General features: G+C 72.2%; 70 protein-coding genes and 2 pseudogenes (1 of these 72 cut by a window edge). 26 read left to right on the top strand and 46 right to left on the bottom strand.

What is annotated here, in order from left to right; genetic code table 11:
• Window positions 1-805 (bottom strand): phage holin family protein (locus AC07DI_RS03385; protein WP_478901873.1); only part of this gene is annotated, 805 nt, incomplete at its 3' end.
• A 154-nt stretch (window positions 806-959) separates the two neighbouring features.
• Here AC07DI_RS03385 and AC07DI_RS03380 point away from each other — a divergent pair.
• Together AC07DI_RS03380 and AC07DI_RS03375 are read left to right on the top strand one after the other, a co-directional pair.
• A complete protein-coding gene (locus tag AC07DI_RS03380) occupies window positions 960-1,037 on the top strand; it encodes a 50S ribosomal protein bL37 (RefSeq protein ID WP_370443954.1) in 78 nt (25 codons plus the stop codon).
• A 191-nt stretch (window positions 1,038-1,228) separates the two neighbouring features.
• Window positions 1,229-1,585: a VOC family protein gene (locus AC07DI_RS03375; protein ID WP_384247901.1), complete on the top strand. Its 357-nt coding sequence runs from the start codon at window positions 1,229-1,231 to the stop codon at window positions 1,583-1,585.
• Between the two features lie 24 nt (window positions 1,586-1,609).
• Here AC07DI_RS03375 and AC07DI_RS03370 read toward each other — a convergent pair whose 3' ends face one another.
• From AC07DI_RS03370 to AC07DI_RS03315, 12 genes are all read right to left on the bottom strand, one after another.
• Window positions 1,610-3,583, bottom strand: coding sequence for a DUF5107 domain-containing protein (locus tag AC07DI_RS03370; protein ID WP_478901871.1), 1,974 nt, complete (start codon window positions 3,581-3,583; stop codon window positions 1,610-1,612).
• A gap of 251 nt (window positions 3,584-3,834) precedes the next feature.
• Window positions 3,835-4,731, bottom strand: a complete 897-nt coding sequence (locus AC07DI_RS03365; RefSeq protein WP_478901870.1) for an arginase family protein — start codon at window positions 4,729-4,731, stop codon at window positions 3,835-3,837.
• Between the two features lie 191 nt (window positions 4,732-4,922).
• The gene (locus AC07DI_RS03360; RefSeq protein WP_478901868.1) at window positions 4,923-5,480 is read right to left on the bottom strand and encodes a GNAT family N-acetyltransferase; all 558 of its coding nucleotides are present in this window, start codon (window positions 5,478-5,480) and stop codon (window positions 4,923-4,925) included.
• A 78-nt stretch (window positions 5,481-5,558) separates the two neighbouring features.
• Window positions 5,559-5,804, bottom strand: a complete 246-nt coding sequence (locus tag AC07DI_RS03355; RefSeq protein WP_478901866.1) for a LapA family protein — start codon at window positions 5,802-5,804, stop codon at window positions 5,559-5,561.
• A 150-nt stretch (window positions 5,805-5,954) separates the two neighbouring features.
• Window positions 5,955-7,724 carry a CocE/NonD family hydrolase gene (locus tag AC07DI_RS03350; RefSeq protein WP_478901865.1) on the bottom strand — a complete coding sequence of 590 codons (1,770 nt, stop codon included), beginning with the start codon at window positions 7,722-7,724 and terminating at the stop codon, window positions 5,955-5,957.
• Window positions 7,725-7,889: 165 nt separating this feature from the next.
• A complete protein-coding gene (locus AC07DI_RS03345; RefSeq protein ID WP_478901863.1) occupies window positions 7,890-8,834 on the bottom strand; it encodes a S66 peptidase family protein in 945 nt (314 codons plus the stop codon).
• Window positions 8,831-10,816 (bottom strand): LpqB family beta-propeller domain-containing protein, encoded by a 1,986-nt coding sequence (locus tag AC07DI_RS03340; RefSeq protein ID WP_478902272.1) that lies wholly within the window; start codon window positions 10,814-10,816, stop codon window positions 8,831-8,833. The genes AC07DI_RS03345 and AC07DI_RS03340 overlap by 4 nt, the downstream gene beginning before the upstream one ends.
• 26 nt (window positions 10,817-10,842) lie before the next feature.
• On the bottom strand, window positions 10,843-12,219 hold the full coding sequence (locus AC07DI_RS03335) for a M20/M25/M40 family metallo-hydrolase (RefSeq protein WP_478901862.1): 1,377 nt from the start codon (window positions 12,217-12,219) through the stop codon (window positions 10,843-10,845).
• Window positions 12,212-13,045, bottom strand: coding sequence for a M55 family metallopeptidase (locus tag AC07DI_RS03330; protein ID WP_384247916.1), 834 nt, complete (start codon window positions 13,043-13,045; stop codon window positions 12,212-12,214). The genes AC07DI_RS03335 and AC07DI_RS03330 overlap by 8 nt, the downstream gene beginning before the upstream one ends.
• Before the next feature lie 171 nt (window positions 13,046-13,216).
• Window positions 13,217-14,221, bottom strand: coding sequence for a HEAT repeat domain-containing protein (locus AC07DI_RS03325; RefSeq protein WP_478901861.1), 1,005 nt, complete (start codon window positions 14,219-14,221; stop codon window positions 13,217-13,219).
• 6 nt (window positions 14,222-14,227) lie between these two features.
• Window positions 14,228-14,896 (bottom strand): HEAT repeat domain-containing protein, encoded by a 669-nt coding sequence (locus AC07DI_RS03320; RefSeq protein WP_478901859.1) that lies wholly within the window; start codon window positions 14,894-14,896, stop codon window positions 14,228-14,230.
• Between the two features lie 68 nt (window positions 14,897-14,964).
• Window positions 14,965-15,732, bottom strand: a complete 768-nt coding sequence (locus AC07DI_RS03315; protein ID WP_478901857.1) for a hypothetical protein — start codon at window positions 15,730-15,732, stop codon at window positions 14,965-14,967.
• 168 nt (window positions 15,733-15,900) lie between these two features.
• Here AC07DI_RS03315 and AC07DI_RS03310 point away from each other — a divergent pair, with 168 nt between their 5' ends.
• From AC07DI_RS03310 to AC07DI_RS03300, 3 genes are all read left to right on the top strand, one after another.
• Window positions 15,901-17,976, top strand: a complete 2,076-nt coding sequence (locus tag AC07DI_RS03310; RefSeq protein WP_478901856.1) for a trypsin-like serine peptidase — start codon at window positions 15,901-15,903, stop codon at window positions 17,974-17,976.
• A 122-nt stretch (window positions 17,977-18,098) separates the two neighbouring features.
• Window positions 18,099-18,536 carry a hypothetical protein gene (locus tag AC07DI_RS03305; RefSeq protein WP_478901855.1) on the top strand — a complete coding sequence of 146 codons (438 nt, stop codon included), beginning with the start codon at window positions 18,099-18,101 and terminating at the stop codon, window positions 18,534-18,536.
• Complete coding sequence (locus AC07DI_RS03300) at window positions 18,533-19,984, top strand: M1 family metallopeptidase (RefSeq protein ID WP_478901853.1); 1,452 nt, start codon at window positions 18,533-18,535, stop codon at window positions 19,982-19,984. Before AC07DI_RS03305 ends, AC07DI_RS03300 begins: the two co-directional genes overlap by 4 nt.
• Before the next feature lie 19 nt (window positions 19,985-20,003).
• Here AC07DI_RS03300 and AC07DI_RS03295 read toward each other — a convergent pair whose 3' ends face one another.
• The 3 genes from AC07DI_RS03295 to AC07DI_RS03285 are packed head-to-tail and all read right to left on the bottom strand — an operon-like array spanning window position 20,004 to window position 23,049.
• A complete protein-coding gene (locus AC07DI_RS03295; RefSeq protein ID WP_478901851.1) occupies window positions 20,004-20,513 on the bottom strand; it encodes a copper chaperone PCu(A)C in 510 nt (169 codons plus the stop codon).
• Entirely contained in the window at window positions 20,510-22,834 is a 2,325-nt protein-coding gene (locus AC07DI_RS03290; RefSeq protein WP_478901850.1) for a heavy metal translocating P-type ATPase, read from the bottom strand. Before AC07DI_RS03290 ends, AC07DI_RS03295 begins: the two co-directional genes overlap by 4 nt.
• Complete coding sequence (locus tag AC07DI_RS03285) at window positions 22,834-23,049, bottom strand: hypothetical protein (protein ID WP_384247931.1); 216 nt, start codon at window positions 23,047-23,049, stop codon at window positions 22,834-22,836. The genes AC07DI_RS03290 and AC07DI_RS03285 overlap by 1 nt, the downstream gene beginning before the upstream one ends.
• A gap of 157 nt (window positions 23,050-23,206) precedes the next feature.
• On the opposite strand from AC07DI_RS03285, the gene AC07DI_RS03280 reads away from it, so the two are divergent.
• Window positions 23,207-23,968: an NAD(P)H-dependent oxidoreductase gene (locus tag AC07DI_RS03280; protein ID WP_478901849.1), complete on the top strand. Its 762-nt coding sequence runs from the start codon at window positions 23,207-23,209 to the stop codon at window positions 23,966-23,968.
• Window positions 23,969-24,084: 116 nt separating this feature from the next.
• Complete coding sequence (locus AC07DI_RS03275; protein WP_478901848.1) at window positions 24,085-25,251, top strand: carboxylate-amine ligase; 1,167 nt, start codon at window positions 24,085-24,087, stop codon at window positions 25,249-25,251.
• Window positions 25,252-25,373: 122 nt separating this feature from the next.
• Here the strand turns inward: AC07DI_RS03275 and AC07DI_RS03270 are convergent, their stop codons facing one another.
• On the bottom strand, window positions 25,374-25,748 hold the full coding sequence (locus tag AC07DI_RS03270; protein ID WP_478901847.1) for an ArsR/SmtB family transcription factor: 375 nt from the start codon (window positions 25,746-25,748) through the stop codon (window positions 25,374-25,376).
• A gap of 150 nt (window positions 25,749-25,898) precedes the next feature.
• On the opposite strand from AC07DI_RS03270, the gene AC07DI_RS03265 reads away from it, so the two are divergent.
• A complete protein-coding gene (locus AC07DI_RS03265; RefSeq protein ID WP_478901846.1) occupies window positions 25,899-27,899 on the top strand; it encodes a heavy metal translocating P-type ATPase in 2,001 nt (666 codons plus the stop codon).
• A 27-nt stretch (window positions 27,900-27,926) separates the two neighbouring features.
• On the opposite strand, the gene AC07DI_RS03260 is transcribed toward AC07DI_RS03265, so the two are convergent.
• Window positions 27,927-28,940 carry a GHMP family kinase ATP-binding protein gene (locus AC07DI_RS03260; protein ID WP_478902270.1) on the bottom strand — a complete coding sequence of 338 codons (1,014 nt, stop codon included), beginning with the start codon at window positions 28,938-28,940 and terminating at the stop codon, window positions 27,927-27,929.
• A 213-nt stretch (window positions 28,941-29,153) separates the two neighbouring features.
• Between AC07DI_RS03260 and AC07DI_RS03255 the strand changes: the two genes are divergently transcribed.
• The 6 genes from AC07DI_RS03255 to AC07DI_RS03230 all read left to right on the top strand — a co-directional run bounded on the left by AC07DI_RS03255 (window position 29,154) and on the right by AC07DI_RS03230 (window position 35,214).
• Complete coding sequence (locus AC07DI_RS03255) at window positions 29,154-30,146, top strand: pyridoxal-phosphate dependent enzyme (protein ID WP_478901845.1); 993 nt, start codon at window positions 29,154-29,156, stop codon at window positions 30,144-30,146.
• Window positions 30,147-30,219: 73 nt separating this feature from the next.
• Window positions 30,220-31,056: a Rossmann-like domain-containing protein gene (locus tag AC07DI_RS03250; protein ID WP_478901844.1), complete on the top strand. Its 837-nt coding sequence runs from the start codon at window positions 30,220-30,222 to the stop codon at window positions 31,054-31,056.
• On the top strand, window positions 31,053-32,303 hold the full coding sequence (locus AC07DI_RS03245) for an MFS transporter (RefSeq protein WP_478901842.1): 1,251 nt from the start codon (window positions 31,053-31,055) through the stop codon (window positions 32,301-32,303). The genes AC07DI_RS03250 and AC07DI_RS03245 overlap by 4 nt, the downstream gene beginning before the upstream one ends.
• Before the next feature lie 71 nt (window positions 32,304-32,374).
• The gene (locus AC07DI_RS03240) at window positions 32,375-33,427 is read left to right on the top strand and encodes a FecCD family ABC transporter permease (protein ID WP_384248030.1); all 1,053 of its coding nucleotides are present in this window, start codon (window positions 32,375-32,377) and stop codon (window positions 33,425-33,427) included.
• 1 nt (window position 33,428) lies between these two features.
• The gene (locus tag AC07DI_RS03235; RefSeq protein ID WP_478901841.1) at window positions 33,429-34,202 is read left to right on the top strand and encodes an ABC transporter ATP-binding protein; all 774 of its coding nucleotides are present in this window, start codon (window positions 33,429-33,431) and stop codon (window positions 34,200-34,202) included.
• Between the two features lie 16 nt (window positions 34,203-34,218).
• A complete protein-coding gene (locus AC07DI_RS03230; protein WP_478901839.1) occupies window positions 34,219-35,214 on the top strand; it encodes an ABC transporter substrate-binding protein in 996 nt (331 codons plus the stop codon).
• A 62-nt stretch (window positions 35,215-35,276) separates the two neighbouring features.
• On the opposite strand, the gene AC07DI_RS03225 is transcribed toward AC07DI_RS03230, so the two are convergent.
• The gene (locus tag AC07DI_RS03225) at window positions 35,277-36,695 is read right to left on the bottom strand and encodes a tetratricopeptide repeat protein (protein WP_478901838.1); all 1,419 of its coding nucleotides are present in this window, start codon (window positions 36,693-36,695) and stop codon (window positions 35,277-35,279) included.
• Between the two features lie 251 nt (window positions 36,696-36,946).
• On the opposite strand from AC07DI_RS03225, the gene AC07DI_RS03220 reads away from it, so the two are divergent.
• Window positions 36,947-38,989, top strand: a complete 2,043-nt coding sequence (locus AC07DI_RS03220; RefSeq protein ID WP_478901836.1) for a M6 family metalloprotease domain-containing protein — start codon at window positions 36,947-36,949, stop codon at window positions 38,987-38,989.
• Between the two features lie 3 nt (window positions 38,990-38,992).
• On the opposite strand, the gene AC07DI_RS03215 is transcribed toward AC07DI_RS03220, so the two are convergent.
• Both AC07DI_RS03215 and AC07DI_RS03210 read right to left on the bottom strand, forming a co-directional pair.
• A complete protein-coding gene (locus tag AC07DI_RS03215; protein ID WP_478901834.1) occupies window positions 38,993-39,844 on the bottom strand; it encodes an SMP-30/gluconolactonase/LRE family protein in 852 nt (283 codons plus the stop codon).
• The gene (locus AC07DI_RS03210) at window positions 39,841-40,611 is read right to left on the bottom strand and encodes an IclR family transcriptional regulator (RefSeq protein ID WP_478901833.1); all 771 of its coding nucleotides are present in this window, start codon (window positions 40,609-40,611) and stop codon (window positions 39,841-39,843) included. The genes AC07DI_RS03215 and AC07DI_RS03210 overlap by 4 nt, the downstream gene beginning before the upstream one ends.
• Before the next feature lie 205 nt (window positions 40,612-40,816).
• Here AC07DI_RS03210 and AC07DI_RS03205 point away from each other — a divergent pair, with 205 nt between their 5' ends.
• The 7 genes from AC07DI_RS03205 to AC07DI_RS03175 all read left to right on the top strand — a co-directional run bounded on the left by AC07DI_RS03205 (window position 40,817) and on the right by AC07DI_RS03175 (window position 49,314).
• On the top strand, window positions 40,817-41,983 hold the full coding sequence (locus AC07DI_RS03205; RefSeq protein WP_478901832.1) for a mandelate racemase/muconate lactonizing enzyme family protein: 1,167 nt from the start codon (window positions 40,817-40,819) through the stop codon (window positions 41,981-41,983).
• Entirely contained in the window at window positions 41,980-42,993 is a 1,014-nt protein-coding gene (locus AC07DI_RS03200) for a zinc-dependent alcohol dehydrogenase (protein ID WP_478901830.1), read from the top strand. Before AC07DI_RS03205 ends, AC07DI_RS03200 begins: the two co-directional genes overlap by 4 nt.
• Before the next feature lie 202 nt (window positions 42,994-43,195).
• Entirely contained in the window at window positions 43,196-44,170 is a 975-nt protein-coding gene (locus tag AC07DI_RS03195) for a hypothetical protein (RefSeq protein WP_478901829.1), read from the top strand.
• 3 nt (window positions 44,171-44,173) lie between these two features.
• Complete coding sequence (chvE, locus tag AC07DI_RS03190; protein ID WP_478901828.1) at window positions 44,174-45,283, top strand: multiple monosaccharide ABC transporter substrate-binding protein; 1,110 nt, start codon at window positions 44,174-44,176, stop codon at window positions 45,281-45,283.
• Window positions 45,280-46,854, top strand: coding sequence for a multiple monosaccharide ABC transporter ATP-binding protein (gene mmsA / locus AC07DI_RS03185; RefSeq protein ID WP_478901826.1), 1,575 nt, complete (start codon window positions 45,280-45,282; stop codon window positions 46,852-46,854). Before chvE ends, mmsA begins: the two co-directional genes overlap by 4 nt.
• An 8-nt stretch (window positions 46,855-46,862) precedes the next feature.
• On the top strand, window positions 46,863-48,095 hold the full coding sequence (gene mmsB / locus AC07DI_RS03180; RefSeq protein WP_384247957.1) for a multiple monosaccharide ABC transporter permease: 1,233 nt from the start codon (window positions 46,863-46,865) through the stop codon (window positions 48,093-48,095).
• A gap of 55 nt (window positions 48,096-48,150) precedes the next feature.
• The gene (locus tag AC07DI_RS03175) at window positions 48,151-49,314 is read left to right on the top strand and encodes an aldose epimerase family protein (RefSeq protein WP_478901825.1); all 1,164 of its coding nucleotides are present in this window, start codon (window positions 48,151-48,153) and stop codon (window positions 49,312-49,314) included.
• A 69-nt stretch (window positions 49,315-49,383) separates the two neighbouring features.
• On the opposite strand, the gene AC07DI_RS03170 is transcribed toward AC07DI_RS03175, so the two are convergent.
• The 18 genes and pseudogenes from AC07DI_RS03170 to AC07DI_RS03085 form a co-directional block, all read right to left on the bottom strand.
• Window positions 49,384-50,442 carry a glycoside hydrolase family 43 protein gene (locus tag AC07DI_RS03170; RefSeq protein ID WP_478901824.1) on the bottom strand — a complete coding sequence of 353 codons (1,059 nt, stop codon included), beginning with the start codon at window positions 50,440-50,442 and terminating at the stop codon, window positions 49,384-49,386.
• 21 nt (window positions 50,443-50,463) lie between these two features.
• Window positions 50,464-50,931: pseudogene (locus AC07DI_RS03165) on the bottom strand (pectate lyase family protein); the annotation flags it as partial.
• Window positions 50,932-51,209: 278 nt separating this feature from the next.
• Complete coding sequence (locus AC07DI_RS03160) at window positions 51,210-53,186, bottom strand: alpha-L-arabinofuranosidase C-terminal domain-containing protein (RefSeq protein ID WP_478901822.1); 1,977 nt, start codon at window positions 53,184-53,186, stop codon at window positions 51,210-51,212.
• Between the two features lie 145 nt (window positions 53,187-53,331).
• Window positions 53,332-54,141, bottom strand: coding sequence for a hypothetical protein (locus tag AC07DI_RS03155; protein WP_478901820.1), 810 nt, complete (start codon window positions 54,139-54,141; stop codon window positions 53,332-53,334).
• Window positions 54,138-54,713 (bottom strand): SigE family RNA polymerase sigma factor, encoded by a 576-nt coding sequence (locus AC07DI_RS03150; protein WP_478901819.1) that lies wholly within the window; start codon window positions 54,711-54,713, stop codon window positions 54,138-54,140. The genes AC07DI_RS03155 and AC07DI_RS03150 overlap by 4 nt, the downstream gene beginning before the upstream one ends.
• 113 nt (window positions 54,714-54,826) lie before the next feature.
• A complete protein-coding gene (locus AC07DI_RS03145; RefSeq protein WP_478901818.1) occupies window positions 54,827-56,188 on the bottom strand; it encodes a glycoside hydrolase family 6 protein in 1,362 nt (453 codons plus the stop codon).
• Window positions 56,189-56,219: 31 nt separating this feature from the next.
• On the bottom strand, window positions 56,220-57,359 hold the full coding sequence (locus AC07DI_RS03140; protein ID WP_478901816.1) for a glycoside hydrolase family 5 protein: 1,140 nt from the start codon (window positions 57,357-57,359) through the stop codon (window positions 56,220-56,222).
• A gap of 169 nt (window positions 57,360-57,528) precedes the next feature.
• On the bottom strand, window positions 57,529-58,800 hold the full coding sequence (locus tag AC07DI_RS03135; RefSeq protein WP_478901814.1) for a pectate lyase family protein: 1,272 nt from the start codon (window positions 58,798-58,800) through the stop codon (window positions 57,529-57,531).
• A gap of 71 nt (window positions 58,801-58,871) precedes the next feature.
• Complete coding sequence (locus AC07DI_RS03130) at window positions 58,872-60,236, bottom strand: ABC transporter substrate-binding protein (protein WP_478901812.1); 1,365 nt, start codon at window positions 60,234-60,236, stop codon at window positions 58,872-58,874.
• A 79-nt stretch (window positions 60,237-60,315) separates the two neighbouring features.
• On the bottom strand, window positions 60,316-61,857 hold the full coding sequence (locus tag AC07DI_RS03125) for a glycoside hydrolase family 43 protein (RefSeq protein WP_478902268.1): 1,542 nt from the start codon (window positions 61,855-61,857) through the stop codon (window positions 60,316-60,318).
• 11 nt (window positions 61,858-61,868) lie between these two features.
• Window positions 61,869-62,708 carry a DUF6807 domain-containing protein gene (locus AC07DI_RS03120; RefSeq protein ID WP_478901810.1) on the bottom strand — a complete coding sequence of 280 codons (840 nt, stop codon included), beginning with the start codon at window positions 62,706-62,708 and terminating at the stop codon, window positions 61,869-61,871.
• Window positions 62,705-63,892 carry a Gfo/Idh/MocA family protein gene (locus AC07DI_RS03115; protein ID WP_478901808.1) on the bottom strand — a complete coding sequence of 396 codons (1,188 nt, stop codon included), beginning with the start codon at window positions 63,890-63,892 and terminating at the stop codon, window positions 62,705-62,707. The genes AC07DI_RS03120 and AC07DI_RS03115 overlap by 4 nt, the downstream gene beginning before the upstream one ends.
• The gene (locus tag AC07DI_RS03110; RefSeq protein ID WP_478901806.1) at window positions 63,889-64,707 is read right to left on the bottom strand and encodes a carbohydrate ABC transporter permease; all 819 of its coding nucleotides are present in this window, start codon (window positions 64,705-64,707) and stop codon (window positions 63,889-63,891) included. The genes AC07DI_RS03115 and AC07DI_RS03110 overlap by 4 nt, the downstream gene beginning before the upstream one ends.
• Window positions 64,704-65,666, bottom strand: coding sequence for a carbohydrate ABC transporter permease (locus AC07DI_RS03105; protein WP_478901804.1), 963 nt, complete (start codon window positions 65,664-65,666; stop codon window positions 64,704-64,706). The genes AC07DI_RS03110 and AC07DI_RS03105 overlap by 4 nt, the downstream gene beginning before the upstream one ends.
• A 166-nt stretch (window positions 65,667-65,832) precedes the next feature.
• On the bottom strand, window positions 65,833-67,503 hold the full coding sequence (araD, locus tag AC07DI_RS03100) for an L-arabinonate dehydratase (RefSeq protein ID WP_478902266.1): 1,671 nt from the start codon (window positions 67,501-67,503) through the stop codon (window positions 65,833-65,835).
• Window positions 67,504-67,634: 131 nt separating this feature from the next.
• Window positions 67,635-68,540: a dihydrodipicolinate synthase family protein gene (locus AC07DI_RS03095; RefSeq protein WP_478901802.1), complete on the bottom strand. Its 906-nt coding sequence runs from the start codon at window positions 68,538-68,540 to the stop codon at window positions 67,635-67,637.
• Window positions 68,537-69,229, bottom strand: a complete 693-nt coding sequence (locus AC07DI_RS03090) for a GntR family transcriptional regulator (protein ID WP_478901801.1) — start codon at window positions 69,227-69,229, stop codon at window positions 68,537-68,539. Before AC07DI_RS03090 ends, AC07DI_RS03095 begins: the two co-directional genes overlap by 4 nt.
• Before the next feature lie 166 nt (window positions 69,230-69,395).
• Window positions 69,396-69,791: a VOC family protein gene (locus AC07DI_RS03085; protein WP_478901799.1), complete on the bottom strand. Its 396-nt coding sequence runs from the start codon at window positions 69,789-69,791 to the stop codon at window positions 69,396-69,398.
• Window positions 69,792-69,925: 134 nt separating this feature from the next.
• On the opposite strand from AC07DI_RS03085, the pseudogene AC07DI_RS03080 reads away from it, so the two are divergent.
• Window positions 69,926-70,804, top strand: a pseudogene (locus tag AC07DI_RS03080) (LysR substrate-binding domain-containing protein); the annotation flags it as partial.
• Between the two features lie 12 nt (window positions 70,805-70,816).
• On the opposite strand, the gene AC07DI_RS03075 reads toward AC07DI_RS03080, so the two are convergent.
• Together AC07DI_RS03075 and AC07DI_RS03070 are read right to left on the bottom strand one after the other, a co-directional pair.
• On the bottom strand, window positions 70,817-71,146 hold the full coding sequence (locus tag AC07DI_RS03075) for a branched-chain amino acid transporter permease (RefSeq protein WP_384258449.1): 330 nt from the start codon (window positions 71,144-71,146) through the stop codon (window positions 70,817-70,819).
• Complete coding sequence (locus AC07DI_RS03070) at window positions 71,139-71,783, bottom strand: AzlC family ABC transporter permease (protein ID WP_478902265.1); 645 nt, start codon at window positions 71,781-71,783, stop codon at window positions 71,139-71,141. The genes AC07DI_RS03075 and AC07DI_RS03070 overlap by 8 nt, the downstream gene beginning before the upstream one ends.
• A gap of 164 nt (window positions 71,784-71,947) precedes the next feature.
• Between AC07DI_RS03070 and AC07DI_RS03065 the strand changes: the two genes are divergently transcribed.
• Window positions 71,948-72,406 (top strand): Lrp/AsnC family transcriptional regulator, encoded by a 459-nt coding sequence (locus AC07DI_RS03065; RefSeq protein WP_384258453.1) that lies wholly within the window; start codon window positions 71,948-71,950, stop codon window positions 72,404-72,406.
• A 10-nt stretch (window positions 72,407-72,416) separates the two neighbouring features.
• On the opposite strand, the gene AC07DI_RS03060 is transcribed toward AC07DI_RS03065, so the two are convergent.
• The 5 genes from AC07DI_RS03060 to AC07DI_RS03040 all read right to left on the bottom strand — a co-directional run bounded on the left by AC07DI_RS03060 (window position 72,417) and on the right by AC07DI_RS03040 (window position 80,446).
• The gene (locus AC07DI_RS03060) at window positions 72,417-73,142 is read right to left on the bottom strand and encodes a class I SAM-dependent methyltransferase (RefSeq protein ID WP_478901797.1); all 726 of its coding nucleotides are present in this window, start codon (window positions 73,140-73,142) and stop codon (window positions 72,417-72,419) included.
• A gap of 172 nt (window positions 73,143-73,314) precedes the next feature.
• Window positions 73,315-75,765, bottom strand: coding sequence for an ATP-binding SpoIIE family protein phosphatase (locus tag AC07DI_RS03055; protein WP_478901795.1), 2,451 nt, complete (start codon window positions 75,763-75,765; stop codon window positions 73,315-73,317).
• A 141-nt stretch (window positions 75,766-75,906) separates the two neighbouring features.
• The gene (locus AC07DI_RS03050) at window positions 75,907-78,390 is read right to left on the bottom strand and encodes an MFS transporter (protein WP_478901793.1); all 2,484 of its coding nucleotides are present in this window, start codon (window positions 78,388-78,390) and stop codon (window positions 75,907-75,909) included.
• A 254-nt stretch (window positions 78,391-78,644) separates the two neighbouring features.
• A complete protein-coding gene (locus tag AC07DI_RS03045) occupies window positions 78,645-79,088 on the bottom strand; it encodes an SRPBCC family protein (RefSeq protein WP_478901791.1) in 444 nt (147 codons plus the stop codon).
• Between the two features lie 110 nt (window positions 79,089-79,198).
• Window positions 79,199-80,446 (bottom strand): SLC13 family permease, encoded by a 1,248-nt coding sequence (locus AC07DI_RS03040; protein WP_478901790.1) that lies wholly within the window; start codon window positions 80,444-80,446, stop codon window positions 79,199-79,201.
• A gap of 97 nt (window positions 80,447-80,543) precedes the next feature.
• Here AC07DI_RS03040 and AC07DI_RS03035 point away from each other — a divergent pair, with 97 nt between their 5' ends.
• Both AC07DI_RS03035 and AC07DI_RS03030 read left to right on the top strand, forming a co-directional pair.
• A complete protein-coding gene (locus tag AC07DI_RS03035; protein WP_478901789.1) occupies window positions 80,544-81,581 on the top strand; it encodes an Rv2578c family radical SAM protein in 1,038 nt (345 codons plus the stop codon).
• A gap of 313 nt (window positions 81,582-81,894) precedes the next feature.
• Window positions 81,895-82,797 carry the 5' portion of an alpha/beta hydrolase gene (locus AC07DI_RS03030; protein WP_478901788.1) on the top strand. Its footprint extends 732 nt past the window's final position, so 903 of the gene's 1,635 nt are visible here — the first part of the coding sequence; it begins with the start codon at window positions 81,895-81,897; the stop codon falls past the right edge of the window.

The following is an 82,797-nucleotide window of genomic DNA, read 5'->3' as shown; positions in this document are numbered from 1 at the left end:
CGGAAACCGGACCGCCCGGCGCCGCGGAGCCACCAGGAGCCGCAGGACCACCAGCAGCCGGACCGGCCGCAGCCGCGGTTTCGCCGCGATCCACGGAACCGCTCGCCGCCGCGCCCCCGCCAGAAGCCACACGGCCGCCCGAACCCGCAGGCCCGCTCGCAGCCGTAGCGCAGCCGGAAGCGGGACCGCCCGGCGCCGCAGAGCTGTCAGCACCCGCACCGGCTTCTGGCGCGCCGCTGTCAGCACCCGCAGCCCCGCCCCGCCCCGCACGCCCGCCGTGGGCCACCGCACCGCCCGGGGACGCCGCCGCACCCGGAGCCTCGGGGGCGCCCGCAGTCGTGCGACCGCCGGGAGTCGGCGGGCCGCTCGGGAGTGGAGGGCTGTGCGGAGTTCCGAGGGCGCCGGGCGCCGGGAGGTCGCCCGGTGTCCCGAGCCCGCCCGGGCCAACGTCCCCGTCGCCGCCCGCGCCCGGGAGCGCGCCGTCGGCGGGAGCCGGAGCGCTCCGCCCCCGCCCCTGCCGCGCCGCGCCCCGCAACAGCACCGCCGCCACGAGAAGCACCGCGCCCACGATGAGGGACGCCGCCCAGGCCGGTAGGCCGAGGTCGATGGCGAGGCCCGCGGCCAGGGCGATCGCGGCGCCCGCGTAGAGCGCGGCGGCGCCGGACGCGGCGTAGAGCGTGGCCTTGCGCCGGTGCTTCGCGGTCTGCTCGCGGAACTCCTCCCGCAGTTCGGCGCGGATCGTGCGGACCAGTTCGTCGGTCAGGCCTTTGTCGAGGCCGGTCAGTGGGTTCTCGGGGCCAGTCATTGCGCCCGGGTACCCGGACCCGTCGGCACGTAACGACCGGGGGTCCGCCGTACGTGACGCAGGCCACGCCATGGCGGGGTGCCCCGCCGGGTAGGCGACGCGTGATCGCCCGGGTTCGCACTCGGGAAGCACCATCGGAAACACGGAGGTATCCATGTCCTCGAAGCGACGCCGCAAGAAGAAGGCCCGCCGCAAGAACGGCGCGAACCACGGCAGCCGTCCCCAGTCCTGACGGACGGGCGCGAGCGCGAGCCCCGGAGGGCGGCACCGGACGGTGCCGCCCTCCGACGCGCTTGAGGGGCAAGAGAGTTGGCGGACCGGAGACCGCCGGACGTTCTCGGTGGAGGCGGTGGCGGGCGAGCGGGCAATCATGAAATCGTGGTGGGGCCGTTGGCAGGTCGGAGAGGTGAGGGCGTTCCAATCATGGAGATCCTGGGAACCACGCTGCGGATCTGTGTCGAGGATCTGGAGTCGTCGGTCACGTTCTACGAACGGCTGACGGGCGCCACAGCCATGCGCTTCGAGCGCGGCGGCGTCTCCGTCGCGGCGATCGGCTGCTTCCTGCTGATGAGCGGCCCCGAGCAGGAGCTGGAGGTGCTCCGCAAGGTCTCGGCGACCATCGCGGTCAAGGACGTCGACGAGGCGTACACCGTCCTGAACGCGTCCGGCGCGCGGGTCATCGCGGGCCCGGTGCCGACGCCCGCGGGACGCAACCTCATCGCGCTGCACCCGGACGGCGCCGTCTTCGAGTACGTGGACCGCCGCGTCGCCGAGAGCTGAGAGCCTGTCTTTGAACCCCCCGCGTCACTTCGCCGGACGCATCCGGAAGTCGTACCGCTCCGGCACCTCCTCACCGGTGGCCGCCGTCCACAACTCACCCAGCGTCTCGGCACCCTCGCGCAGGTCCGCCGCCTCGAAACCGGAGTCGAAGACGGCGCGTACCGCCGCCATGTCGCCCTCGGCGTAAAGGAGTTGGGCCTCCAGGAGGCGGAAGCGGCCCTCGGCGCGGGTGGTGTCGCCGAGGCGGGTCCAGACCGCTCGGGCCGCTTGGACGCGGTCCGCCGCGAGCAGTGCGGTGATCGCCTCACGGCCGAGTGCGGCCGTGGCCGCCGTCCAGACCGCGCCGTCGTCGCGCCGCTCCTGGCAGAGGTCGTCGAAGGCCTCCGCGTACCGGTCGGCGGCCCGCTCCGTGTTGCCCTCCGCGTGGTCGGCGACGGCGAGGCAGCGCAACAACGGCCAGCGGGAAGGCGCCAGTTCGAGGCCGCGCTCCCAGCTGCGGACGGCTTGCGCCCGGTCGCCCGCGTGCCACTGCGCGATGCCGAGGTGGTACTCGGCGAGCGGTCGCGCGGGCGCGGTCTCCAGCATGTCGCGCCAGTGCCGGGCGACCGGCGTCGGCCCGGGCGGCGCGACCCTGCGCGGCTCGGGAACCGCGCCGGTGCGCAGCAGCTCGACCCACGGCGCCTGCTCGGGGCCGAGCGTCGACTCGGCGAAGGGCGTGCCGGGCAGCTTGTACTCGGCGCGCAGGACTTCGAGCGCGCCCCAGCCGGAGCCGACGGCGAGCGTCTCGCCGGGTTCGGTGTCGGCGCCGCCGCCCCGCCACGCCTCGTACGCGGCGTCGACGGACGCGCGCGGCAGCGCATCGGCGAGCCGCGCCGCCACCTCGTCGCGCGCCCCGGCCCAGTCGCCGTGCACGCGGTCCGCGGGCACGGAGAGCGGCCCGTACGACTCCAGCCAGCTGAACTCGGCCCCGGCGTCCAGGCGTACGTGCTCCAGCTGGGTGCGCGCGAGGCCCGACTGGATCTCCGCGTAGCCGCCGGTACCCGGCTCGGTGAGCCACTGCTGCCAGCGCCGCCCGCCCGTGCCGGTGCCCCAGACGAAGAGCTTGCGGCCGCGCGGCAGGTCCGTGGAGGTCTGGACGAGGCCGTGCCCGGTGTCGTCGAGCGCGGCGATCCAGCGCCGGGCGCCGTCCGGCACGTCGTAGAAGTAGTCGGCGGGGTACTCGCTGCGCAGCGGATACGTGCGGTCGGCGCCGTCGGACTTTGGCACCGGCACCTTCCGCAGCCCGCCCGGGTACGCGAAGCGCCAGGCCTCGTCGGCGGGGGCGAGCACCCTGCGCTCCTCGGGCACCGCGATGTTCGACCACCAGTAGACGGGCACCGGCTTCTCGTGCGGGTTGCGGACGCGGACGCCGACGTGGAGGAAGTCGGAGTTCTCCGGCAGCCACAGGTCGACCTGGAAGGGCACGTCGCGCAGCCGCTCCCACTCCCACAGGCGCAGCATCTCGCCGCCGTCGGGCGCCCGTACGCGGGCCGCGTGGACGGGGGCGCAGGACAGGGTGGTGTGGCCGGTGGCGCCGATGTTCCATTCGATGCCGCCGGAGACCCAGGCGCCGTTGAGCGCGAAGGCGGCGGGCTGCAACACGGGGTTGCTGTACAGGAGTTCACGCCCGGTCGGCTTGTGCAGGAGGGAGTGGACGCGACCGCCGTACCCGGGCAGGACGGTGGCGCGCAGCCGGTCGTTCTCGACGACGATCACGTCGAGCGCCGTCTCGACGCGTTCGCGCCCGTACCCGTCGAGGACCCGGGTGGGCAGCGGCGATCCCAGCGGCTCGTACCCGAGCTGCCGTGCCATGTCGCGCGGCAGCCCTTCCTTGTCGCGCTCGTCGAGGGTGTGCGCGTGCCGCAGCGGCAGCAGGGGCGGCAGCGGGTTCTCGGGCCCCGGCTCGGCTGCGGGCAGGGTCAGGACGTCGCGTCGCACGGTGGTCTTCACGATCACCATGGAACACGTTCGGCGGGGTGTCGGCCAGAGGCCTCCCTGGCCAGGATTGCGCAAAGGCCGCCGGGGCAGGGGCGTCCCGCGGGCGGTCAGAGCCTGTGTCATATCCCCGGCCGGATCAGTGGGCGTCGTCTGGTGCGTGCGATCGCAAGGCGCCGGGAAGCCCTAGTAGCTCCGCTACGAGGGCTTTTCGGCAACGCGGCGAGCGTGCGTGCCAGGCGGCGACCACCCGGCCGGGGATATGACACAGGCTCTCAGGCCGGGTTGAGGGCCTCCACGATCACGTCGGTGAGCATGTCGCCCGCCTTGCCGTCCGGGTCGAGGTCGGGGTCGTAAATGGTGACGTTGAGGCCGACGCAGCGGTGCGAGGTGACGAACGGCCGGAGCAGCTCGAGGAGTTCGTCGGCGAAGAGGCCGCCGGGGTCGGGGCTGTCGACGGCGGGCATCACCGAGGGGTCGAGGACGTCCGCGTCCAGGTGGACCCAGAATCCGTCGAGTTCGGGCACTTCCAGGGTCTGGGCGACGGCGCGGGCGACGTTCTCGGCGCCCCACTTCCTGAGCTCGCCGACGGTGGCGTTGCTGATCTTCAGGTCGGTGAACTCCGCCCGGTCCTCGTCCCCGTCCCGCAGGCCGAAGATGCACACGTCCTCGTCGCGCAGGTAGGGCCGCAGTCCCTCGATGTCGGTGAGGTCGTCCTGGCCACGGCCGGTGGCGAGGGCGAGTTCCTCGCCGCCCGCGGCACCGATCCGGTCGGAGTTGCCGGGGTGGCGGAAGTCGGCGGAGCCGTCCAGGGACGCGATGCCGTACCGTCCGATGCGGCGCAGCGCGAGGGCGGCGCCCAGCTGGATCGAACAGTCGCCGCCGAGCACGACGACGAAGTCCTCACCGCGCACGTGGTGTTCGATGCGGTCGGCGAGCTTGCGGGTGTAGTCGGCGATGGCGGCCGCGTTGAAGACGCCGTCGCCCTCCTGCCACTGGCCGCGGTCGTAGCGCGGCGGCACCACGACGCCTCCTTCGAAGGCGCCGAGACGGCGCAGGATTCCCCGCTCCCGCAACGCGCCGGCCAGTTTGTAGCAGCCGGGCACGGTGCCGGGGGCGGGCGGGCGCAGGCCCAGGTTGGAGGGGGCGTCGACGACCACGATATTCCGCATGCCGCCCATCCTCCGCGACCTGCACCGGACCTTTCAACCTGCCGGGGGGCCAAGGGGCAGGAGGAGGCGGAAGATGGGCACGGGGCACACCTTCCGGGTGGTTGTCCGAGGCAGGTGGGACGCGCCGGAGGAGGCATCGCGGGCCGCTCGGCCCCTCGGTCGCGGCGAACTCCGTTTGGCGCAAATGGCGTTCATGCCGGGGAGCCCGCCATGTCCGCGGTGACCGCCCAGCGTTCGTGGTCGCGCCAGGCCCCGTCGATGAAGAGGAAGTCGGGCGAGAACCCTTCGAGCCGGAACCCGGCGCGGCGTACCAGCGCGATCGAGGGGGCGTTGCCCGGTTGGATGTTGGCCTCAAGGCGGTGCAGGCCCAGTTCGCCGAAGGCGTACGTCAGGACGAGCCCGAGCCCCTCGCTCATCAGGCCGTGCCCGGCCGCGTGTGCGAAGGCGCCGTAGCCGAGCGCGCCGCTGCGGAAGGCGCCCCGGACGATGTTGTTGATGTTGATGAAGCCACCGATGTCACCGCTGCCGCGCTCGTACACCAGGAACCCTTCCCTGGCCGGGTCCTCGACGAGCGGCCCGACATACTCGCGGTAGGCGTCGTCCGTGCGGGGCGGGAAGAGCCAGGGGTGGTGCAGTTCCTGGCTCTCCCGCGCCCGTGCGGTGAATTCCGCACGGTCCGCGAGGGTGATGGGGCGTATGCCCACTCGGGGGCCTTCGGGAAGACGGTTGACTGCGAAACGGTCGGGCATCCGCTCACGCTATCCGCAGCCGCCGGTTCCCGGCCCGCGGGGCCCGGCCGACGCCGTCCCCGGGGGCGGGAGCCTCCGTCATCCGCGTCTGCGCATGAAGTACGCCCCGCACAGCGCTCCGATCAGGCCCGTGCCGAGCAGCGCCATCCACAGGGGCACCGTGACTTCGGGGATGAGCAGCCTGATCTTGGTGCTGCGGGTGTTCTCGAAGATGAAGACGAGGGTGAGGACGACGACCGCGGCGACGGCCACCCTGCCGGGTGTCATCAGCCCGCCGCCCGGTCCTTCGCCCCGGGAGCCGCCCGCGGAGGTGTTGGGGCTCATGCTGTGGACCCTTCCGTCGGAGGTACGCCGGCCTCCCCCGCTCCCCAGCATGGGCAGCCGGGAAGCGGAGCGCGCGGTGGGGGTGCCTCCGGGGCCGGGCCGTGGGCCGTACGGGTGACGGGAGGGGCCGCAGCGACCCGCGGGACGACCTCAGGGGCGGACGACCGGCAGATCGAGGACGCCCGTGTCCTGCGGGGCACTCGTCACCGTGACGGGCTTGACGCCCCTGTTGCCGCCGTACGCCCCGTCGCTCGCGGCCACCACGAACTGCAACCGGTGGCCCTTCTCGTAGCGGTGCACGATGCCGGGCAGCGACACCGTGAACGGCTTCGTGACGTCCGGCACCCGTACGGGCGCGACGAGGCGGTGGACGAGGGTCTTGCCGCCGTCGGGGGCGACGTCGTACAGCTTGGCGAAGAGGACGAGCTTGTCGGCCGCGTCACCGGAGTGCTGCACGCGCTCGGTCTTCGGCGAGATCACCTTCAGGGTCGCCCGGGGCACTCCGACCACGTCCACCGCGTCGGTGAAGGGCTCGGTCGTCCAGTCCAGGTAGGTGCCCCTGGTGTCGTGCGGCGCCGGGTCGGGCAGGCCGAGCATCCCGGCGAGCGAGGACTCGGAGTGGCTCGTGGGGACGAGCCAGTTGCGGTACTCGCGGCTGCCGCGGGCCACCTTCTTCCGGTTGTCGACGAGTTTGCCGTCGCCGGAGAGGTACAGCGTGCGGTTCAGGGCGGGCACCTTGGGGGCGGTCCCGTAGGTGTGCTGCGGGTCGGTGATCCAGTCGCGGTAGTAGGCGAACGCGGGGCCGGTGTCGCCGTCCTTCTTCCGGTGGAGGTAGCGGTCGAACCAGGCGAGTACGCGCTTGCCGACGTAGGAGGTCTCCAGGTTGCCCGCGCCCATGTCGAGTTCGCCGGACGCCGGGTCACTCGTGCCGCCGCTGTGCCCGGCGGCCTGCCAGATCATCTTCGCCGTGGTGCCCTGCGCCTTGAGCGTCCGGTACGTCGCTTCCGCCTCGTTGAGGTTGAAGAGGCTGTCGACCTGCCCCTGTACGAGGAGTGTCGGGGTCCTGACCTTGTTCAGGTACGACACCGGGGAGACGCCGCGTGCGAACTTCTGGAGGGCTTGCGTCCTGTCCGCCGGGTAGCGGCCGGAGTTCAGGGTGCGGATCGTCTCGCAGGCCTTGGTGACGAAGTGCAGGCAGCCGAGCTTGTTGACGCGGGAGGGGTCCAGGTTCGGGACGAGCAGCGGCTGCCCCTCGCCGATCAGGTAGAAGCCGTTCATCCACTGCCACTTGGCGGCGCCGGGGACATCGCGGTCGGACGCGTTGTTCGGGTCGAGGGAGTACGAGAGGTCGTTCCAGGTGATCATCGGGACGAGGGCGTCGACGCGGTGGTCCACGGCGGCCGTCGCCAGTTGGACGGCCCCGCCGTAGGAGCCGCCGATCATGCCGACGCGCGGGTCGCCCTCGGCGTCGGCGGTCACGTAGTCCGCCTTGGTGCCGTCGTCGGCGGCCCGGGTGCCGCCGAGGAAGTCGACGAGCCCGGCCGCCGCCCTGCCGTCGATCTCGGGGTCGTCGAGGGAAATCAGACACCCGGACTTGCCGAAGCCGAGTCCGGAGTAGACGAGTGAGACGTAGCCGCGCTCGGCGAAGGCCTTGCCTGCCGCGGCGGTCCCGCCGTCGGACTTGCTGCCGCCGAAGCCGTTGGTCGAGAGCACGGCGGGCGCCGGGTGTGCGGCGTCCACCCCGGTGGGCCGGTACAGGTCGGCGTCGATGGTGCAGCTCCTGTCGCCCGCCCGGAGCGTGAACTTCAGGGCGGTGACGGTGTACTGGCCGGTCGCGCTCGCCGGGGCGGGCCCGCTGAGCGCGAGCGGCGCGGCGAGCGCCGCCGCGATGGCGAGGGTCAGGGCACGGCGACGGGGCAAGGGGACCTCCACGCTGAGGACGGTCGGCGGCCAGCGGCTTACCGACCGGTAAGTACCGGCCACGTCATGGTGTGACACGTGTCATATGGAGGTCAACGCCCGTGACAGCGGTTTCTGCCGGAGATTCCGTGGAGGGGCAGCCGATCGGTGCCGGCGGGTCCGGCGTCAGGCCAGGGCGGGCTCGTCCAGCGTCAACGTCCCGTCGTCCGCGTCCAGTTCCGCCGCCACCCCGAACGGCACCGTCAGCGCCCCCGCGCAGTGCCCGAACCCGAAGTCGTCGATCAACGGCACTCCGAGCCCGCCGAGCCGGTCGGCGAAGAGCGCCCGCAGCTCGTCCCGCGGCCCGCACTCCTCCCAGGAACCCAGCGCGACACCTCTCACACCGTCCAGCCAGCCCGCACGCAGGAGTTGGGTGAGGATCCGGTCGAGGCGGTACGCCTCCTCGCCGGTGTCCTCCAGGAGCAGCAGGCCACCGCGGGCGGAGGCCCGGGCCGGCGGAGTGCCGAGGTCGGCGGCGAGCAGCGACACGCAGCCGCCGAGCGTGACGCCCCGGGCGCGGCCACCGGTCAGGGTCGCCGCGTGCGGCGATGCCGCCCGGATCACCTGGGCCTCCTCGGGCTTGAAGAGCGTCGTCCACAGATGGTCCCTGGCCCGCGCGCTCCCGAGGAAGTCGGCGGCGGTGGTCATCGGGCCGTGCAGGGTGGCGATTCCGACGCGTGTCGCGAAGGCCTCGTGCAGCGCGGTGACGTCGCTGTAGCCGAGGAACACCTTGGGCCCGGCGCTCCGCGTCGCCGCCCGCACCGCGGCCCAGTCGACGAGGTCCACCATGCGCTGGGCGCCGTACCCGCCCCTGGCGCAGAACACGGCGGCCACGGACGGGTCGCACCAGGCCCTTTCCAGGTCGCGGGCGCGGCCGGCGTCCGCACCCGCGAGATATCCGAACTCCGGGTGGCGATCGAGCACATGGGGCATCACGACGGGGTCCAGGTCCCAGCCGCGCAGGATGTCCAGGCCCGCTTCGAGCCGGTCGCCGGGGATGGGGCCGCTCGGCGCGACGACGGCCACCCGCGCGCCGGGCGTGAGGCGTGCGGGCCGTATGAGAGGCTTCACTTGGCGATCTCCAGGAGCGGCACCGGTGCGGCCAGGTCGATCCTGAACACCTGGGCGTAGAGGGAGAGTTCGGCCTCCAGGGCGCGGACCATGGTGTCGGCGCGGCGGAACCCGTGCCCCTCGCCCTCGAAGGCGATGTAGGCGTGCGGGGTGCCGCTCTCCTCCATCCTGGCGAGGAACCGCTCGGCCTGGGCGGGCGGGCACACCACGTCGTCCAGGCCCTGGAGCAGCAGGAACGGCGCGGTGATCAGTTCGGCGTGCAGCGCCGGTGACCGCTCCGCGTACCGTGCGGGGACTTCGTCTAGCCGGCCGACGAGGGACTCCAGATACCGCGATTCGTAGTCGTGGGTCTCCCCCGAGGCGAAGGCGGCGAGGTCCAGGACGGGGTAGGTGATCGTGCCGCAGGCGTAGACGTCGGTGCTGGTCAGTGAGACGGCCGTGGTCCAGCCGCCCGCACTGCCGCCGCGGATGGCGAGCCGGTCGCGGTCGGCGGTGCCCTCGTCGGCGAGGGCGAGCGCGACGGCCGCGCAGTCCTCGACGTCACCGATGCCCCACTGTTCGCGCAGCCGGTTGCGGTAGGCGCGCCCGTACCCCGTGGAGCCGCCGTAGTTGACCTCGGCGACGCCGATGCCGCGCGAGGTGAAGTAGGCGATGGCCAGGTCGAGGACGAGTGGGGCGCGGCCGGTGGGGCCGCCGTGCGCCCACACCACGTAGGGCGGCAGCTCGTCGTCGGGCGCGACGTGGCCGGGGTGGTGGGGCGGGTAGATGTGCGCGTGGATCTCGCGTCCCGCCGGGCCGAAGAAGGTGCGGATCTGCGGTTCGGGGTAGTACGCGGGGTCCACCGGGTCGTCGTGGGCGGCGCCGACGACCCGGGCGTGGCCGGTACAGGTGTCCAGTTCCACGACCTCGTACGCGCTGCGCGGGCTCGCGGCGACGCCGACCACGCGGGAGCCGTGCGCGGCGACGGACGCGGACCATTCCGTCCAGGGGCCCGCCGCGTCGACGACCTCGCCCGTCTCGGGGTCGAGGATGCCGAGCGCGGTGTCGCCCCTGCCGTGCACGACGGCTATCAGTCCGCTGTCCAGCGGCGCGAACCAGTTCAGGCCGGTCTGCCAGAGGGGCCCGGCGAACTCCTCCTGGCGGGGGCAGAGCGGCTGGGCCCCGGCGGCGTCGTCCGGGTCGGCGCGGTAGAGGTTCCACCAGCCGGTGCGGTCGCTTGAGAAGAGCAGCCGTCCGTCCCTGGCCCACTCGACCTGCACGACCGACTCGTCGGGGCCGCCCGCGAAGGTCCGTGCCGCGCCGAAGGTGCCGTCCTCACGCACCTCGGCGAGCATCAGCTCCGTGCCGTCCCACGGCATGCGGGGGTGGTCCCAGGCGATCCAGGCGGCGCGGGTGCCGTCGGGCGAGAGGCGTGGGCCCGTGACGAAGCGGTGCCGTGCGTCGGACAGTTCGCGTACGGCCGCCCGGTCCCCGGCCGCCGAGCCGTCCAGCGGCACCGCGGCGATGACGCGCCGCACATCGGTGGGCGCCCGGCCGGTGAACTCCTCCAGGACGCACCAGACTTCGCCCCGGTCGACGTGGACGACCGGCTCCGCCCAGCGCAGCCCGCCGCCCACGTCCGAGACCGGGGTCAGGGGTCTCGGCACCGCGCCGGGAGCGTCCGGCTCGTACGCGTACAGGCGCTGGTCGGCGAAGTCGACGAAGACCACCAGCGGCCCCTGCGGCCGCTCGGCGCCGGCCCACGGGCGGCCGCCGTACTCGACGACGCGGCTGCGCACGTTCCACGGCGCGGGCAGTACCGTGCGCTCCTCGCCGTCGGGCAGCCGCCGCACCAGCGCACGCCGGCCCCCCTCGGTCGGCCGCGGCTCGGTCCACCAGGTCTCGGCGCCCACGAAGCCCACGTACCCCGGAGCCCCGTCGTGGGTGGCGGCGAGCTCGGCGTCGATCGGCGACGGCCATGATCCGTACGCCCGGGTCTGCATCATGTCCTTCTCTTCCCCCATTTTTGCTAGGCCGTACGCAGAAAGCGGTCGAGGACGCGGACGCCGAAGTGCAGCGCGTCGACGGGGACGCGTTCGTCCACTCCGTGGAACAACGCCTGGTAGTCGAAGCCCTCCGGTGTCCTCAGCGGCGAGAAGCCGTACCCCGTGATGCCGAGCCGCGAGAACTGCTTGGCGTCCGTGCCGCCCGACATGCAGTACGGCACGACATGGCCCTCCGGCGCGAACTCCTCGACGGCCGCCCGCATCCGGGCATACGTCGGCGAGTCGACCGGTGCCTGCAGCGCCACCTCGCGGTGGTGGAACTCCCAGTCGACGTCCAAGCCGGTGAGCAGGTCAAGCGTGCGGCAGAACTCGTCCTCTCCCCCGGGAAGAAACCGGCCGTCGACATACGCCACCGCTTCACCAGGAATCACATTCACCTTGTAACCCGACCGCAGCATCGTCGGGTTGGCGCTGTTGCGGACCGTCGGCGCGACGAGGTCGGCGGTCGGGCCGAGCTTCTCCAGGAGGGCGTCCACGTCGAAGCCGGGCGCCTCGGTGTCGGTCTCCAGGCCGTAGAGCGTGGCCAGTTCGACGAGCGAGGCACGCACGGTCGGGGTCAGCCGCACCGGCCAGTGGTGCTCGCCGATGCGGGCGATGGCGCCGGCCAGTCTGCTCACCGCGTTGGCCGGGTTGACCTTGGAGCCATGACCCGCCTTGCCGCGGGCGGTGAGCTTGAGCCAGCCGGTGCCGCGCTCGCCCGCCGCGATGGGGTAGATCTGGTTGCCCCGCCCGTCGTGGAAGGTGAAGGCGCCCGACTCGCTGATGCCTTCCGTACAGCCTTCGAAGAGCGCGGCGTGCCGGTCGGCGAGGAATCCGGAGCCGTCGGCGGCGCTGGCCTCCTCGTCGGCGGTGAAGGCGATCACGAGGTCGCGCCTCGGCCGTACTCCCGCGCGCGCCCAGTTGCGTACGACGGAGAGGATCATCGCGTCCATGTTCTTCATGTCGATCGCGCCGCGCCCCCATACGACGCCGTCGCGGACCTCCCCGGAGAACGGGTCGACGCTCCAGTCGGCGGCCTCGGCGGGCACGACGTCCAGGTGGCCGTGGACGAGCAGCGCGTCGGCGCCCGGGTCCGTGCCCTCGATGCGGGCGACGACGTTGGTGCGGCCCGGGGTGCGCTCCAGGAGCGTCGGCTCAAGGCCCGCGTCGGCGAGGCGTTCGGCGGCGTACTCGGCGGCGGGCCGCTCCCGGCAGTCGCCGCCGCCGCGGTTCGTGGTGTCGATGCGGATGAGCTCGGAGGTGAACGTCACGACCTCGTCGAGCGCCCGCGCGTCCACCCGGCTCCCGGGCTCCTGATCCTGATCCTGATCCTGATCCAGTGTCTGCTGCTGGCTAGCCATACTGTTCCTCCACGGCGGCAGAGGCGATCGTCGTAACCGCCTTGAAGGTACGGATTCCCTCGTACATGGTCTCGCTGTCGTAGGCGACCTTGCGCTCCCCCGTACGGCGCACGCCCGGTACGACGGTCGACGCCATGGACAGGTGCTCGGCGTCGAACTCGACCTCCACGGTGAACGGCCCGCCCGCCACCGGTTCGTGACGCACGGCCAGCGAGGCCGCCTCCTTGGCCGCGGCCCGGATGTCGGCGGCGGTACGGGCCGGGGTGCGGCAGACCGCCGCGTACCGCGAGACGTGGTCCTTGACGGCGACCTTCAGGGCGCCCGGCGCGTATCCGAGGGCGTCGTCGCAGGCGAGGTCGTCGCCGGTGACCAGGACGACGGGGACGCCGTACTCGGCGACCACGTGGGAGTTGAGCAGCCCCTCGCTGGCCCGCACGCCGTTGACCCAGACGCCGGTGATCTGGTTGGCGAGGTAGGTGTGGGCGAGGACGCCCTCCATGCCGGCGCCCGCGTGGTAGCCGACGAACGCGATGCCGTCCACGTCGCCGTGCTGCACGCCCTCCACCATGGAGAGCGACTTGTGCCGTCCCGTGAGCATCTCGGCCCGCTCGTCCAGCTCCTCCAGGAGCAGATTGCGCATGGTCCAGTGTGCTTCGTTGATGAGCACGCCATCGGCGCCGCCGTCGAAGAAGCCGAGAACGGCGGCGTTGACGTCCGAGGTGAACATCGCCCGGCACCGCTCCCACTGCGGGGTCCCCGGCAGCACGTCGGCCGGCCAGGTCACCCCCGTCGCGCCCTCCATGTCGGCGCTGATGAGGATTCTCATGAAGCACAGTCCCATCGCAGGTCGGAGGCTCGTCGAGCGTCCGCGGACAGCAGTTGTCTGACCTCGTTCAGCGGTGACGGAGTCGCGCCGGCAGAGATCTTCACGCTACGCATCCCCGAAGCTCAGGCCAAGCTCTCCTGCCCAGCGGCGGTACACGGCCCCTGGAGCCCCTCACCTCGCGTCGCGGATCCCGAGGACGTACGCCGCGGTGTGGGCGACGGCCCGGTCTTCGTCGTTTGACAACTCCACGAGTGCGCGGGCCGCCGTGGTTCCGGGGATGTCCGCGAGCGCCTCCGTAAGGCGGCGGCGCTCGGACGGGTCCAGGGCGGTGTCGGCGAGGCGGTCGACGAGCCCGGCGGCGATCCGGGCCTCAAGCGCGGCACTGCCCGCGAGCGCGCTCAGCGCGTCGGCCGCGTCGACGTCGTGCGTCTTGTGGACGACCATGTCGATGAGGGTCGGGACGGCGTCAGCGACCCCACGGGCGCCGAGCGCGAGGGCCGCGTATCGGCGGACCACGACGTCGGAGTGCGTGAGCGCGTCCCGCAGCAGTGCGGTCGCCTCGTCGTCCGGGATCTCGGCGAGGGACTGGACGGCGCGTCGGCGCACCTCGGCCGACGAGGAGCCGAGCCCCTGCGCCAGCGGCTCCCATCCGCCGCCGTCCGAGCGGGCGAGGGCCCACCGGAGGGCTCCGGCGACGTTCGGGTCCGTCTCGTTCAGGACCGCATCGACCAGTGCGTCCACGGGGACCGGGACCGCGTCGACCGAGGACAGGGCCGCACGTTGGCGTCTGCCCGCGCTCGGTGACCCCAGCGCCTGGAGGAGTGCGACGGTCCGCAGGACGTCCTGCCAGCCCGCGGGTTCCGCCGCGTCGATCCGCCGCAGCCGGGTGAGCAGCTCCGTCTCGGCCGCGATGCGCTCCCGGGTCCGGCCGATGAGGTCGTCCACGAGCTCCGAGGGCGCGAAGCCGGGGTCGTCGAGCGCGCGCCCGACGTCGCGCAGCGAGAGGCCAAGGGACCGCAGGCTCTCGATGTGGAAGATCCGCCGGATGTCGTCCTCGGAGTACTCGCGGTAGCCGCCGCCGGTGCGGCCCGTAGGCCGTACCAGGCCGAGCGAGTCGTAGTGCCGGAGCATGCGGGCGCTGACCCCTGACCGTCGCGCCACCTCACCGATCAACACGGTCTGTCATCCTTCCTGGCCCGGCCCGCCGAGGAGCACGACGCGTTTCGCATCGTCGATCGCGGACTCGAATCCGGCGTCGGGGTCGCGCAGCAGCCGCTCCGTGGCGATGGCGTGCGTGCGTACACGCGGGTCGACGTCCGCCTTCGCGGCGCGCAGCATCGGCGCCATCGCCTCGCCGAGCGCGATCAGCGCGCGGCTCAGGCTCAGCCGCGTCTCGCGCCCGCCGCGCCCGAGCTGGGTCGACAGCGCCGCGGCCAGCTCGGGCTCTTCGCCCTCGGGCACGAGGGCGACCGCCGCCCGCCAGGCGCTGCGGGCCACCTCGTCGTCGGCGTCGGACAGCAGCGCCGGGGTGATCGCAGGCCACGCGCGCCGGTCGCCGATCTTGGACAGCGTGTGCAGCGCCTGGCCGCGCGCCTGCGCGCACTCCGAGCGGACCTCTGCGAGGAGCCGCGGGACCGTCGCCGACGGCGGGTGGCGGGTGAGGGCCCACGTCAGCGTCTCGCGTACGGAGAAGTCGGTCTCCATCCCGCATCGTTCGACGAGCTTGCCGATGAAGCGCGGGTCGGGTGCCGTGCCGATCCTCAGCGCCGCGCGCAGCCGTACCGACGAGCGGCCGTCCTCCAGCCCTTCGAGACCTCGCCGCACCTCGGCGTCCTGCGGTGTCATGGTCATCGGGACCACCTCCTCGGCTTCAGTCAAGGGGTTGTCACGGTGTCAGGGTCAAGGCCGGGCCTACGTGGTCAGTGCAGCTTCCGCTCGGCGTGGCTGCCCTGGTCCTCGCTGGTCACGGTGACGGATGCCGCGCCCTCGTCGCCGTCCCACCAGTCGGCGAACGCCTTGCCGAGGGCGTCGACGTTGTTCTGGGCGTCGTCGTCCTTATGGGTGAGGTAGTCGGTCGAGACGGTGACGGCTCCGGCGCCCTTCCTCCCGTATCCGATGGTGAGAGCGGTGACGTGCGGGGCGAGTCGCTTGCCGTCCGGGGCGTTCGCCGTGGTCCAGGCGCGGAAGTCGTCGAGGAGGTTCGACGGTTTGCCGCCCTCGTACAGCGTGGCCTTCTTCGCCGTCTTCCCGCCCTGCCCGAGGAAGCGCGCGCTTCCCGCCGCCGGGTCCTCGTCCCACCAGCGCGTGAACGCCTCGGCGAGCGGGCCGACTTGGTCTTCCGCCTCACCCCAGGGCCCGTAGTCGGTGAGCACGTCGACGACGCCGTGGCGGTCGCCGGACCGGTAGCCGAGGCTGACGTTCAGGGCGTGGTCCGCGAGGGAGTCGTCGCGCTTGGAGTCATTCGTCCTCAGCCACGTACGGAACCCGTGCAGCAGATTGGGGTCGTCCTTCTGCGAGACCCCTTCCCCCTTGCGTACGGGTCCTGTCGGGGAGGACGACTTCGACGGCTCGCGTACGGAATCGCTGCCGCCGTCGCCCCCGGAGCACCCCGCCGCCAGGAGCAGCGCGCAGGCCGCGAGCACCCCCGCGCTCGTCCTGATCCGCATGGAACGCCCCGTCTTCGTCACTGCATTCTCCGTTCAACCAACAGGCGCAATACGCCACTTGCGAGGCAAATGGTCAGTTATGCCCCAATCGACACGTCGTGCGATGTGTGCGTAACGTACCTTCTCGATTGATCTGTACCAATCGGGCCCCGGACGACCGGGGTCCGTTTTTTGTGGGGGAACACCACTGTGAGAATCAGACGCAGCCTGCCTGCGATAGCCGCCGCGGCCGCACTCCTGGCCGCCGCGGCACCGGCCTGGTCCGCTCCGGGCCCGACGCCGACCTCGGGCCCGTCGGCGGGTCCGAGGCCGTCGGCCTCGCCGTCGAAGACCTCGAAGCCGGGCCCGGACGCGACGGCGACCCCGTCGAAGCCGACCGCGAAGACCCCGTCCAAGTCGCCTTCGAAGTCGCCGTCCCAGGCCTCTGACCAGGACCTGGCCCGCGATCTCGAGAAGTTCTGGACGCCGGAGCGGATGGCCGAGGCCAAGCCGGTGGAGGAGCAGCAGGTCCGCGAGGCCGCGGCTGCCGAGAAGGCCGAGAAGGACAAGGTGGACGGGGGCGCCGCGAAGGGCTCCGAGGGGGACGGCGAGAAGGCGGCGCCGCGCCGCAACATGCTCCGCTCGCCCTCGCACACCTTCAAGGGCATCAAGGAGGTCGGCACCTTCTACTGGGCCCAGAAGTTCGGCAACGACTACCCGGACCGCTACGACTACCGCTTCTGCGGCGGCACCGTCGTCCCGTCCCCGGGCAAGAACCTGATCGCGACGGCGGCGCACTGCTTCGACAGCAACGACCAGAAGTCGAACCTCGTCTTCGTGCCGCAGCACAGCGCGAGCGCCCCGATGCCGCACGGCATGTACCCCATCAAGAAGGGGCACATCTTCAAGGACCCCGGCTACACCGGGTCCAAGAAGAGCGAGGAGGACTACACCGACGTCGACGTCGCGTTCCTCGCCACCGAGCCGCGCAGTGACGGCAAGCTGCTGGAGAACGTCGTCGGGTCCATCCCGATGGGCTTCAACACCGGCTTCAACCACACGGCGCACGCCATCGGCTATCCGTACCTGTACGGCGGCGCCAAGTACAAGCCGAAGCAGGACCCGCTCAGCTGCATGACGCCGACGAAGAAGTACACCACCGGCAACACCAAGGACAGCGGCGGCCGGCTCTGGCGCGGCGGCACCTTCACCGAGATCAACTGCGACGGCTACGTCGGCGGCACCTCCGGCGGCCCCTTCATCACCGCGGGCGGCGAGTCGCCGAAGCTCATCGGCGTCACCGGCGGCTGGATGACCGGCGGCCACAGCTCCGACACCTCGTACTCGTCGTACTTCGACGGCGAGGTCAAGCGGATCTACGACGCCGCGAAGGCGGGCAAGCAGCCGACGAGCATCAACCCGCCGCCCATGGCAGACCCGGTCCTGCCCGGCGCGAGCACGTGGAAGCACGCCAAGTCCATCGCCAACGGCTACTTCGCCCTCGACGGCCCGGTGTCCGACGACCGGATGGACATGTTCGTCATGTGGTCGGACGGCGAGCTGAGCATCTACCGCGGCGCGGACAAGGCCAAGAACCACTTCGACAAGGAGTTCACGGTCCAGGGCGCCAACGACCTGTGGCGCAACCACGCCAAGCAGGTCGTCGCGGGCGACTTCACCGGTGACAACGGCTCCGACCTCGTGGTCCGCTGGTCGGACGGTGAGGTCACGCTCTACCCCTCGGTCGACGAGAAGGGCTTCCACGGCGAGGTCCAGCTGGTCGCCCCGAACTCCACCTGGCAGCACGCCGAGGCGATGACCGCGGGCCGCTTCGGCGGCAACCAGTGGCAGGACGACCTGGTCGTGCGCTGGTCCGACGGTGAGGTCACGCTCTACCAGAACACCGGTGACAACAAGAAGATCGGCAAGGAGATCGAGGTCGTCGCGCCGGGCAGCTCGCAGGCCGGTACGTGGAAGCACGCCACGCAGATCACCGCGGGTGACTACTCGGGCGACGACGAGTGGGACCTGGTCGTGCGCTGGTCCGACGGTGAGCTGACCCAGTACCAGGACTTCACCGGCACCGGTTCGTCCTGGGGCGAGCACAAGTGGCAGGCGCCGAACGACCTGTGGACGCACGCCCTGCTCGTCAGCGGCGGCGACTTCACCGACAACTCCTGGTCCGACGACACCATCGTGCGCTGGTCGGACGGTGAACTGACCCTGTACGCCGACGGCAACGCCGCAAGCATCGGTTCGGAGAACCAGCTGGTGGCGCCCGCCTAGGGTCCAATTCCAGGGAGAGGGGCGGCAACCCCGGGGCGCGTCCGCCCCTCTTCCCCGGCAGGGAACATCCCGCTGTCCCGGACCCTCCCCGCCCCGGGCGGCCGACCGCACGGAGAAGCACCATGAAGCACCGGTACTGGAGGCGCGGCCGCGCCCCGCGCCGCCCCGCTCTGTGCCTGCCCGCGGCGGTCGCCTGCCTCACCCTGCTGTCGGCGTGCGGCGGAGCCGGCGGCCCGGACGAACCGACGGCACCCGAAAGCTCCGGCCGACAGCCCCAGCACCGTCTTCTGGAGCAGTTCCGCTCCTGGGCCCGCGACAACGACGAGTCCCGCACCGCACGGCACGCGCGGGCGCTGTCCACGGTCGAACTCGCCGACGCCGAGGGCACGTACGACTACGACGTCGAGCTGAGGACCGACTGCGCGCCGCGCGCGGAGCAGCGGGCCGAGGAACTCGCGGCGCTCTTCCGCACCTGGTGGGACGGTGACGACGACGGCACCGCGAGGGACGTCGTCCTGCTCGACACGACCGGGCACCGCCTCACCCACCGCCGCCTGTGACCGCGCCCGCCCTTGCCCGTCGCCGCCACCGCCAGGAGCCCGCCATCCTTCCCCGACACCGCCGTTCGGCCCTGCTGCTCGCCCTGCTCCTCACCGCGACGGCCGCCTGCACGTCCTCCTCGTCCGGCCCCGGGAAGCACGGCGCGGCGAGACCCGGCGCCACCGGCGTCGAGGACCACCTGTTCCCCGAGCTCGGCAACGGCGGCTACGACGTCGCGCACTACGCGCTGACCCTCGACTACGTCCCGGACGGAAACGCCCTGTCGGGGACCGCGGTGATCACCGCACGGGCGACCCAGGACCTGTCCCGCTTCAGCCTGGACCTCGCGGGCCTGCGCGTGCACCACGCCGACATCGACGGCTCCGGGGCGCGCGTCAGCAGGGAGAAGAACAAGCTGACGCTCACCCCCGACAGGCCCATCGGCAAGGGGAAGACCTTCAGGACGACGGTCCGGTACGGCGGCACGCCCCGCATGTTCGAGGCCGGCGCCGAGGGCTGGATCGAGACGGACGACGGCGTGGTGGCGCTCGGCGAGCCCACCGGCTCCATGACCTGGTTCCCCGGCAACCACCACCCCTCCGACAAGGCGACGTACGACATCGACGTCACCGTGCCGTCCGAGTACACCGCCGTCAGCAACGGCACGCTGCGCGAGACCCGCAGGCACGGCAAGCGCACCACGTTCCGCTGGCGCAACCCCGAGCCCATGGCGAGCTACGTCGCGACGGTCGTCACCGGCGTCTTCGACGTCTCCACCGGCACGACCGACGACGGCCTGCCCCTCTACACGGCCGTCGACCCCGACGAGGCGGACGGGCCCGTCGACGTCCACGAGCTGGTGCCCGAGGTCGTCGACTGGGCCGGTGACCGCTTCGGCCCCTACCCCTTCTCCTCGGTGGGCGCCGTCGTCGACCACCTCCCCGACATCGACTACGCCCTGGAGACGCAGACCAAGCCGTATTTCCAGGAGGCGCCGGACACCCGCCTGGTCGTGCACGAGATCGCCCACCAGTGGTTCGGCAACTCCGTCACACCTCGCGCCTGGCAGGACATGTGGCTGAACGAGGGCTTCGCCACCTATGCCGAGTGGCTGTGGGACGAGGAGCACGGGCACCGCACCGCCCAGGAGACCTTCGACTCCTTCTACGACGGAACGCACGAGGAGAGCAAGGACATCTGGGACTTCCCGCCGGCGGACCCGCCGAGCGCCGAGCAGGTCTCCGAGCCGTCGGTGTACGGCAGGGGCGCCATGACGCTGCACCAGCTGCGCAAGGCGGTGGGCGACCGCACCTTCTTCTCCGTCCTGCGCACGTGGACGCGTGAACACCGGCACAAGAACGCCGACACCGAGCAGTTCATCGCGCTGTGCGAGAAGAAGTCGGGCAAGGACCTCTCGGAGCTGTTCGACAGCTGGCTCTTCTCGCCGGAGAAGCCGGACGCGGACTGAGAGCCTGCCAGAGCCCGTCTCAGCTCCCCGGTCCGACCACCACCGCCTCGGCCTCGATCCGTCCCCCGTACCGGAAGGTCAGGACGAACGGGACCCTGTCCCCCGCCTTCAGGGGCGTGCGCGTGCGGACCATGATGTCCAGGCCGCTCGGCGACATGGTGAGGCCCTCGCGGGCCGGGACGGCGACCGACTTCACCATGCGCATGGTGGCGGTTCCGCGGCCCGCGGGCACGACGCGGCTGAGCATCACGTCGTCGAGGACCGGGGACGACACCGACGTCAACCGGTCGTCGGAGCCCCCGGAGTTGGTGATCGAGAAGAACGCGGCCGTCTCCGTGCTGTTCCCGGACGGCAGGAAGACGGTCCCGCGGGGCACCTCGACGCGGGCCGGGGTGCCCGCGGCGCCGGACGCGGTCCAGGTGGCGAGTGCGCCCAGGGCCACCGCGCACGCCGCCACCGGCGCGAGCGCTGCGGAGAGTCCGGCGCGCAGCCTCCGGCGGGAGGGCCGCCAGGAGTGTTCGTCGCTCATCGTGTTCCTTCCCGTCCGCGCCCGCCGCTTCGTGCTCCGGTGGCGGCCGGGCCGCGCGCCGGACGCCAGGTGCGCAGCCGCAGGCTGTTGCCGACCACCAGGAGGGAGCTCGCCGACATCGCCGCGGCGGCGACCATGGGGTTCAGCAGGCCCACCGCGGCGAGCGGCACCGTGACGGCGTTGTAGCCGAAGGCCCACAGGAGGTTCTGGCGGATCGTCGCGAGGGTGCGCCGGGCGAGGCGGACCGCGTCCGCGACGGCCTCGATGTCGCCGCGCACGAGCGTCACGTCGGCGGCCTCGATGGCCACGTCGGTGCCGCCGCCCATGGCGATCCCGAGATCGGCGCCGGCCAGTGCCGCGGCGTCGTTCACCCCGTCACCGATGACCGCGACCCGGCGCCCCCGCGCCCTCAACTCCCCCACCAGCGCCGCCTTGTCCTCGGGGGAGCAGCGGGCGTGCACCTCGTCGATGCCGAGTTCCGCCGCGACGGCGCGGGCCGTGGCCTCGCGGTCGCCGGTGGCGAGTACGGGGCGTACGCCCAGGCGCCTGAGGCGGTCCACGGCGCGGTAGCTGCCGGGCCGCACCGGGTCGCCGACCGCGAGGACCGCCTCGTCCACGCCGTCCACGCGGACCAGGACCGCGGTGCGCGCGGCCTCCTCCGCCTGCCGCAGCGCGTGGGCCAGCGGGCCGGTCAACGCGCCGTCGGGCGAGCGGACTTCGACCGTGTGGCCGTCGACCTCACCCCGGACGCCCTGCCCCGGCACCGCGCGGAACCCCCGTATTGTCGGCAGCGGCGCCTCGGGCAGGGACCTGCTCGCGTACGTGGTGATCGCGCGGCCCAGCGGGTGTTCCGAGCCCCGCTCCACGGCCCCGGCGAGCCGCAGCGCCGCCTCCTTGCCGATGCCGTCCGGCGCGGCGGTGACGGCGGTGACGGTCATGTGGCCGGAGGTGAGGGTGCCGGTCTTGTCCAGAATGATGGTGTCGACGTGGCGCAGGGATTCCAGGGCCTCCGGTCCGCGGACCAGGACGCCGAGCTGGGCGCCGCGGCCCGTCGCGGCCATCAGGGCGGTGGGGGTGGCGAGGCCCAGCGCGCACGGGCAGGCGACGACGAGTACGGCCACGCAGGCGGTGACGGCCGCCTGCGGCTCGGCGCCGGCGCCGAGCCAGAAGCCGAGCACCGTCGCGGCGAGGGCGAGCACGACCGGTACGAACACGCCCGCCACCTCGTCGGCGAGCCGTTGCGCACGCGCCTTGCCCGCCTGGGCGTCGGTCACCATGCGGGCGATGCGGGCGAGCCGGGTGTCGGCGCCGACCGCCTTCGCGCGGACGAGCAGCAGCCCGCCCGCGTTGACGGCCCCGCCGGTCACCTCGGAGCCCGGCCCGACCTCGACGGGCTCGCTCTCCCCGGTGACCAGCGAGAGGTCCACGGCGGAGCTGCCCTCCACCACGGCGCCGTCGGTGGCGACCCGCTCTCCCGGCCGCACCACGAAGACCTGCCCCACGCCCAACTCCGCGATGGACACGCGGCGTTCGGCGCCGTCCTCCCGTACGACGACGTCCTTGACCGCGAGCCCGGCGAGGGAGCGCAGCGCCGCCCCGGTGCCGTGCCGGGCCCGCGCCTCGAGGAGCCTCCCGGCGAGCACGAAGAGCGGCACCCCGACGGCGGCTTCGAGGTAGACGTGCGCGGTGCCGTCGTCGGCGGAGGGCAGCAGGCTGAACGGCATCGTCATGCCCGGCAGCCCCGCGCCACCGAGGAAGAGGGCGTACGCCGACCAGCCGAAGGATGCCGCCACGCCCAGCGAGACCAGGGTGTCCATGGTCGCCGCGGCGTGCCGGAGCCCGCGCAGCGCGCGGACGTGGAACGGCCGGCCGCTCCAGACGGCGACCGGCGCGGCGAGCGCGAAGCACAGCCACTGCCAGTTGCGGAACTGCCAGGCGGGCACCATGGAGAGGACGAGGACCGGCGCCGCGAGCAGCGTGGTGACCAGCATGCGCTGCCGCTCCTCGCGCACGGCTTCCCGGCCGCCCGGCTCCCCCGGCTCCGCCCGCCGTTCCGGCCCCGCTGTCGGCGTCGGCTCCGGCTCGGGCGGCGCGGGCAGTTCCGCCGTGTATCCGGCCCGCTCGACGGCGACGATCAGGTCGTCCGGCGTGACGTGCGGCGGGTGGCTCACCCGGGCGAGGCCGGTCGCGAGGTTGACCGTGGCGCTGACGCCGTCCAGCCTGCCGAGCCGCTTCTCGACCCGGTTCACGCAGGCCGCGCAGGTCATGCCGCCGACGGCCACGTCCGTGGTCATGACGGCGTCCACCGCTCCTGTGCTCATCAGTGGCCTCCGCCGTGCGTGCCGCCCGTGCCGCCGCCGTCGCCCCGGCCGCCGCCCTCGTCGCCGGACTCCGTCGAGCCGCCGTGCAGGCCGGGCGCGACCGGTCCGGCCGCCCGCCCTACGGCGTACGAAGCGGTGAAGATCAGCACCAGCAGCACGAGGAAGCCGCAGAGGGCGGGCGGTGGCACGAATCTTCGGCGTTGCTGATCGGCCATCACCGCTCCCGGATCGCTCAAGGACACGGACCGGGCGGCCCGCACCACTTCAGGAGTCGGACGCGACGGGCTCCGAGTTCCCGACTGGCCAGATCCTTGCGGACCATGACCATCTGGCCACTCGCAGCGCGGGATCCGGTCGGCACACGATCGGGGCATGAAGATTCTCTGGGTATTCGCACATCCGGAACGGCGCTCGCTCGGCGGGTCCCTGCTGACCGAGGGGCTCGGCACACTGGAGTCGCTCGGGCACGAGCACCGCGTATCGGACCTGTACGGCATGGGCTGGAAGGCCGTGGTCGACGCGGACGACTTCGAGAGCGCCTCGCGCGAGCGGCTGTTCGTGGGTCCCGAGCAGGAACGGGCCTACAGGGAGCGGGCATTGAGCGAGGACATCCGTCTGGAGCAGGAGAAGCTCGCCTGGGCGGACGCGGTCGTCTTCCAGTTCCCGCTGTGGTGGTTCGGGCCGCCCGCGATCCTCAAGGGCTGGTTCGACCGCGTACTCGTCCAGGGCTTCGGTTTCGGCGTCAAGGGCCCCGACGGCCGGACCCTGCGGTACGGGGACGGCGGCCTGACCGGGAAGCGCGCGCTGGTCGTCACCTCGGTCGGCGCCCGGGAGTCCGGATTCGGCCCGCGCGGCATCCACGGCCAGCTGGAGCAGGTGCTGTTCCCCCTGCTGCACGGCACGTTCTGGTACACCGGCATGGCCGCCCTCCCGCCGTACGTGGTGTACGGCGCGGACCGGCTCACGGCCGCGGGCTACGCGCGCGCCGCGGCCGAACTGCGGGAGCGCCTGCGCACCTTGGACACCACGGCGCCGCTGCCCTTCCGTCACGAGAACGGCGGGGCCTACGACGACGATCTGGTACTTCGGCCCGAACTCGCCCCCGGGCTCCGCGGATTGGGCATACACCGGTGAGAACCGGACCGGCCGCGCGTCCGGTGTGACCCGTCCCGGTCTCGCGGCTGCCGCCGCGGGCGAGGAAGGTGGACAGGCACGCGCCGCTCGCCGTCTCTTCGAAGGGCCCGACACGCATGGCGGACCACCTTCCCACCGTCGGCGTCGAGGAGGAGTACTTCCTCGTCGACGCATCGCACCGTGCCGTCGTCGCGGCAGCCGCCCGGGTCCTGCCCCGCGTGAAGCCGCTGGCCGGGGACCTGGTGACCGGCGAGGCCTCCCAGTACCAGGTGGAGGGCAAGACACCACCCTGCGGGACCCTGGGCCAGCTCGGCCGCGAGCTGCGGCGGGTCCGCCGGACCGTCGCGGGCGCCGCGGCCGACGAAGGCCTGCGCCTCGTCGCCTCGGCCACGCCGCTGCTCGGCATGCGGGCGCCGGTCCCGCTCAACACCGATCCGCACTACCACGCCCAGTTCGAGACGTTCCGGTCGCTGTACGACACCTTCGCCTTCTGCGGCCTGCACGTGCACGTCGAGGTGCCCGACCGGAACCATGCCGTCCTGATCAGCAACCATCTGCGGCCGTGGCTGCCCACGCTCGTGGCGGTGGCGGCCAACTCGCCCTTCTGGGAGGAACGGGACAGCGGCTACTGCAGCTGGCGCACGCTCGGCTCCACCCGCTGGCCGGTGGCAGGACCCCCGCCGTACTTCTCATCGGCCGCCCACTACGACGCGCTCGCGGCGTCGCTGCAAGTGGCCGGTGCGACCCTCGGTGAACGCTCGCTGTACTGGGACGTGCGGCCTTGCGCCCATCTGCCCACCCTGGAGATCAGGGCGATGGACGTCACCACGAGCGTCGAGGAGGCGGCGGCCCTCGCCGTCCTGGTACGGGCGCTGGTCGTCCAGGCCCTGGAAAGGGTGCGGCGCGGCGATCCCGGTCCGGCCGTGGACGACGCGCTGCTGCGCGCCGCGTACTGGCGCTGCGCCCGCGACGGGCTGAGCGGGCACAGCCTCGACCCACGCACCAGCCGGCTCGTGCCGGCCCCGCACCAGGTGCGGCGCCTCCTCGAATACGCGCGCCCGACCCTCGCGGCACACGGCGAGCTCCGCCAAGTGACCGCGGTGCTGCGGCAACTGCTCGCGTGCGGCGGTGGCGCCGGGCGGCAGCGCACCGCCCACGCCCGCACCGGCAGCCTGCTCGACGTCGTCGACGACCTGGCCGAGCGCACCGCGGTGATCCCGTCCAGGGGACCCGGCCCACTCGCCGGGCCGCGGCCCGGCCCCGGGATCGAAGTACTGGAATGACCCCTGCCTCGCTCGGGGTACGAGGCAAGGGGTCGAACCCCGCTTGCCCTTGAACCCGACGGGCAATCATGGTTCACCCGCTCGGAGCAGCCGGGGGGCGGGGCCTGCCGGTTCGGGCGGTCTCAGAGCCTGTCGCCCTCGCCGCGCGCGGGGAGGTCCCGGGCGCCGAGGCGCAGATGCTCGATGTGGTAGACGGCCTCGTCCAGGAGCTGCGCCACGTGGTTGTCGTAGAGGCTGTAGACGATGCGGCGGCCCTCACGGGCGCCGGTGACCAGGCCGAGGGCGCGGAGCAGGCGCAACTGGTGGGAGACCGCCGACTGTTCCATGCCCACCGCGTCGGCCAGCGCGCCGACCCCGCACGGGCCCTGGCGCAGTTTGGTGAGGATCATCAGCCGGGACGGTGTGGCCAGCGCCTGGAGAGTGGCGGCGATCGTGGCCGCGGAGTCCGCGTCGAGGTGCGCCGCGGGGCTGATCCTGCTCTCGACTCCGTGTCCCATGCGGCAATCCTACTCGTCATACACTTGAAGACCTCTTCATGTGTTCCGCTATGGTGGATCGCGGCGCGGAGCCCTTCGCCGGGGACCCACCGCCCTGCCCTGCCCCGCTCCGCCCCGCCACGCTCCCCCTCCGTGAAGAGGTGTGCTCCGATGTCCTCCGCTCTGGTGGGCGACCGGCCGTCCCCGGCCCCCGCCCCTCCGACGCCCGGCCGGCCCCGCTCCACCCGCGCCCTCGCCCTGCCCGAGGTGCGCTGGGCCGCGCTGGCCACGGCCGCCTTCCTGCTCGCGTGCCCGCTCGACCTGGCCGGGGCGCCCGCTTGGCTGTGGGGGCCGCTGTACGTGCTCTGTTACGCGGCCGGCGGCTGGGAGCCGACCGTGGCGGGGCTTCAGGCGCTGCGGGAGCGGAGCCTCGACGTCGATCTGCTGATGGTGGTCGCGGCTCTCGGCGCCGCGGCCATCGGGCAGTTCCTCGACGGCGGCCTGCTCATCGTCATCTTCGCGGTCTCGGGAGCGCTGGAGGCGCTGGCGACCCGGCGCACCGCGGACTCCGTGCGCGGGCTGCTCGATCTGGCGCCCGCCCGGGCGGTGCGGCTCACCGGGGCAGCCGGTGCGGGCGGCGAGGGTGGCGAGGAGCAGGTGGCGGCCGATGCGTTGCGGGTCGGCGACACCGTTCTCGTACGGCCCGGGGAGCGGCTGCCCGCCGACGGCACCGTACTCGACGGCAGCAGCGAGGTGGACCAGGCCACCATCACCGGCGAACCGCTGCCCGTGCCCAGGGCGGCGGGCGACGAGGTGTTCGCGGGCACCCTCAACGGCACGGGCGCCCTGCGGGTGCGGGTCGGCCGCGATCCCGCGGACTTCGTCATCGCCCGCATCGTCGCCATGGTCGAGGAGGCCAGCGAGACCAAGGCACCGACCCAGTTGTTCATCGAGAAGGTCGAACAGCGGTATTCGGTCGGTGTGGTGGCCGCCACCCTCGCGCTCTTCGGCGTCCCGCTCGCGCTCGGCGCCGGGTTCACCGAGACGTTGCTGCGGGCCATGACCTTCATGATCGCGGCCTCGCCCTGTGCGGTGGTCCTCGCCACCATGCCGCCGCTGCTCTCCGCCATCGCCAACGCCGGCCGGCACGGCGTGCTCGTCAAGTCGGCCGTCGTGATGGAGCGGCTCGGCACGGTGACGAAGGCCGCCCTGGACAAGACGGGCACGCTGACCGAGGGGACGCCCCGGGTCTCGGAGGTGCGGGCGCTGCCCGGCACGGGCCTCGCCGAGGACGAGGTGCTCGCGCTCGCCGCGGCGGCCGAGCACTCCAGCGAACACCCCCTGGCCCGCGCCGTGGTCGCCGCCGCACGCGAGCGCGGCCTGCGCCTGCCGGGCGCCCGGGACTTCGCGGCGACGCCCGGGTACGGGGTGCGCGCGGTCGTCGGGGGCCGCGAGGTCCGGGTCGGCAGCCCGGAACGGCTCCTGGACGCGGCGGCCGTGCCTCCCGGCGTGCCGAAGGAAGACGCCCGCACCGTGGTGGTGGTCCTGGTCGACGGCACCCCCGCCGCCACCCTCCACCTCACCGACCTGCCACGCCCCGGGGCGGCCGACGCGGTCGCGGCCCTGCGTGGACTCACCGGATCGGAGCCGGTGCTGCTGACCGGCGACACCTCGGGCGCCGCCGCCCCGACGGCACGGGAGACGGGGATCGAGGACGTACGCGCGGGGCTGCTCCCGCAGGACAAGGTGGCGGCCGTACGGGAGTGGGAGGAGCGGGGCGAACGCGTCCTGGTCGTCGGCGACGGCGTCAACGACGCACCCGCGCTCGCCGCCGCGCACTGCGGCGTCGCCATGGGCAGGACCGGATCCGACCTGACCCTGGAGACCGCCGACGCGGTGGTGGTGCGCGACGAACTCGCCACCGTGCCCGCCGTGGTGGCGCTCTCCCGCCGCGCCCGGCGCGTGGTGGCGCAGAACCTCGTCATCGCCTCGCTCTGCATCGCCGCGCTGGTGACCTGGGACCTGGCAGGGCACCTCCCCCTGCCGCTCGGTGTCGCGGGCCACGAGGGCTCCACGGTCCTGGTCGGCCTCAACGGGCTGCGGCTGCTGCGCCGTTCGGCGTGGACCGGGGCGCGGGGCGACGAGGGAGGCGGGGCGGCCGGGCGCCGCTGAGATCCGGGGCCCCGGGCGGACCGCCCATCACGGCTCGCCCTCGCCCGCGACCGCCGGAACGGGGAACGCGGGGGCACCCGGACGACCCGAGACGTTGCCGAAGCTCAGCGTCCGGTAGACCGCCACCCCGCCCGCCGCCGGGCCCCCGCCCGTCAGCTCCCCGCATGCCTGCGCCGCCGCCATGACGCGCCGCGTGTACGCGGGGTCCGTGGCGTCGAGGAGCACACCCAGGGTCGTACCGCTGTGCCCCACCGCCACCCCGAGGCCGCCGACCTCGCGGCAGACCTCCAGCATGGGTCCCAACGCCTTCTTGTGGCGCAGGCGTTGGTTCATCAGGGCGCTGCGCGTGGCGATCCGGCCGACCTCCGCCAGGTCCCCGTGGCGCACGGCGTCGGTGAGACGTCCGAGCAGACCGGCGTAGGCGCGCCGGTCGGCCGCCGTGAACGGCTTGGGGATGCGGTTGAAGTCCACCGTGTCCACCGAGCCGCCCTCGTCGATGCCGACCACGGCCATGGCGGGGAGCGCGCCGAGGACCGAGCGGAGCCGGACGCTGCGGTGGTGGAAGGCGACGATCGCGGGGTAGAGCACGCCGTCGGTGGGTTCGATGCGGGACAGGAGCCGTTCGATCCTCGCGGGCGGCATGGCGACGCCGAGGGCCCGGCCGACCGCGCGCGCCGTGGCGACGAGGTCGGCGGACGAGCTGGCGAGCCCCTTGCCCTCGGGGATCACACTGCTGACGGTGAGCACTCCGCCGGGCACGCGATCCGGGCCCTCAGGCGCCAAGTCGGCGATCATGCGCGCCAGTCGGAGCGCCTTCACCTTCCCGGCCGGCCGGACTTCGAGCTCCCCGGACGGGGAACCCCGCCGGAACGTCGCCATGGCCCACCGCGCGACGGGCAGCGTCACGAGGAAGTCGCCGTCGTCCTCCGGCAGTACGCCCTGGAGCAGCTCTCCGAACGTACCGAAGGCGGTACCGACTCCCACCCCGGGCAGGGCCGCCTCTCGCGGCGGTCGAGGCCTGACCCCGGCCTCCTGGAACAGCTTCACGCGACTCCCTTCGACATCGCGGTGCGCACGAGCACGGCGCTCGGCACGGCACCCCGCGACCAGCAGTGTGCCGACCCTACCTGCTCTTGACAATCATTTTCATCTAGTGTGATGCTCTCGGCGTTCCGGGGGCCACCCGGTTCCCCTCCCGGCCCCCGGCTCCCTCCCTGCCCGCACGCCCCAACGTCACTACGGGGGTTTCCCGCCATGCATCCACACATCGCCGAAGCGATGAAGAGACCGGATCTCATATCGCTCGCCCCGGACCTGGCCTGTCTCCGGTTCGAGACGATGAAGATCTACTCGGCCCTCGGAGCCGTCCGGCACCTCCTCGACACGGGCGCCGTCCGGCCGGGCGACACGCTCATCGACAGCTCCAGCGGCATCTACGCCCAGGCCCTCGCGCTCGCCTGCCACCGCTACGGGATGAAGTGCCACATCGTGGGCTCCACCACCGTCGACCGCTCGACCCGCGTACAGCTGGAGATCCTCGGCGCCACGCTGGAACAGGTCGCGCCCTCCAAAGACCTCCGCCTCGACCAGGAGACGAGGGTGCGGCGCATCGCCGAGATCCTCGCGGACCATCCCTCATACCACTGGATGCGGCAGTACCACGACGGCATCCACTACTACGGCTACCGCGATGTCGCCGACGAGATCGACAAGGAGATCCCGGCCGGGCCCCTCGCGCTGGTCGGCGGCGTCGGCTCGGGCGCGTCGACCGGGGCCATCGCCACCTGCCTGCGCGAGGCGGGCCGGGACGTGTCACTCGTGGGCGTGCAGCCCTTCGGCAGCGTCACGTTCGGCTCCGAGCACGTCGCGGACCCGGACATGATCATCGCGGGGATCGGCAGCGCCATCGAGTTCCGCAACGTGCGGCACGAACTGTACGACCGCGTGCACTGGGTGAACTTCGACAGCGCGCTCTCCGGAGCGGTCTCGCTGCTGCGCACCAGCGGCATCTTCGCCGGACTCTCGGCGGGCGCCGCCTACTTGAGCGCACTGTGGGAGCGCCGCAGGGACGACTCCCGCACGTACGTCTTCATCGCCGCCGACACCGGACACCGCTACGTGGAGAGCGCCTACGCCCGGCACGGACAGGCCCAGGAAGCCGACACGTTGAAGCCGCACGAGATCACCTCGCTCGACGAACTGCGGCACCCCTGGTCCACGACGGCCTGGCCGCCCGCCGCCCCCTGAACGCCTACGCCGGGCGCCTCAACGCATCTGGCACGCACACCCACGCACACCCACGCACCTGGAAAGAACCCACATGTCGCACCCCGCTCCCCACACCGTCGCGGAGCTCACCGACGCCGTCCTGTCGGGCGCCCACGGCCCCGATCCGGCCGATCTCACCGTGACCAGCGCCTTCTGGCTCTACCACACCACCCGGCTCGCCGACGGCGAAGTCACCTACCACAACCACTACTTGCTGCTCCGCGTCGGCGACTCCTTCGGCGCCTGCTCCTTCGAGGCGGGTGAACTCACCCCCGGCTTCTGCGAGAACGCCTCGGGCCGGTCCCTGGACAAACTGCTCCGCGACGAGTCGGCGCCCGTGCGCACGGCGGCGCTCGACGCCTACCTGGCCCGGGTCCGCCCGCACCGCGACGCGGACGACGCCGAGTGCGTCACGCTGCCCGCCGGGACGCCCGAGGTCCGCGCCGAGGCCCGCGACACCGCCGTCGCCGGGCTGCTGGACATCGAGCCGGGCGCCCGGGTCGCCCTGATCGGCGTGGTCAACCCGCTCGTCGCGGCGATACGGGAGCGCGGCGGCGTCTGCCTCCCCTGCGATCTGAACCTGCGCACGACCGCGTGGGGCGAGCCCGTCACCGACGACATGACCGAGGTCCTCGCACAGGCCGACGTCGTCGTCGCCACCGGGATGACCCTCAGCAACGGCACGTTCGACCTGATCCTGCGGCACTGCGTCGAACACGGCGTGCCGCTGATCGTCTACGCCCAGAGCGGCAGCGCCGTCGCCCGCGCCTTCCTCGGCGCGGGCGTCACCGGGCTGAACGCGGAGCCGTTCACGTTCTCCCAGTTCAGCGCCGACCCGACCCCGATGTACCGCTACCGCGCCGCGCTCGCGAACGGAGCGGCCTCGTGAGCGTCGGCACCGACATCAGCGAGGAGACCGAGCCGCTCCCCGGTGACCTGCGCATGGCCCGCACCCTGTGGCCGGTGCTGCTCGCCTCGGCCGTGGGCTTGCTGCCGTTCACCGTCTTCAGCACGTACCTCGTGCCCATCGCCGACGAGGCGGGCAGCAGCGTCGCCGCGATGGGCGGGCTGCGCGGACTCGGCGGCCTGGCCGCCCTGCTCGTCGGCACCGCGCTCGCGCCGCTCATCGACCGGGTCCCCAAGGAGTGGGCGGCGGCGGGCGCGCTCGCCGCCCTCGGCGCAACGGCCGCGCTCGGCACCGCCGGTGACTTCGCCCTGCTCGCCGTCTTCTGCCTGCTCATCGGCGCCAGCACGTCCGTCCTCAACCCGGCGCTGACCGCCGCTGCCGCCGACCGCTTCGGTACCGGCAGGGCGGCCGGGCGCGCGGCGACCCTGGTCACCGCCGTCCAGTCCATGACCGCCATGCTCGCCGCGCCCGTCATCGCGCTGCCCGCGCTGTTCTGGGGGTGGCAGGGCGACCTGCTCGGCGTGAGCGTCCTTTCGCTGCTCCTCGCGGTGGTCTTCGTCGCGCGCCGCAAGGATACGGCCGCCGCCAAGGAGAACCACCCGCCCCAACGCCTGGGTTACGTCGCCTCGTTCAGGGCGCTCGGCGCGGTGCGCGGCGTGGTGCCGCTGCTCCTGATAGCGCTCCTGCGCACCGCCGTGTTCATGGGCTACCTCTCCTATCTCGCGGCGTTCTACGAGGAGCGGTTCGACCTGGGCGCCGGGCTCTTCACCTTCGTATGGACGCTGAGCGGCGCGTCGTTCTTCGTCAGCAATCTCCTCACGGGACGCCTCACCAACGCCACCGAACCGCGTGTCGGCACCGAACGGCTGCTCGTGTTCGGCCTGTTGGCCGCGCTCGTCTCCGTCGTCGGCTTCTACTTCACGCACTGGCTGCCGCTCGCGCTCGCCCTCACCTCGCTGCACGCGGCGAGCCACGCCGTCGTCGCGGCCTGCGTCGTCAGCCTCGTCGTGCGACGCTGCGGTCCTGGACTGCGCGGATCCGCGCTGAGCGTCAACGCGGCCGGCATGAGCCTCGGCGTGTTCGTCGGCGCGGCGCTCGGCGGGGCGGGGCTCGGGCTCGCCGGATATCCGGGCGTGGCCGTCGTGTTCGGCGTGCTCGTCACCGTCGCGGCCTGCGCCGCCGCGCTGGTGCTGCGGGCAGGCACGGCCTTGGACGGGGAGACCTCGTGACCGCGTCCTTCGAGGCACCCACCACGCCCGCCCGGCCCACCGAGCCGACCGCCCCCGCCGAGCCCGTCGGGATGCGCGACCGCCTCACGTCCCCCAAAGCCCTCCTCCTGACCTGCGCCGCCCTCTTCCTCCTCCTGGTCGCCTCCGTCGTGGTGGCGATCGGGCTCGGCGCGGCAGTGGTCACGCCGGGCGACACCGCCCGCTATCTGTGGGCGGCGCTCAGCGGCGGCCGCATCGGTGCCGACGAGAACACGACGTATCAGATCATCTGGCAGATCCGGACACCGCGCGTGCTGCTCGCCGCCCTGGTGGGGGCCGGTCTGAGCGCGGTCGGCGTGGCCATCCAGGCGATGGTGCGCAACGCGCTCGCCGACCCGTTCGTACTCGGCGTCTCCTCGGGGGCGTCGGTGGGCGCCGTCGGCGTGACGGTGACCGGCGGCCTGGCCGCGCTCGGCGTCTACGCGGTGTCGGCGGGCGCGTTCATCGGCGCCGTCGTCGCGTCCTTCCTCGTCTACGCCGCGTCGAGCGACCGGGGCTCGCTCTCCCCGCTGCGCCTTGTCCTGACGGGCGTCGCGATGTCGCTCGGCTTCCAGGCCCTGATGAGCGTGATCATCTACTTCGCGCCGGACAGCGAGGCGACCGGCATGGTCCTGTACTGGACCATGGGCAGCTTCGGCGCCGCCGGCTGGGGGGCGCTGCCCGTCGTGTCCGCGGCCGTACTGCTCGGCGTCGCCGTACTGTACCGGCACGCCAGGGCGCTCGACGTGCTCGCGCTCGGCGACGAGACAGCCGCCAGCCTGGGCGTCGGCGCCGACCGGCACCGCAAGTGGCTACTGGTGCTCGTCTCGCTGGTCACCGGCGTGATGGTCGCCGTCAGCGGCGCCATCAGTTTCGTGGGCCTGGTCATGCCGCACCTGGTGCGGATGGTCGTCGGCGCCACGCACGCCCGGGTCCTCGCCGTCGCTCCGTTGGCCGGAGCCGTCTTCATGGTCTGGGTCGACCTGCTGTCCCGGACGGTGGTGGCGCCGCGCGAACTGCCGCTGGGCGTCATCACCGCGCTGGTCGGCGTGCCGGTGTTCATCGTGCTGATGCGGCGCAAGGGCTACGTCTTCGGGGGCCGTTGAGATGGACCTGCACATCGAAGGACTCGGCGTCGTCACCGACGGCAGAAGCCTGGTGCGCGATCTGTCGCTCGCCGTGGGCAGCGGCCGGGTCGTCGGCCTGGTCGGCCCGAACGGCAGCGGCAAGTCGACCGCGCTGCGCTGCGTGTACCGCGCGCTGCGCCCCACGACGGGCACGGTACGGGTCGGTGGGGACGACCTCGCCGGGCTCACGATGCGGCGCGGCGCGCAGCTCGTCGCCGCGATGACGCAGGACGGCGCCGTCGACCTGGACTTCACGGTCGAGGAGGTCGTCGCGCTCGGCCGGGCCCCGCACCAGCGTGGCAACCAGGCCCTCGACGCACGCGAACGGGAGCTGTGCGCGCGGGCGATGGAGCGGCTCGGCATCCGTCATCTCGCCCGGCGCAGCGCCCTGACCCTGTCCGGCGGCGAGCGCCAGCGCGTGCTGCTCGCCCGGGCACTCGTCCAGGAGCCTGAGGTCCTGGTCCTCGACGAGCCGACCAATCACCTCGACGTACGCCACCAGATCGAGGTCCTCTCGCATCTGCGCGGCGCGGGCCTCACCGTCCTCGTCGTCCTGCACGACCTGAACCTCGCGGCGGCGGCCTGCGACCGGATCGGGGTGCTGTCCCAGGGGCGGCTCGTGGCCTCGGGAACGCCCGCGGACGTCCTCACCGAAGAGCTGGTCGCCGAGGTGTTCGGCGTCAGGGCCAGCGTCGTCACGCACCCGCTGACGGGCGACCCGCAGCTGCTCTACTCGCTCGACCCCTCCCTCTGAAAGGCACCGAATCCCCATGTCCCACACCCGATCCGTCGCGGCGGGCTCCGCCCTCGCGCTGACGCTGCTCGTCGGCTGCGGCGCCGACATCGACTCGGACAGCGGCGCCCGGACGGCGGCGAAGACCACCGTCAAGCGCTGCGGCGAGCCCGTCTCCTACAAGGTCCCGCAGCGTGCCGTGGCGTACGAGGGCGGCAGCGCCGACAAGCTGTTCAGCCTCGGCCTCACCGAGCACGTGCACGGGTACGTGCTGCCGCCCGCCAACCCACCGGTGAGCGAGTCCCCCTGGGCGTCGGAGTACGCCAAGGTGAAGATGCTCGGCGACGATCTGCTCAACAAGGAGCTGGTCGTCGAGGCGAAGTCCGACTTCGTCGTCGCGGGGTGGAACTCCGGCTTCAGCGACCAGCGCGGCATCACCCCGACGATCCTGGACGAGCTCGGCGTCCAGAGCTTCATGCACACGGAGAGCTGCTTCAACTACCCCGGACATCCGGAGAAGGTCACGCCGTTCAAGGCGCTGTACACCGACCTGGAGCGGCTCGGCGCCATCTTCCGCGTCCAGAAGAAGGCGGATCAGGTCGTCGGTGACCTGAAGAAGCGGGTGGCGGCCGTCGAGGAGAAGGCGCCCAAGGGCGGCAGGCGGGTGCCGGTCTTCCTCTACGACTCGGGGACCGACCAGCCCTTCACGGCAGGCAGCCAGGTCCCGCCGAACGACATCATCAAGAGCGCGGGCGGCCGGAACATCTTCGACGGCCTCGACGAGCGCTGGACGCAGGTCAACTGGGAGGCCGTGGCCAAGGGGGAGCCCGAGGTCGTCATCATCCTCGACTACGGCGACCGGCCCGCGAAGAAGAAGATCGAGTTCCTGAAGAAGTCCCCGCACACGAGGGAGCTGCCCGCCGTGCGGAAGAACAACTTCTTCGTCCTCGACTACAACGAGGGCATCAGTGGGCCGCGCAACGTCGACGGCCTGGAGAAGTTCGGGAAGTACCTGCGGGAACTCGAACGCTAGGGGGCCCCTCCCGCGCTATCACTGCTCTCACTGTTCTCACCGCCTCAGCGGCCTCAGCGGCCTCAGCCCTTGAGGGCCGCCACCCCCTGTGCCGCCTGGTCCGCCGCCCTCGCGCGGGCCGTGGCGGCGAGCGCGGCCTGCCCCGCCTCTTCGGCCAGGCGTGCCCGGGCCAGCCAGTTGTACGGGCAGACCGGGCGCAGGCTGATGCGCTCGCTCAGCAGGGTGCGGGCCAGGCTGCGACGGCTCCCGCGCAGCGCGGCCTCCAGCAGGGTCTTGTGCACGGCGTCGCGCTGGGCGTGGCTTCCGCCGTATGTGTGCAGGCGGTGGCGGACGGGGAGCAGGAGGTCCACGGCCCCGTCGTAGTCGTGCGCGCCATAGGCGATGAGCGCGCGGCAGACGGGCAGGCCGACCTCCGCGGTCATGGCGTGGTTGGCGAGCCCGGCGCCGCCGCGTGCGACGTAGGCCTCGCGCTCGCGCACCAGGCGTGCGGCGTCGGCGGTGCGGTCCGCGCCGACGTATGCCATGACCGCGTGCACGTCGTTGAAGGCGTAGTACGCGCCGTCGTGCCGGTCGGCCCAGGCGTCGGCGAGCCGCTGCCGGCGGTCTCCCGCGTCCTCGCCCGCCAGGTGCAGGCGCCACAGCAGGGCGGCTGCGTCCAGGAGTTCCATCGCCGCGCCCGTCGACCGGGCGTGGTGCAGGGCGCTGTCGTAGATTTCCAGTACGCGGGGGATGTCACCGGCCTCCAGGGCGTAGAGGCAGTAGTGCCACCAGTTGTGCACGTTCAGGTAGTTGCCCGCCGCCCAGTCCCCGGCGCGGGCGTCGAGGTAGCGGATGCCGTCGGCGAACCGCCCCTGCATCTCGTAGGTGTGGACCACCGCGTGGATCGCCCACACGTCGCGCGGCCGGCGCTCGACGGCCGCGAGGCCGCTCTCCCGGGCCTGCTCGTAATGGCCCGCCTCCTCCAGGCCGAAGGCGTACATGCCAAGGACGGGGCCGTAGTGCGGGTCCGCCTCGTCCCAGGCCGAGAGGGCGCCGCCGACGCGGTCGCGCAGCCGTGGCGCGTCGCCGGTGAAGAAGTCGATCTGGTGGCCGACGGTCAGGGCGAGCACGTCGTGCGGGTACTCCACGGTGATCTCGCCGAGCACCCGGCCCGCCCGGTGGGTGTCGCCTCGCAGCCAGGCGGTGGCGGCGGCGACGTGCATCCGCTCGCGCGGTGTCATCTCGCCCCGGTGCACGTGCTCGTCGAAGCGCTCGAAGGCGTCGCGGGCGTCGGCGGCGTCCTTCTCCTCGGTGCCGAGCAGGCCGAGATGGGCGGCCAGGACGTTGCCCATGACGGAGCGCGGGGCGGCGGCGAGCACCTGCCGGGAGGTGTCGGCCACCTCGGGGCGGAAGAAGAGGAGGTGGTCGAGCGCCTGCTCGTAGGCGGCCACGGCATCGGCGCCGGTGCGGGACATCGGGTGGCCGTGCCGGTCGGCTGCCATGGTCGGCTCCTTCTGGGGCGGGCGCTGGGCGGGCCGCCGGGCCGGTCGTCCGGCGGCGTGAAGACGATCCTGCCCACCGGGAGGGCTCTTGACGCACATGGCGCGGGCGAGGGAGACGCCACGCGAACGCCCTGATGGCACTCTGGCATCACTGCTCCGGGCGGCTTACCTTGGGCAGCGGTGACCGCACCACTCGCACGGCTTGTCATGCACTTGTCCATTTTGCCCCGGCAAGAGGCACGAGGTGAGCCATGTTCCTCCGACACAGACGCACCACCGTCATTGCCGCCGTCCTCGCCACCCTGGCGGCGGCCGCCGTCGGCACCGCGCAGGCGACGCCCGACGGGCCCGGCGACACCATCCGGTCCCGCCCGTCCCTGATCCGGCCCGTCGACCCGCAGAACTGGCGCAACCCCGACGACATGACCTGGGGCGACCACCGCTCCGTGCCCGGCACCGACTGGGCGAACCCCGACGTCAAAGCCACCGACCGGACCTTCAAGGGCGCCCTGGTCCTCCTGGACTACCCCGACGAGGGGTTCACGGTCAGCGGACCGCCCGGATCGAGCGTCTTCGGCAACCCGCAGCCGACCGCATCCAACGTTCCCCGCACTCAACTGCCCCGGTTCTACCAGGACTTCCTCAACAAGCCGGGCCCTCTCAACCACGGGCACACCATCAACGAGTACTGGATGGAGGACTCCGGCGGCCGCGTCGGCGTCGACCTGAAGGCCTTCGGCGTCTACCGCATGCCGTTCAAGTCCTTCCAGTACGGCGTCGAGCCCGGCATGAACCCCGGCGCCTGCCCCACCGGCACCACCTGCGGCAAGAACATCCGCACCGACGGCAGGGCCGCCTGGATCGCACAGGTCGGCGAGGCGGAGGCGGCCAAGTACGACTTCGTCTTCTTCCTCACCGCGGGGCAGGACGAGTCCTCCACCTGGCAGGAGTTCGGCCAGATGAAGTTCGCCGCCCAGGCACAGGTACCGGCCGCGTGGGGGCCGCCGTCCCCCATCCCGTCCGGTGGCAACGCCGCCGCCACCCGCTATGTGCCGTGGACCTCCTGGCAGGCCGCGGCCCGCATCTGGCCCAACGCCGAAACCGGCTCCTCCACGCAGGCCGAGAGCTCGGGCATGGGGGTGTACGCCCATGAGCTCAGCCACATCCTGGGCATCGGCGACAACTACAACAACCCCTACGGCACACCCCTGAGCCGCACCTACACCGGCATCTGGAGCATGCTCTCGCGCGGTTCGTTCAACGGGCCCGGCGGACCGCACACCCGCTGGAAGATCCCGGCGACCGACGGCGGCTCGATGGGCTCCCACCACGTGCTGCGCGACAAGCTGAAGCTCGGCATCGTGGACGAGAAGAACGTGCTGCGCCTGGACCGCGACGCCCTCAAGGACTCCGGCCTGGTCGTCGCCGACGTCACCGCCCGCTCGGCGCCGCCCGGCGCCACCGGCCTCTCCGGCATCAACATCGCCATGTCCCGCGACCGGTCCCCCGCCTGCGACCGCGGCACCGACCCGCTGTGCGACGGCGGCGGCTACCAGAACTACACCGCCGAAGTGGTGGACCGCATGGGCATGGACTCCTTCACTCCGGACAACGGCGTGCTGATCAGCAAGACCAAGAACCAGGACCGGGCGCCCTTCGCCTGGGTGATCGACGCCCACCCCGAGGACATCGGCATGGTGGACTTCACGCGCCCCGACGGCACCCCGCAGAAGATCACCATGGGCGACTACCGGCAGCTCAGCGACGCGCTCTTCCACGCCGGCGCCGACTCCGGCAGCTCCTACGAGTACGTCGACCGCGCCAACCGCCTGCACTTCTACGTCACCGACATCCGGCGCGGCCCCTCGGGCATCCTCTCGTACACCATCGCGGTCAAGTCCCTCGACGGCGCGGGCCCGCAGCGCCGCGGCACCGCGCTGGGCCGCGGCGATGCCAAGGGCAATCCCGCCAAGAGCCGCGCCATCTGCACGTTCCCGCTGAAGAACACCGGCCGCGCGCTCGCCGACCCGCCGGGCGACCACCCCGAGGACGTCTCCCGCTACCTCGCATCCGACGTCTACCGGCTCTCCGCGAAGGCTTCGGGCCGCGGCTGGTCCGCCTGGCTGCCGACCAGGCTGACCACCGCGAAGGCGGGCTCCACCGTCGACGTGGACGTCGCCGTCACCGCGCGGCCGTCCGCCCGCCCGCACAGCCGCCTCACCCTCACCGCCCGCTCGGTGAGCGACCCGAAGAAGACCGCGACGGCCACCTGCGCCCTCACCAAGAAGGGCTGAGCCTCAGCCCGCGAAAGGGACGCCAGGCATGCCATGGCCCGCGTCCGGCACGACCAGGAGCGAGCCCGAGAGGGGGTGCGGACGGTCGAGGCCGGTGCGGGCCGTGGTGATGTACAGGTCGCGCAGGCCGGGGCCGCCGAAGGCGCAGGCAGTGGGGCGGCGCACCGGCAGCCGCACGACTCTGTCGAGCCTGCCCTCGGGGGTGTAGCGGCGGATCGCGGCGCCGTCCCAGAGGGCGACCCAGACACAGCCGTCGGCGTCGACGGTGAGGCCGTCGGGGATGCCCGCTCCTTCCTCGATGTGCGCGAACGGGCGTCTGTTCAGCGCGCGTTGGCCGCTGTGGTCGAGTACGTCGATGCGCCGGGTGGGGCTGTCGACGTAGTAGACGAGCCGCCCGTCGGGGCTCCAGCCGGTGCCGTTGCTGACGGCCACCGAGCCGAGCAGTTCGGTGACGGTGCCGTCGGGGGCGACGCGGGTGAGGGCGCCGCCGCCCGGCGCCTCGTCGTAGCGCATGGTGCCCGCCCAGAGCGCGCCGTCGGGCGCGACGGCCGCGTCGTTGCCCCGGCGGCCCGGCACCGGATCGCGCACCAGCCAGGTGAAGGGGGCGCCACCGGGTCCGTACAGGCCGATGCCGTCGCGGAGGTTGACGATCAGGCCGCCGCCCGCGCGGGGCTTCGCGGCGCCCACGTGCTGCTCGGTGGCCATGACCGTGCGGCGGCCGTCGCCGGGCGCGTAGGTGTGCAGGCGCGAGCCGAGGATGTCGACCCAGATCAGCCGCTGGGCGGCCGCGTCCCAGGTGGGGCCCTCGCCGAGCGACGCCTGCGCGCGCACGGCCACCTCGTACGCGTACGTCATCGCGCGCCCCGGTGGCCGAGGCGCACCGACAGGTCACCGGCGCCCTTCGCGGCCAGCTCGGCGAGTTCGCTCTCGCGCTCCTCGCTCCAGCGGATCATCGGCACGGAGATGGAGAGGGCGGCGACGACCTGCCCGGCGCCGTCGCGCACCGGCGCCGCCACGCAGCTGACGTCGGGGTTGGACTCGCGGTGCTCGACGGCGACACCCCGCCTGCGGATCCCGGCGAGCGCGGTCAGGAGCTCGTCGCGATCGGTGATGCTTGCGGCGGTCATGGCGGTGAACTCCCGCCCCTGGAGCCGGGCTTCGAGCTCGGTCGGGGGCAGCGAGGCGAGCAGCATCTTGCCGACAGAGGTGCAGTGCGCGGGAAGCCTGCGGCCCGCCGCGGAGACCATCCGCACGGCGTGCGTGGAGTCCACCTTGGCGATGTAGATGACGTCGGTGTCCTCCAGGATCGCCACGTGGACGGTCTCGTCGCAGGTCTCGGCGACCTCGCGGGCCACCTGCTGGCCCTCCGCGGCGAGGTCGAGCTGTTCCGCGTACCGGCTGCCGAGCTGGTAGGTGCGCACGCCAAGGCGGTAGCGGCCGGGCTGGTCCGGCAGCTGGACGAGGTAGGAGCGGGCGGCCAGGGTGGTCAGCAGCTCGTGCACGGTGGTGCGCGGCAGCTGGAGCTTGCGGGTGACCTCGGGCGCGGACAGCGTCCCGTCGCCCTCGAGGAACAGTTCGAGTATGTCCAGCGACCTGGTCACCGCGGGCACCAGTCGTCCCATGAGTTCGGCCCTCCACCGTGCGCGTCCGAAACTTCGGTCGCCGATCGATATGACGAACACAGGGTAGGCACGGCGCAGTTCGCGGCGCAATGGCCTCCAAGACCGTTCCGCGCGAACCATTGACACCTTCCGGCCACCGTGAATACCGTCACGCCAACATTTCGAACGTGTGACGAAATATCGAACAAGTCAAGGGACAACTGCCTTGCGCATCACGGGAATCAGCACGCATGTGGTCGGAACACCCTGGCGGAATCTCACCTACGTCCAGGTCCATACCGACGAGGGCCTGACCGGTGTCGGCGAGACCCGCATGCTCGGCCACACGGACGCACTTCTGGGATACCTCAGGGAGGCGGAGGCCAATCACATCAAGGGGTCCGACCCGTTCGCGGTCGAGGATCTCGTGCGCCGGATGAAGTACGGCGACTACGGCCGGGCCGGTGAGATCGTGATGTCGGGCATCGCCGTCATCGAGATGGCCTGCTGGGACATCAAGGGCAAGGCGCTGGGCGTCCCCGTCTGGCAGCTCCTCGGTGGCAAGGTCACCGACCGCGTCAAGGCGTACGCCAACGGCTGGTACACCACCGAGCGCACCCCGGAGGCGTACCACAAGGCAGCGCAGGCGGTCATGGAGCGCGGGTACCGCGCCCTGAAGATCGACCCGTTCGGGACCGGCCACTACGAACTGGACCACGAACAGAGCCTGTACGCGGTGTCGTTGATCGAGGCGGTGCGCGACGCGATCGGGCCCGACGCCGAACTGATGCTGGAGATGCACGGCCGGTTCTCGCCCGCCACCGCGATCCGCCTCGCCCGCGGCCTCGCACCGTTTAGGCCGGCGTGGCTGGAGGAGCCGGTGCCGCCGGAGAACCTGAAGGCCCTGGCGAAGGTCGCCGCCAAGGTGGACATGCCGGTGGCGACCGGTGAGCGCATCCACGACCGGATCGAGTTCCGCGAGCTCTTCGAGAGCCAGGCCGTCGACATCATCCAGCCGGACGTCGGCCACATCGGCGGCATCTGGGAGACCCGCAAGCTGGCGGCCACCGCCGAGACGCACTACATGCTGGTGGCCCCGCACAACGTCGGCGGCCCCGTACTGACCGCGGCCTCACTCCAAGTCGGCTTCACCGCACCGAACTTCAAGGTCCTTGAGCACTTCAACGACTTCGCGGACGCGGACATCAAGAAGGTGGTGAAGGGCGCACCGCGGGTCGACCCGGAGACGGGCTGCTTCCACCTGTCGCACGAGCCGGGCCTCGGCGTCGAGCTCGACACGGACGCGGCGGCCGAATTCCCGCAGCAGCAGGCCCGGTTCGACCTGTGGGCCGAGGGCTGGGAGAAGCGGGCGCCCGGCGGAGCCGGGAGGTGAGCAGCCGCGCGGTCGTCGTCGACCGGCCGGGCGTGCACCGCCTCGTCACCGGCGACGTGCCGGTGCCGGGGCCCGGTGAGGTCCTGGTCGAGGTCGCCGCGGCCGGTATCTGCATGAGCGACCGCGAGGTGTACGACGGACACCGCGACTCCGCCTACGTCCGCTACCCGGTGGTGCCGGGCCACGAGTGGTCCGGGACCGTGGTGGCCGTCGGCTACGGCGTCGACGCCCACCTCGTCGGGCGCAGGACCGTCGCCGAGGGGTTCCGGGCGTGCGGGGTGTGCGAGCGCTGCCGGTGCGGTGAGACGAGCCTGTGCACCGGCGGCTACGCGGAGACCGGGTTCACCGAGCCCGGCGCCTTCGCCGACCATCTCACCGTCCCCGCACGGCTGTTGCACCTGCTGCACGACGACGCGGACCTGCGCGCCGCCGCACTGCTCGAACCGTCCGCGGTGATCGCGGCGGCCGTGCGGACCGGGCGCCCACGGCCCGGTGAGCGCGTCGCGGTGGTGGGCGCGGGCACTCTCGGACTGCTCGCCGTGCAGCTTCTCGCCGCGTCGAACCCGGCCGAGCTGACCGTCGTCGACCCGCGCGCGGCCCGCGGGGAGCAGGCGCAGGAGTTCGGGGCGACGCGCGCGCTGTCCCCCGCGGAGGCGGAGTCGGCGTACGGCTCCTTCGACCTCGTGGTGGAGACCGCGGGCGCGCCGACCACGGCCGCCTCGTCCTGCCTGCTGGCCCGCAGGGGTGGACGGGCCGTGCTCACCGGCATGTTCGCGCCGGGGGCCGTCGGCATCGACCCGGTGCATCTGTCCCTCAGTCAGCTGGAGGTGCGCTCCGTCTTCGGGGCGCCGTCCTCGGCCTGGTCGGAGGCGGTGCGGGCGTTCGGGCTCGGGCTGCTTGACCCGGCGCCGCTGATCACGCACGAGTTCCCCCTGGAGCGGTACGGGGAGGCGGTCGCCCTCGTCGGCGGCGGTGATCCCGGGACCGGCAAGGTCCTGCTGCTGCCCTGAGCGGCTCCCTGCCCCGAGCGGCTCCCTTGTCCGCGGGCCGCGGGGGGGGCCGGTCGCGCGGTTCCCCGCGCCTCCGAGCACGACACCGCGGCGCCCCGTGTGACGCGTGGCTACCCCCGTACACCGCCGTACATCCCCGGACACCCCAGACACGAAGCTCGTCCGGCCTCCCGGGCGAGGCGATCCGACGCGAAGGACGACTGTGACCAACCCCTCCACCCGCCTCCCCCGGCCGCCCGGCGAACCCGCGCTCACCGCCCTCGGGCTCGCCGCCCCCTCCCCCGATCCCGCGGACGCCTCCCCGCACACCTTCCCCGACGGCGGCACCTGGCGCACCGAGATCCCCTCCGTCGAGGGGCCCGAGGCGCTCGCCGTGGTGCTCAAGGAGAGTGCGCGCCTCGACGTGCCCGTTCACCGCATCAGCCAGGGAAGCGGTGTCTGGATGCTCACCGACGTCGAGATCACCGAGATGGTCGAGGCGTGCGCCGAGCGCGACATCGAGCTGTGCCTGTTCACGGGGCCGCGCGGCACGTGGGACACCGGCGGCTCCACCCGTACCGACTCCGGCGGCGCCGGGCTGCGGGCCCGGGGCCACGACGCGCTCGCGGGCTGCGTCGAGGACGCCGTGCGCGCCACCGGACTCGGCGTGCGGTGCCTGCTCGTCGCGGACGAGGGCGTGCTGTGGACGCTGCACCGGCTGCGCACCGCCGGCGTCCTGCCCGCCGCCACCACCTTCAAGCTGTCCGCGCTGACCGGCCCGGTCAACCCCGCCTCGTACGCCGTGTACGAACGGCTCGGCGCCGACTCGCTCAACGTACCCTCCGATCTGACCCCGGCCCACCTCACCGAGATCCGCAGGGTCAGCCGCGCCCCCATGGACATGTACGTCGAGGCGCCCGACGACCTCGGCGGCTACGTCCGGATGTACGAGGTCGCCGAGCTGATCCGGCGTGGCGCCCCCCTGTACGTGAAGTTCGGCCTCGCCAAGGCCACCGGCATCTACCCCTACGGCGCCCACCTGCGCGAGCACGCCCTGGCCACGGCCCGTGAGCGGGTCAGGCGCGGCCGGCTCGCCCTCGATCTGCTCGCCCGGCACGGCGCGGACGGCGGCATGTCGCCGCGCGGCTCGCGGCACCCCGGCGAGCTGTGCCGTTTCCCCGTCCCGGAAGGGGACTGACCCATGCGCACCCGCACACTCGCCGTCGCCACCGCAGCCGCGCTGCTCGCCGTGTCGCTCTCCGCCTGCGGTCAGGAGGCCAAGGGCGGCAGCCGCTACAAGCCGGACGACGGCAAGGGCGGCACGATCGGTCTCGCCATGCCCACCAAGTCCTCCGAGCGGTGGATAGCCGACGGCAAGAACATGGCGGAGCAGTTCAAGAAGGCCGGCTACGAGACCGACCTCCAGTACGGCGACGACAAGGTGGAGAACCAGGTCGCCCAGATCGAGAACATGATCACCAAGGGGCACCGGCTCCTGGTGGTCGCCGCGATCAACGGCTCGGCCCTGACCGACGTACTGAAGCGGGCGCACGAGGCGGGCGTCCCCGTGATCTCGTACGACCGCCTCATCCTCGGCACCGAGAACGTCGACTACTACGCGTCGTTCGACAACGAACGCGTCGGCCGCATCCAGGGCCAGTACCTCGTCGACAAGCTGAAGCTCGGCAAGCCCGACAAGGACGCCGGTGAGCCGCGCTCCGTCGAATTGTTCGCGGGCGACCCGGACGACAACAACACCAAGTACTTCTGGAACGGCGCCATGAAGGTGCTCAAGCCGTACTTCGACAGCGGTCAGCTCGTCGTGCGCAGCAAGCAGACGCGGATCAACCAGGCCACGACCCTGAAGTGGGACGGCGGCACCGCGCAGAAGCGCATGGACGACCTGATCAGCAAGAGCTACGGCTCACGGCGCGTCGACGCGGTGCTCTCGCCGTACGACGGCATCTCGATCGGCGTCATCTCGGCGCTGAAGAGCGCGGGGTACGGCACCAGGAGCGAGCCGCTGCCGGTCATCACGGGCCAGGACGCGGAACTCGCGTCGGTGAAGTCGATCATCCGCGGTGAGCAGACGCAGACCGTCTTCAAGGACACGCGGAAACTCGCCGCGCAGACGGTGAAGATGGGCGACGCCGTCCTGAACGGCAAGAAGGTGCAGGTCAACAATGTGAAGGACTACAACAACGGCGAGAAGACCGTGCCGGCCTTCCTGCTGAAGCCGGTGAGCGTAGACAAGTCCAACACCCGGCTCCTCGTCGACGAGGGGTACTTCACGGCAGGGCAGCTCAAGTGAGCGCGCCACTCCTGGAGATGCGCGGCATCACCAAGATGTTCCCCGGCGTCAAGGCGCTCTCCGACGTGCATCTGACCGTGCGGCCCGGGGAGATCCACGCCATCTGCGGCGAGAACGGCGCGGGCAAGTCGACGCTGATGAAGGTCCTCAGCGGCGTGCACCCGCACGGCGGCTACGAGGGGGAGATCCTCTTCGAGGGCGAGCCCGTGGCCTTCAAGGACATCCGGGCCAGCGAGCGGCGCGGCATCGTCATCATCCACCAGGAGCTTGCCCTGGTGCCGTACTTGTCGATCGCGGAGAACATCTTCCTCGGCAACGAGCAGTCCACCCGGGGCTTCATCGACTGGAACGACACGCTGCGCCGGGCGAGCGCCCTGCTGAAGCGGGTGGGCCTGCGCGAGAAGCCGCAGACGCCGGTCTCCGACATCGGCGTGGGCAAGCAGCAGCTGGTGGAGATCGCCAAGGCGCTGTCGAAGGAGGTGAAACTGCTCATCCTCGACGAGCCGACGGCCGCACTCAACGACGAGGACAGCGGCAAGCTCCTCGACCTGATCGTGGAGCTGCGCGGACAGGGCGTCGCGAGCATCATCATCTCGCACAAGCTGGGCGAGATCCGGCAGATCGCCGACGCGGTCACGATCCTGCGCGACGGGCAGGCCGTCGAGACACTGACCGTACGCCAGAGCCCCGACGCCCCGGCCCAGTTGTCGGAGGACCGCCTCATCCGGGGCATGGTCGGCCGCGACCTGGACCACCGCTTCCCCGACCGCACGCCGTACGAGGGCGCGGACGCGGGCGAGCCGGCGCTGTCCGTCGAGGGCTGGACGGTGCGGCATCCGGTCGACCACCAGCGCACAGTCGTCGACGACGTGTCGCTGACGGTGCGGCGCGGCGAGATCGTGGGCATCGCGGGTCTGATGGGCGCGGGCCGCACCGAGCTGGCGATGTCCGTCTTCGGGCGGTCGTACGGGCAGTACGTCGCCGGAAGCGTGGCCGTGAACGGCCGCCCGGTGGTGACCAGGACGGTGCCGGCGGCGGTCGGCGCGGGGATCGCCTATGTCACCGAGGACCGCAAGCGCTACGGCCTGAACCTCATCGACAACATCAACCGCAACGTCTCGCTGGCCTCGCTGCCGGGCATGCGCGGGCGCCGCGTCGGCGGCTTCGTCGACGAACACCACGAGCGCCAGGTCTCCGAGCGCTACCGGAAGTCGATGAACATCAAGACGCCCACGGTCTTCGAGCAGGTGGGCCGCCTCTCCGGCGGCAATCAGCAGAAGGTCGTCCTGAGCAAGTGGATCCACGCCGACCCCGAGGTCCTGATCCTCGACGAGCCGACGCGCGGCATCGACGTGGGCGCCAAGTACGAGATCTACACCGTCATCGACAGGCTCGCGGCGCAGGGCAAGGCGGTCCTGTTCATCTCCTCCGAACTGCCGGAGCTGCTCGGGATGTGCGACCGGATCTACACGATGGCCGAGGGCCGCCTGACCGGTGAGGTCACGCGCGCGGAGGCCACCCAGGAAGTCCTGATGCGCCATATGACCAAGACCAGAAGCACCAGGAGCTGAGGCCCGCCATGACCACCACGACCACGCCCCCACGCGATTCGTCCGCCGCGCCGCCGCCCGTCGCACGGCGGGCCGGCGCGCTGCTCATCGAGAGCATGCGCGCCAACATGCGCCAGTACGGCATGCTCGTCGCCCTCGCGTTCATCGTCGTGCTGTTCCAGATCTGGACCGACGGCACGCTGCTCCTTCCGAACAACGTCTCCAACCTGATCCAGCAGAACGGCTACATCCTCATCCTGGCCATCGGCATGATGATCGTCATCATCGCCGGCCACATCGACCTGTCCGTCGGCTCCCTGGTGGCCTTCGTCGGCGCCATGTCGGCGGTGATGATGGTCAAGCACGACATGCCGTGGGTGCTCGCGCTCGTCCTCTCCCTCCTGATCGGCGCGGTCGCGGGCGCGTGGCAGGGCTTCTTCATCGCCTACGTCGGCATCCCGTCGTTCATCGTGACGCTGGCCGGCATGCTGCTCTTCCGGGGCCTCACGCAGATCGTCCTGGAGGGCCAGTCGCTCGCGCCGTTCCCCGAGGGCTTCCAGAACATCGCCAAGGGCTTCATCCCGGAGATGGGCCCGTACACGCAGTACCACAACCCGACGCTCGTTCTCGGCCTCGCCACCGTCGCGTTCCTCCTCCTGCGTGAATGGCGGGACCGCAAGCGGCAGTCGGCCTTCGACCTGGAGGTGCTTCCGGCCGGTCTGTGGGCGGCGAAGTGCGTGGCGATGACGGCGGCGGTGGTCGCCTTCACGCTGACGCTCGCCAGCTTCCACGGGGTGCCGGTCGTCATGCTCATCATGTGCGGGCTGCTGATCGGCCTCGGCTATGTGATGCGCAACGCCGTCGTCGGCCGGCACGTGTACGCGCTCGGCGGCAACAAGGCCGCGGCGATGCTCTCGGGCGTCAAGGACAAGCGGGTCACCTTCCTGGTCTTCGTCAACATGGGCGTCCTCGCGGCGCTCGCGGGCTGCGTGTACGCGGCCCGCCTCAACGCGGGCACCCCCCAGGCGGGCCTGAACTTCGAGCTGGAGGCCATCGCGGCCTCGTTCATCGGCGGTGCGTCGATGAGCGGCGGCGTCGGCACGGTGCTGGGCGCCGTGATCGGCGGCCTGGTCCTCGGCGTGCTCAACAACGGCATGTCGCTCGTCGGCATCGGCACGGACTACCAGCAGGTCATCAAGGGGCTCGTGCTGCTCGCCGCGGTCGGCTTCGACGTCTGGAACAAGCGCAAGGTCGGCCGGTAACCGCACGTCTCTCCCCTCTCCCCTCTCCCCCTCTGGAGCCGCAATGGAGTCGCACATGGAATCGAGCAGACGCACCGTCCTGGCCACCGCCGCCGCGGCCGGCCTCTCCGCAGCCGTCGCGGGCACCTCGTACGCGTCGCCGGGTGGCGCCGAGCGCGTGGCGAAGCCCACGAAGGAGCTGTTCGGCAGGCTCGCCGACGGCACCAAGGTGTACCGCTGGTCGCTGGCGAACGGCGGCACGCGCCTGAAGGTGCTCTCCTACGGCGGCATCGTGCAGTCCCTCGAACTCCCGGACCGGCACGGCGGGTACGCCAATGTCTCGCTCGGCTACGACACGATCGAGGCGTACGCCGCGGGGACCACGTTCTTCGGGGCGCTGATCGGCCGCTACGGCAACCGCATAGCCCGCGGCCGCTTCACCCTGGACGGCAAGACCCACCAGCTCTCGGTCAACGACGGGGAGAACAGCCTGCACGGCGGCGCCAAGGGCTTCAACACGCGGGTGTGGGACGTGGAGCCGTTCACCGGCTCCACCGGGGTCGGCCTGGTCCTGCGGTACGTCAGCGCCGACGGTGAGATGGGCTACCCGGGCACGCTGCGCGTGAAGGTGACGTACACGCTCACCGCGCGCGGCGACTGGCGGATCGACTACACGGCGCGGACCGACAAGGCCACCGTCGTGAACCTCACCAACCACACGTACTACAACCTGGCGGGCGAGGGCAGCGGCGGCATCTACGACCACGAACTCACGTTGCGCGCGGGGCGGTTCACGCCGACCGACAAGGGGCTGATCCCCACCGGCGAGCTGGCGCGGGTGGCGGGCACGCCCTTCGACTTCCGGCGCACGAAGACCGTCGGCGAGGACATCCGCGCCGCGCACCCGCAGCTGATCACCGCCAAGGGCTACGACCACAACTGGGTCCTCGACAAGGGCATCACGCGCCGCCCCGAGCACTTCGCGACGCTGCGCGACCCGGAGTCCGGGCGCACCATGCAGATCGACACGACGGAGCCCGGGGTGCAGTTCTACTCCGGCAACTTCCTGGACGGCACCCTGACCGGTCCCTCGGGCCGCACCTACCGCCAGGGTGACGGGCTCTGCCTGGAGACCCAGCACTTCCCCGACTCCCCGAACCAGCCGTCGTTCCCCTCCACGGTGCTGCGCCCCGGTGAGACCTACCGCTCCAGCACGGTGCACCGCTTCTCGGCGCGCTGAGCCGGCGGGACCCGAGAACGGCCGCGGCCCGGACACCCTTCCCTCAGGTGTCCGGGCCGCGGCCGTTCCTCAGGAGCCGTCCGCCACCGGGACGCCGAAGTCCGGGGTGCCGTCCGCCTTCCACCCGAGGCGCTGGATGCGCGTGTGGCGGTTCGGGTCGTTCAGCGGGTCGCCGACGATGTCCCTGTAGGGGCGGGCGTGGTAGACGAGGACGTCGGTGCGGCCGTCCTCGGCGACGGTGAAGGAGTTGTGGCCCGGCCCGTACTGCCCGGTCCTGTCGTTGCTGGTGAAGACGGGCCGGGGCGACTTGGTCCACGACCGCGGGTCCAGCAGGTCGCTGCCCGCGGTGGCGGTCAGCAGGCCCATGCAGTAGTTGGCGTCGGTGGCGCTCGCCGAGTACGTCATGAAGACGCGCCCGTTGCGCTGGAGGAACGAGGGCCCCTCGTTCACCTTGAAGCCGACGCACTCCCAGTCGTACTCGGGAGTGGTCAGCCGGACCTGCGGCCCCGTCAGCGTCCAGGGGTTGGCCATCCGGGACAGGAAGACGGCGCTGTTGTGGTTCTCGGCGGGGTCCTTCTGCGCCCAGGCGAGATAGCGCGATCCGCGGTACGTGAAGGTGGTGGCGTCGAGCGAGAACGTGTCCCAGGCCGTGGTGATCCGCCCCTTCTCCGTCCAGGTGCCCTTGAACGGGTCGCGGTGCGCGTTCTCCAGAACCCATATGCGGATCTTCCACACGTCGTCGGCGGGCGCCGAGGCGAAGTAGACGTACCACTTGCCGTCGATGTGGTGGATCTCCGGCGCCCAGATGTGCGCGGCCATGTCGCCGCCGGTGTGCCGCCGCCAGATCGCCGCCTCCTGGGCCGTGGCGATGCCCCGCAGGGTGCGGGAGCGGCGCAGGATGATCCGGTCGTACTCGGGTGCGGTGGCCGTGAAGTAGTAGTGGCCGTCGGTGTGGCGGTGGATGTGCGGGTCGGCGCGGTGGGGCGCGAGGGGGTTGGGGTAGCGGGCGGGCGCGGCGGCGTGGGCGCTGCCCTGGGCCGCGGTGACTACGCCCGCCGTGGCGGCGCCCGCGGCGAGGGAGCCCTTCAGCAGCGTTCTGCGGCTGGGGCGGTGGTTGCCGGCGTTCATGTGTGCTGCCTTTCGTGGGGGTCAGAGCCTCCCGGCTCCCGCTCCCCGCGTCACCGAGTCGACGACGGCCGAGGCGGGCTCGGCCGTGTAGGCGTACGGCGGGGTGGTGAAGGAGCCCTGCTGGGAGATCTCGGTGGCGGCGCCCCCGAGGTCGTTGCCGCGCAGGACCGCGTAGCCGTCGGCGTCACTGCTGCGGCTGGTCGTCACGGCGACCTTCGTGGAGCGGAAGACGTTGTTCTCGACGAGCAGCTGCGCGCCCATGCGGGAGTGCGCGGCGGTGTCGGCGCCCTGGACGTAGTTGTCGTAGAAGTGTCCGGTGCCGAAGCGGAGGCTGGGGAGGCGTGAGTGGACGTTGCTGAAGTGGTTGTGGTGGTACGTGACTTTCAGGTGGCCCTTGTCCTCGGAGCCGTTGCTGTCGCTGTGGCCGACGAGGGAGCCCTTGAAGTGGTCCTTGAAGGTGTTCCACGACACCGTGACGTCGTCCGAGCCGCGGACTTGAGGGCGGCGAGCGTGGTGACGGTGACCGGAGCTGCGGCGCCGCCGCCCGTGGTGCCTGCGCCGAAGCCGACGGGGGCGGTGTCGGCGGCCGGGGCGTGCGCCGCGGTGGCGGGGTGCGGCATGGCCGCGCCCAGTGCGAGGGCGGCGACCGCCGCGGCGGACAAGGTCACGGTGCGGCGGGCGTGGACGCGGGTGTTGATCACGGCGTTCTCCTTCGTAGCGGTACCTCTGCACGCGCCAGTCGCCGCCCGGCGCACCGGAGTTGCCGGTCAGTCGGTCCTGATCCGCAAGAACGTCACGGAGTGCGCCGGGAAGGTGTACGAGAAGGAGTCGTCGACCCCGGAGAAGACCGAGTCGACGGGCTTCACCGGTGTCTTGTCCTTCGTGTTCTCGGCGGCGGGATCGGCGGCCAGGGTGGTCACCCGCGCCGTGGCCGCGACCTTCACTCCCGAACCGAGCCCGACCCGCGTACGGGCCTCCTGATCCTGGGCGTTGACCACCTTCACAATGAGGTCACCGGTGGCCTTGTCCCGCGTGACGACCTGCCGGAAGGGCTCGGCCGGGGCCCCGGAGGCCCTGGACGGTACGACCTCGTCGCCGGTGTTGCGCATGAAGAGCTTCTGCGTCTCGTAGTTGGCGGAGCCCCAGGACCGGGCGTTGTCGAACCAGATCATGTTCGGCTTCCACTGCACGTAGTCCTCGTTGGCGAGCAGCGGCGCGTACGAGGCGAGCTTCACGACGTCGGCGTTGCGCTCCAGGCCGGTCATGTACGCGGCTTCGGAGAGGGCGTTGCCGAAAGTGTTGCCCTGCGAGGCGTACTCGCCGAGGAAGACCTTCGGGCCGTTGCGGTCGTAGGAGTCGTAGCGGTCGTTGTTCTCAAGGAACCACCGCGGGCTGTTGTAATAGTGCTCGTCGACCATGGCGACCTTCGCGTCGCGGTTGAGCTGCCAGGCCTTGTCGAACGTCGGACCGCTGTCGTCGGGGCCCGAGTTGGAGATGACCGTGATCTCCGGGTGCCTGGCCTCGATGGCGGCGCGGAACTGCTTGAAGCGGGCGAAGAACGCGTCGGGGAGGTTCTCCTCGTTGCCGACTTCGAGGTGGGTGAGGCGGAAGGGGCGGGGGTGCCCCATGGCCGCGCGCTTCTTGCCCCATTCGGAGGTCGCGGGGCCGTTGGCGAACTCGATGAGGTCGAGCGTGTCCTGGATGTGCCGCTTCAGGAGGGCCGGGTCGTCGGTGGCCTTGTTCTGGCCGCAGCCGGTGACCAGGGCGGGCACGACGGGCAGCGGCATGGCGCCGATGTCCTCGGCGAACCGGAAGTACTCGTAGTAGCCGAGACCGTAGCTCTGGTTGTAGCCCCAGAAGTTTGCGTTGGTGGCACGCCGCTCGACCGGGCCGATGGTGTCCTTCCACTGGTAGGAGCGCTTGCGCTGCCAGCCGGACTTCTCGTCGTACGCCTCGTGGCTGCCCGTGTTGACCAGGCAGCCGCCGGGGAAGCGCAGGAAGCCGGGGTTCAGGTCGGCGATCTTCTGGGCGAGGTCCTTGCGCAGGCCGTTCTCGCGGCCCTTGAAGGTGTCCCGGGGAAAGAGGGAGATCATGTCGAGCGCGACGGGGGCTCCGGTGGTGACGGTGAGCCTGCCGGTGGTGGAGGTGCGGGTGGCGGTGAAGGCCGCCTCGTACTTGGCCCAGCCGCCGCGTACGGTGACGCGCCGGGCCCGGGCCAGTTCGCCACCGGCGTCCCGGATGCCGACGGTGAGCGGCGCACTCCGTGTCCCGTCGGCGCGGGCCCAGAGCGAGAAGTCGTACCGTTCGCCCTCGGAGACGGCGATGCCCTTGTTGTATCCGGAGTTGGTGACGGACGCACCGCCGCCCAGGGAGAGGTAGTTGCGGTTCGTCGCGTTCAGGCGGCCGTCGTCGCCGAGGACGCGCGCGGCACCCGTGGTCTGCCACGACGTCAGCGGCGTAGCGGACGCGTTGTCGTCGGCGCTGTACTCGAAGGACCTGTTCTGCACGAGTTCCGCGTAGAGCCCGCCGTCGGCCGCGCGGTTGATGTCCTCGTAGAAGACGCCGTACATCGAGTCGTCGATCTTCGCACCGGTGCGGGCGGTGTCGACGTCGACCGTGTAGTCGACGGGGGCGTCCGCCGCCACGGGCCCCGCCGTCGAGCCGGGGCTCGCGGCGAGCGTCCCCGCGAGCAGGGAGCCAAGCGCCCCCAGGGTGAGCCCGAGCCTGCGCCGTCTGCGCGCCATGTCCACCATCCGTCTCCACCCGTCTCCGTCGTGTTCGGCATTTCGGACACTGATCAGGATTACGGACGCAACTTAGGCAGCGCGCGGTGTGGCGTCAACGCATCGAGCAGAAAACGGAGTTGGGTTCGTGATGCCGAACGAGCTTTCAGGTGAAGTCGCCGCGCCAGGACGTCCGTTCGTCCGACGTGGCCGCATGGACCGCGTACGTGTCGTCACCCGCGTCGCGCGTGCCCGCCGGGTGGTTGTACTGCCCCGCGAAGACGTACTCGCCCACCGGCACGGTCCGCCCGGGCCGCAGCGTCCAGCGGTAGACCAGGAAGCCGTCCCGTTCCGCCACCGCGACCTCGAAGTCCTCAGCGGGCAGCGAGCGCCAGTTCCCGGTGTCGGCGACGCCGCCGCTCCCGGCGACGCGCACTTCCACGCTGAGCGAGGTCAGCGGCTTCTTCGCCCTGACGGTGACGTCGCTCTGCGACCAGTACGTACTGGAGCCCGGGTCGATCGAGCCGTCGGCCCGCAGGAGGCGGGCGGCGGGGACGTCCGAGGGCGCGGACCCGGAGCCCTTCGGGCCTCCCGGGCCCTTCGTGTGCGGTGGCGTCCGCGGTGTGCCGCTCGCGCGTCCGGCCGGGGGCGGTCCCGCGCCGGTGGGGTCCGGCAGCGGCGCCGTGGGCCGGGGCGTGGTGCTCGTCGCCACCGAGCGCGGCGCCGGTTCCCCGTCCCGCAGCGCGGTCGCCACCCCGTACCCCACCACCGCGAAGACCCCGGCCACGGCGGCCGTCGCGCCCATCACGCGGAACCAGGACGCACCTGTCTCCCGCCTGGCCCCGGCTCGCCGCTCGGGCCGCTTCCCCGCCGCCATGCCGCGCTCGATGCGGGCCCGCATGCGCTCCCGGTCGGGCCGGTGGGCCTGGGCGGCGCGGCGCAGCTTCCGGCGCACCTCGCTGTCGTCGTCCCTCATGTGCTTCCCCCCGTGTCCGCCGTGACCGCCCGCACCCGTTCGACGGCGGGGCGCGGGCCGAGGCGTCGTTGCAGCTCAGCCACTCCCTTCGACGTCTGGCTCTTCACCGTACCCACCGAGACCCCGAGCGTGAGCGCGGTGTCCTTCTCCGAGAGGTCGAAGGCGTGCCGCAGGACCACGCAGGCCCGCTTGCGGAAGGGCAGCGCGCGCAGCGCTTCCCGCACGTCGACGACCGCCGGTATGTCGGGGTCCGCGACGTCCTCGTCGCGGCCCGACCAGAAGAGGGTGATGCGGCGCCTTTCGCGCACGGCGCTGCGGATGCGGCTGCGCGCCATGTTCGCGACGACTCCCCTGGCGTACGCGGCCGGATGGTCGGCGGCGCGCACCCGCTCCCAGCGGTGCCAGAGGGCGAGGAGCGCGTCGGCCGCCAGATCGTCGGCGCCGTCCGCCTCGCCGGTCAGCAGGTGTGCGAGGCGCGCGAGTTCGGCGTAGTGCCGCTCGAAGAAGGCATGGAACTCGGCGGCGGCGTCGCCGGCGGCCGGCGCCGGGGGCGTCCTCTCGGTGGACCTCATGCCGTGCTCTCGTCCTCTCCGGCAGAAGTGAGGAGCGCCCCCGGCCCGCCCGTACGCCGGGTCGACGCGCTGCGACCCGGCGTCGGGCAGGCGGGGGACGCTCCGCCGCACGGTTACACCGCGGGGTGCGCGTTCTTCAGGAGCTCCTGGAACTGCGCCGAGAACCACTGTCCGGAGAGCGGCGCGCCGGGCAGTGCCCCCGACTTGTTGTAGTTGTTGCGCGCGTTCCCTCCGTACGCCGGATCGCACATCCGGTCGAAGCCCTTGCCCTCGTTGTTCGGGATCTCCTTGCTGGACCCGTCGGACTCGCCCGGCGGCTTCATCCACACGTAGGCGTCGATGCCGGGTTCCGGGGCGGCCTTCGGGCGTTCCCCGAGGCCCGCACCCGACTGGTTGCACCAGTTGCCGACGTGGATGCGCCGGTCGTAACGGCCGCCTTCGACATAGGAGTTCACGTCGGTCGTGGGGCCGGGCCGGGTGGGGCGTGCGGTGCCGCCCCAGCCGTTGCGGGAGGTGTCGATCAACATGCCGATGTCGGAGCGGAAGCCGGTGGACACCAGCTGATCGCGGAAGGCCTTGGCGAAGGAGAGCTCGTCGGTGTAGCGGTTCCAGTCGACCCACTTGGACTCGCGGACCGACCGGCCCCCGACCGTGTCACCGATGGTGAAGTTCTCCTCCTTCAGGGCGCTGTAGTTGGCGGTGTTGGTGATGAAGCCGTGCACGTTGTCGACCGTGCTGCCCTCGGCGGTCGCCGCCTGGCGGAAGACCTGCGCGGATGCGGCGAAGTTGTCGTCCCAGCCGATCCAGCCGTGGTGGCCCGCGTCCACGTAGTTGTAGACGTTCGGGACGGCGCCCAGCTGCTTGAGGGCATATCCGACGCCGTTGATGTAGTTGCCGTTGGCCTTCATCACGTCGCACTCGGGGGTCGCGGTCGGCCGGCCCGAGGTGTTGGTGACGAGGTTGGGCAGCGAGTCGATCTCGACGGTGGTGACGATGCGGAGACTCGCGTACTTGGCGTCACCGAGGATCTTCGCGATCGGGTCGATGTACTCCTTCTTGTAGCGGTCGATCTCCGTCGGGCCGAGTTCGCCGTTGGAGGCGAGAGCGGCGCAGTCGCGGCCCGGCAGGTTGTAGATGACCAACTGGATGACACCCGCGCCCTGTTGGAGGGCGGCGTCGAGGTGGTCGCGTAAGCCCATGCCGTTGCCGACGCCCTCGATGGCGGCGATCCGGTCGAGCCAGACGCCGGTGGGCTGGTTCGCGACGGCGGCCCCGCCCGGTTCGGCCGCGGCCTTCGCCGACCACTCGGGGTTCACGTACGCCTTGGCTCCCGCGTACGGGTTGTCGACCCGGGCGGCAGCGGCCCGTGGGCCGGCCGCCCCCGTGTCCAGCGCGAGTGCGGTGCCGCCGCTGACGGCGAGCAGCGTGGTGAGGGCGAGCGTCAGGGTGCGTGATCTGTGCTGGGTGCGGCTCATGGGGTGTCCGGTGCCTCTCTGGTCGGGGGGATCAGGTGCGGAGGGCGCGCAGATGGTCGCGCAGCCCCGCGCCGAAGGGGGTGGGGGTGCCGTCGTACGAGCTGATCAGGGCGGGGCCCGATGAGCAGTCCCAGGTGTTCCAGGTCCAGCCGAGGTAGGAGAGTCCGCGGTCGTCGAACCACTTCATGACGCGGTCGATGAACCCGTGGCCGCAGGTGTTCTCGCCGATCTCGCCCGCGACGAGCGGGACCTCGGCGGCGACGGGCGCGAGGGTGCGGGTCCAACACGACTGGTCGACGCAGCTGTTGAAGTTGTACACGTGCCAGGCCGCGGCGAGATTGCCCGCCGGGTCGTGCGGCGCGTGCGCGGACCAGCCGCTCAGGTCGTTGGCGTACGCGATGCCCGCCGCGAGGACGAGGTTCTTCGCGCCGGTCGCGCGCACCGCGTCGAGCAGGTCCTGCATCCCGGCGACCTCGTACCCGATGCCGGGGCAGTCCCCGCCGTCGCGCCAGCAGGTCCAAGCCTCGGCGGTGGTGGGGGTCGCGCGGTCCGGATAGGGCTCGTTGAAGAGGTCGAGGACGACTTCGGGGTCGTTCTTGTAGGTGTGCGCGACCGAGGTCCAGAACGCGGGGGTGTACGCGGCGTTCGGCATCGGTTTCTGGCAGCTCGCGTGGACGTCGTGGCAGCCCGCGGAGTTGCCGGTGTACCGCCCCTGCGTCCAGTGCAGTTCGACGATCGGTGTCATGCCGTGGGCCCGCACGCGCTGGACGAACCCGTCGACGGCGGCCCGGTAGTTCGCACCGCCGTAGCGCGGGTCGATGTTGCCCGTGCCGAGCCAGCACTCCTCGTTGAGCGGGATGCGTACGGTGTTGGCCCGCCAGTCCGCGATGGCCTGGACGGCGGCGTCGTCGACAGGGCCGTCGAAGATGCCCCGCCCCTGGACGCAGGCGAACTCGGCGCCGGAGCGGTTGACGCCGAGGAGGCGGTGGGCGGCGCCGTCCGCGCCGACGAGGCGGTTGCCCTCGGCGTGCAGGACGGGTGGGGGCGCGGAAGCGGTGGCCGGGCGGGCGGACGCGGGCGCGGTGAGGCCGAAGGCGAGGACCAGAGCGGTCGCGAGGGCGGCGGCCAGGGCTGCCGGGCGACGGGAGAGACGTGGCGGATGACGCGACATGGGCGGCTCCTCGGCGGTCTGTCGGTCTGTCGGTCTGCCAAGGGGTCACCGCGGGGCACGAGAAAGGTTGCCGGGATTCCGGGAAATTTCCGCACCTCCCCGTCGGACGCGTCGGTACGCCACCGTCGGCAGGTACCCGGCCGCCCCGAGCCCTGCCCTCCGGCCCTGATCAGCCGAGCCTGCCCGCCCCCGCGCGGTGGCCCACCACGTACGGCACCCGGCGCGCCGGGTCGACGTGCGGGCGCAGGTACGGGGCCCAGCCCGCGCCGGACCGGAGCCTGTCCTCGGGGAACTCCGCGTTATGGACGGCGATCAGGTCGACGCGCCTGCCGTTCACCTCGTTGTGGCCGGCCGTGACGGGAGCCTCCTTCCACTTCTTCAGGATCTTCGCCGCGCCGACCGGGCGGGGCAGTGTGAAGGCGTTGTGCTGGGCCACGAGTTGTGACTCCTGGCCGATGCCGAAGGAGTACTGGTAGCCCTGCGGCGGGGCCACGAAGTGGTTGTCGTAGGCGTCGACCTTGCCGAAGCGGACCCGTGGGGCGCGCTCGACGACGTCCCGGAAGAGGTTGTGGTGCAGGGTGACGCGGAGTCTGCCGCGGTCGGTGGCGGCCGCGCCGTCGCTGTTGCCGATCATGAGGGTCTTGTCGTGGTCGGCGAAGACGTTCCAGGAGACGGTGACGAGGTCGGCGCCGCGCACGACGTCGAGTTCGCCGTCGTGCCGCTGGTACAGCTCCCCGTAGTAGGAGGGGAGCGTGCTGTCGGGATGGGCGCCGTCGGTGAACGTGTTGTGGTCGAGCCACACATGTGTGGAGCCGTACACCACCGCGCTGTCGTACTCGGAGTTCCAGGCGCCCCGCGCGCCGTCCGTCGGGTCCCACTGCGGGAAGCAGTCCAGCGGGCTCTCCAGGGTGAGGTTTCGCAGGACGACGTTGTCGGCGCCCTTGATCTGGAGACTGCCACCGGTGATCCCGGCGTGCTTGCCGACGCCCACGACGGTGGTGTCCGAGGGGATGTACGCCTGGATCGCCGCACCCTGCCGGACTGCCGACGCGGCCCGCAGATCCTCCTGCGTACCGCCGACCGGCCGGTCCCTGCCCCACACGGCGGGGTCGTAGGCGGCGAGGTAGTCGTCGAAGTCGTAGCCCCCGGCGGCGAACGCGGCGCAGTCCGCCCCGCCGGAGGCGTCGAGCACGCCGTCGACCCGGATGATCCGTGGTCCTTCGCCGCCCGCGGAGAGCGCCGCCCTGAACTCCGCCCAGGTGGTGACGGTGAAGGTGTGCGCGGCGTCCGCGCCCGCGCCGCCCCTGGTACCGCCGTCGAGGGACGCCCAGCCGTCGTGCGCGGGCAGGACGTCCGGGGCGGACGCCGGGTGCGCCGCCGCCACCGGGGCGGTGAGGGCGAGGGCCGTGCAGGCCGCGGCGAGTGCGAGGGGGACGCGCATGATCGGGCTCCTTGTGGCCGGGTGGGCGGTGCGGTCGTGGCGCGGGCTCTTCGTCCGGGGACCCGAAGCCGTCACCGGTTTCGCTGCTGCCACTCGGCCTGCGCCTTGTCGAGCTGCTCGGCGAGGTCGTCGAGGAAGTCCTTCGCGGACATCTTGCCGAGCAGCACCTTCTGGAAGTCCGGCTCGTTCTCCGCCTTGCTGATGGTGTTCCAGTCGGGCAGGTAGTAGGGCAGCTGGACGATCTTCGTGGAGCCGTCGCTCAGGGCGGCCGCCGCCAGCGCGGTGGTCTCGGCCTTCTTCACCCAGGGGTCCTTCGCGGCCTCGATGTTGGCGGGGATGGCGCCCGCCGACTCGTTCCACTTGCTGTTGGCGGCGTGCGAGGCCGCGAACTCGATGAACTTCCAGGCGGCCTTCTTCTTCCTGCTCGACTTGAAGAGGCCGAGGCCGTCGACGGGGTTGGAGACCTGGACGCGGACCCCGTCGCCGGTCGTCGGGTTGGGCAGGCCGCGGAACTTGTCCTTGCCGAGGGCCTTCACGTGGTCCGCGTAGGAGCCGAGGTTGTGGCTGAGCATCCCGATCCGCCCGTTGTCCCACTGGGCGTTCATCTTGGTGAAGTCGTTGTTGAGGTCGGCCGACGGCGTGGCCTTCTTGTAGAGGGCGGCGTACTTCTTCAACGCGGCCACGTTCTTCGGGTGGTTGACGGTGGTCTCGTCGCCGTCCCAGAACGAGCCGATGCCCGACTGTCCGTACATCGCGTCGAGTGCCTGCGCGATGGAGCCCTCGCCGCCGCGGATCGTGTAGCCGAAGCGGTTGGCGTCCCGGTCGGTGAGCTTCGCGGCCGCCGCGTAGAACCTGGTCCAGGTGGTGGGCGCGTCGAGGCCGGCCGCCGCGAACAGGTCGGTGCGGTAGTACAGGACGCCGTTGCTGGCGGAGGTCGGCACCGTGTACAGCCGGGTGCCGCCGCCCGCCGAGCGCACGCTGTCCACCATGCCCGGGTTGAGTCTGCCGCTCAGCGCGCTGCCTTCGAGGCGCTTGTCCAGCGGCTCCAGGGCGTCCTGGGCGGCGATCCCGGCGAGCATGGCGGCGCCGACACCCCCGACGTCGGGCAGGCCGCCGCCCTGGATGGCGGTGTCGTACTTGGACTGGACGCTCTCCGCGGGCACGCCGACGTACTTGACGTCGATGTCGGGGTTGGCCTTCTCGAAGTCCTGGATGATCTCCTGCCAGACGTCGTGCCGGACGGCGGTGTTGTTGTCCCAGAAGGTGATCTCGCCCTTGCCGGAGCCCTCGCTCCCCTTGTCACCCGCCGCGCCACTGCCGTCGTCGCCGCAGGCGGTTGCGGCCAGGGCGAGGACGGCGGCGAGCGCGAGCGCGGCGCCGGCGCGGGGTCGTGGGCGGGTCTGCATGCGGGGGCGTATGCGTGCGTTGATGGTCATCTTCGGCTCTCTTCTGCAGGAGTCGGTCGCTGGTGCTCGCAGGCGTTCTCAGAAGCGCTCAAGTACTGTCACGTGCTCTTCAGTGGGTGATGCGGAAGTGCGTGAACAGGGCCGTTCCTGCGGGGCCCGTACCGACGGGCGCGGCGGCGAACAGGCCGAACAGCGCGCCGACCCAGTTCCAGGGCGTCGCGGCGAAGACGACGCCCGAGGCGCGGAATCCGTCGCCGGTGTCGGCGTGGAAGCGGCAGCGGGCGCCCTCGGTGACCTCCACGCGCAGCAGGGCCGTGCCGTCCGGCGCGGGGCGCGGGTACTCGGCGTCGCGTTCCGGGCCGTCCCGCTCGGCGAACCGGTGCACCAGGGCGGCGTTGCCGTCGGCGCCCCGCTCCAGGCCGATCCAGGCGTACGCGTCGCCGAGCACCGCGAACCCGGCGCGGGCGCCCGGCACCGGGGCGGCCAGGTCGATGCGGACCTCCGCCGTGCACGGCCGCAGCGGAAGGCGCTGGGTGAGGACGTGCGGCAGGGTGCGCAGGTCGTCCGCTGTCGCGGTGCGCATGCACGCCAGTTGGAGGCCGTCCCCGGAGTGCGCGGTGGCAAGGCAGTCCCTGGGGTTGGCCGCCCACTGCCACTGCCTCCCGTACCGGCCGCCGGGGAAGTCGTCGTCGGTGGCGGGCGCGGCGGCGGGCTGCCGCGGCAGGTCCGGCTTCGGGTGTACGTCGACGGGGGCGCCGTCGTCGCCGAGCACGGGCCATCCTTCGCCGTCCCAGCGCATCGGCTGGAGGTGGACGACCCGCCCGTACGGGCCGCGATGCTGGAAGTGCAGGAACCAGTCCTCGCCGCGCGCGGTGCGCACCCAGCCGCCCTGGTGCGGTCCGTTCACGTCGGTGCCGCCCTGCTGGAGCACGATCCGCTCTTCGTAGGGGCCGTCGAAGCCGCGCGAGCGGAAGGCGCCCTGCCAGCCGGTCTCCACTCCCCCGGCCGGGGCGAGGATCCAGAACCAGCCGTCGTGGCGGTAGAGCTTGGGGCCTTCGAGGGTGAACCAGCCGGGGAGCCGGTCGCCGTCGATCAACACGCTCCCCCCGTCGAGGAGTTCACGCCCGTCGGCGCTCATCCGATGCCCCGTGATCAGGTTCTTCACGCCGGACCGCGACTTGGCCCAGGCGTGCACGAGGTGGGCCGTGCCGGTCTCCTCGCCCCAGAGGGGGCAGGGGTCGATGAAGCCCTTGCCGGGCTTGAGGAGGTGGGGCCGGGTCCACGGGCCGCGTATCCCGGGGGCGTTGACCTGGAAGATTCCGTGGTCGGGGTCGCCCCAGAAGATCCAGAACCGCCCGCCGTGGTGCCGCAGAGAGGGCGCCCACACCCCGCCCTCGTGCCGGGGCACGGTGAACGCCCCGGCGGGTTCGAGCCGTTCCACGGCGTGGCCGATCAGCGTCCAGTTGACCAGGTCGCGCGAGTGCAGCAGCGGCAGGCCGGGGGCGCGGCCGAAGCTGGACGCGGTGAGGTAGAAGTCGTCGCCGACGCGCAGCACGTCGGGGTCGGACCAGTCGGCGGCGAGGACGGGGTTGCGGTAGGTGCCGTCACCGAGGTCACCCGTGGGCCGGGTGGAGCGGGCGTGCCCGGACAACGGCCCGCCGCTCACGCCGTCACCGCCTTGCGCACCAGCGCCGCCGCCTCGTCGCGGTCCGGGCTGCCGTCGGCGACGACGGTCACCACCCGGCGTACGACGGTGTCGCCCGGCGCGATCGGCAGGCGGGCGTCGGCGGCGAGGCAGGAGCCGACGCCGGGGTAGTCGGCGGCGCGCACGAACCACGGGTCGCGCCGGGTCGCCGCGGTGGCCCCGGCGAAGACCAGGGTCCAGCCGTCGCCGGCCAGCGCCAGCCAGTCCGCGCGGGCGGCGTGCCCGGCCGTCTCTCCCTCGGTGTCGGCGGTGAACACGCGCGGGGGCGCGGACGCCTTCGGGGCGCGCCAGAAGAAGCCGCCGTACCCGGCGCCGGGGCGGCCGTTGGTGGCGGGGCTGCCGAGCGACACCTCCTCGCCGGTGGCGTTGGTGAGGGCGAACGTGAAGTCCAACGCCCAGGCGGTGGCCGTCAGTTCGGCGGCGGCTACGGTGCGGCGCTCGCGCAGCAGCACCTCTCCGCCGGCCGACCAGGTCAGGTCCTCCAGGAAGCCGTCCGGGTCGTGCAGCTTGAACCCCTGGTGCCGCTGGACGCCGTGGTTGTCGAGCGCGGTGGGCCCCTGCCCCCGTACGAAGGTGCGGCCTCCCCAGAAGTTGCGGCCCGCCACATCGGGTACGGCGACGCCCGCCCCGAGGTGGTGCGGGTGGTCCGCCGGGGCAAGCTCGGTGACGGCTCGGCCCGCGAGGGTGGTGACCGGGTGCAGGTGGGGGCGCGGGGGCAGCGGCCGGTCGAGATCGGCCCGGTAGGCGTAGCGGCCGACGGGGCGTCCCGCGCAGCGCAGGACGAGGGAATGCTTCATGGCGTACTCACCTCGTGGTGATGGTCGTCGGGGCGGGCCCAGTCGGCGCCCAGCTCGGAGTAGAGGCGGAGGGTGTCGGCGGCGGCGGTGACCAGGCCGTCGACGCCGTGCACGATGCGGCGCCCGGCGCTCGTGCCCGGGGCGGCGCTCCAGGCCCGTGTGGGCAGCGCGGCCGGGTCGGGCGCCGTCCTGACGGCCTCGACGACCCGCATGAACGCGCCGGTCGCGGCGGGCGGGACGAGGAGCCGGGCGCGCCCCGCGAGGTGCTCGGCCAGGTTCTCCAGGAGGTCGGTCCTGCCGTGCGTTGAGGTGTGCGCCAAACCCGTGCCGCTGCGGCGCACCTCCACCCGGTCCTGCCGGTACCAGAAGGTGATGCGTCCCCGGGTGCCGTGGACGACGACGTACGGCTCGCCGGGGCTCTGCGCGCAGAGCGTCGCCGCCACGGTGATCCGGCCGCCGCCCGCCGTGCGGACGCGTACGCACGAGGTGTCGTCGGACTCGATGGCGTGGGCCCGGAACAGTTCGCTCTCCACCGTGGTGACGTCCTCGGCGGCGGTGGCGTCCGCCAGGGCGAGGGCGGTGGCGACGGCGTGCGCGAGGGGGTTGGTGAGGACCCCGTCGACGACGTCCGCGCCGTCGAGGCGGCGGCGTCCGGCCCACGGCGCGCGCCGGAAGTACGCCTCGTCGCGCACCCAGGCGCCCGCACCGCCGACGCCGGTCACCTCGCCGACCGCCCCGTCGGCGATCATCCGGCGGATCGCGGGGACGGCGTGCGAGCCGAGCGACTGGAAGCCGATCTGGACGGCGGTGCCCGCGGCGGCTGCCCCGTCGGCCGTCCGCCGGAACTCCTCGTATGACGGAGCGGGCGGCTTCTCCAGGAGCAGATGGACGCCGCGCGTGGTGGCGGTGAGGGCCAGTTCGGTGTGCGTGGGGATGGGGGTGCAGATGACGGCGACGGTGGCGCCGGTGGCGTCGAGGAGCCCGGCGAAGTCGGCGGACTGCCGTACCGCGCCGAAGCCCGCGAGTTCCCCGCCGTCGAGCGGCCGCAGTTCGCAGACGCCCACGAGCCTTACGAGACCGGCGAGTTGGAGGCGGCGGATGTTCTCCAGGTGCCGGGCGCCGTGGCCGCGGGCGCCCGCGAGGACGAGGGGCAGCGGCCGCCGCCCGCCGCGCAGGTTCCTCACCCCTTCACCGCCCCGGCGCTGAACCCGGTGACCAGCCACTTCTGGATGAAGGCGAACACGATCACGACGGGCACGGCGGCGACGACGCCACCGGCGGCGAGCGCCCCCAGGTCGACGCTGTCGGCGCCCATGAGGGTGGCGAGGCCCACCGGGATCGTCTGCTTGCCCTGGTCGCTGAGGAACATCAGGGCGAACAGGAAGTGGTTCCAGCTGTGCACGAAGGCGAAGGATCCGACGGCGACCAGGCCGGGGCGCAGCATCGGCAGGACGATGGCGCAGAAGGCCCGGAAGCGTCCGCAGCCGTCGACCCAGGCGGCCTCCTCCAGGGCGTACGGGACGTTCTTGATGAAGCCGCTGAGCAGGATCATGGAGAGCGGCAGCTGGAAGACGGTCTCCGCGACGATCACGCTGGCGAGCGAGTTGATCATCCGGAGTTCGGCGAAGATCTGGAAGAGCGGCACGAGCATGAGGGCGCCGGGGATGAACTGCGAGCAGAGCAGCGCCAGCAGGAAGCCGCGCTTGATCCGGAAGTCGAAGCGGGCCAGGGCGTAGCCGCCCGCGAGGGCGACGAGTGTGGTCATCGCCATGGAGGCGGCGCCGACCAGCAGGCTGTTCTGGAAGAAGGTGGCGAAGCCGCGCTCGTTCCACACCTTGTCGAAGTGCTCGAAGGTGAGGGGCCAGGGCAGGAGCGAGGTGGAGCCGCTGGGCCGCAGGGCGAAGAGCAGGATCCAGTAGAAGGGGATGAGGGTGAAGAGGAGGTAGAGGCCGAGGGGGAGGTAGATCTGCCGACGGGACGGTGCGCTGGCGGCGCTCACTTCTCCTGCCCTCCGAACTTGCTGAGCCGTAGGTGGAGCAAGGAGCAGAAGAGCAGGATCACGAAGGCGATGGCGGTGAGCGCGGAGGCGTAGCCGAAGTCGTGGGAGTCGACGGCGATGGAGGCGATGCGCAGCGGGAGTGTCGTGGTCTCGCCCGCGGGGCCGCCGCCGGTGAGGGTGTAGAGCAGGTCGACGTTGTTGAACTCCCAGACCGCCCTGAGCAGCGTGGACAGGATGATCGCGTCCTTCAGGTGCGGCAGCGTGATGTGGAGGAACTGCCGCAGGCGGCTCGCGCCGTCCACCTCGGCCGCCTCGTACAGGTCTGGGGAGACGGACTGGAGGTCGGCGAGGATGAGGATCGCGAAGAAGGGGACGCCGCGCCAGAGTTCGGCGACGACGACGGCGGGGAAGACGGTGCCGGTGTCGGAGAGCCAGGACGTGCCGTAGGAGCCGATGCCGAGGTCCGCGAGGTAACGGGTGATCCCTGTCTGGGAGTTGAGGATCAGCAGCCAGATCGTGGAGGTGAGCACGCCGGAGACGGCCCAGGGCGAGAAGACCAGGGCGCGGGCGAGTGCGCGGCCGGCGAAGGTCTGGTTGACCAGCAGGGCGAGCGCGAGTCCGAGCAGCAGTTGCAGGACGACCTCGACGGCGACCCACTGGAAGCTGAAGCCGAGGGTGTGCCAGAAGTCCGGGTCGTCGGTGAACGCCGTGACGAAGTTGTCGAGGCCCGCGTAGCCGTTGCGCCACGGCTTGGTGGGGTTGTAGTGGCGCAGGCTGTAGTAGAAGACGCTGAGCACCGGGTAGGCGATGAAGCCGAGCATCAGCAGGACGGCGGGGGCGATGAGCAGGTACGGCAGGCGGCGCGGGGTCGCGGCGGTCCTGCGCCGCTTCCCGGCCGGGGGCGGCGGCGCCTCGGTGGCGCCGGGCGGCGGCTTCGCCACGGCTGCGGCGTGGGCCATGACACTTCTCCGATCGTGGGGGTGCGGGGTGAAGCGGTCGCGGAGGTACGGGCGAAGCACTTCTCGTACGCTGTTCGACATATCGATCAAGAGGAGGCGAGGATCGAGACGGGGCAAGGATCAGGAGCAGGAGGAGGCGCAGCCGTTCGGGCGGACGCCCCGGGGTTCAGCCCACATACGGGTCGGGCACGGCGCCGGGCCTGGCGAGGAACGCGAAGTCGCATCCCGTGTCGGCCTGCGTGACCTGCTCGGCGTAGAGGGCGCCGTACCCCCGCTCGTAGCGGACGGCCGGAGCGGCCCACGCTTTCCGACGCAGCTCCAACTCCTCTGCCGATACAAGAAGTTGAAGGCGCCGCGCGGGCACGTCGAGCTCCACGGGATCACCGGTGCGCACCAGGGCCAGCGGCCCGCCCACATGTGACTCGGGCGCGACATGCAGCACGCAGGTGCCGTACGAGGTGCCGCTCATCCGCGCGTCGGAGATCCGCACCATGTCGCGTACGCCCTGCTTGAGCAGGTAGTCGGGCAGGGGCAGCATTCCGTACTCGGGCATGCCGGGGCCGCCCTGGGGTCCGGCGCCGCGCAGGACGAGGACGTGGTCGGGTGTGATGCCGAGCGCCGGGTCGTGGATGGTCCGCTGCATCGTGCGGTAGTCGTCGAACACGACGGCGGGGCCCGTGTGCCTGAGCAGCCGCGGGTCCGCGGCGATGTGCTTGATGACGGCGCCGTCCGGGCAGAGGTTGCCGCGCAGGACGGCGACGCCGCCCTCCTCGGCGACCGGGCGCTCGCGCGGGCGGATCACGTCGTCGTCGTGGACGCGGGCACCGGCCAGCTGCTCGCGCAGGGTGGCGTGCGCGACGGTGGGGCGGTCCAGGTGCAGGAGGTCCGTGATCCGGGACAGGAAACCGGGCAGCCCACCGGCGAAGTGGAAGTCCTCCATCAGGTACTTGTGGCCGCCGGGCCGGACGTTGGCGAGCACGGGCACGGTGCGGGCGATGCGGTCGAAGTCGTCCAGGGTGAGCCGCACACCGGCGCGGCCGGCCAGCGCGATCAGGTGGATGACGGCGTTGGTGGAGCCGCCGAGCCCGAGGACGGTGGTGACGGCGTCCGCGAAGGCGTCCGGGGTGAGGATGCGCGACAACCGCAGGTCCTGGCGGACGAGTTCGACGATGCGCAGCCCCGAGGCGGCGGCCATCCTGTCGTGCCCCGAGTCCACGGCGGGCACGGACGACGCACCCGGCACGGTCACGCCCAGCGCCTCCGCCGCGGCGGTGAGCGTGGAGGCGGTGCCCATCGTCATGCAGTGGCCGGGGGAACGGGCGAGGCCGCTCTCCAGCTCGGTCAGCTCGCAGTCGCCGATGAGGCCGGCGCGGTGGTCGTCCCAGTACTTCCACATGTCCGTGCCCGAACCGAGCGTCTCGCCCCGCCAGTGCCCCGGCAGCATGGGCCCCGCGGGCACGAAGACGGCCGGCAGGTCGACGCTCGCGGCGCCCATGAGCAGGGCGGGCGTCGTCTTGTCGCAGCCACCGAGGAGCACGGCGCCGTCGACCGGGTAGGAGCGAAGCAGCTCCTCCGTCTCCATGGCGAGGAGGTTCCGGTAGAGCATGGGGGTCGGCTTCTGGAAGGTCTCGCTGAGCGTGGCCACCGGGAATTCCAGCGGGAACCCGCCCGCCTGCCACACGCCCCGCTTGACGGCCTGGGCCCGGTCGCGCAGGTGGGAGTGGCAGGGGTTGATGTCGGACCAGGTGTTGAGTACCGCGATGACGGGCTTGCCGAGGTGCTCCTCGGGAAGGTAGCCGAGCTGCCGGGTCCTGGCCCGGTGGCTGAACGACCGCAGTCCCGCGGAAACGCTGTCCCCGAACCACTGAGCGCTGCGAAGTCCGGGCGACGCCTGCCGCGGGCGGGGGTCCTGCGCGCCGGGCTCGCGGCCCGGCCCGGTCGGCGCCGGGCCGCTGTCCGTCCCCCCGCTCACACGGACCACCCCGCCACGATCTCCGCCACCTCGGCCCGCTCCCCCTCCGGGAGGAGCCCGCTCGGGGCGCGCACGTCGCGGCGGCAGAGGCCGAGGGCGGCGAGGGCCTCCTTGACGACCGTGACGTTGTGGGCGGAGCCGTCCGCCGCTCGCAGTTCCTCGAAGCGGCGGATCCGCGTCCATACGTCCATGGCGGCCCGGTAGTCGCCGAGCCGGAGCGCTTCGATCATGCGCAGCGAGAGGTGCGGGGCGACGTTCACGAGGCCGGAGGTGAAGCCGGTGGCGCCCGCCGAGAAGTACGAGGGGGCGTAGGGCTCGGCGAGCCCGGCGACCCAGACGAACCGTTCGAGCCCCGCGTCCCGCGCGAACCCGGCGAAGCGCGCGGCGTCCGGCACGGCGTACTTGACGCCGATGACGTTGGGGCAGGCGTCGGCGAGTTCGGCGAGACGGGCGCCGGGCAGCGCCGCGTCGCGCAGATAGGGGACGACGCCGAGCGCGGGGACGGCCTCGGCGACCGCGCGGTGATAGTCGACCCAGCCGCCGTCGGAGACGTAGGGATGCACCGGCTGATGCACCATCACCATGCCCGCGCCGACCGCCTCCGCATGCCGCGCCGCCTCCACCGCGCTCGGCACGTCGTGGCCGACCCCGACGAGGATCGCGGCGCGCCCCGCCGCCTCCTTCACCGTCGACTCGACGACGGCACGGCGCTCGTCGGGGGTGAGGGCGTAGAACTCCCCGGTGTTGCCGTTCGGCGTGAGGGTCCGCACCCCGGCGTCCAGTTGCCTGCGCAGCAGTTCGCGCAGGACGCCGTGGTCGACGGAGCCGTCCTCGGCGAAGGGCGTCACCGCAATCGCCACCACGTCGGCGAGCGCGGCACGCCGGGCGGCGTACGCCGTCACGCGAGCCCCCCTTCCACGGCGGCGCCGAGAGCCGTGCACTCGGCCCCCGCGTCCTCTGCCCCGGGGAAGGCGCGCCGCACGAACGACGCGATGTGGCGGTGCAGCGCCTCGGCCGCACCGTCCGCGTCCCCGGCGAGGGCGAGCCGCAGGATCTCCCGGTGCTCGGTCGCCTCGCGGGCCCAGGACGGGTCGGCCGACCAGGCGACGGCGGAGACGAGCGCCGCCTGGTCCCGCACCTCGTCGAGAAGGCGGCCGAGGAGCGGGTTGCCGCAGGCGGAGTACAGCGTGCGGTGGAACTCCCGGTTGGCGAGGGAGCGTTCGGCCGCGTCCACGGCGGCGTCGGCCCGCGCCAGGGCGTCGCGCGCGGTGTCGAGCGCCGCGCCGCGCCGCACGGTGCGCCGCAGCGCCTCGGGTTCGAGGAGGAGCCGCACGTCGTACACCTCGCGCGCCATGGCCGCGTCCACGGTGCGTACCGCCGCGCCCTTGTACTGGCTCATCACGACGAGCCCGGTGCCCGCGAGGGTCTTGAGCGCCTCGCGCACGGGCGTCTTGGAGACCCCGAACTCACCGGCGAGTTCCGTCTCGACCAGTGGCTGCCCCGGGCTCAGCTCGCCGGTGAGGATGCGGTGTTTGATCGCTTCGAGCACGAACTGCGTGCGCGAGGGGATCGGGGTCGGCACGGACGTCATGGGCACCCTCAGATCTCACGTATCGCGTATCACGTCTCATATATGACGTACGAAGTACGACGCGTAGAAGCTAGGAGGGCGCCCGGAGTTCGTCAACGCTCCGCACAAAAGAAGTCGGTCGCCTCGCAAAAGAAGTCGGTCGGCGGGCGGTTGGTCTGCGGCGACCTCACGCGTCCTGCGGATACCAGCGCAGCTCCACGGTGTTGCCGTCCGGGTCCCGCACGTAGAGCGAGAGTGCGGTGCCCCGCGCCCCGAAACGCTCGCCGGGCCCGTCCACCACATCGAAGTCGCCGGAGTCGATGACCTCCTGCCAGTCGAGCGGCTCGACCGCCAGGCAGATGTGGTCGACGTTGGAGCCGGACTCCTCCGGCCGCGCGTCGGACGGCGTGACGAGGTCGATGATGGTGGTGGGGCTGACCCGCACGGACGGGAAGGGGACCTTGCCCGCCCGCCACTCCTCCACCCGCACCGGTTCAAGGCCCAGCGGCCCTGTGTAGAAAGCCAGCGAGCGCTCGATGTCGGCGACGTTCAGGACGAGGTGGTCGAAGGCGATCACACGCATGACGGACTCCGTGAGTTCGGGGCGCCGGGGGCGCCGGGGGCGGTGTTTGACCGGTGGGTTCAGCATCGCCGAGCAGCCATCCATCGGTCCAACACATGCTTGTCATGCGATCCATCGTGTTTCACGATGGATCGATGGATCTCCAGCAGATGCGGTACGTCGTCGCGGTGGCCGAGACCGCGAGCTTCACCCGGGCCGCCGAGCGGTGCCACGTCGTCCAGTCCGCGCTCAGCCACCAAGTGGCCCGCCTGGAGAAGGAACTGGGCGCCCGGCTCTTCGAGCGGACCAGCCGCCGGGTGCGGCTGACCGTCGCCGGAGAGGCGTTCCTGCCCGCCGCCCGCCAGTCCCTGGAAGCGGCCGAGCGGGCCCGCGCCGAGGTGGCGGCCGCCACCGGTGAGATCCGGGGCAGGCTGACCGTCGGATCGATCCCCACGGTGACCGCCGTCGACCTCCCCGCGGTGCTGCGGGAGTACCGCACGCGCTACCCCCAGGTACGGATCAGCCTGCGCACCGGCGCCAGCGAGCACCTCGTCGAGCAGGTGCGCGACGGCGGCCTCGACGCGGCGTTCCTCGGCGTCCAGCCCGGATTCCGGCCGCAGGGCGTGCGGGACAGGGAGCTCGCCCACGGGCGGCACGTCGCCGTCGTCGCCCCGGACCACCCGCTCGCCACCCAAGCCGAGGTGGGCCTCCCCCGCCTCGCCGACGAGGTGTTCGTGGACTTCGCCGCGGGCACCGTCGCCCGCGCCCAGTCGGACGAGGCGTTCGCGGCGGCCGGCCTGCGGCGCGAGGTCGCCTTCGAGGCCGGCGTGGAGCTCATGGCCCGGCTGGTCCGCCACGGACTGGGCATCGCCCTGCTGCCCGCGTCCTTCGCCGCCGAACTGCACGGCCTGCGGAGCGTGCCGGTCCGCGACGGGCCCGTACGGGTGGAGCGCCTGGTCTGGAGCCGGTTCGCCCCGTCGCCCGCTGCCGCGGCCTTCCTGGCCCTGCTGGACCGGACCGACGGCGACAGCGGGCGAAGGCAGCCGTCAGTGGGCGAAGACCGTGCTGGCCAGCGCCACATGGACGGTCGTGCCCGCCAGGATGCTCAACAGGGCGTTGCGGCGCCACAGATGCACGCCGACGGTGACGGCCAGCGCGGCCAGCGGCGCGGCGGCGCGTGATTCGGTGACGGGGAGGTCGCGCAGGCAGTAGACGACCAGGATCACCATGACGCCCGCGGGCATGCGCGTACTGAGGTACTGCACGGTGGCGCTGGCCCGCAGCGGGGCGAGGACGGCGAACGGCAGGGCGCGCAGCGTCCAGGTGACGGCGGCGGAGACGAGGACCGCGGTGACGGCGTAACCGGTGTCAGACATGGGCGGGCTTCCTGCCGGTGGCGAAGTGGCGGGCCAGGAGGGCGGCGGTGAACAGGGCGAAGGCGGCCAGGAGCAGCTGGCCGGGGAAGAACAGCCGGGCGGCGAGGGCGCTCAGGAGGGCGAGGACGGGGGTGGGCACGTCTCCCCGCAGGTCGCGGACGGCGTCGAGGGACAAGACGGTGAACAGCGCGGTCAGCGCGAAGTCGAGGCCGGTGACGCTCTGCGGGATAAGGGAGCCGAGCAGGGCGCCGACGGTGGCGCTGCCCGCCCAGTACAGGTGCATGTAGAGCTGCAGCCACGTGATGCGCCGGCCCGTCCAGGTGCGGGCCTGTTCGGTGGAGGTCAGCGCGTACGCCTCGTCGGTGAGCGCGAAGGTGCTGTACGTCTTGGCGAGGCGGCCCCGCACCTGGTGCAGGGGGAAGGACAGGGCGTAGAAGACGTGCCTGCCCTGCACCAGGAACGCCGCTCCGGCGATGGACGCCAGTGGCGCGGCGGCGGCGACCATGCCGATGAGCAGGAACTCGAACGAGCCGCCGTAGACCAGTGCGGCGGACAGCCCCGCCCACCACCAGTCGAGCCCGGACTGGATGACGAGGGCTCCGAAGGCGAGACCGAGCGGGAGCATCCCGAGGCCCACGGACGCGCAGTCCCCGAAGGCTTTCCGCGCCGCGGACCGCTCGGGGGGTGAGGGGGTGACGGAGAGCTGGGGCCGGTCGGCGACCGCGGAGGATATGTGCATGCGGACACTTTAGGCAAGTGCCCGCCTAATATGGTTGCCGTTTGTGGCCCTATGATCTTCGTATGAGCAATGAAGGTGGGCTGGATGCCCTTGACCGCGAAATTTTGTTTCACCTGCGCCAGGACGGTCGGCTGACCAACGTCGAACTGGCCAAGCTGGTGGGCCTGACACCGCCGCCGTGCCTGCGGCGGGTCAAGCGCCTGGAGGAGACCGGTGTCATCACCGGCTACCGGACCGTCATCGATCCGGCAGCCCTGGGCCGCGGGCTCGAAGTGCTCATCGACGTCGAGATCTACGCCAATGACCGCAAGACCACCGAGAAGTTCGAGACCACGGTGGCCTCGTACGAAGAGGTGATCGAGTTCCGGCGGATGTACGGGCGTCCGGACTATTTCATCCGGGCCGCCGTGGCCGACCACGGCGCGTACGAGGCCTTCCTCACCCAGAAGCTCAGCGGCCTGCCCGCCATCCTGCGCCTCACCTCCCACCTCACCATGAAGACGATCAAGGTGGACGGCTGAGCGCCTCCCGTCAGCCCGCGCGCCCCACCACCAGCCACCGCGACGGCAGCTCGATGCGCGTACCGTCCGGGGCGAACTCCGTCGTCGACAGCGGGAGTTCGCCTCCGGCGATGACCGTGAGCCCGGCGGCGCCGACGCACGCGTCCACCGCCCCGTCGGCGACCTCGGCGGGGGTGAGGCCGTGCGCGAAGACCGGGGCCAGCTTCGGCGGCGGACCCGCGGGGTTCTGCGCCAGGCCCATCAGGACCGGGCGCGCCGCCTCCGAGAGTTCGAAGAGGAAGGCGCGGCCCCGCTCGCCGAGCAGCGTGGCGATGTTGTCGACCAGCGGCTGCCGGTCGGCGGGCTCGCACTGGTGCAGGACGCCCCGCATGTAGACGTTGACGTCCCCGAGCTCCGCGTGCAGCTGCTCCGCCTCGGCCCTCTCCACCAGGTCGAGCTGGCGGAAGTCGGCCTGCCCCGCCGGGTCGGCGCGCCGGGCGTGGTCGACGGCGGCCGCCGACAGATCGACGCCGAGGACGCGCGGGAAACGGTCGGCGAGGAACCGCGTCTGCGTGCCGTTGCCGCAGCCGAGGTCGACGACGGGCAGGCCGCCCGCGGTCATGTGCGGTTCGAAGAGCGCGAGGTGCAGACCCGCGGTGAGGGCGGGCTCGGCGTCCCAGAAGACAGCTCCCGGCTCTTCGGGGGCGTCCCGCCAGAACCCCTCCCACGCCTCCCTGTACCGACTCGTGACACTCATGTCCGTGCTCCCCAGTCCGCGACGAGAGCCGCCGAAGCCGGCGGCAAGATCGGTCTACCGCGCCGGGGGCACACGGACAAGGCACCCGCGCATTCCTTCACCGGTCATTCGATACGTACCCGCCGGGCGCACGAGCGCGCGCCCCGCCTTGCCCGGGAGCTGACACAGGCTCTCAGCGGCGCGGCAGGGACAGTTCGAACCAGACCGTCTTCCCCCGGCGCGTCCGGCTCGTGCCCCACTCCTTCGCCAGTGCGCTGACGATGTGCAGGCCGCGCCCGAACTCGTCGTCCGGGCCCGCGTTGAGGAGCGTCGGCAGCGTCTGGTCGCCGTCCTCGACCTCGCAGACCAGGGTCCCGGAGCGGACCAGGCGCAGGTGGACCCAGGCGCTGCCGGAGTGCCGTACGACGTTGGTGACGAGCTCGCTGACGAGCAGTTCGGCGGTGTCGCCCAGGGACTGCAGCGACCACGCCCGCAGTTGGGAGCGGACCAGCTCGCGGGCCCTGCCCACCTCGCTGGGGTCGACGGCGAGCCGGTGGTCCGCGACGTCCTTCGCCGCGATGCCGTTGAGCCTGGCCATCAGGAGCGCCACGTCGTCCTTGCGGCCGCCCCGCGTGTTGAGCGCGCGGATGATCGTGTCGCAGGCGGCGTCCATGGAGGCGGCGGGGTGCGCGGCGGACTCGGTGAGCGTGGCGAGGCCGACGCCGATGTCCTCACCGCGGACCTCGACGAGTCCGTCGGTGCACATCAGGAGCCGGTCGCCGGGGGAGACCCGCACCACGACCGACTCGAAGGGCACGCCGCCGACGCCGATGGGCGCGCCTGTGGGCAGGTCGAGGAGTTCGCTGCGGCCGTCCGCGGCGCGGACCAGGACGGGCGGGATGTGGCCTGCGTTGCCCAGGTGCAGCTCGCCCGCGATCGGGTCGTAGACCGCGTACAGGCAGGTGGCGAGATAGTGCTCGCCGAGGCGCTGCGCCAGGTCGTCGAGGTTGCGCAGGAGCTGCTCGGGCGGCAGGTCGAGGGCGGCCATGGTCTGCACCGCCGTGCGCAACTGGCCCATCATGGCCGCGGAGTTGAGCCCGTGGCCCATCACGTCGCCGACGACGAGCGCGGTCCTTGAGCCGGGCAGTTTGACGGAGTCGAACCAGTCGCCGCCGACCCGGCCGAGGAGCGTGCCGGGCAGGTAGCGGGTGGCGATGTCACAGCCGGACATCCGGGGCTGGATGTGCGGCAGCATGCTGTCCTGGAGGGTGTCGGCGACGCTCTCCTGGTACGTGTACATGCGGGCGTTGTCGAGCACGAGGCCCGCGCGGGCAGCCAGTTCGGCACCGGTGACGCGGTCCATGTCGTTGAAGACCGGCCGCTCCCGGTGCCGCAGCAGGATCATGAAACCGAGCACCACGTTGCGCGCCTTCAGGGGCACGACGAGCATGGAGCGGTTGGTGATCAGCGGGCGGATGTCGCGCTTCTCGAACTGGGAGGCGATGGCGTTGCCCATCTCCTCGGAGATGCGCGGCACGAGCACGGGGTCACCCGAGGTCATGCACTGGAAGAACGGCGTGTGCGCGGGGAACGGCATGGACTCCCCCACCGGCACCACGTCGTCCCAGCGCCCCGGCTCGTCGGTGTGCTCCAGGGCGACCCGGTGCCACATGGTGGTCTCGTCCGGCACGCCCTCGGGGAAGCCCTCGCCCGCGACGACCTGCTCGCGCAGATAGGTGCCCGCGACGTCCGTGAAGCGTGGCACGACCGCCCTGCTGACCTCCAGGATCGTCTGCGACAGATCGAGCGAGGAGCCGATGCGCCCGCTGACCTCGTTGAGGAATTCGAGGTGCTCGCGCACCGCCGCGTACTCGAGGTCCTCGCCCTCCTCCTCCGCCGCGTCCGGGGCCGCGGGCAGCCCGCCCGCGGCGGCCTGTGCGGCGCGCTGCCTGCGTTCCTTGCGCTCCGCCCGGCGGGCGACGCCCCAGTCCGGGGTGACGGGCACCCGGTCGTGCCTGCTGAACTCCAGGACGGGATAGCCCAGTTCGAGCACCTGGGCGACGATACGGGCGCTTTCGTCCACACTCATGCTCGGCAGGATCTCGGGCAGCCTGGCCGCGAGCTCGTCCGCGCCAGGGAAGTCGGTGTGCAGGGCGAAGGCGGGCGCGATCCGCTCGGCCTGCTCCTCGCCCTCGCCCCGCCCGCCGTCCGGCTCCTGCGCCGCGGTCAGCCGCGCGGCGTCGGCGGCGAGCACGAGGAGCCGCTCGGGTCCCGGGCCGATCAGCGGATACGCCCACCACAGCACGTCGATGCGCCCTTGGTCGCGCCCGTCACCCGGTCCGGCGAGACGCGCCCGGCCCGCGGCCGGGTAGGAGATGCGTCCGTCGAGGGAGGTCTCCAGGTCGGGGCCGAGTCCGTCGTACGCCTCGTAGGACTCTCGGTCCTCCTGGATCGCGCCGTGCACCGGGAGCAGATCACCCACCGGGCAGCCGACGGCCTCCTCCTTGCCGTACCCGAAGAGGCGGCGCGCTCCGACGCTCCAGTGCGAGACGAGGCCCGCTCCGTCGACGACGACCACGGCCAGGGGAATGCGTCCGGACGCGGCACTCTGCGTCACCGGCTCGCCTGGAGTGCCTCGTTCCATGGCTCATGCTCCTTCCCGCGGCGGCGCAAGATCTGGGCCGCCACCAACCACCGTACGGCTGACGCGGGTTGCCGTGCGGGTCAATACGGGAATTGCCCGCACAGCGGGGACACCGGCGCACGCCCCCCTTGGCTGCGGGCCCTAGTCCTCGTGCCCGAGCTGGAGGTCCCGCTCCGTGCGGCCGCCGCCCGCGACCTGGAGGACGGTGGCGACCGGCGGGTAGCCCGCCGCGATCACGGTGTACTCGCCGGAGGACAGGTCGACGAAGCGGAAGGTGCCGTCCGCCGCGGTGGTCAGGGTGTCGACGACGTTGCCCGCCGCGTCGAGCAGGGTCACGCGCGCGTCCTCGACGGGCCGCCCACCGCCGGCCCGCACGGTGCCGCGCAGCACGGCGCCGCCCGCGAGCTCCACGTCCTGGCGGGTCTCCCGCGAGGCCTGCACGGTGACGGGGAGCGCGGCGGGGCGGAAGGCGGGGGCACTGGCCGCGAGCGTGTACTCGCCGGCCACCAGCTCCGTGATGACGTAGCCGCCCTCACGGCCGCTGCGGGTGGTGGCGACGACCTCGCCGCGGACGTCGGTGAGGGTGACGGCGGCGTCCCTGACGGCCGTGCCGTCGGCGGTCACCACGGTCCCGGCGAGGCGGCCCGCCCCGCCGAGGACCACGTCGAGCTCGACGGGCCGCTCGCCGACGGTGACCGTGACGGCCTGCGGCTGGTGGCCGCCCGCCGCCGCGATCAGCACGAAGGAGCCCGTCCCCGGCGTGGACAGGGCGTACCGTCCGTCCTCTCCGCTGGCGCCGCGCCCGATCTGCTGCCCGCCCACGTCGATGAGGGTGAGGGCCGCGCGGGGCACGACGGTGCCGTCGGGGTGCTGCACGGTGCCGCAGACCGGGACCCCGGCGGCGTACGGCGCCTGGCGGGCGTGGGGGACGGTTCCCGGTTCGTCGGCCGGTGCGCTGGGGGAGGTGGTGCTGGACAACAGGGGTGTCTCCTTGAGGAAGAAGGCGAGCAGCATGCCGAGGACGAGCACCGGCACCAGGTAGAGGAAGATCCGCGGCATCGCGTCGGCGTACGCCTGGATGTAGCCGTCGCGCAGCGGCGCGGGCAGCGTGTGGACGAGCTGCGGGGTGATGGACTCGGCGTCGGGCAGGGCCTTGCCCGCGCCGGCGGGGATCCGGTCGCGCAGGGCGTCGGCGAGCCGGTCGGCGAAGAGCGTGCCGAAGATCGCGGCGCCCACACTGCCGCCGATCTGCCGGAAGTAGTTGTTGGCACTGGTGGCGGTGCCGAGGTCGGCGGGGCGCACCGCGTTCTGCACGGCGAGCACCAGGACCGGCATGACCAGGCCGATGCCCGCGCCGAGGACGGCCATCCAGACGCTGTACTGCAGCCGGGAGGTGTCGGCCTCGAGCCGCGAGAGCAGCCACATGCCGATGACGGACAGGACGCCGCCGAGGATCGGGTAGACCTTGTAGCGCCCGGTGTGGCTGATGAGCTGCCCGGAGACGATGGACGCGCCGACGATGCCGCCCATCATCGGCAGCATCAGGAGGCCGGACTCGGTGGCGCTCGCGCCGTCGACCATCTGCAGGAAGGTCGGCAGGTAGCTGGCCGCTCCGAAGAGGGCGACTCCGATGACCATGCCCACCAGAGAGGTGATGTTGAAGACCGGGTCACGGAAGAGGCGCAGCGGGATGATCGGTTCTGCGGCGAACCGCTCGGCGACCAGGAAGAGCACGCTCGCCACGACGGCCCCGACGCCGAGCCCGACGATCACGCGGTCGCCCCACGCGTACTCGGTACCGCCCCAGCTGGTGAGCAGGACGAGGCAGGTGGAGGCGGCGGCGAGCAGGAGCGCGCCGAGCACGTCGAGCCGGGCCCTGCCGGTGCGCTTGGGCAGCTTCAGTACGAGGGTGACGACGAGGAGGGTGACGAGGCCGAAGGGCACGTTGAAGTAGAAGCACCAGCGCCAGGAGACGTGGTCGGTGAAGAAGCCGCCGAGCAGGGGCCCCGCGACCGAGGCGAGGCCGAACGCGGCGCCGATCAGGCCCATGTAGCGGCCGCGCTGCCGGGGCGGCACGATGTCCGCGATGATCGCCTGTACGCCGATCATCAGGCCGCCCGCACCGGCGCCCTGGAGCGCCCGGAAGGCGATGAGCTGGTCCATCGTCCGCGACCAGCCGGCGAGCGCCGAGCCGATGACGAAGACGACGATGGCGAACTGGAAGACGCCCTTGCGCCCGAAGAGGTCACCGAGCTTGCCGTAGATGGGCAGGCCGATGGTGGAGGTGAGGAGGTAGGCGGTGATCGCCCAGGACATCTTGTCGAGGCCGTGCAGCTCGCCGACGATCTTCGGGAGCGCGGTGGCGACGATCATCTGCTCCAGGGCGGCGAGCAGCAGGGCGAGCATCAGCCCCACGAAGACCATCCGTACGCGGCTGGGGCTGAGCCCGTGGCCCGTGGGGTCCGGGGGCGGTGGCGGCGCCTGGCCCCGCCCCTGACCGCCCTGTACGGCGGGCGGGCCGGCCCCTTCACGGTGCCGCCCGTCCCCCGCGGCCCGCTCACTCCGCTCGTCCTGCCGGCTCTGCTGGTCCTGACCGGTGGTCTTCACCAGCGTCGTCCCGCCCACGTCCTGCTCCCCTCGTCGCGCCTGCGCCGCCCATTTCTCGCATTACGCGACAACAGCGAGCAAGCGCGACGAGTCACCCTCGCGCGGGGTTCCATGGGCGTAAGCGCCGGTGGGAGCCCTACGGCGTACAACGGGACCGAACAGAAAACCACTCGAAACGGTGAGCGTGAGAGCAACGCTGAGTGGTCGGGCGGGAGTTGGCCGGGCGGACGGACCGGCCCGGCCCGGATCGGACCGCCCGCCCGGCGCGGGGCCTACTTCTCGACGTGGGCGGCGAGGTTGCCGAGCACGGCGTCGTAGATGCGGGCCAGGCCCTTGGGCGCGAAGGTCTTCTCGAAGAAGCCGCCGATGCCGCCCGCGCCGTTCCAGACGGTGGTGACGACCACGCGGGATTTACCCTCACCGGCCGGCGTCACCGTCCAGGTCGTGACCATGGAGGAGTTGCGGTCCTTCTCGACCAGCTCGCCGTCCGTGGGCTCGCTGACCTCCAGGAGGCAGTCGCGGATGCGCTTGCTGGTGGCCTGGAGCTTCCAGTGGACGAGGGTGCCCTCGCCGTCACCGCCCTCGCGCACCTCGTACTCGCTGAAGTGCTCGGAGAGGAGCTTCTCGCGCGTGCCGTTGTAGTCGGCCAGCGCGTCGAAGACGTCGTCCGGCTTTGCCGTGATGGTCCGCTCCGCGACCGCTTCGACCTGCGCCATTGCACTTCCTCCAGCATGTGTGTTCCTCGGGGACTTCGTGGAAAGCCAACCACCCGGCGTACCGGCCCCCCAAATCGGGTCCCCGGTCGGGGGCTTGGCGGGACAGGCTCTCAGCCCGGCAGGAGCCTGAGCGAGGTCCACAGCGCGAGGGTCGACAGGACGAGGGCGGCCGGAGTGGTGAGGAGTCCGAGGCGGGTGAAGCGGCCCAGATCGACGTCGTGGTCGTGCTGGTGGGCGATGCGGCGCCACAGGAGCGTGGCGAGGGATCCCGCGTAGGTGAGGTTGGGGCCGATGTTCACGCCGATGAGTACGGCGAGGACGGCGCCGGGACCGGACGGCGCGGCCAGCGGGACCAGGGCGAGGACGGCCGGCAGGTTGTTGATCAGGTTGGCGAGCAGGGCGGCGACGGCGGCGGTGCCGAGGAGCGCGGGCAGCGCGGTGCCGTCCGGCAGGAATCGCCCGAGGGCGTCGCCGAGGCCGTTGTCGACGACGGCCCTGACGACGACGCCGAGGGCGAGGACGAAGGCCAGGAACGGCCACGAGGCGGAGCGCAGGATCGCCGCCGGTGTCGTACGGCGGCGCAGCAGGGCCCGGACCGCGAGGACGGCCGCCCCTGCCGCGGCCGCCCAGGCGGGGTCGACCCCGACGGCTGAGGCCACCGCGAACCCGGCGAGCGTGGCCGCGACGGTCACCAGGGCGAACAGCGGCATGTCCGGCGGCTCCTCGGCCTCGGCGCCCTGCGTCGGGGCGTCGAGGTCGGCGGCGAAGAACCGCCGGAAGACCGCGTACTCGACCGCGACGGCGACCAGCCAGGGCAGCGTCATGAGCAGCGCGAAGCGCGTGAAGCTCAGGCCGGTCGCGGTGAAGGCGAGGAGGTTGGTCAGGTTCGAGACCGGCAGCAGGAGGGACGCGGTGTTGGACAGGTGGGCGCTCGCGTAGACGTGCGGCGCGGGGCGGGCGCCCATGCGCGCGGCCGTGGCGAAGACGACCGGGGTCAGCAGGACCACGGTGGCGTCCAGGCTCAGGGCGGCGGTGATCACCGAGGCGAAGGCGAAGACGGCGCCGAGCAGCCGGCGGGGGCGACCCGCGGCCCGGCGCGCCATCCAGCTGCCGCAGGCGTGGAAGAGCCCCTCGTCGGCGCAGAGCTTGGCGAGCACAAGGACGCCCGCGAGGAAGCCGATCACCGGGCCGAGCCGGGCGGCCTCGTCCCGCACGTCGTCGAGCGGGATCGCCCCGGACAGGATCACGACGCCGGCGGCCGGCACGGCGAAGGCGGCCTCGGGCCACCGGAACGGGCGGACGACGGCGCAGACAAGCACCACGACCAGGGCGGCGACGGACAGGGACTCGACGAGCATGCCTTCGATCATGCACGGCCCGACGGCCGGGTTCCGCCTTCGCACGATCAAGGGAACATGTGTTCTATTCTGTGGTCAGTGCTACCGAGGAGGTGTCATGCGCTGGGAGAACCTCTCCGAAGGGCCGGGCCCGAGGGCGACCGCCGATGCCGCACTGTTCGGCGCGGACGCGGTGACCACGCGGACTTTCGACACCCCCGAGTTCCGCGGGATCACCTTTCACGAGGTCCGGGCCAGGTCGATCGTGAACCGGGTGCCCGGTGCGTCCCGCATGCCGTTCGAATGGACGGTCAACCCCTACCGGGGGTGCACGCACGCGTGCGTCTACTGTTTCGCCCGCAAGACCCACAGCTACCTGGACCTCGACACCGGTCTCGGCTTCGACAGCCAGATCGTCGTCAAGGTCAACGCCGCCGCGCTGCTGCGCCGACAGCTCGCCTCGCCACGCTGGCACGGCGACCACATCGCCATGGGCACGAACGTCGACTGCTATCAGCGCGCGGAGGGCCGCTACCGGCTGATGCCCGGCATCATCGAGGCGCTGCGCGACCGCGGAAACCCCTTCTCGATCCTGACCAAGGGCACACTGATCCTGCGCGATCTCGACCTGCTCCGGCAGGCCGCCGCGGTGACGGAGGTCGGCATCTCCGTCTCCGTGGGCTTCGTCGACCAGGAGCTGTGGCGGACCGTCGAGCCGGGCACCCCCGCCCCGGAGCGGCGCCTCGACGTCGTACGCGCCCTGACCGACCACGGCATCGGCTGCGGCGTCCTGATGGCGCCCGTCATCCCCTTCCTGGGCGACCACCCCGACCAGCTGCGCGCCACGGTGCGGGCCGTCGCCGCGGCCGGCGCGACCTCCGTGACACCGCTGGTACTGCATCTGCGCCCTGGCGCGCGCGAATGGTTCATGGCCTGGCTCGGGCAGCACCACCCGCATCTGGTCCGGCGCTACGAGCGGTTGTACGCGGAGGGGGCCTACGCCCCGAAGTGGTACCAGCGCCGCGTCACGCGTCATGTGCACGAGCTGGCCGAGGAGTTCGGCATAGGACCCACGCGCGCGGGGGCGTCGCGACGGATCCGCCTCCCCGAGGAACCCGCGCCCGCCGCCGGACCCACCCAGCTCACGCTGCTCTGAGAGCCTGTCTTTGAACCCCCGTCGTCCGCGCGAAGCGCGGGCGCAGCGGCGTTCGGTGCGTGCGATCGGAGTGCGGAGTTCCAGGTCATGTGGCGGAGCCACCTGTCCTGGAACTCCGTGCGCCGAGGGCGCGTGCCGGGCGTCGCTGCGCAGGCGGGGGTTCAAAGACAGGCTCTGAGAGCCTGCCTTCGACCGACGTGCCTCTTTCGGGTCATCTCCCGCCCGGAGCGGCCACTTCCCGGTGACGCTTCCGGGATCATGCGGCAGGGGCCACGGCCTGTTGCGCCCCGAACCCACCGCTCCGGGAGGCCGGATGAAGAAGCGCGCCGTCGTACTCTGCTCAGTCGCCGCTGTGGCAGCCGCAATGGTCACGGCGGTGCCACCCGCCGCGGGCGCCCCCGGCGCCGCCCCTCCGCCACAGCTCCGCACGCAGGCCCCGCCTCTCCTCGCGCACCCCTCGCTCACGTGGAAGAAGTGCGCGACCAAGGACCGTCCGACGCTCCAGTGCGCGTCGTTGAAGGTCCCGCTCGACCACCAGGAGCCGGGCGGCAGACAGCTCACCCTCGCCCTGTCCCGCGTCCCGCACACCGCGAAGAGCTTCCAGGGACCGCTCCTGGTGAACCCCGGCGGGCCGGGCGGCAGCGGGCTCGCCATGGCCGGTTTCGTCGCCGGGGCGCTGCCGAAGAAGGTGGCGGCGCAGTACGACGTCGTCGGCTTCGACCCGCGGGGCGTGGGCAAGAGCAGGCCCGCGCTCAACTGCCGCCCCGGACACTTCTCCCCCGTGCGCCCCGCCACCGTCCCCACCACGGCCGCGCTGGAGCGCGCCAACCTCGACAGGGCACGGAAGTTCGCGCGGGCGTGCGAGTCGAAGTACGGGGACATCCTGCCCTTCATCGACTCGGTGAGCGTCGTCCAGGACATGGACGCGATCCGTGCCGCCCTGAAGGCCGAGCGCATCAACTACTACGGCTACTCCTACGGCACCTACCTGGGCGCGCTCTACGGAAAGCTCTACCCGCACCGGGTGCGCCGCATGGCGCTCGACTCCCTCGTCGACCCGACGGGCGTCTGGTACGACGACAACCTCCGCCAGGACTACGCGTTCGACGCCCGCCACAAGGCGTTCATGGCCTGGATCGCCCGGCACGACGCGACGTACCGGCTGGGCAAGGACCCCGGGAGGGTCGAGGCCAAGTGGTACGCGATGCGGAAGGCG

The organism is Streptomyces sp. NPDC044106, from assembly GCF_056433985.1.
The sequence above is the reverse complement of the archived record's forward strand: the minus strand, read 5'-3'. Positions and strand labels throughout refer to the sequence as shown.

Bases quoted from the DNA above. Each gene is read 5' to 3' on its own strand.
- AC07DI_RS03380 (WP_370443954.1), top strand. From the start codon at position 960: ATGTCCTCGAAGCGACGCCGCAAGAAGAAGGCCCGCCGCAAGAACGGC.
- AC07DI_RS03375 (WP_384247901.1), top strand. From the start codon at position 1,229: ATGGAGATCCTGGGAACCACGCTGCGGATCTGTGTCGAGGATCTGGAG.
- AC07DI_RS03370 (WP_478901871.1), bottom strand. From the start codon at position 3,583: ATGGTGATCGTGAAGACCACCGTGCGACGCGACGTCCTGACCCTGCCC.
- AC07DI_RS03365 (WP_478901870.1), bottom strand. From the start codon at position 4,731: ATGCGGAATATCGTGGTCGTCGACGCCCCCTCCAACCTGGGCCTGCGC.
- AC07DI_RS03360 (WP_478901868.1), bottom strand. From the start codon at position 5,480: ATGCCCGACCGTTTCGCAGTCAACCGTCTTCCCGAAGGCCCCCGAGTG.
- AC07DI_RS03355 (WP_478901866.1), bottom strand. From the start codon at position 5,804: ATGAGCCCCAACACCTCCGCGGGCGGCTCCCGGGGCGAAGGACCGGGC.
- AC07DI_RS03340 (WP_478902272.1), bottom strand. From the start codon at position 10,816: ATGCAGACCCGGGCGTACGGATCATGGCCGTCGCCGATCGACGCCGAG.
- AC07DI_RS03335 (WP_478901862.1), bottom strand. From the start codon at position 12,219: ATGGCTAGCCAGCAGCAGACACTGGATCAGGATCAGGATCAGGATCAG.
- AC07DI_RS03330 (WP_384247916.1), bottom strand. From the start codon at position 13,045: ATGAGAATCCTCATCAGCGCCGACATGGAGGGCGCGACGGGGGTGACC.
- AC07DI_RS03320 (WP_478901859.1), bottom strand. From the start codon at position 14,896: ATGACCATGACACCGCAGGACGCCGAGGTGCGGCGAGGTCTCGAAGGG.
- AC07DI_RS03305 (WP_478901855.1), top strand. From the start codon at position 18,099: ATGAAGCACCGGTACTGGAGGCGCGGCCGCGCCCCGCGCCGCCCCGCT.
- AC07DI_RS03295 (WP_478901851.1), bottom strand. From the start codon at position 20,513: ATGAGCGACGAACACTCCTGGCGGCCCTCCCGCCGGAGGCTGCGCGCC.
- AC07DI_RS03290 (WP_478901850.1), bottom strand. From the start codon at position 22,834: ATGAGCACAGGAGCGGTGGACGCCGTCATGACCACGGACGTGGCCGTC.
- AC07DI_RS03285 (WP_384247931.1), bottom strand. From the start codon at position 23,049: ATGGCCGATCAGCAACGCCGAAGATTCGTGCCACCGCCCGCCCTCTGC.
- AC07DI_RS03280 (WP_478901849.1), top strand. From the start codon at position 23,207: ATGAAGATTCTCTGGGTATTCGCACATCCGGAACGGCGCTCGCTCGGC.
- AC07DI_RS03275 (WP_478901848.1), top strand. From the start codon at position 24,085: ATGGCGGACCACCTTCCCACCGTCGGCGTCGAGGAGGAGTACTTCCTC.
- AC07DI_RS03270 (WP_478901847.1), bottom strand. From the start codon at position 25,748: ATGGGACACGGAGTCGAGAGCAGGATCAGCCCCGCGGCGCACCTCGAC.
- AC07DI_RS03265 (WP_478901846.1), top strand. From the start codon at position 25,899: ATGTCCTCCGCTCTGGTGGGCGACCGGCCGTCCCCGGCCCCCGCCCCT.
- AC07DI_RS03255 (WP_478901845.1), top strand. From the start codon at position 29,154: ATGCATCCACACATCGCCGAAGCGATGAAGAGACCGGATCTCATATCG.
- AC07DI_RS03250 (WP_478901844.1), top strand. From the start codon at position 30,220: ATGTCGCACCCCGCTCCCCACACCGTCGCGGAGCTCACCGACGCCGTC.
- AC07DI_RS03240 (WP_384248030.1), top strand. From the start codon at position 32,375: ATGCGCGACCGCCTCACGTCCCCCAAAGCCCTCCTCCTGACCTGCGCC.
- AC07DI_RS03235 (WP_478901841.1), top strand. From the start codon at position 33,429: ATGGACCTGCACATCGAAGGACTCGGCGTCGTCACCGACGGCAGAAGC.
- AC07DI_RS03230 (WP_478901839.1), top strand. From the start codon at position 34,219: ATGTCCCACACCCGATCCGTCGCGGCGGGCTCCGCCCTCGCGCTGACG.
- AC07DI_RS03225 (WP_478901838.1), bottom strand. From the start codon at position 36,695: ATGGCAGCCGACCGGCACGGCCACCCGATGTCCCGCACCGGCGCCGAT.
- AC07DI_RS03220 (WP_478901836.1), top strand. From the start codon at position 36,947: ATGTTCCTCCGACACAGACGCACCACCGTCATTGCCGCCGTCCTCGCC.
- AC07DI_RS03215 (WP_478901834.1), bottom strand. From the start codon at position 39,844: ATGACGTACGCGTACGAGGTGGCCGTGCGCGCGCAGGCGTCGCTCGGC.
- AC07DI_RS03210 (WP_478901833.1), bottom strand. From the start codon at position 40,611: ATGGGACGACTGGTGCCCGCGGTGACCAGGTCGCTGGACATACTCGAA.
- chvE (WP_478901828.1), top strand. From the start codon at position 44,174: ATGCGCACCCGCACACTCGCCGTCGCCACCGCAGCCGCGCTGCTCGCC.
- mmsB (WP_384247957.1), top strand. From the start codon at position 46,863: ATGACCACCACGACCACGCCCCCACGCGATTCGTCCGCCGCGCCGCCG.
- AC07DI_RS03175 (WP_478901825.1), top strand. From the start codon at position 48,151: ATGGAATCGAGCAGACGCACCGTCCTGGCCACCGCCGCCGCGGCCGGC.
- AC07DI_RS03170 (WP_478901824.1), bottom strand. From the start codon at position 50,442: ATGAACGCCGGCAACCACCGCCCCAGCCGCAGAACGCTGCTGAAGGGC.
- AC07DI_RS03160 (WP_478901822.1), bottom strand. From the start codon at position 53,186: ATGGCGCGCAGACGGCGCAGGCTCGGGCTCACCCTGGGGGCGCTTGGC.
- AC07DI_RS03155 (WP_478901820.1), bottom strand. From the start codon at position 54,141: ATGAGGGACGACGACAGCGAGGTGCGCCGGAAGCTGCGCCGCGCCGCC.
- AC07DI_RS03150 (WP_478901819.1), bottom strand. From the start codon at position 54,713: ATGAGGTCCACCGAGAGGACGCCCCCGGCGCCGGCCGCCGGCGACGCC.
- AC07DI_RS03145 (WP_478901818.1), bottom strand. From the start codon at position 56,188: ATGAGCCGCACCCAGCACAGATCACGCACCCTGACGCTCGCCCTCACC.
- AC07DI_RS03140 (WP_478901816.1), bottom strand. From the start codon at position 57,359: ATGTCGCGTCATCCGCCACGTCTCTCCCGTCGCCCGGCAGCCCTGGCC.
- AC07DI_RS03135 (WP_478901814.1), bottom strand. From the start codon at position 58,800: ATGCGCGTCCCCCTCGCACTCGCCGCGGCCTGCACGGCCCTCGCCCTC.
- AC07DI_RS03130 (WP_478901812.1), bottom strand. From the start codon at position 60,236: ATGACCATCAACGCACGCATACGCCCCCGCATGCAGACCCGCCCACGA.
- AC07DI_RS03120 (WP_478901810.1), bottom strand. From the start codon at position 62,708: ATGAAGCATTCCCTCGTCCTGCGCTGCGCGGGACGCCCCGTCGGCCGC.
- AC07DI_RS03105 (WP_478901804.1), bottom strand. From the start codon at position 65,666: ATGGCCCACGCCGCAGCCGTGGCGAAGCCGCCGCCCGGCGCCACCGAG.
- AC07DI_RS03090 (WP_478901801.1), bottom strand. From the start codon at position 69,229: ATGACGTCCGTGCCGACCCCGATCCCCTCGCGCACGCAGTTCGTGCTC.
- AC07DI_RS03085 (WP_478901799.1), bottom strand. From the start codon at position 69,791: ATGCGTGTGATCGCCTTCGACCACCTCGTCCTGAACGTCGCCGACATC.
- AC07DI_RS03075 (WP_384258449.1), bottom strand. From the start codon at position 71,146: ATGTCTGACACCGGTTACGCCGTCACCGCGGTCCTCGTCTCCGCCGCC.
- AC07DI_RS03065 (WP_384258453.1), top strand. From the start codon at position 71,948: ATGAGCAATGAAGGTGGGCTGGATGCCCTTGACCGCGAAATTTTGTTT.
- AC07DI_RS03060 (WP_478901797.1), bottom strand. From the start codon at position 73,142: ATGAGTGTCACGAGTCGGTACAGGGAGGCGTGGGAGGGGTTCTGGCGG.
- AC07DI_RS03055 (WP_478901795.1), bottom strand. From the start codon at position 75,765: ATGGAACGAGGCACTCCAGGCGAGCCGGTGACGCAGAGTGCCGCGTCC.
- AC07DI_RS03045 (WP_478901791.1), bottom strand. From the start codon at position 79,088: ATGGCGCAGGTCGAAGCGGTCGCGGAGCGGACCATCACGGCAAAGCCG.
- AC07DI_RS03040 (WP_478901790.1), bottom strand. From the start codon at position 80,446: ATGCTCGTCGAGTCCCTGTCCGTCGCCGCCCTGGTCGTGGTGCTTGTC.
- AC07DI_RS03035 (WP_478901789.1), top strand. From the start codon at position 80,544: ATGCGCTGGGAGAACCTCTCCGAAGGGCCGGGCCCGAGGGCGACCGCC.